The organism is Streptomyces sp. NPDC042259 (genome assembly GCF_055582085.1).
In genome coordinates this window covers 114,552-221,119 of record NZ_JBVJDW010000008.1, presented here as the reverse complement: position 1 = coordinate 221,119, position 106,568 = coordinate 114,552, and the positions used below count along the sequence as shown (strand labels likewise).

The 106,568-nt window shown below is 72.8% G+C and carries 99 protein-coding genes, 1 tRNA gene, 1 pseudogene and 1 riboswitch (1 of these 102 only partly in view); of the genes and pseudogenes, 54 read left to right on the top strand and 47 right to left on the bottom strand.

Going from position 1 to position 106,568, the window contains the following annotated elements; all coding sequences use genetic code 11:
• Positions 1–152 precede the first annotated feature (152 nt).
• Together ACZ6MA_RS22415 and ACZ6MA_RS22410 are read right to left on the bottom strand one after the other, a co-directional pair.
• On the bottom strand, positions 153–680 hold the full coding sequence (locus ACZ6MA_RS22415) for a gamma carbonic anhydrase family protein (protein ID WP_469435679.1): 528 nt from the start codon (positions 678–680) through the stop codon (positions 153–155).
• A 212-nt stretch (positions 681–892) separates the two neighbouring features.
• Positions 893–1,324, bottom strand: coding sequence for a gamma-glutamylcyclotransferase family protein (locus ACZ6MA_RS22410; protein WP_469435678.1), 432 nt, complete (start codon positions 1,322–1,324; stop codon positions 893–895).
• 87 nt (positions 1,325–1,411) lie between these two features.
• Between ACZ6MA_RS22410 and ACZ6MA_RS22405 the strand changes: the two genes are divergently transcribed.
• From ACZ6MA_RS22405 to ACZ6MA_RS22395, 3 genes are read left to right on the top strand one after another with little or no spacing between them, the layout of a single operon-like run.
• Entirely contained in the window at positions 1,412–3,751 is a 2,340-nt protein-coding gene (locus tag ACZ6MA_RS22405; protein ID WP_469435677.1) for an ABC transporter ATP-binding protein/permease, read from the top strand.
• 16 nt (positions 3,752–3,767) lie between these two features.
• The gene (locus tag ACZ6MA_RS22400; RefSeq protein ID WP_469435676.1) at positions 3,768–4,391 is read left to right on the top strand and encodes a hypothetical protein; all 624 of its coding nucleotides are present in this window, start codon (positions 3,768–3,770) and stop codon (positions 4,389–4,391) included.
• Entirely contained in the window at positions 4,388–5,443 is a 1,056-nt protein-coding gene (locus ACZ6MA_RS22395; protein ID WP_469435675.1) for a serine/threonine-protein kinase, read from the top strand. Before ACZ6MA_RS22400 ends, ACZ6MA_RS22395 begins: the two co-directional genes overlap by 4 nt.
• Positions 5,444–5,632: 189 nt before the next feature.
• On the opposite strand, the gene ACZ6MA_RS22390 is transcribed toward ACZ6MA_RS22395, so the two are convergent.
• Positions 5,633–6,931: a streptophobe family protein gene (locus ACZ6MA_RS22390; protein ID WP_469435674.1), complete on the bottom strand. Its 1,299-nt coding sequence runs from the start codon at positions 6,929–6,931 to the stop codon at positions 5,633–5,635.
• A 610-nt stretch (positions 6,932–7,541) separates the two neighbouring features.
• Here ACZ6MA_RS22390 and ACZ6MA_RS22385 point away from each other — a divergent pair.
• Positions 7,542–8,399 (top strand): DUF6777 domain-containing protein, encoded by an 858-nt coding sequence (locus tag ACZ6MA_RS22385; RefSeq protein WP_469435673.1) that lies wholly within the window; start codon positions 7,542–7,544, stop codon positions 8,397–8,399.
• 154 nt (positions 8,400–8,553) lie between these two features.
• Here the strand turns inward: ACZ6MA_RS22385 and ACZ6MA_RS22380 are convergent, their stop codons facing one another.
• Complete coding sequence (locus ACZ6MA_RS22380; protein WP_469435672.1) at positions 8,554–9,417, bottom strand: EamA family transporter; 864 nt, start codon at positions 9,415–9,417, stop codon at positions 8,554–8,556.
• Positions 9,418–9,526: 109 nt separating this feature from the next.
• Here ACZ6MA_RS22380 and ACZ6MA_RS22375 point away from each other — a divergent pair, with 109 nt between their 5' ends.
• Complete coding sequence (locus tag ACZ6MA_RS22375) at positions 9,527–10,099, top strand: helix-turn-helix domain-containing protein (RefSeq protein ID WP_469435671.1); 573 nt, start codon at positions 9,527–9,529, stop codon at positions 10,097–10,099.
• A 54-nt stretch (positions 10,100–10,153) separates the two neighbouring features.
• On the opposite strand, the gene ACZ6MA_RS22370 is transcribed toward ACZ6MA_RS22375, so the two are convergent.
• On the bottom strand, positions 10,154–10,651 hold the full coding sequence (locus ACZ6MA_RS22370) for a GNAT family N-acetyltransferase (RefSeq protein WP_469435670.1): 498 nt from the start codon (positions 10,649–10,651) through the stop codon (positions 10,154–10,156).
• A 287-nt stretch (positions 10,652–10,938) separates the two neighbouring features.
• Positions 10,939–11,346: a CoA-binding protein gene (locus ACZ6MA_RS22365; RefSeq protein ID WP_469435669.1), complete on the bottom strand. Its 408-nt coding sequence runs from the start codon at positions 11,344–11,346 to the stop codon at positions 10,939–10,941.
• Positions 11,347–11,422: 76 nt separating this feature from the next.
• Here ACZ6MA_RS22365 and ACZ6MA_RS22360 point away from each other — a divergent pair, with 76 nt between their 5' ends.
• From ACZ6MA_RS22360 to ACZ6MA_RS22350, 3 genes are all read left to right on the top strand, one after another.
• Entirely contained in the window at positions 11,423–12,049 is a 627-nt protein-coding gene (locus ACZ6MA_RS22360) for a YigZ family protein (protein ID WP_469435668.1), read from the top strand.
• Between the two features lie 148 nt (positions 12,050–12,197).
• The gene (locus ACZ6MA_RS22355; protein ID WP_469435667.1) at positions 12,198–13,421 is read left to right on the top strand and encodes an exonuclease SbcCD subunit D; all 1,224 of its coding nucleotides are present in this window, start codon (positions 12,198–12,200) and stop codon (positions 13,419–13,421) included.
• Positions 13,418–16,504: an AAA family ATPase gene (locus ACZ6MA_RS22350; protein ID WP_469435666.1), complete on the top strand. Its 3,087-nt coding sequence runs from the start codon at positions 13,418–13,420 to the stop codon at positions 16,502–16,504. The genes ACZ6MA_RS22355 and ACZ6MA_RS22350 overlap by 4 nt, the downstream gene beginning before the upstream one ends.
• Here ACZ6MA_RS22350 and ACZ6MA_RS22345 read toward each other — a convergent pair.
• The 3 genes from ACZ6MA_RS22345 to ACZ6MA_RS22335 all read right to left on the bottom strand — a co-directional run bounded on the left by ACZ6MA_RS22345 (position 16,494) and on the right by ACZ6MA_RS22335 (position 18,602).
• Positions 16,494–16,940 carry an Lrp/AsnC family transcriptional regulator gene (locus ACZ6MA_RS22345; protein ID WP_469435665.1) on the bottom strand — a complete coding sequence of 149 codons (447 nt, stop codon included), beginning with the start codon at positions 16,938–16,940 and terminating at the stop codon, positions 16,494–16,496. The genes ACZ6MA_RS22350 and ACZ6MA_RS22345 overlap by 11 nt on opposite strands.
• A gap of 103 nt (positions 16,941–17,043) precedes the next feature.
• Positions 17,044–17,982: an alpha/beta fold hydrolase gene (locus tag ACZ6MA_RS22340; protein WP_469435664.1), complete on the bottom strand. Its 939-nt coding sequence runs from the start codon at positions 17,980–17,982 to the stop codon at positions 17,044–17,046.
• Positions 17,979–18,602, bottom strand: coding sequence for a TetR/AcrR family transcriptional regulator (locus ACZ6MA_RS22335; RefSeq protein WP_469435663.1), 624 nt, complete (start codon positions 18,600–18,602; stop codon positions 17,979–17,981). The genes ACZ6MA_RS22340 and ACZ6MA_RS22335 overlap by 4 nt, the downstream gene beginning before the upstream one ends.
• A gap of 202 nt (positions 18,603–18,804) precedes the next feature.
• On the opposite strand from ACZ6MA_RS22335, the gene ACZ6MA_RS22330 reads away from it, so the two are divergent.
• The 5 genes from ACZ6MA_RS22330 to ACZ6MA_RS22310 all read left to right on the top strand — a co-directional run bounded on the left by ACZ6MA_RS22330 (position 18,805) and on the right by ACZ6MA_RS22310 (position 21,627).
• The gene (locus tag ACZ6MA_RS22330; RefSeq protein ID WP_469435662.1) at positions 18,805–19,278 is read left to right on the top strand and encodes a carboxymuconolactone decarboxylase family protein; all 474 of its coding nucleotides are present in this window, start codon (positions 18,805–18,807) and stop codon (positions 19,276–19,278) included.
• 119 nt (positions 19,279–19,397) lie between these two features.
• A complete protein-coding gene (locus tag ACZ6MA_RS22325) occupies positions 19,398–20,321 on the top strand; it encodes an RNA polymerase sigma-70 factor (RefSeq protein ID WP_469435661.1) in 924 nt (307 codons plus the stop codon).
• Positions 20,322–20,459: 138 nt separating this feature from the next.
• Positions 20,460–20,969, top strand: a complete 510-nt coding sequence (locus ACZ6MA_RS22320; protein ID WP_469435660.1) for a rhodanese-like domain-containing protein — start codon at positions 20,460–20,462, stop codon at positions 20,967–20,969.
• 53 nt (positions 20,970–21,022) lie between these two features.
• Positions 21,023–21,256, top strand: a complete 234-nt coding sequence (locus ACZ6MA_RS22315; protein WP_130876588.1) for a hypothetical protein — start codon at positions 21,023–21,025, stop codon at positions 21,254–21,256.
• Positions 21,256–21,627, top strand: coding sequence for a toxin Doc (locus tag ACZ6MA_RS22310; protein ID WP_469143573.1), 372 nt, complete (start codon positions 21,256–21,258; stop codon positions 21,625–21,627). The genes ACZ6MA_RS22315 and ACZ6MA_RS22310 overlap by 1 nt, the downstream gene beginning before the upstream one ends.
• A 19-nt stretch (positions 21,628–21,646) precedes the next feature.
• Here the strand turns inward: ACZ6MA_RS22310 and ACZ6MA_RS22305 are convergent, their stop codons facing one another.
• The gene (locus tag ACZ6MA_RS22305; RefSeq protein ID WP_469435659.1) at positions 21,647–23,023 is read right to left on the bottom strand and encodes a GNAT family N-acetyltransferase; all 1,377 of its coding nucleotides are present in this window, start codon (positions 23,021–23,023) and stop codon (positions 21,647–21,649) included.
• Between the two features lie 115 nt (positions 23,024–23,138).
• Positions 23,139–24,530 (bottom strand): dihydrolipoyl dehydrogenase family protein, encoded by a 1,392-nt coding sequence (locus tag ACZ6MA_RS22300; protein ID WP_469435658.1) that lies wholly within the window; start codon positions 24,528–24,530, stop codon positions 23,139–23,141.
• A 200-nt stretch (positions 24,531–24,730) separates the two neighbouring features.
• On the opposite strand from ACZ6MA_RS22300, the gene ACZ6MA_RS22295 reads away from it, so the two are divergent.
• A complete protein-coding gene (locus tag ACZ6MA_RS22295; protein ID WP_469435657.1) occupies positions 24,731–25,165 on the top strand; it encodes a VOC family protein in 435 nt (144 codons plus the stop codon).
• A gap of 30 nt (positions 25,166–25,195) precedes the next feature.
• On the opposite strand, the gene ACZ6MA_RS22290 is transcribed toward ACZ6MA_RS22295, so the two are convergent.
• Positions 25,196–26,026, bottom strand: a complete 831-nt coding sequence (locus ACZ6MA_RS22290) for an alpha/beta fold hydrolase (protein ID WP_469435656.1) — start codon at positions 26,024–26,026, stop codon at positions 25,196–25,198.
• 148 nt (positions 26,027–26,174) lie between these two features.
• Between ACZ6MA_RS22290 and sigJ the strand changes: the two genes are divergently transcribed.
• Entirely contained in the window at positions 26,175–27,077 is a 903-nt protein-coding gene (gene sigJ / locus ACZ6MA_RS22285) for an RNA polymerase sigma factor SigJ (protein ID WP_469435655.1), read from the top strand.
• Positions 27,078–27,271: 194 nt separating this feature from the next.
• Here sigJ and ACZ6MA_RS22280 read toward each other — a convergent pair whose 3' ends face one another.
• Positions 27,272–28,018, bottom strand: a complete 747-nt coding sequence (locus ACZ6MA_RS22280) for an SDR family oxidoreductase (protein ID WP_469435654.1) — start codon at positions 28,016–28,018, stop codon at positions 27,272–27,274.
• 149 nt (positions 28,019–28,167) lie between these two features.
• On the opposite strand from ACZ6MA_RS22280, the gene ACZ6MA_RS22275 reads away from it, so the two are divergent.
• Positions 28,168–28,908, top strand: a complete 741-nt coding sequence (locus tag ACZ6MA_RS22275; RefSeq protein WP_469435653.1) for a GntR family transcriptional regulator — start codon at positions 28,168–28,170, stop codon at positions 28,906–28,908.
• 33 nt (positions 28,909–28,941) lie between these two features.
• Here ACZ6MA_RS22275 and ACZ6MA_RS22270 read toward each other — a convergent pair whose 3' ends face one another.
• From ACZ6MA_RS22270 to bioB, 10 genes are all read right to left on the bottom strand, one after another.
• Positions 28,942–30,108, bottom strand: coding sequence for an ROK family protein (locus ACZ6MA_RS22270; RefSeq protein WP_469435652.1), 1,167 nt, complete (start codon positions 30,106–30,108; stop codon positions 28,942–28,944).
• A gap of 174 nt (positions 30,109–30,282) precedes the next feature.
• Positions 30,283–30,792: a G/U mismatch-specific DNA glycosylase gene (mug, locus tag ACZ6MA_RS22265; RefSeq protein WP_469435651.1), complete on the bottom strand. Its 510-nt coding sequence runs from the start codon at positions 30,790–30,792 to the stop codon at positions 30,283–30,285.
• A 149-nt stretch (positions 30,793–30,941) separates the two neighbouring features.
• The gene (gene purB / locus ACZ6MA_RS22260) at positions 30,942–32,384 is read right to left on the bottom strand and encodes an adenylosuccinate lyase (protein ID WP_469435650.1); all 1,443 of its coding nucleotides are present in this window, start codon (positions 32,382–32,384) and stop codon (positions 30,942–30,944) included.
• Between the two features lie 59 nt (positions 32,385–32,443).
• Complete coding sequence (locus ACZ6MA_RS22255; protein WP_469435649.1) at positions 32,444–33,247, bottom strand: SGNH/GDSL hydrolase family protein; 804 nt, start codon at positions 33,245–33,247, stop codon at positions 32,444–32,446.
• A gap of 155 nt (positions 33,248–33,402) precedes the next feature.
• A complete protein-coding gene (locus ACZ6MA_RS22250) occupies positions 33,403–34,416 on the bottom strand; it encodes a hemolysin family protein (protein ID WP_469435648.1) in 1,014 nt (337 codons plus the stop codon).
• Positions 34,413–35,807: a hemolysin family protein gene (locus ACZ6MA_RS22245; protein ID WP_469435647.1), complete on the bottom strand. Its 1,395-nt coding sequence runs from the start codon at positions 35,805–35,807 to the stop codon at positions 34,413–34,415. The genes ACZ6MA_RS22250 and ACZ6MA_RS22245 overlap by 4 nt, the downstream gene beginning before the upstream one ends.
• 278 nt (positions 35,808–36,085) lie before the next feature.
• A complete protein-coding gene (locus tag ACZ6MA_RS22240; RefSeq protein WP_469435646.1) occupies positions 36,086–36,790 on the bottom strand; it encodes a class I SAM-dependent methyltransferase in 705 nt (234 codons plus the stop codon).
• A gap of 115 nt (positions 36,791–36,905) precedes the next feature.
• Positions 36,906–37,622, bottom strand: a complete 717-nt coding sequence (gene bioD / locus ACZ6MA_RS22235; RefSeq protein WP_469435645.1) for a dethiobiotin synthase — start codon at positions 37,620–37,622, stop codon at positions 36,906–36,908.
• A 286-nt stretch (positions 37,623–37,908) separates the two neighbouring features.
• Positions 37,909–39,213, bottom strand: coding sequence for an adenosylmethionine--8-amino-7-oxononanoate transaminase (locus tag ACZ6MA_RS22230; RefSeq protein ID WP_469435644.1), 1,305 nt, complete (start codon positions 39,211–39,213; stop codon positions 37,909–37,911).
• A complete protein-coding gene (bioB, locus tag ACZ6MA_RS22225) occupies positions 39,206–40,423 on the bottom strand; it encodes a biotin synthase BioB (RefSeq protein ID WP_469435643.1) in 1,218 nt (405 codons plus the stop codon). The genes ACZ6MA_RS22230 and bioB overlap by 8 nt, the downstream gene beginning before the upstream one ends.
• 148 nt (positions 40,424–40,571) lie before the next feature.
• Here bioB and ACZ6MA_RS22220 point away from each other — a divergent pair, with 148 nt between their 5' ends.
• On the top strand, positions 40,572–41,744 hold the full coding sequence (locus ACZ6MA_RS22220; RefSeq protein WP_469435642.1) for an 8-amino-7-oxononanoate synthase: 1,173 nt from the start codon (positions 40,572–40,574) through the stop codon (positions 41,742–41,744).
• A gap of 3 nt (positions 41,745–41,747) precedes the next feature.
• Here the strand turns inward: ACZ6MA_RS22220 and ACZ6MA_RS22215 are convergent, their stop codons facing one another.
• The gene (locus ACZ6MA_RS22215) at positions 41,748–42,029 is read right to left on the bottom strand and encodes a DUF397 domain-containing protein (RefSeq protein WP_469435641.1); all 282 of its coding nucleotides are present in this window, start codon (positions 42,027–42,029) and stop codon (positions 41,748–41,750) included.
• A gap of 9 nt (positions 42,030–42,038) precedes the next feature.
• The gene (locus tag ACZ6MA_RS22210; protein ID WP_469435640.1) at positions 42,039–42,917 is read right to left on the bottom strand and encodes a helix-turn-helix domain-containing protein; all 879 of its coding nucleotides are present in this window, start codon (positions 42,915–42,917) and stop codon (positions 42,039–42,041) included.
• 264 nt (positions 42,918–43,181) lie between these two features.
• Between ACZ6MA_RS22210 and ACZ6MA_RS22205 the strand changes: the two genes are divergently transcribed.
• On the top strand, positions 43,182–43,610 hold the full coding sequence (locus ACZ6MA_RS22205) for an ATP-binding protein (protein ID WP_469435639.1): 429 nt from the start codon (positions 43,182–43,184) through the stop codon (positions 43,608–43,610).
• A 354-nt stretch (positions 43,611–43,964) separates the two neighbouring features.
• On the opposite strand, the gene ACZ6MA_RS22200 is transcribed toward ACZ6MA_RS22205, so the two are convergent.
• The 3 genes from ACZ6MA_RS22200 to ACZ6MA_RS22190 all read right to left on the bottom strand — a co-directional run bounded on the left by ACZ6MA_RS22200 (position 43,965) and on the right by ACZ6MA_RS22190 (position 45,894).
• Positions 43,965–44,435: a C40 family peptidase gene (locus ACZ6MA_RS22200; RefSeq protein ID WP_469435638.1), complete on the bottom strand. Its 471-nt coding sequence runs from the start codon at positions 44,433–44,435 to the stop codon at positions 43,965–43,967.
• A 3-nt stretch (positions 44,436–44,438) separates the two neighbouring features.
• Positions 44,439–44,635: riboswitch (cyclic di-AMP (ydaO/yuaA leader) on the bottom strand.
• Between the two features lie 306 nt (positions 44,636–44,941).
• The gene (locus tag ACZ6MA_RS22195; protein WP_469435637.1) at positions 44,942–45,253 is read right to left on the bottom strand and encodes a hypothetical protein; all 312 of its coding nucleotides are present in this window, start codon (positions 45,251–45,253) and stop codon (positions 44,942–44,944) included.
• 5 nt (positions 45,254–45,258) lie between these two features.
• Positions 45,259–45,894 (bottom strand): ATP-dependent Clp protease proteolytic subunit, encoded by a 636-nt coding sequence (locus tag ACZ6MA_RS22190; RefSeq protein ID WP_469435636.1) that lies wholly within the window; start codon positions 45,892–45,894, stop codon positions 45,259–45,261.
• A gap of 275 nt (positions 45,895–46,169) precedes the next feature.
• On the opposite strand from ACZ6MA_RS22190, the gene ACZ6MA_RS22185 reads away from it, so the two are divergent.
• The 9 genes from ACZ6MA_RS22185 to ACZ6MA_RS22145 all read left to right on the top strand — a co-directional run bounded on the left by ACZ6MA_RS22185 (position 46,170) and on the right by ACZ6MA_RS22145 (position 53,754).
• The gene (locus tag ACZ6MA_RS22185) at positions 46,170–46,487 is read left to right on the top strand and encodes a type II toxin-antitoxin system Phd/YefM family antitoxin (RefSeq protein WP_469435635.1); all 318 of its coding nucleotides are present in this window, start codon (positions 46,170–46,172) and stop codon (positions 46,485–46,487) included.
• Between the two features lie 196 nt (positions 46,488–46,683).
• Positions 46,684–46,986 carry an urease subunit gamma gene (locus ACZ6MA_RS22180; protein ID WP_469435634.1) on the top strand — a complete coding sequence of 101 codons (303 nt, stop codon included), beginning with the start codon at positions 46,684–46,686 and terminating at the stop codon, positions 46,984–46,986.
• A 17-nt stretch (positions 46,987–47,003) separates the two neighbouring features.
• On the top strand, positions 47,004–47,315 hold the full coding sequence (locus ACZ6MA_RS22175; RefSeq protein ID WP_469435633.1) for an urease subunit beta: 312 nt from the start codon (positions 47,004–47,006) through the stop codon (positions 47,313–47,315).
• Positions 47,308–49,029, top strand: a complete 1,722-nt coding sequence (locus tag ACZ6MA_RS22170; protein WP_469435632.1) for an urease subunit alpha — start codon at positions 47,308–47,310, stop codon at positions 49,027–49,029. Before ACZ6MA_RS22175 ends, ACZ6MA_RS22170 begins: the two co-directional genes overlap by 8 nt.
• Positions 49,029–49,748 (top strand): urease accessory protein UreF, encoded by a 720-nt coding sequence (locus ACZ6MA_RS22165; RefSeq protein WP_469435631.1) that lies wholly within the window; start codon positions 49,029–49,031, stop codon positions 49,746–49,748. The genes ACZ6MA_RS22170 and ACZ6MA_RS22165 overlap by 1 nt, the downstream gene beginning before the upstream one ends.
• A gap of 149 nt (positions 49,749–49,897) precedes the next feature.
• Positions 49,898–50,593, top strand: a complete 696-nt coding sequence (gene ureG / locus ACZ6MA_RS22160; RefSeq protein WP_469435630.1) for an urease accessory protein UreG — start codon at positions 49,898–49,900, stop codon at positions 50,591–50,593.
• A complete protein-coding gene (locus ACZ6MA_RS22155) occupies positions 50,590–51,399 on the top strand; it encodes an urease accessory protein UreD (protein ID WP_469435629.1) in 810 nt (269 codons plus the stop codon). The genes ureG and ACZ6MA_RS22155 overlap by 4 nt, the downstream gene beginning before the upstream one ends.
• A 169-nt stretch (positions 51,400–51,568) precedes the next feature.
• Positions 51,569–53,167 carry an alpha/beta hydrolase gene (locus tag ACZ6MA_RS22150; protein ID WP_469435628.1) on the top strand — a complete coding sequence of 533 codons (1,599 nt, stop codon included), beginning with the start codon at positions 51,569–51,571 and terminating at the stop codon, positions 53,165–53,167.
• A gap of 203 nt (positions 53,168–53,370) precedes the next feature.
• A complete protein-coding gene (locus tag ACZ6MA_RS22145) occupies positions 53,371–53,754 on the top strand; it encodes an SSI family serine proteinase inhibitor (RefSeq protein WP_469435627.1) in 384 nt (127 codons plus the stop codon).
• Positions 53,755–53,809: 55 nt separating this feature from the next.
• Here ACZ6MA_RS22145 and ACZ6MA_RS22140 read toward each other — a convergent pair whose 3' ends face one another.
• From ACZ6MA_RS22140 to ACZ6MA_RS22120, 5 genes are all read right to left on the bottom strand, one after another.
• The gene (locus ACZ6MA_RS22140; protein ID WP_469435626.1) at positions 53,810–53,968 is read right to left on the bottom strand and encodes a hypothetical protein; all 159 of its coding nucleotides are present in this window, start codon (positions 53,966–53,968) and stop codon (positions 53,810–53,812) included.
• Between the two features lie 120 nt (positions 53,969–54,088).
• Positions 54,089–55,039 carry a cytochrome c oxidase assembly protein gene (locus ACZ6MA_RS22135; protein ID WP_469435625.1) on the bottom strand — a complete coding sequence of 317 codons (951 nt, stop codon included), beginning with the start codon at positions 55,037–55,039 and terminating at the stop codon, positions 54,089–54,091.
• A gap of 124 nt (positions 55,040–55,163) precedes the next feature.
• Positions 55,164–56,189: a 6-phosphofructokinase gene (locus ACZ6MA_RS22130; RefSeq protein ID WP_469435624.1), complete on the bottom strand. Its 1,026-nt coding sequence runs from the start codon at positions 56,187–56,189 to the stop codon at positions 55,164–55,166.
• Positions 56,190–56,396: 207 nt separating this feature from the next.
• A complete protein-coding gene (locus ACZ6MA_RS22125; RefSeq protein WP_469145087.1) occupies positions 56,397–57,125 on the bottom strand; it encodes a type 1 glutamine amidotransferase in 729 nt (242 codons plus the stop codon).
• Positions 57,126–57,152: 27 nt separating this feature from the next.
• Positions 57,153–58,391, bottom strand: coding sequence for a MurT ligase domain-containing protein (locus tag ACZ6MA_RS22120; RefSeq protein WP_130876545.1), 1,239 nt, complete (start codon positions 58,389–58,391; stop codon positions 57,153–57,155).
• A gap of 164 nt (positions 58,392–58,555) precedes the next feature.
• Here ACZ6MA_RS22120 and def point away from each other — a divergent pair, with 164 nt between their 5' ends.
• Entirely contained in the window at positions 58,556–59,194 is a 639-nt protein-coding gene (def, locus tag ACZ6MA_RS22115; protein ID WP_469435623.1) for a peptide deformylase, read from the top strand.
• A gap of 10 nt (positions 59,195–59,204) precedes the next feature.
• Here the strand turns inward: def and ACZ6MA_RS22110 are convergent, their stop codons facing one another.
• A complete protein-coding gene (locus tag ACZ6MA_RS22110) occupies positions 59,205–59,849 on the bottom strand; it encodes a TetR/AcrR family transcriptional regulator (RefSeq protein ID WP_469435622.1) in 645 nt (214 codons plus the stop codon).
• A 151-nt stretch (positions 59,850–60,000) separates the two neighbouring features.
• Between ACZ6MA_RS22110 and ACZ6MA_RS22105 the strand changes: the two genes are divergently transcribed.
• The 7 genes from ACZ6MA_RS22105 (at position 60,001) to ACZ6MA_RS22075 (ending at position 74,084) form a co-directional block, all read left to right on the top strand.
• Positions 60,001–61,227: an acyl-CoA dehydrogenase family protein gene (locus ACZ6MA_RS22105; protein WP_469435621.1), complete on the top strand. Its 1,227-nt coding sequence runs from the start codon at positions 60,001–60,003 to the stop codon at positions 61,225–61,227.
• A 256-nt stretch (positions 61,228–61,483) separates the two neighbouring features.
• Positions 61,484–61,870 (top strand): DUF427 domain-containing protein, encoded by a 387-nt coding sequence (locus ACZ6MA_RS22100; RefSeq protein ID WP_469435620.1) that lies wholly within the window; start codon positions 61,484–61,486, stop codon positions 61,868–61,870.
• 402 nt (positions 61,871–62,272) lie between these two features.
• The gene (locus ACZ6MA_RS22095) at positions 62,273–65,137 is read left to right on the top strand and encodes a helix-turn-helix transcriptional regulator (RefSeq protein WP_469435619.1); all 2,865 of its coding nucleotides are present in this window, start codon (positions 62,273–62,275) and stop codon (positions 65,135–65,137) included.
• A 10-nt stretch (positions 65,138–65,147) separates the two neighbouring features.
• Positions 65,148–68,030: an AAA family ATPase gene (locus tag ACZ6MA_RS22090; protein WP_469435618.1), complete on the top strand. Its 2,883-nt coding sequence runs from the start codon at positions 65,148–65,150 to the stop codon at positions 68,028–68,030.
• Complete coding sequence (locus ACZ6MA_RS22085; RefSeq protein WP_469435617.1) at positions 68,027–70,906, top strand: AAA family ATPase; 2,880 nt, start codon at positions 68,027–68,029, stop codon at positions 70,904–70,906. Before ACZ6MA_RS22090 ends, ACZ6MA_RS22085 begins: the two co-directional genes overlap by 4 nt.
• 180 nt (positions 70,907–71,086) lie before the next feature.
• Positions 71,087–72,304, top strand: coding sequence for a cytochrome P450 (locus ACZ6MA_RS22080; RefSeq protein WP_469435616.1), 1,218 nt, complete (start codon positions 71,087–71,089; stop codon positions 72,302–72,304).
• 184 nt (positions 72,305–72,488) lie between these two features.
• Positions 72,489–74,084: a GMC oxidoreductase gene (locus tag ACZ6MA_RS22075; protein ID WP_469435786.1), complete on the top strand. Its 1,596-nt coding sequence runs from the start codon at positions 72,489–72,491 to the stop codon at positions 74,082–74,084.
• A 137-nt stretch (positions 74,085–74,221) separates the two neighbouring features.
• Here the strand turns inward: ACZ6MA_RS22075 and ACZ6MA_RS22070 are convergent, their stop codons facing one another.
• The 3 genes from ACZ6MA_RS22070 to ACZ6MA_RS22060 form a co-directional block, all read right to left on the bottom strand.
• Positions 74,222–76,390 (bottom strand): PIG-L family deacetylase, encoded by a 2,169-nt coding sequence (locus tag ACZ6MA_RS22070; RefSeq protein ID WP_469435615.1) that lies wholly within the window; start codon positions 76,388–76,390, stop codon positions 74,222–74,224.
• 441 nt (positions 76,391–76,831) lie between these two features.
• Positions 76,832–77,512 carry a response regulator gene (locus tag ACZ6MA_RS22065; RefSeq protein WP_469435614.1) on the bottom strand — a complete coding sequence of 227 codons (681 nt, stop codon included), beginning with the start codon at positions 77,510–77,512 and terminating at the stop codon, positions 76,832–76,834.
• Positions 77,509–78,756, bottom strand: coding sequence for a sensor histidine kinase (locus ACZ6MA_RS22060; protein ID WP_469435613.1), 1,248 nt, complete (start codon positions 78,754–78,756; stop codon positions 77,509–77,511). Before ACZ6MA_RS22060 ends, ACZ6MA_RS22065 begins: the two co-directional genes overlap by 4 nt.
• Positions 78,757–78,923: 167 nt before the next feature.
• On the opposite strand from ACZ6MA_RS22060, the gene ACZ6MA_RS22055 reads away from it, so the two are divergent.
• The 3 genes from ACZ6MA_RS22055 (at position 78,924) to ACZ6MA_RS22045 (ending at position 81,923) form a co-directional block, all read left to right on the top strand.
• A complete protein-coding gene (locus ACZ6MA_RS22055) occupies positions 78,924–79,151 on the top strand; it encodes a hypothetical protein (protein WP_469435612.1) in 228 nt (75 codons plus the stop codon).
• Between the two features lie 261 nt (positions 79,152–79,412).
• Positions 79,413–80,447: a DUF8189 domain-containing protein gene (locus ACZ6MA_RS22050; RefSeq protein WP_469435611.1), complete on the top strand. Its 1,035-nt coding sequence runs from the start codon at positions 79,413–79,415 to the stop codon at positions 80,445–80,447.
• A 327-nt stretch (positions 80,448–80,774) separates the two neighbouring features.
• Positions 80,775–81,923: an alpha/beta hydrolase gene (locus ACZ6MA_RS22045; RefSeq protein ID WP_469435610.1), complete on the top strand. Its 1,149-nt coding sequence runs from the start codon at positions 80,775–80,777 to the stop codon at positions 81,921–81,923.
• Positions 81,924–81,970: 47 nt separating this feature from the next.
• Here the strand turns inward: ACZ6MA_RS22045 and ACZ6MA_RS22040 are convergent, their stop codons facing one another.
• Positions 81,971–82,732 (bottom strand): SDR family oxidoreductase, encoded by a 762-nt coding sequence (locus ACZ6MA_RS22040; protein ID WP_469435609.1) that lies wholly within the window; start codon positions 82,730–82,732, stop codon positions 81,971–81,973.
• 178 nt (positions 82,733–82,910) lie between these two features.
• Here ACZ6MA_RS22040 and ACZ6MA_RS22035 point away from each other — a divergent pair, with 178 nt between their 5' ends.
• Genes ACZ6MA_RS22035 through ACZ6MA_RS22025 form a run of 3 tightly spaced genes read left to right on the top strand, consistent with a single transcriptional unit; the run spans position 82,911 to position 85,591 of the window.
• Positions 82,911–83,540 carry a helix-turn-helix domain-containing protein gene (locus ACZ6MA_RS22035; RefSeq protein ID WP_469435608.1) on the top strand — a complete coding sequence of 210 codons (630 nt, stop codon included), beginning with the start codon at positions 82,911–82,913 and terminating at the stop codon, positions 83,538–83,540.
• Entirely contained in the window at positions 83,537–84,904 is a 1,368-nt protein-coding gene (locus tag ACZ6MA_RS22030; RefSeq protein ID WP_469435607.1) for an MFS transporter, read from the top strand. The genes ACZ6MA_RS22035 and ACZ6MA_RS22030 overlap by 4 nt, the downstream gene beginning before the upstream one ends.
• A 54-nt stretch (positions 84,905–84,958) precedes the next feature.
• Complete coding sequence (locus ACZ6MA_RS22025) at positions 84,959–85,591, top strand: GNAT family N-acetyltransferase (RefSeq protein WP_469435606.1); 633 nt, start codon at positions 84,959–84,961, stop codon at positions 85,589–85,591.
• A 60-nt stretch (positions 85,592–85,651) separates the two neighbouring features.
• On the opposite strand, the gene ACZ6MA_RS22020 is transcribed toward ACZ6MA_RS22025, so the two are convergent.
• The gene (locus ACZ6MA_RS22020; protein ID WP_469435605.1) at positions 85,652–86,758 is read right to left on the bottom strand and encodes a hypothetical protein; all 1,107 of its coding nucleotides are present in this window, start codon (positions 86,756–86,758) and stop codon (positions 85,652–85,654) included.
• Between the two features lie 275 nt (positions 86,759–87,033).
• Between ACZ6MA_RS22020 and ACZ6MA_RS22015 the strand changes: the two genes are divergently transcribed.
• On the top strand, positions 87,034–88,332 hold the full coding sequence (locus tag ACZ6MA_RS22015) for a phosphatase PAP2 family protein (protein WP_469435604.1): 1,299 nt from the start codon (positions 87,034–87,036) through the stop codon (positions 88,330–88,332).
• Positions 88,333–88,562: 230 nt separating this feature from the next.
• On the opposite strand, the gene ACZ6MA_RS22010 is transcribed toward ACZ6MA_RS22015, so the two are convergent.
• The gene (locus ACZ6MA_RS22010; protein WP_469435603.1) at positions 88,563–89,420 is read right to left on the bottom strand and encodes an alpha/beta fold hydrolase; all 858 of its coding nucleotides are present in this window, start codon (positions 89,418–89,420) and stop codon (positions 88,563–88,565) included.
• 148 nt (positions 89,421–89,568) lie between these two features.
• Here ACZ6MA_RS22010 and ACZ6MA_RS22005 point away from each other — a divergent pair, with 148 nt between their 5' ends.
• The 4 genes and pseudogenes from ACZ6MA_RS22005 to ACZ6MA_RS21990 all read left to right on the top strand — a co-directional run bounded on the left by ACZ6MA_RS22005 (position 89,569) and on the right by ACZ6MA_RS21990 (position 91,495).
• A complete protein-coding gene (locus ACZ6MA_RS22005) occupies positions 89,569–89,922 on the top strand; it encodes a ferrous iron transport protein A (RefSeq protein ID WP_469435602.1) in 354 nt (117 codons plus the stop codon).
• Between the two features lie 205 nt (positions 89,923–90,127).
• Positions 90,128–90,757, top strand: a complete 630-nt coding sequence (locus ACZ6MA_RS22000; RefSeq protein WP_469435601.1) for a restriction endonuclease — start codon at positions 90,128–90,130, stop codon at positions 90,755–90,757.
• 132 nt (positions 90,758–90,889) lie between these two features.
• Positions 90,890–91,051 (top strand): annotated as a pseudogene (locus ACZ6MA_RS21995) (RNA polymerase sigma factor); the annotation flags it as partial.
• 282 nt (positions 91,052–91,333) lie between these two features.
• The gene (locus ACZ6MA_RS21990) at positions 91,334–91,495 is read left to right on the top strand and encodes a DUF4259 domain-containing protein (protein WP_469435785.1); all 162 of its coding nucleotides are present in this window, start codon (positions 91,334–91,336) and stop codon (positions 91,493–91,495) included.
• On the opposite strand, the gene ACZ6MA_RS21985 is transcribed toward ACZ6MA_RS21990, so the two are convergent.
• Positions 91,474–92,595, bottom strand: coding sequence for a serine hydrolase domain-containing protein (locus ACZ6MA_RS21985; RefSeq protein WP_469435600.1), 1,122 nt, complete (start codon positions 92,593–92,595; stop codon positions 91,474–91,476). The genes ACZ6MA_RS21990 and ACZ6MA_RS21985 overlap by 22 nt on opposite strands.
• 135 nt (positions 92,596–92,730) lie before the next feature.
• Between ACZ6MA_RS21985 and ACZ6MA_RS21980 the strand changes: the two genes are divergently transcribed.
• Together ACZ6MA_RS21980 and ACZ6MA_RS21975 are read left to right on the top strand one after the other, a co-directional pair.
• Positions 92,731–93,984, top strand: coding sequence for a HEAT repeat domain-containing protein (locus tag ACZ6MA_RS21980; RefSeq protein WP_469435599.1), 1,254 nt, complete (start codon positions 92,731–92,733; stop codon positions 93,982–93,984).
• A gap of 142 nt (positions 93,985–94,126) precedes the next feature.
• Complete coding sequence (locus ACZ6MA_RS21975; protein ID WP_469435598.1) at positions 94,127–95,182, top strand: hypothetical protein; 1,056 nt, start codon at positions 94,127–94,129, stop codon at positions 95,180–95,182.
• Between the two features lie 65 nt (positions 95,183–95,247).
• On the opposite strand, the gene ACZ6MA_RS21970 is transcribed toward ACZ6MA_RS21975, so the two are convergent.
• Entirely contained in the window at positions 95,248–96,393 is a 1,146-nt protein-coding gene (locus tag ACZ6MA_RS21970) for an RNA polymerase sigma factor (protein WP_469435784.1), read from the bottom strand.
• An 8-nt stretch (positions 96,394–96,401) separates the two neighbouring features.
• A complete protein-coding gene (locus ACZ6MA_RS21965; RefSeq protein ID WP_469435783.1) occupies positions 96,402–96,809 on the bottom strand; it encodes a YciI family protein in 408 nt (135 codons plus the stop codon).
• Positions 96,810–97,348: 539 nt separating this feature from the next.
• Between ACZ6MA_RS21965 and ACZ6MA_RS21960 the strand changes: the two genes are divergently transcribed.
• Positions 97,349–98,257, top strand: a complete 909-nt coding sequence (locus ACZ6MA_RS21960; protein ID WP_469435597.1) for an RNA polymerase sigma factor SigF — start codon at positions 97,349–97,351, stop codon at positions 98,255–98,257.
• 139 nt (positions 98,258–98,396) lie between these two features.
• Here the strand turns inward: ACZ6MA_RS21960 and ACZ6MA_RS21955 are convergent, their stop codons facing one another.
• A complete protein-coding gene (locus ACZ6MA_RS21955) occupies positions 98,397–98,570 on the bottom strand; it encodes a CsbD family protein (RefSeq protein WP_469435596.1) in 174 nt (57 codons plus the stop codon).
• A gap of 174 nt (positions 98,571–98,744) precedes the next feature.
• Between ACZ6MA_RS21955 and ACZ6MA_RS21950 the strand changes: the two genes are divergently transcribed.
• A complete protein-coding gene (locus ACZ6MA_RS21950) occupies positions 98,745–98,915 on the top strand; it encodes a hydrophobic protein (RefSeq protein ID WP_469435595.1) in 171 nt (56 codons plus the stop codon).
• Positions 98,916–99,034: 119 nt separating this feature from the next.
• On the opposite strand, the gene ACZ6MA_RS21945 is transcribed toward ACZ6MA_RS21950, so the two are convergent.
• Positions 99,035–99,505, bottom strand: coding sequence for a hypothetical protein (locus tag ACZ6MA_RS21945; protein ID WP_469435594.1), 471 nt, complete (start codon positions 99,503–99,505; stop codon positions 99,035–99,037).
• A gap of 526 nt (positions 99,506–100,031) precedes the next feature.
• Here ACZ6MA_RS21945 and ACZ6MA_RS21940 point away from each other — a divergent pair.
• The 3 genes from ACZ6MA_RS21940 to ACZ6MA_RS21930 all read left to right on the top strand — a co-directional run bounded on the left by ACZ6MA_RS21940 (position 100,032) and on the right by ACZ6MA_RS21930 (position 102,856).
• Positions 100,032–100,107: transfer RNA gene (locus ACZ6MA_RS21940), tRNA-Gln, on the top strand.
• Entirely contained in the window at positions 100,107–102,431 is a 2,325-nt protein-coding gene (locus ACZ6MA_RS21935) for a hypothetical protein (RefSeq protein WP_469435593.1), read from the top strand. The genes ACZ6MA_RS21940 and ACZ6MA_RS21935 overlap by 1 nt, the downstream gene beginning before the upstream one ends.
• 71 nt (positions 102,432–102,502) lie before the next feature.
• Positions 102,503–102,856, top strand: coding sequence for a zinc ribbon domain-containing protein YjdM (locus tag ACZ6MA_RS21930; RefSeq protein WP_469435592.1), 354 nt, complete (start codon positions 102,503–102,505; stop codon positions 102,854–102,856).
• A 104-nt stretch (positions 102,857–102,960) separates the two neighbouring features.
• Here the strand turns inward: ACZ6MA_RS21930 and ACZ6MA_RS21925 are convergent, their stop codons facing one another.
• Both ACZ6MA_RS21925 and ACZ6MA_RS21920 read right to left on the bottom strand, forming a co-directional pair.
• The gene (locus tag ACZ6MA_RS21925; protein ID WP_469435591.1) at positions 102,961–103,674 is read right to left on the bottom strand and encodes a response regulator; all 714 of its coding nucleotides are present in this window, start codon (positions 103,672–103,674) and stop codon (positions 102,961–102,963) included.
• Positions 103,671–104,804: a sensor histidine kinase gene (locus tag ACZ6MA_RS21920; protein WP_469435590.1), complete on the bottom strand. Its 1,134-nt coding sequence runs from the start codon at positions 104,802–104,804 to the stop codon at positions 103,671–103,673. Before ACZ6MA_RS21920 ends, ACZ6MA_RS21925 begins: the two co-directional genes overlap by 4 nt.
• Before the next feature lie 344 nt (positions 104,805–105,148).
• Between ACZ6MA_RS21920 and ACZ6MA_RS21915 the strand changes: the two genes are divergently transcribed.
• Positions 105,149–106,568 carry the 5' portion of an MMPL family transporter gene (locus tag ACZ6MA_RS21915; protein WP_469435589.1) on the top strand. The gene runs 851 nt beyond the window's last position, so only the first 1,420 of its 2,271 coding nucleotides appear in the window; its start codon is at positions 105,149–105,151; the stop codon falls past the right edge of the window.

Genomic DNA, 106,568 nt, shown 5'->3' with positions numbered 1-106,568 from the left:
CGCCTGCGGCGGCGGGCGCCCTGCGGGCGCGTCCTCAAGCGCCGGACGGGCTGGTTTCGGCTGACCTCAGCCGAAACCAGCCCGTCCGGCGCTTGAGGACACCGCCGCGCAGTGGTGGTGCCGGTGCGCCCCCGTGATCCGCCGGAGCGGCCCTACGTCGCCACGTCGCGGTGCTGCTTCGCCAGCTCCAGATACATCGTGGCGTTGAGCTTGATGTGTTCGCGCTCCTCCGCCGTCAGCTCCCGCCTGACCTTGGCGGGGACGCCCGCGACCAGGGAACCCGGGGGGATCCGCATGCCCTGGGGGACGAGGGCCTGGGCGGCGATAAGCGAACCGGCCCCGATCACCGCACCGTTGAGGACCGTGGCCCCCATCCCGACCAGGACGTCGTCCTCGACCGTGCAGCCGTGCAGGACGGCGTTGTGGCCGACGGTCACCCGCTCGCCGACGCTGACGGGGAATCCGGGGTCTACGTGCACCGTGCAGTTGTCCTGGATGTTGCTGTCCGCGCCGAGCGTGATGGGACCGCAGTCCGCCCGCAGCACGGCGTGGTACCAGACGCTCGCGCCCGCCTCCAGCGTCACGTCGCCGAGCACGACCGACGTCGGCGCGGTGAACGCCCCCGGGTCGATCCTCGGCTCGTGACCGCCCACCCCGGAAATCAACGCTCGCTCCGCCACCGTCTCTCCTTCTGCCTCACCCGTCATGATCCGTCACTTCCGTGGGCACCGTAAGCGACGGGCCGGGGCGGCCATAAGCCGCGTCCGGCGGATTTTCGGCTGCGGGCCGGGTTGTGCCAGCGGCGGTGGGCGCTCTGCGGGCACCCCTCGAACTTCCCCAGCTACCGCCGGGGTACCCCCAGGGGCTCGGCTCGGCTGAGCCCGGCCACAAATCAGCGGAGCCAGTCGCCGCCGGGCAGCGGAGTGTGTCCGGCGCGCAGCCGGCCGGCCAAGCGGTCCGCGGCGAGATAGACCCAGGCGCGCACCGGGGCGGCCCCGCCGTCGGGGAGAGCCTCCCGGGCGACCCGTTCGTAGAGATTGCGGTGACCGCCCGGCACATAGCCCTCCAGTTCGTCCAGAGCGGCCAGGAGTTCTTCGTACCGCGCCGGGGCCAGGGTGATCAGGTCGCCGTGGATCACGCTCTCCCGTTCGGCGGTCACCGCGTACGGATAGCCGGGCCCCGCGTACAGCACCGCACCGCGCAGCCGGGCGGGTTCCTCCGCCGCGGTGCGGCCGCGCAGCAGCCGGCCGTGGTTGCCCTGGCCGGGGCGCAGCGTCCCGTAGACGAAGACGGGCAGCCGCTCGGTGGCGGGCCGCGACGACACCGGCGGGCTCCTTTCGACGGGCGGGCCGGGGCACCGCACCCCACGCGTGGACAGGCGAGGCCGGGCGGTCCGCCGTAGAATCCAAACATGGGAGAGCGGTCGGTCGCGCCCCCCGCCCCCGAACTCGTCGTCGAGGCCGACGGCGGCTCGCAGGTGATGAGTCCGACCCGGACCTATCACGTGGGGCGCGATCCCTTGAGCGACATCGTGCTGCACGACCTGCGGGTCTCATGGCACCACGCGGTGCTGCGCCCCGTCGGGGACCACTGGACGCTCGAGGACAGCGACAGCACCAACGGCACCTACACCGAAGGCCACCGGGTGCGGGCGGAGGACGTCGGACCGGGCAGCGTCATCCGGTTCGGCAACCCCGAGGACGGCCCGGCCGCGCTGCTCAAAGAGGCGGCGCACCCGTCGGGGCGCCCGTCGTCGGTCTCGCTGCCGTCCGCCACCGGCACGTTCCGCAGCCCCACCTCCGTCCGCCCGTTGCCCGCCCGGACCGTCCGCATCGGCCGCGGCGCCGACAACGACCTCGTCGTCGACGACCTCGTCGTCTCCCGCCGCCACGCCGAACTGCGCGCCACCGCCGACGGCGGCCACGAGATCGTGGACCTCGGCAGCCACAACGGCACCTACCTCAACGGCCGGCCCGTGCGACGGGCGACGGTGGGGCCCGGCGACATCGTCGGCATCGGCCACTCCGCTTTCTGCCTGGTCGGCGACGAACTCCAGGAGTTCGTCGACACCGGCGAGATCTCGCTCGACGTCCAGGACCTGCTCGTACGGGTCGACAAGGGCCGCAAGACCCTGCTGGAGGACGTGTCGTTCCCCGTGGGGGAGAAGAGCCTGCTCGCGGTCGTGGGACCGAGCGGCGCGGGCAAATCGACCCTGCTCAACGCGCTCACCGGGCAGCGGCCCGCCGACCGGGGCACCGTGCTCTACGACGGCCGTGACCTCTACCGCGACTACGCCGAGCTGCGGGCACGCATCGGACTGGTGCCGCAGGAGGACATCCTGCACGCCCAGCTGACCGTGCGCCGCGCCCTCGGCTACGCCGCCGAGCTGCGCTTCCCCGGCGACACCGCACAGGCCGAACGGCAGGCCCGGGTGACGGAGGTGATCGGTGAACTGGGCCTCCAACAGCGCGCCGACCAGCCCATTCACAGTCTCTCGGGCGGTCAGCGCAAGCGGGTCAGCGTCGCCCTGGAGCTGTTGACGAAGCCGTCGCTGCTCTTCCTCGACGAGCCGACCTCGGGCCTGGACCCGGGCATGGACCGCTCCGTGATGCACATGCTCCGCACCCTCGCCGACGACGGCCGCACCGTCATCGTCGTCACCCACAGCGTCCTCAGCCTGGACGTGTGCGACCGGCTGCTGGTCCTCGCCCCGGGCGGGCGGATCGCCTTCTACGGACCGCCCGACGAGACCCTCGACTTCTTCGGCTACGCCCAATGGCCCGAGGCATTCGAGGCGTTCGAGGCCGAGGCCGGGCGCGACTGGGCGGGCCAGTACCGCGCGTCCTCGCACTACCGCCAGTACATCGCCGCCGCCACCGAACAACCCCGGCTCGACGGGGCCCGCGCCCCCGAAGAGGCCACCAAGCCGCCGAAGGCGCAGAGCTGGGGCGCCCAACTGCGCACCCTGGTGCGCCGGTACGCGGCCGCGCTCACCGCCGACCGGACCTTCCTCGCCATCATGATCGCGTTGCCGTTCGTGATGGGCGCGATGGCCCGGGCCCTCGCCGGCAGCAAGCTGACCTCGGAGTCGGCGATGAACGCGCTGCTCATCCTGTGCGTGGGCGGCGTGCTGACCGGGGCCGCCAACGCGGTGCGCGAACTGGTCAAGGAACGGGTGATCTACCAGCGGGAGAGAGCCGTCGGCCTGTCCAGATCCGCGTATCTGATGTCCAAAGTGGTGGTGCTGGGGCTGATCACGGTGGTGCAGGCCGTCGTGCTGACCCTGGTCGGGCTGTTCGGCGTGAACATCAACGCGCCCGGCGGCAAGGGCGTGTTCTTCCCACCGCTCGTCGAGATCGCGCTGGCCGTGGCGTTGTTGTCCTTCACCGCCATGATGCTGGGCCTGGTCGTGTCGGCACTGGTGCGCAAGGAGGAGGTCACCATGCCGCTGCTGGTCCTCCTCGCCATCGTCCAGGTCGTCTTCTGCGGGGCGCTGCTCAAGCTCGCCGGGGTGCCCGGTCTGGAACAGCTGGCGTGGCTGGTGCCCTCGCGCTGGGCGCTCGGCGCGATGGCCGGCACGGTCGGGCTGGAGCGCATCGTGCCGGGCAAACTGACCGCCGACCCGCTCTTCGACCACTCGGCGGGCACCTGGCTGGTGAACATGGGCATGCTGGTGGTGCTGTCGGTCGTGTTCGGCGTCATCGTCGCGCGGCTGCTGCGCCGCCACGAGCCCGCCATCATGCGCAAGTGAGCAGGCGGGAGCCTCGATGAACGCAGCGTACCCACCCCAGTCCGTCATCGCGGGCGCCGTGGGCCCGGCCGCCGGTTTCCGTCCGACGCATGTGGTGCCCGGGGACGGCATGCCCACCTGGGCGGCCCCCGACGGGCTGGTGGCGACCGAGCCGCTCGATCCGCTGCTGCCGGTGCGGCTGCTGGAACGGCGGGGCGACTGGGGCCAGGTGCTCTGCCTCAACGGCTGGTCGGCGTGGGTCGATGCCCGGCTGCTGATCCCGGTGCCGCAGGGCCCGCCGGGCACCGGACGGCAGCTCGCCCGGACGGCCGACGCGCGGGCGCTGCTGGCCCGCGTCGAGGAGACCGTCGGCCGCTACCGCCGGGCGGTGGAGGAACTGGCGGCGGGCCGGACGGACGGGGAGACGTTCCGTCGCACCACCCAGGGGCTGCGGATCGGGGCCGTCGTCGACGGTGAGGCGATGTGGCTGTACGACGCGGCGCACGACCGCTGGTGCTACTGCGACGGGACGGCGATGACGACGTTCGCGGTGCCGGAGTCCGCCTCGGAGGACGGCGGGGTCCCGGGGCCCGGGGAGGGGGAGCCGGGCGCCGAGGGCCCCGGAGCGCCACCGCCCACCGTGTTCGGTGACCGCCGATGACGAGCCCCGACGACCGGACCCGGGGGGACGTGCCGATCGGCCGGCAGTCCGACCTCATCGGCCGCCGGATCGCCGGCTACCGCGTGCAGGGCGAGATCGGGCGCGGCGGCATGGCCGTCGTCTACCGCGCCCAGGACTTGCGGCTCGGGCGGACGGTCGCCCTCAAGCTGCTGGCACCCGAACTGGCGCGCAACGACACCTTCCGGCAGCGCTTCGCACACGAGTCGAGGGTCGCCGCGGCCATCGACCACCCCAACATCGTGCCGGTCTTCGAGGCCGGGGAGACCGAGGGCGTCCTCTTCATCGCCATGCGCTACGTGGCGGGCCAGGACCTGCGGGCCCTGCTGGACCGGACCGGGCGGCTCCCCGTCGTCGACGCCTGCCGCATCGGCCTCCAGGTCGCCTCCGCCCTGGACGCCGCCCACGCGCACGACCTGGTGCACCGCGACGTCAAGCCGGGCAACATCCTGGTCGCGGAGGGCACCGACAGCGACCACCCCGAGCATGTGTACCTCACCGACTTCGGACTGACGAAGAAGTCGCTGTCGCTGACCGGTTTCACCACGGTGGGCCAGTTCGTCGGCACCCTCGACTACGTGGCGCCCGAGCAGATCTCCGGCAAGCCGGTCGACGGCCGCTGCGACGTCTACAGCCTGGCGTGCGTGGTGTACGAGATGCTGACCGGCGGCCCGCCCTTCCGGCGTGACGACGACATGGCGCTGCTGTGGGCACACCAGAACGACCCCCCGCCGCCGGTCTCCGAACACCGCCCCGATCTCACCGCGGCCGTCGACGAGGTGCTGATGAGGGCCCTCGCCAAGACCCCCGAGGAGCGGTACGACACCTGCCTGATGTTCGTCAGCGCGTTGCGCCGGGCCGGCACCGGTGCGGTGACCGGGGAACCGCCGCCCTCGCGGGGGCACGAGTCCACTCGCGTGGACCCGGGCCCCACCGGCTTGCCGCCGGACCGGACACCGCCGCGCCCACCGCCGCCTCCGCCGCGCTGGGCGGAACCGGTGTTTCCGGGGCCTGCGGATGCCACTCGCCGGTAGGCGGTGCCCGGTGGTGTCCTCAAGCGCCGGACGGGCTGGGCTGGGCTGAGGGCCGGTTCGCCTGTGCGGCGGGGCGCGCCCGCGATATCGAAGGCCAGCCGATTCCAGCCCGTCCGGCGCTTGAGGACGCGCCCGCAGGGCGCCATGCCGCCGGAGGCGGCGCGGGCGGCGCGCAGTCGAAGGGCCGCCTCAATCGCCGGACGGGCTACCGCTCACGGCGCCGCGGCGTCGGACGTGGGTGGTGAACAGGCCGCCCAGGAAGCCCGCGAGCAGGCCCCACAGCAGGCCGAAGCCCACCAGCGGCCACAGCCGGGGGCGCAGCAGCACCTCGCCGCCGAAGGCGTCGAGATCGCCGATGCCGAACAGGGACAGTCCGAAGCGGGCCGAGACGCGGGTCAGCAGTCCGACGACGAGCAGGGTGAGCGCGGCGGCCGCGCCGAGCCGCACGGCGGACTGCCACGGCCGGGTGCCGGCCGGTGACCGTACGGCCATGAGGAACCCGGCGGCCAGCAGCGCGACCGCCGCGAGGACCACCAACAGCCAGGCCCGCCCGTCCTGTTCCGCCAGCGACCCCAGATCCACCGTGGCGGTGGCCTCGCCGTCGCGCTGACGCAGCACCGCCGCGAGGGCCTCGGGCACGGGCAGGCCGATGGGGTGGGGCACCCTGCCTTCCCACGCGCCGCCGAGCCCCACGCCGAAGGCGAGCCAGACGAGGTTGGGCAGTCCGAGCAGCAGGACGGCCGCGGTCTGGTCCGGGTGGTCGCGGGTGAAGAGCAGGACCACCCCGACGACCAGGCCGAGGACCACATAGGCCAGCAGGACGACCAGCATCGCGAACGCGGCGGGCCGCACCGAGTCCTGGAACGGCAGCAGCCGCGGGGGCAGCGGTGTCTTCCGGGACACCGCCGATGCCACGGCGAGCAGCACCAGCAGCCAGAACAGCCCGAATCCGAGGGTGGGGCCCACGTCCGCGCGGAAACCCACGGACGGGGTCGCGCCGAGGAGTTCGCCGATGTCGTCGAAGGCTTCCTCGCCCAGGCTGATCCGGAAGGTGTGCCGCGCGGTGAGCGCGACGATCAGCAGGGCCAGCAGCCACAGCACGGCCGTCCGGGCGGCCCGCGCGAGCAGTTGACCGCCGCTCACCACCGCGTGATGCCGCAGTGGCAGCAGGAAGACCACGGCGATGGCCAGGGCACCGGCCAGGGTCACCGAGAGGGGGACGACGTTCAGCCCGCCGCCCGATTGGGCGATCGGGCCCGCGCCGCCCGACAGCCGGACGGTGCCCCCGACGGCGGTGACCACGGTGGCCGCGAGCACGCTGGGAAAGGCACCACCCGGCAGGCTCGCCGCGCCCGCCGCCCACAGCCCGAGCGCGGCCACGACGAACAGGGCGGCCACCCCGGCGAGCACGGTGACGAGGGCGTCCCGCCAAGCGCGTACCTCGCCGAGCGCCCTGCCCGGCACGGACCTTGGCGGCTGGCTGCTCAACGCTGTCTCCGGGGGCTCGGGGGCTCGGGGGCTCGGGGGCTCATGAGGGCCCCGACGGGAACGAAAGCGGGGGACATCCGATGGGACCCCGTGGGGCCCGTGCGGCTCGCGGTGTCCTCCAACGTACGCACGTGCGCGCCGGGCCGCCCGCCCGCGCGGGCGGCCGGGGGACCCGCACCCCTGGTGCGCGTTCCCGCTTGCGGCCGGTGCGGGTTCCGGACACACAATGAGCGGAGCGAAATCGGGTGGAATCAACCGAATACGCGTAAGAGGCCAGGACGCGGTACGTCCTCGGTCCGCATCACCGTCTAAGCCTGGGAGAAGGGCCGTGACTTCCGAACCGCCGTCAGGAAACCGCCCCACCGGCCCGCCGTCGGGACCGCTGTCCGGCCAGGGCTCCGAGCCCGGGCCCTACGGGTCGTCACACCGGCCCACGGAGCCGGGCCGGCCGGCGGAGCCGCCGTCCGGCGGGCCGGGAGGCGGGTACGGCCCCTCCGGCCCCTCCGGCCCCTCCGGCCCGGGGCAGCCGCCGGGGCCGCCCTCCGGCGCGCGCGGGGGGTCCGGCGGCGGCCGTCCTCCCTGGTGGCGGTCCGCCCCGCGCGTCGCCCTCGTGGCCGGTGCCCTGGTCGCGGCCGTCGCGCTCGGGATCTTCTTCACCCGGCAGGGCGGCGGGGGCGGGGAGGTGTTCCTCCAGGCGGCGTCCGCGGAGGGGCCCGACCCCTACTCCAAGTCGACGGCTAAGCAGTCCGACACGGGCGGGGCGAAACCGCCGGAACCCCCCGCCGAGGGAGGCAAGAGCCCGACCTTCTCGGGGTCGACGCAGGGCCTCTACGGCGGCACCCAGAACGTCGCCGCCTGCGATGTCGAGAAGCAGATCACGTACCTGACGGAGAACCGGGACAAGGGCGGTGCGTGGGCGCGGGCCGCGAGCATCGAGCAGGGCCGCATCCCCGAGTACCTGCGCGGACTGACACCGGTGCAGCTGCGCTACGACACCCGGGTCACCAACCACGGTTACCGCGACGGCGCCCCCACCGAGCGTCAGGACGTCCTGCAGGCGGGCACGGCCGTGATGGTCGACGACCGCGGTGTGCCGCGGGTGCGCTGCGCGTGCGGGAACCCGCTGAAGGAGCCGGTGGCCATCAAGGGCGACGTCAAGCCCCAGGGCCAGGCGTGGCCGTCCTACCAGGAGAAGAGGTCGGTGGTGGTCCAGCGGTCCACCACCGTCATCAACATCTTCTTGATCTACGACCCGCGCACCGGCGAGTGGATCGAGCGGCACCGCGGGGACACGGGCGGCAAGGACCGCCCGGCTTCGCCGCCCGGGGGCGGCGAGTCGCCGGGGACGTCCAGCGGATACGACAGCGACACACCGTCGTCCGGGCCGGCGTCACCCGCGCCGGGCTCCTCGCCGCCGACGAGCGCCCCGGCACCGGAAGGCCCGCCCTCGGAGGGCCCGGCGTACTGAGACGGCCGGTGCACTGAGACGGACCGGCGACTGAGCGGCCCGTTGCACTGAGGCGGCCCGTTGTACTGAGCGGCCCGGTGTACTGACGTGGACCACGTCCGCGGCCGACGCGTTCCCGCGTCGGCCGCGGACGTGCCTTCCCGTCGTGGCGGTGTCAGCCGCTCGCGAGCAGGACCGTGCCGACCAGTGCCAGGCCGGCGCCCGCCGCCTGCACCGCGCGCAGCCGTTCGCCCAGGCCCCGCGCGGCCAGCGCAGTCACCACCGGGTAGAGCGAGGCGAGGACGGCGGCGACGGTGACCGGCCCGCTCTGGGCGGCCAGGCTGTACGTGCCGTTGGCCGCCACGTCCGCGAGCCCGACGAAGGCGAGCGCCGGCAGCACCGCGCGGATGACGTCCCGGCCCCCGGCGGGCAGGGCCGGATTGCCGCGCCGCGCGGACGCGAACAGCGCCGCACCGCCGACCACCACATTGCAGACGCGCTGGACGAACAGGGCGAGGAACAGCCCCGTCAGAGTGTGTGACGCCTCGGCGATCAATGCCATCACCGAACCGAAGCCGAACGCCGCGACGAGGGTGAGCACCAGCGTCTGCCGCCGCACGGGCGCACCGCCGAATCCCGGGCCGCTCGCGAGGACGACCCCGGCCACGGCGACCGCGATGCCCGCGATCTGGAGCAGCCCGGGCCGTTCGCCGATCAGGAGGCCGACCCCGACGGGCACGGCGACGCCGCCCAGCGCGCCGAGCGGCGAGACGACCCCCATCGGACCGAGGGCCAGCGCGCGGTAGAAGCAGAGCATCGCCGCCGGGCCCACCACACCGGCCGCCACCGCGTACCACAGCCGCGGGCCGGCCTCGGACCAGCCGCCCGTGGCCAGGACGACCACGCCCAGGACGACCACGGCCAGCACCTGCGAGACGACGACCACGGTGAGAGCGGGGATGCGCCGGGTCAGCACACCACCGCCGAAGTCGGCCAGCCCCCACAAAAGGGCGGTGGCCAGCGCGAAGACCGCTGTCATGGAAGAACCTCGCAGTACAGTGTGATGAACGGTGGAGTCCAGCACACCGTAGTTCAGTGCAGTGAACTACGTCATCCAAAATATTGGTACTCGCGATAGGGGGCGGTCCGTGACGGACCTCGACCGGCTCACGCAGTCACTCGCCCGCAACCTCAAGCGCTGGCGCGCCGAGCGGCACTTCACGCTCGACGCCCTGGCGGCCCGCTCCGGAGTGAGCCGCGGCATGATCATCCAGATCGAGCAGGCCCGGACGAACCCGAGCGTCGGCACCACCGTGAAGCTGGCCGACGCCCTGGGCGTCAGCATCACCACCCTCCTCGACCAGGACCGGGGGGCGCCGGTGCGGATCGTCCCCGAGGCGCGGGCGGTGCGCATGTGGTCCAGCGAGGCCGGCAGCCACACGACGCTCCTCGTCGGCGCCGAGGCGAGCGGACCGCTGGAGCTGTGGGACTGGCGGCTCGTCCCCGGGGACGGCAGCGACTCCGACGCCCACCCGCCCGGCACCGTCGAATTGCTGCGGGTGACCGCCGGTGTGCTCACGCTCGTCGTCGACGGGCAGGCGCACACCGTGCCCGCCGGCACCTCGGCGACCTTCGACGCGGGCGTCCCGCACGCCTACCGCAACGACGGGGCCGAGACCGTCGAGATGACGATGGCGGTCTCCATCCCGCCGGCCCGCTGACCCCGCCCGGGCGAGGACCCGCCGGGTGCGGCGACGACCCCGCCGCGGGGACGGTCAGGCCGGGCCGGCCCGACGGGCCGAGAGGTCCAGCGACAGGGCGAGCGAATGCTCGGCGAAGCCCAGGCTCCGGTACAGCGGCTCGGCGTCCGGCGTCGCGTGCAGATCGACGCGCGTGACGCCCCGCTCCGCGAACCAGTCGAGCAGCGCCTCGGTGGTCGCCCGGGCGAAACCGCGCCCCTGGTAGCGGGCGTCGGTACACACGGTGAAGACGAACCCGAACCGCCCCGTGGGATGCCCGGGTGCGGGCAGCCGCTCCTCCAGCCGCCCCACGGCGCACGCGGCGAGATGCGGGGCGCCCGGCCCCGGATCGCCGTCCACGACGAACGCGCCGAGCACCGGGCGCCGCGCCGCGAGCTGCCGGCGGGCGATCTCCTCGGCGTCGCGCTCCCAGTCGCCCGGGGTGTCCCGCCCGCTCATGGCGGCGAACATCAGCCGGCGCAGACGGACGAGTTCGGCCGCGTCCTCCGGACGGGCGCCGCGTATCTTGATCATGAGCCGATGCTAGGCCGTGTCCGGAAAGTAGCGCCGTTCGCCCGGAGGGCGTGGCCCGGGGCATCTGGTGCGTGCGATCGCAAGGCGGAGGGTCGCCCTCGTACTGGACGTACGTGGGCGGGCCCGACAACGCGGCGAGTGTGCGTGCCAGACGCCCCGGGCCAGGCGGGACTTTCCGGACACGGCCTAGCGCCTTCGGGTCGCCCCCCGGCCGCGGGCCGGTCCCCGCCGTGCGGACGACGCGGCCCGGCACGAGCACGGCGCATTCCGCGGGCGCGGGGAACGGCTCAGCGCAGCCGCGGTATCTCGATCGCCGGACACCGGTCCATCACCATGTCCAGCCCCGCCGAGCGCGTCCGCTCGTACGCCTCCTCGTCGACGACCCCCAGCTGGAACCAGACCGCCTTGGCGCCGATCGCGACGGCCTCGTCCGCGATGGCGCCCGCCAGCTCGGAGTGGACGAAGACGTCCACCACGTCGACGGGGAAGGGCACCTCGGACAGGGACGCGTACCCCCGCTCGCCGTGCACCGTCTCGGCCTTGGGGTGCACGGGCACGACACGCTTGCCGTACCGCTGGAGCACCTCCGCGACGCCGAACGCCGCCCGCTGCTCGTTCGTCGACAGACCGACCACCGCCCAGGTGTCGCCGGTCCGCTCGATGATCTTCCGGATGATCCCCGCCTCTGCGTACATGCCCGCTCAACGAGCGGCCCGCATTGATCATTCCCGCGGTTCCCGCTCCCGTCGGGGCGCCGCATAGGGTGGTGGGATGCGAGAGCGGTACCGGACGGTCGCGCGCGAAGGCGTGCACGAGATCGAGATCAACAAGTCGCGCTTCCTCTGCGCGCTGGCGCCCGCCGCGACCGAGGAGGAGGCGCAGGCCTTCATCGCGCGCGTCCGCAAGGAGCACCCCACCGCCCGCCACCACTGCTTCGCCTACGTCCTGGGCGCCGACGGCTCCGTACAGAAGGCGAGCGACGACGGCGAGCCCGGCGGCACCGCCGGGGTGCCCATGCTGCAGATGCTGCTCCGCCGCGAGGTCCGCTACGCGGTGGCCGTCGTCACCCGCTACTTCGGGGGCGTCAAGCTCGGCGCGGGCGGCCTCATCCGCGCCTACGGCGGGGCCGTCGGCGAGGCCCTCGACACCCTCGGCACCGTGACCCGGCAACGCTTCCGTCTCGCGACGGTCACCGTCGACCACCAGCGGGCCGGGAAGCTGGAGAACGAACTGCGGGCGACCGGCCGCGCCGTGCGCGAGGTGACCTACGGAGCGGGGGTGCGGATGGAGATCGGGCTGCCGGAGGCGGACGTGGAGCCGTTCCGGGCCTGGCTGGCGGACACCACGGCCGGGACGGCCGGCTTCGAGCTGGGCGGCGAGGCCTACGAGGAGGCCTGACGCCCGGCCCGGCCGCCCCGCCCCGCACCGCCCGGCGCGGTCCGGGCCCACACGCCGGGTGCCGACATCGAGTACCGTGCTGGGTCGGGTCGTACTGGGAGTATTCGGAGCGCGGAGGAACGGAAAGCATGCAGCTCGGAGCCCCGCGTTGAGAATGCTGCACACATCGGACTGGCACCTCGGCCGGTCCTTCCACCGCGTGAGCCTGCTGGCGGCGCAGCGCGCGTTCATCGACCACCTCGTCCACACCGTGCGCCAGCAGCGCGTCGACGTGGTCCTCGTCGCCGGTGACGTCTACGACCGGGCGGTGCCGCCGCTCGCCGCCGTCGAGCTGTTCGACGACGCCCTGCACCGGCTCGCCGACCTCGGCGTACCCACCGTGATGATCTCCGGGAACCACGACTCGCCCCGCCGCCTCGGCGTCGGCGCGGGGCTCATCGAGCGGGCCGGCATACATCTGCGCACCGCCCCGGCCGCCTGCGGCACCCCCGTCCTCCTCGCCGACGCCCACGGCGACGTCGCCTTCTACGGGCTGCCCTACCTCGAACCCGCCCTCGTGCGCGAGGAGCTGGGCGCCCGCCGCGGCAGCCACGCCGCCGTGCTGGAGGCCGCGATGGACCGGGTCCGGGCCGACCTCGCCACCCGGCCCGCCGGGACCCGGTCCGTCGTCCTCGCCCACGCCTTCGTCGCCGGCGGCGTCGTGAGCGACAGCGAACGCGACATCACCGTGGGCGGTGTCGCCGCCGTACCCGCCGCCGTCTTCGACGGTGTGGACTACACCGCGCTCGGCCACCTCCACGGCTGCCAGACGATCACCGAGCGCGTCCGTTACTCCGGCTCCCCCCTCGCGTACTCCTTCTCCGAGACCGACCACCGCAAGACCATGTGGCTGATCGACCTCGACGCCGGGGGAGCGGTCGCCGCCGAACGGCTCGACTGCCCCGTGCCGCGCCCGCTCGCCCGGATCCGCGGCCGCCTCGGCGACCTCCTCGACGACCCGCGGCTCGAGCGCCACGAGCAGGCGTGGGTGGAGGCCACGCTCACCGACGCGCACCGCCCGCAGGAGCCCATGGCCCGGCTCGCCCGGCGCTTCCCGCACGTGGTGAGCCTCGCGTTCGACCCCGACCGGCCGCCCGAGGACCCGCTCGCCTCCTACGCCCAGCGGCTGCGTGGCCGCACCGACCGGCAGATCACCGAGGACTTCGTGGCCCACGTGCGCGGCGGCCGGGGCCCCGACGGCGCCGAGGCGGCCGTGCTCACCACCGCGCTCGACGCCGTACGGCTGGCCGGCACCGAAACCGGCACGGACGGCACGGAGGCAGGGGCCCGGCCGGGGACCCGGCCCGGGGCCGTCCGCGAGGAGGCCCGATGAGGCTGCACCGGCTCACCGTCACCGCCTTCGGCCCCTTCGGCGCCACCGAGCACATCGACTTCGACGAGCTGTCCGCCGCCGGGCTGTTCCTGCTGCACGGCCCCACCGGCGCCGGCAAGACGTCCGTCCTCGACGCGGTCTGCTACGCCCTCTACGGCACGGTCCCCGGCGCCCGGCAGGGCAGCGGACTGACCCTGCGCAGCGACCACGCGGAGCCGGGCACCCCCACCGAGGTCACCCTCGACCTCACCGTCGGCGGACGGCGGCTGGAGATCACCCGGCGGCCCGAACAGCCGCGCCCCAAGAAGCGGGGCACCGGCGTCACCCGCGAGAAGGCCTACAGCGCGCTCCGCGAGCACAAGGACGGCCACTGGGAGGGGCTCAGCCGCTCCCACCAGGAGATCGGCGAGGAGATCAAGCAGCTGCTCGGCATGAGCCAGGAGCAGTTCTGCCAGGTCGTCCTGCTGCCGCAGGGGGACTTCGCCCGCTTTCTGCGCGCCGAGGACACCGCCCGCGGCAAGCTGCTGGGCAAGCTCTTCGACACCAGCCGCTTCGCCGAGGTCGAAAAGCACCTCGCCGAGCTGCGCTCGGCCGCCGAGAAGCAGGTCATCGCCGGAGACGAGCGGCTGCTCGCCCTCGGTCACCGGATACGGCAGGCCGCCGCCGATCCCTCGCTGCCCGAGATCGGCACGCCCGCGCCCGCGACGGCGCCGCCGCCCGGCACCCGGCCGGGGCGCGGCGCCACCGTTCCGGCGCAGCGCGCCGCCGAGCCGCCCCTGGCCCCCGGAGCCCCCGGACTGGCCGAGGCCGTCCTGGAATGGGCCGCGCTCGCCCGCGGCAACGCCCGCGAGCGCCGCGACATCGCCGCGGCCGCGGCCCGGGCCGCCGACGCGGCGCACCGCGCCGCACGGGAGGAAGCCGACGCGGTACGCGAACGGGACCGCCTCCAGCGCCGGCACGCCGACGCCCGGCAGCGGGCCCTCGCCCTCGAAGAGCGCCGCGAGGAAGCACGGCGACTGCGCGAGCGGCTGGACCGGGCCCGCGCCGCCGGGTCCGTCACCCCCGTCCTGGAACTGCGCGAACGCGCCGAGCGCGGCCACCGCGACGCCGTCGCCGCCGAGGCGCGGGCCCGGCAGGGCCTGCCCGCCGAGCACACCGACAGCGGTGCCGAGGCACTGGCGGCACTGGAGCGACGGCTCCGCGAGGAACTCGGCTCGCTCACGGGCGCTCGCCGCGCCGAACAGCGGGCCGCCGACATCGCCGCCGAACGCGCGAACCTCGAACACGAGGCCCGCCTCGACGAGGACGTCCTCACCGACACGGCCGACTGGCTCGCCGGCTGGGAGAACCGGCGCGCCGCCCACGAGCGGCGCGTCGAGACCGCCCGGGAGGCCGCCACCCGGGCCGCCCGGCTGGAAGGCGAACTGGCCCCCGCCCGGCAGCGGCTGGACGCCGCCGTCGAGCGCGACCGCCTGGCCGGCCGGGTCGAGGACGCGGAGGAACGGCTGCGCGCGGCGCGCGAGCGGGCCAACGAGGCCCGTGCGCACTGGCTGGACCTCAAGGAGCGCCGCCTGCTCGGCTTCGCCGCCGAGCTGGCCGCCGCACTGGAGCCGGGCGAGGCGTGCAAGGTGTGCGGCTCCACCGAGCACCCCGACCCGGCCCGGACCGCGGCCGACCATGTGGACCGCACCGACGAGGAACGCGCGCTGGAGGCCTCCCGGCGGGCGGACGTCGCACGCGAGGACGCCGACCGACGGCTGCACACCCTGCGCGAGGCCTTCGCCGCGGCCGCGGCCGGTGCGGGCACCGCCACCGTCGCCGAACTGACCACGGCCGCCGAGGACGTTCAGCGCGCCTTCACCGAGGCGCGGGACGCGGGTGCCGACGCCCACGCCGCCCGCGAGGCGCTGGAACGCGCCGAGCGCGAGTACGAGCTGCGCCGGGAGGAGCGTCAGGCCGCCCAGCTCCGCGGCTCCGCCCGCACGGCACACCGGGAGCGACTCGACGCCCAACTGGCGTCATTGGAAGAGGAGTTGACCCAGGCGCGCGGCGGCGCGGCGACGGTCGCGCAGCGCGCCGCGCTGCTGGAGCGACGGCTCGCCCGCCTCGCCGAGGCGGCCGACGCCGTACGGGCGGCCCAAGACGCGGCGACGCGTCTGAAGGAGGCCGACGCCCGGCTCGCCGACGCCGCCTACCGCGCGGGCTTCGACACCCCCTGGGCCGCGGCCGACGCGATCGTCTCCGGCGCCGGGCAGCGGGAACTGCAACGGCGCCTGGACGCGTGGCAACGGGAGGAGACCGAGGTCGCCGCCCAACTCGCCGACCCGGCGGCCGCGGCCGCCGCCGCGCTGCCCCCCGCCGACCCGCGGGCCGCGGAGGAAGCCGCCGACGCCGCGACCCGCGCCCTGCAGCACGCCTTCGCCGAGGACACCGCCGCCCGCGACCGGTGCGCGGAACTCGACCGGCTCTCCGCCCAGGCCACCGCCGACGCACACCGGCTCGCGCCGCTGCGCGCGCGGCACCACCGGGTGGCCTCCCTCGCGTCGCTCGCGGCCGGCACCTCCGCCGACAACGAGCGGAAGATGCGGCTGGAGTCCTACGTCCTCGCCGCCCGGCTCGAACAGGTCGCGGCCGCCGCCACCGCGCGCCTCCAGCGCATGTCGGGCGGCCGCTACACCCTCGTCCACTCCGACCAGCGGACGAGCGGCCGCGGCCGGTCCGGTCTGGGCCTGCACGTCATCGACGCGTGGACCGGCAGCGAACGCGACACCGCGACCCTCTCGGGCGGCGAGACGTTCTTCGCCTCCCTCGCCCTCGCCCTCGGCCTCGCCGACGTCGTGACGGACGAGGCGGGCGGCATGCGTCTCGACACGCTCTTCATCGACGAGGGCTTCGGCAGCCTCGACGAGCAGACCCTCGACGAGGTCCTCGACGTCCTCGACGCGCTGCGCGAGCGGGACCGCACGGTGGGCATCGTCAGTCACGTCGCCGATCTGCGCCGACGCGTCCCGGCGCAGCTCCACATCGTCAAGGACCGCTCGGGTTCGGCCGTGCGGCAGCGTACGGCGGGCGTCAGCGGCTGAGCGCCCGGCGGGCCAGCGGCGAGGAGTAGACGATGCTGGTGGTCACCGAGCCGAGCGCGCCGATCCGCCCCGCGACCTCCTCCAGATGCCGCATCGACCGGGCGGCCACCTTGATGACGAAGCAGTCGTCGCCCGTCACATGGTGGGCCTCCAGGATCTCCGGCGTCGTGGCCAGCAGATCGTGGAAGGGCTTGTAATTCCCGTTCGGGTAGCGGAGCCGGACGAAGGCGAGGACGGGCAGCCCCAGCTTCTCGGGGTCCACGACGGCGGTGTAGCCGCCGATGACCCCCGCGTCCTCCAGACGGCGGACCCGTTCGGTCACGGCGCTGGAGGACATGTTCACGGTGCGCGCCAGCTCGGCGAAGCCCGCACGTCCGTTGCTCTGCAGGGCGTCGAGGATGCGCCAGTCCGTGGCGTCGGGGGAATAGCCGGTCATGGGCGATGTCTAGCAGTGAAATCCCCGGGCGAACAAGGTCTTTGTCGGGGATCCCACATCTCGCGAAGTGCGGGCGGCCGCCGTCCGGAGGGCGGTGGAGGCCTCAGCCCGTCCCGGCGCCCCCGGTACGCGCGGACGGGTTCGCGGGATGTCCGTCGCCGTCGGCGGCATCGCGCGGCGGTCCCGCGCGTACCGCTGTCAGGAACGGGACGAGCGCGTCGATGAAATGGTCGTTCCGGTCGCCGGCCACCATGTGCCCCGCGCCGGGCACATCGACGCGCCGCGCGTGGGGAACCCCGGCGCAGAACTCCTCGGCGATGTCCTCGCGCACCACGTCGCTGCTCCCGCCGCGGACGAGCAGGATCGGTGCGTCGGTGTGGCGCGCGGCGTCCAGGAGACGGTCCGCCATGCCGGGCGGGTCCGTCCGGCCCTCGAAGCTGTCCAGCATCCGGGGATCCCAGTGCCAGACCCAGCGATCGCCGTGGCGCCGCAGGTTGTTCCGGATCCTTGCGGGGTCCTGTGGCAGTGGGCGGTCCGGCAGGTGGGCGGATGCCGCCGCGGCCGCTTCCGCCACGCTGACGAAACCGTCCGGCCGGTGGCGCATGAACGCGACGATCCGGCGCACCCCGCCGGGGTCCGGTCGATGGGCGACGTCGACGAGCACCAGAGCGCGCGTCACCGCCCTGGGCTCCTCTCCCGCCGCGAGCAGGGAGGACAAGCCGCCGAGCGAGGCGCCGACGAGGACCGGCCGGCCGCCGAGTCCGGCGGCCAGGGCCCGGACGTCCCCGGCGAACGCACCGAGGTCGTAGTCACCGTCGGCCGGCCAGTCGCTGCCGCCGTGCCCGCGCAGGTCCGGGGCGACGACCCGCCATCCCAGGGCGGCCAGCCGGGGGCCGGTCCGGGACCAGGCGTGCCGGGTCTGGCCGCCGCCGTGCAGCAGGACGAGCGGCGGCGAGGACGCCTCGCCCCACACGTCCGCCGCGAGCGAGATGCCACCATGGCCCGTGAAGCGCCAAGGCCGGGGCGACGCGCCGGCGGTCATGTGGCGCCCCGGGTGCGCAGCGGCGCCAGCAGCCGGTCGCGGTGGGGTTCCGCGGCCGCCGCGGCGAGCGCGACGTCCAGCGCGAACAGGGCGCGCGCGAGGAACCGGTCGTCGTCGATGAGGGCGGCGACCCACTGATGCAGCGCGCCCACGCAGGCACTGCCGACCACGGCGGCCAACGCGTCGGTGTCGACGTCGGTGCGCAGAAGACCCCGGTCCCGTGCGTCCGCCATCGCCCGGCGGAGCAGGGTGAGCGGACCACGGTCGAGTACGAGGCCGCTCTCCTCCCATTCGCGCACCAGGCGACGGGTAACGACCGGGTCGTCCACGAACAGTCCGACGGTCGCCGCGACGACGTCCTGCGGGCGGGCGGCTGCCAGCCCGGCCAGGCGGCGATCGAGTGCGTCCATGAACCCGTTGGCGAGCGCCTCCCAGATCTTGTCGCGCGGTCCGATCAGGTTGTACACGGTGGCCGGGGCGACCTCCGCCCGCTCGGCGATCCGCTCGGTACTGAGCACCGAGTCCGGGCTGTCGCGCAGGAGTTCCCGCGTGGCGTCGAGGATGCGGCTCCGCCGCCGGGCCTTCTGCCGCTCGCGCAGCCCTCCTTCGGCCGTCCGCATACGGGCACACCCCTTCGAAAACATAGAGAGTTCTCTAAATTTAGAGCTGCCTCCAGGGGCGGTCAAGCGTTCCGTGCGGCGCGGGCGGCCCCGCTCCGGGATGGGTGCGAGAGACGCAGGTCACATTCGCCCCTGTCACAGGGGGTCGGGCTGTCTCGTCTCAGGGATGTAGCCACGGACGACGACCACAAAGGAGCACCCCATGGACGCACGACTGGACTTCCTCGCCGACCCGACCGCCGGCAAGGCCCTCAAGCACGTCATATCGGCCGGCAAGATGATCAAGGACTCGCCGCTGCCGACCGCGACGCAGGAGCTGGTGGCGCTGCGCATCAGCCAGATCAACGGCTGCGCCGTCTGCATCGACATGCACACCAAGGAGGCCGCCGTCACCGGCGAGTCCGCGGCGCGGCTGCACCTCGTCACGGCATGGCGGGAGGCCACGGTCTTCACCGAGGCCGAGCGGGCCGCGCTGGCGCTGGCGGAGGCGGGGACCCGGATCGCGGACGGGGCCGCCGGAGTCAGCGACGAGGTATGGGCGGCCGCCGCCCGGCACTACGACGAGGAGCAGCTCGCCGCCCTGGTGATGGTGATCTCCCTCATGAACATGGTGAACCGGCTGAACGTCATCACCCGCCAGCCTGCCGGAGGCTACGAGCCCGGGCAGTTGTACTGAACGGCACCCGGGCGCGGGGGCGTTTACGCTGACCCGCGGACGGTCCGGATGATCACCAGAAAATGTCTGCGCCCGGTGTGTACGGGCAGGTGACGGCGTTTCAGGGGGAGGAACACGACGTGAGCAAAGTCGAGGATTTCGAGGAGCTGCGGCCACTGCTGTTCTCGATCGCCTACCGGATTCTGGGCAGTGTGAGCGAGGCCGAGGACGCCGTGCAGGAGACATGGCTGCGCTACGACGGATCGGCGACCCGGCCCACGTCGACGAAGGCCTTCCTGTCGGCCGCGGTGACGCGGATCTCGATCGATGTGCTGCGTTCCGCGCGGGTACGGCGGGAGGAATACGTCGGCCCGTGGTTTCCCGAGCCACTGCTCAGCGACCCCTATCAGGATCCGGCCCGGTCGGTGGAGCTGGCGGACTCGGTGTCGATGGCGGCGCTGTTGCTGCTGGAGCGGCTCACCCCGCTGGAGCGGTCGGTGTTCGTGCTGCGGGAGGTGTTCGCCTTCGGGTTCGACGAGATCGCCGCGGCGGTGGGGCGTTCGGAGGCGGCGTGCCGACAACTGTTGGTACGGGCACGACGGCACATGGAAGCCGGACGGCCCCGGTTCGCGGCGGACCGGCGGGAGCGACAGGAACTGGCGACCCGCTTCCTCGACGCGCTCAAGGACGGCGACGTGGGCGGACTGCGGGACCTGCTGGCCGCCGACGCACAACTGGTCGGGGACGGCGGCGGCAAGACCCCGCAGTTCGCCAGCAGCATCACGGGCGCGGAGAAGGTGGCCAGGCTGCTGGGTACGTTCTTCCCCTGGCTGCTGCGGATCGACGTCTCCTTCGAGCCGCACGACGTCAACGGCCAGCCCGGCCTGATCATCCGCGACCGGGACGGCAAGGTCCTCCAGGCCATGGCGCTGGAGGTGCTCGACGGACGGATCCAGACCATCCGCGCGGTGAGCAACCCCGACAAGCTCGGCCACATCGGCCCGGTCGCCGACGCGTGGGCCGTCCACCACGAGGTGAAGCGGGTCCGCCGGCAGCCGCGGTGACTCCGGACGGGTTTCGGGCCGGTCCCGTGGGACCGGGGAATCACCGGCCGCCGCTGGTATTCGGCGGGGAATCCGCGCCCCGGCGCGGGATGTGCCGGGGAAGTGCCGTTCGCTTCCGCGATCCTGGGCCATAGATTTTTGGTCATGACCACCACGACATCCCGCCAGCCGCAGTCCGCCGAGTCCGCCGTGAGCCCCGTCCTCGCCATGCCGCCCGCGGCCCCCGCCGACGCCGCCGAGTACTTCGCCGCCCGTCTCGCCTTCCATACCGATGTCGCCGACGTGCACGCCTCGCTGGCGGCCGGGGCCGCGGACTTCGTGGTTGTCGACTCCCGCAGCACCCCCTCCTGGGACCAGGGGCACATCCCCGGTGCCGTGCATCTCCCCACGGCCCGGATCCCGCAGCTCGCGGCCGCGTTCCTGGACCCGGCCGTGCCCGTCGTCGTCCACTGCTGGGGACCGGGCTGCGACGGTGCCACCCGGGCGGCGCTCGCCCTCGCGCGGCTCGGCTACCGCGTCAAGGAGATGATCGGCGGCATCGAGTACTGGATCCGCGAGGGCTACGCCGTCGACACCTGGGAGGGCTCCCGGCAGCTCCCGGCCGACCCGCTGACCGCGCCCGTCGGCTCCGACGACTGCGGCTGCTGAGCCGGATCCCGTGACCCCTGCCGCAGCCGGTACCGGAGCGGTACCGTGGGGCAATGCCGGCACTCAACGTGGAATTCACCGAACAGGAACTCGCGGACATCCGCGAGGCCGCCGCCGCCGACGGCAAGAGCATCAAGGCGTATGTGCACGACCTGTCCGTACGCGAGCAGCAGCGCCGGCGCTTCGTGGAACGGGCCGCGAAATTCTGGAACGAGAACATGGCCGAGTTCGACGCGGCGTTCCCCGAGGAGGCTCCGCCGTCCGCCGGGCGGGGCGCGGCGGCCTGATGGCACTGCTCATCGATCTGCCCTGGCTCCTGGGCGTACAGGAGCAGAAGCTGCACGAAGAGCCCGCCGTGCACGACTACACGGCGCTGCACGCGGCCGTGTCCCGGCACGCCTTCGACGTGGCGCGGTTCGACTACCGCCCCGACGCCGCCTGGCGCGCCGCCGCCCTGATGCACACGCTGGTCCGCCTCCAGCCGCTGCCGGTGCGCAGCAGTCTGTACGCGTGCATGGTCGTCGTGGCCTACATGGCCGCCGCCGGCGAGGGCATCGACCCGCCGTACGGCGCCGTCGTGGATCTGGCGCGGGACATCAAGGAGTACCGCGTCGAGGTGTACGAATGCGCCGAGCGGATCCGCGCCTGGCGCATCTGACCGTTCACCACGGCTGCCCTCAGGGAGCCGTCCGCACGGTCGCGGGCGCCAGGCGCGCGGTGATCACGAGGGTGCCCTCCTCGATCTGGTAGTCCAGCGGCACATCCAGCGCGCGCATCGCCGCGACCATCCCGGTGTTGGAGGCCTGGGTCACCGCGTAGACGCTCGCGCACCGCGCCTCCCCGGCGAGCGCCACCAGCCGGCCGAGCAGCTCGGCGCCCACCCCGCGCCGCTGCCATTCGTCCTCGACGAGCAGCGCGACCTCGGTCTCGTCACCGTCCCACAGCAGATGGCCGAGGGCGACCAGACGGCCGGAGGCGGTGTACGCCGCCAGGGTGCGGCCGTAGCGCGGGCTCAGGAGGTGACGCAGATAGCGGTCGGCGTCCCCCATCGGCCCGTGGTACCGCAGGGCGAGTGTCGCGGGGGAGCAGCGGTCGTGCATCTCGCGTGCCGCGACGAAGTCACCGGGCCCGGCCCGGCGGACGGTGATGGCATTGCCCTCGGGCAGGGTCAGCACATCACTGCGCGGCGGTACGCGCGGACCGAGCCGTGCGTCCAGTTCGACCAGCGCGCGGGCGCGGGCGAACTCCGTGGGGGTGAACGGGAGATACGGGCGCTCGATGGTGATCGATCCGCCGGACGGGTCGCGCAGCCGCATCACCGTCTCCTCCCAGACGCCTTCCGCCGGTACCGGTCCGGCCGGGGCGCCGCTGCGCGGTGCACGCGCCGGGACGGAATGGATCGTGCACCGGCCCAGCAACTGCCGCAGTGCCAGCGGCAGTTCGGAGGCGTCGAGCGCGGTGCGGGTGGCGAGGTTCAACACCCGGGTCGGGGCGTCCACGAGGTCGTGGGCGTCGGCCCGTTCCAGCCAGGTCCCGCTGCCGCCCCCATCGGCGACGGCGCCGGTCAGCACGTCCGGCGGCAGGAACGCCGGGGCGCGCAGCAGCAGTTCGTCGACGGTGCCGTCGGCCAGCGGGTGGGTCTGGAGGGCGAGGATGTCGACCCGGTGCCGGGCCAGCGCCTGGCACAGCGCGGCCAGCCTGCCGGGCTCGTCGCGCACGGTGGTGCGCATCCGCCACAGGGTCGTCGCCCCCGGGTCCGCCGTCGGGCGGGGGCCGCGGGCGGGGGCCGGGGCACTGCCGGTGCCCCGCGGCTCGTCCCCCGTCGGCGGGGGAGCGGGGTGGTGCCGCCGGGCCCACCAGGTGTGGAACCCGGTCGTCGCCAGCAGGGCGGCGGCGGAGGCGAGCAGCAGGGTGGGGCCGTCGGGGCCGTGCACGACGGTGTCGGCCACACAATCGGCGGCGGCCACCGCGGTGAACAGGGCGGCCAGTTCGACCAGGTCCCGCCGCCAGTGAGGGGGCCGGTGAGCACGCTTCGCGGGGGTCTCGTCGGTCATGCCACCACCCTGACCGAACGGTGTTGCGTGATCACGAACGTCCTGTGACCGATGGGTTAAGGACGCTTCCGGCTGTTCCGTGCGAAGCGCCCGTTTCCCCTCGCGTACCGCGGGGTCAGCCTCCGCCGCCGCCCGCACCCAGGTCCTTCAGCGCGTCCTCCACGGCCCGGTGGAACGTCGGGTACGCGTAGATCATGTGCCGCAGCGACGCGACCGGCACCTCCGCCCGGACCGCCACCGCCAGACCGTACAGCACCTCGCCGCCCGCCGGCCCCGCCGAGGTCGCACCGACCAGCACCCCGCGGTCCGCGTCCTCCACGAGCTTCACCAGGCCCGCGTTGCCCGCCTTGTGGATCCAGCCGCGCGCCGAGGACGGCACCCGCGCGAGGCCCGTCCGCACCCGCAGCCCCTGCTCCCGGGCCTGCTTCTCGGTCAGGCCCACCGCCCCGATCTCCGGGTCGGTGAAGGTGACGCGCGGCAGTGCGCGGTAGTCGGCGTCGGGGCCCGGCTCGCCGAGCACCGCCCGTACCGCGATGTCCGCCTCGTACATCGCCACGTGGGTGAACGCCCCGTGCCCGGTCACATCGCCGACGCCCCACAGCCCCGGCGCCGCCAGCAACTGCCCGTCGACCGTCAGCGCCCGCGCCTTCGGGTCCAGGCCCACGGTCTCCAGGCCCAGCCCGGTGAGGTCCACCCGACGGCCCGTGGCGACCAGCAGCCGTTCGGCGGTCAGCTCCTCGCCGCCCTCCAACGTGACCGTGAAGGTGTCGCCGCTGTGCCCCACGCGGCTCGCCCGCGCCCCGGCGCGCAGGGTCAGGCCCTCGTCGCGCAGCACCCCGGCCAGCAGCTCGCCGGCCTCCGGCTCCTCGACGGGGATCAGGGAGTCCAGGGCCTCCACGACCGTGACGCGGGTCCCGAAGCGGGCGTAGACCTGCGCGAGCTCCACCCCGATCGCGCCACCGCCGAGCACCAGCAGGGTGCGCGGCGGCTCCTTCGCGGCGATCGCGTCCCGGTTGGTCCAGTACGGCACGTCGGCGAGACCGGGTACCGGCGGGATCTGCGGGCGGGTGCCCGTCGCGAGCACCACACCGCGCCGGGCGTGGAAGGCCTCGGTTCCCCCGTCGTTCCCCGTCACCTCCACCCGGCCCGGCCCGGCGAGCCTGCCGCGTCCGCGCACCAGCCGGCCGCCCTTGCCGGTGAAGCGGTCGGCGGCGACCCGGTCGTCCCAGTCGTCGGTGGCCTCCTCGCGGATCCGGGCGGCCACCGGCCCCCAGTTGGCCGTGACCTCGGTGGCACCGGCCATGCCGGGCACCCGTCGCGCCTCCGCCAGCAGATTCCCGGCGCGGATCATCATCTTGCTGGGCACGCACCCCCAGTACGGGCACTCGCCGCCGACCAGCTCCGCTTCGACGCCCACCACGCTGAGCCCGGCCTCGGCCAGACTGCCCGCCACGTGCTCACCGCCCGGCCCCATACCGATGACGACGACATCCACCTGCTCGGCCATGGTGTTGACGCCCCTTCCCGTCGGGTTCCGCTCGGTTCGGCCCAGGTTCCCCACCTTCCCACCCGCCGCGGGCGGCGTCACTGTCCGACGCGCCCCGGCCGGGGCACGGAAGGACCGGCCGGAAGGGCCGGGTCCTGCGACCAAGGTCCGAGGACCAGCGACCCATCGCGGGAACGATCACCGCCGCATAAGCTCGCGCCATGCCTGCCGACGCACACGCGCACATACGCATCGCCCGCCCCTCCCGTGACCTCGCAGCGGCGGAGCGCTTCTGGGTCCACGGACTGGGGCTGTCCGTTCTCTGGCGGCGCGAGGCCACCGCCGAGGACCCGCCGGGCGAGAAGTACCGCCTGCTCATGGTGGGCTGGCCGGACGCCGGCTGGCACCTGGAGCTGTCCTGCGAGGCCGACGCGCCCGTCGTGCCGGCGCCCACCGAGGAGGACCTGCTCGTCGTCTACGTCGACGGCCCGGTCCCCGACGAGCTGGTCGCCCGCGTCGAGGAGCACGGCGGCAAGCGCGTCCCGGCGCGCAATCCGTACTGGGACGAGTGGGGGGTCACCCTCGAGGACCCGGACGGCTACCGATTGGTGCTCTCGACGCGCGAGTGGACCAACGTCCCCTTCCCCGGGGCCTGATGCGGCGGCGACGAGCCGGCGGCGAGCGCGTCAGCGGGTGGCGTCGAGGATGACACGGGCCACGAGCGCGGGATCGTCGCTCATGGGGACGTGCCCGCAGCCGGGCAGCCGTATGAGCCGTATGCCGGGCATGACCTTCTTGGCGCGGACGCCCTGGCGGCATGGGAGGAGCCGGTCGGCGGTGCCCCAGGCGACGGTGACGGGCACACCGGCGAGGTCGTGGGTGAAGAGCACCGAGCGCCCGGCGGCGAGGGTGGTCTCGAACGCCGTCGCCTCGCACAGGGCGCGGGTCTCGGCGATCACCGCCTCCGGCGAACGGCGGCCGGGCCGGGCGTATATGGCGGAGGTCAGGGCCGCTCGGCCCGCCGCCGTGCGGGCCAGCCGCGCGACCACGGAGGAGGGGAGTCTTCGGGCGCCGTGCCGCATGGCGAGCAGCACCCCGAAGGCGTAGCGGCGCTCGCCCTCGGTCCAGAACCCGGCCGGGGAGAGGGCGGTGACGGTCCGTACGAGCTTCTCGTGCCCGAGTTGCAGGGCGAGCAGCCCGCCGAGGGAGTTGCCCACGACATGCGGCCGGTCCAGGCCCAGTGCCGCGAAGAGCGCGCCGAGGACGGCCGTCACGCCCCGAAGGTCGTGACCGACACCGTCGGGCAGCGCGGGGGAGACCCCGAAACCGGGCAGGTCGACGGCGATGACGTCCCGCTCGGCGGCGAGGGCGCCGACGACCGGGTCCCAGACCTGGAGGTGGTGGCCGATGCCGTGCAGCAGGACCACCGGCTCACCGCCGCCCACCCGTTCGTAGGCGACCCGCGTGGTCCGCCGTCCGGTGGGGGTGTCGAGGGGGAACGAGATCGTGTCGACCATGGGAACAACTCCTGTCGTCATCCGCGCTCGGCGTGTGTGAGACAGAATGTCAGCAGCGGTTACCACTGGGTAGACCTCTGGCCCGAACCGCTGGTCGCCCGAGGTGAGAGCTGGTTCACGTGGACAACCCGGCGGCGTATCGGGTGGGATGGACGCCGTGGACGAACCGCGAACGATTACCGCCGCCCTGGACGTTTTCGAGGAGCACCGGTCCACGCTGACCGGCGTGGCCTACCGCATGCTGGGGCGGGTGGCGGACGCGGAGGACGTCGTCCAGGAGGCCTGGCTGCGCTGGTCCGGCGCGGACCGCGGCGAGATCCGCGACGCACGCGGGTACCTGGTGCGCGTCACCACCCGGCTGGCCATCGACCGGCTGCGCCAGGCGCAGTCCCGGCGCGAGGCCTACGTCGGGCCGTGGCTTCCCGAGCCGATCGTCACCGACTTCGGCCACACCGTGCCCGACGCCGCCGAGCGGGCCGTGCTCGCCGACTCCGTCTCGCTCGCCGTCCTCGTCGTCCTGGAGACGCTCTCCCCGCTGGAGCGCGCGGTCTTCGTACTGCGCGAGGCGTTCGGCTTCCCGTACCAAGAGATCGCCGTCACCCTCGACCGCTCGGAGCCGGCCGTACGGCAGCTCGCCGGGCGGGCCCGGCGCCACGTCGAGGAGGGCAAGCCGCGCTTCGCGGTGGATCCGGCACGCCAGCGTGAATTCACCGAACGGTTCCTCGCCGCCGCCGCCGGCGGCAGCATCGAGCAACTGCTCGCCCTGCTCGCACCCGACGTGCGGCTCCTCAGCGACAGCGGCGGCAGGGCCAAGGCTCCCCGGCGGATCATCGACACCGCCGACAAGGTCGGCCGGTTCCTCATCGCCGTGGCCCAAGGGCCGCTGCCGGAGCCGGAGTTCCGCTTCATGGAGATCAACGGCCGCCCGGGGCTGTGCGTGCTGTCACGGGGACGCCCGGACAGCGTCTTCAGCCTCGACATCGAGGACGGGCGCATCACCGCGATCTACATGCTCCGCAATCCTGACAAGCTCTCGCGTCTGCCGTTGTAGGTGGTGACCGGCGGATCCTCGGCCGCGGGCCGTGCCGTGCCGCACCACCGCTGCGCGGCGGTCGTCCTCAATCTCCCCCAGCTACCGCTGGGAGGTGCCCCCAGACGGGCTTGCTGTGCTGTGTCCTCAAGGGCGCTCGCCGCCGCAGGCGGCCAGGACGGCCGTCAGCCGACGAACCGCCGGCCAGGCGAGAGTCAGAGCCCGCCGGCCACACGCAGCACCGCCCCCGTCGTGTACGACGCCTCCGGTGACATCAGCCACGCCACCGCGCCCGCGACCTCGTCCGGCTCGCCGGGGCGGCCCATCGGCACTCGGTCCGCCTTGCGCCACGGACGCTCGGGGTCGCCCATCGCGGCGTGGATACCGGTGACGATCATGCCGGGCTGCACCGAATTGACCCGGACGCCTTCCTGGGCGAGTTCCTTGGCCAGGCCCATGGTCAGCGCGTCCACGGCGGCCTTGCTCGCCGCGTAGTGGACGTACTCGCCGGGGCTGCCCAGCGTCGCCGCGCCGGAGGAGATGTTCACGATCGCGCCGCCCCGTCCGCCGTGCCGGGTCGACATCTCCAGGGCCGCCCGCCGGGCACAGATCAGCGCGCCCGTCACATTGACGTCGACGACCCGGCGCATCCGGTCCACCGGCGTTTCGGTGAACCGGCCGAGCGGCCCGGTGATCCCGGCGTTGTTGACCAGGCCGGTGACCGGCCCCAGCCGGTCCCGCACCGTGTCGAACAGCTCGTCGACCCGGCTCTCGTCGCTGGTGTCGGCCCGCACGGTCACACACTCCACGCCCGCCGCCCGGACCGTGGCCGCCGTCTCCTCGGCGGCGTCCCGCGCCCGCTCGTAGCCGATGCCGATGTGATGCCCGGCGTGGGCCAGCCGCACCGCGACCGCCGCCCCGATGCCCCGACCGCCGCCCGTGATCACGGTGACCTGATCCATGTAAGCGCTCCGAGTATGAAGACCCGATGATCATCGACCGTACCTCTGTCATTGGTCTTGACCAAGTGTGCGTACCGTCCTATGGTCGCAGGGATACTGCAACAACCTTTAATAAAGAAGCGCGCGAAAAGCCTTTGCGGAGGATCAGGGTGGGGACCACGCAGCTGGAAACGGTGCCGGAGCCGAAGTACTGGCACCTGAAGACCGTGCTCACCGACGCACTCGACTCCGAGTTCGCCGTGGGCGAGATCCTGCCCAACGAACGTGAGCTGGCGGCCCGTTTCGGCGTCGCCCGGGCCACGCTCCGACAGGCCCTCGAACAGCTCGAACTGGAAGGCCGCCTCCAGCGCCGCCGCGGTGTCGGCACCACCGTCGCCCCGCCCCGGGTGGGCGTCGCCGTCGGTGACGCCGAGCACAGCTGGCCCGGCGCGTCCGCCGACAGCTGGCAGCCCGTCGACAGCGTCATGGCCGCCCCGCCCGCCGCCGTCGCCCGCCTCCTGGGCACCGCGGCCGACACCGCCGTGCACACCGTGCGCCGCACCCGCGGCAACCACGGCCAGCCGGTCGCCGCCGAGCTGCTGTACGTACCGGCGGACAGCGTCCCCGGGCTCACCGGCATCGGCACGCTCACCGGGACGGGCCGCGCCCGGGCCGTGCTGCGCGAACTGCGGCGCCTGGGCCTGGAGGGGCAGGACCGGTCCGTCGAACTCGGCTCGGCCCGGGCCGACGACGCCAAGCAGCTCGACCGGCTGCCCGGCTCGCCCGTCCTCCTCGTCACCACCCGCTACTACGCGAACGGCGGCACCGCCGCCGTCGCCGTGGCCACCTACCGTGCCGACACCTGCCGGCTCACCTTCGGCGACCCGGGCGTGCAACTGCTGGCCGGCTGACGTCCGGCCGCCCGGCGGTCGCGGCGGGCCCGGTCAGCGCCGTGCCGTGACCGTGCTCTCGACCGCGAAGAGCTGCTCCTCCACGTGGTCCAGGGCCAGGCGCAGCGCGCCCGTCGCCACCGCGGCCTCGCCCAGCAGCGACTGTGCCACCCGGGGCGGCCGCAGACAGTAGCGGGCCAACTCGGCGCGCAGCGGCTCCAGCACGCCGTCCAGCCCGGCCGCCCAGCCGCCCACCACGACCAGCTCCGGATCGAGCGCCAGCACCAGCGCGGCCACGTCGTGCACCAGCCGCCGCATGAACCGCTCCACCGCGGCCCGGGCCCGCCCGTCGCCCTGGCGGGCCAGCGTGAACACCCGCGCCACCTGCGCCTCGTCCAAGGGGTGCAGGGGCTCGCCGGTGGTGGACAGCACCTCTTCCGGGGTGGCCTCCCGGCCCAGCAGATGCAGGGCGCCGATCTCCCCGGCCGCACCCCCGAACCCCCGGTGCAGCCGCCCGCCGATCAGCGAACCGGCCCCCGGGCTCAGCCCCGCGAGCACGAACACGACATCGTCGGAGTCGGTGGCCGCGCCCTTCCAGTGCTCGGCCACCGCGGCCGCGTTCGCGTCGTTCTCCACCAGTACCGGACAGCGGAACGAGCGGCGCAGCCGCTCCCCGAGCCGTAGCCCGGTCCACTCCGGCAGCGCCGTACCCAGCCGGACCGTTCCGTCCGCCTCCACGATGCCCGGGCTCGCCACCCCTACCGCGCGCAGCGAGTCGCACGCCACACCGGAGCGCCGCAGCAGATCGGCGACGGCCTCCCGCACGCGCTCCAGCCGTTCGTCGGCCGGCGCGGTCTCGGACACCTCCAAGGACGCCGAGCCCACGACACGACCGCGCAGGTCGGCCAGCAGCACGGCGACCCGGTGCGCCCCGATCTCGATGCCCAGCAGATGACCCGCCTCGACGCGGAACCGGAAGCGCCGCGCCGGGCGGCCCTGGCGGCGTGCCGCGCCCTCCTCGGCGGACGCCTCCATCACGAGACCGGATTCCATCAGCCCCTCGATGACGCCCTCGACGGTCGGCCGGGACAGTCCCGTCAGCTTCACGAGATCGGTGAGGGTGGGAGCGGCGGACGGGGCGGCGGTGCGCAAGGCGTGCAGGACCACGGCCGAATTGATCCGCCGCAGAAGGGACGGATCCCCGCCGGTGAGCCGTCCCAACGTGCCGCCTCCTCGCTTTGCGCGCCCTTTGCCCTGACGAGCGGATCGTATCCGGTGCCGTGCGGGTCGGCGAGCGTCGGGACCAGGTGCGGCCAGCGCGTGAGGACGACGGCCCGGAAGCCGGGGCGTGGTGGGGTGAGCATCCCGCCGTCCTCGCAGCGGCCCCGGGCGGCCTCAGCCGGCGGTGGCCTCGGCGGCGGCCCGCAGTCGCTGGTACTCCTCGGTCATCCTCGGCAGCGTCCAGGAGGCGTTCAGACCACTGGGGTTGGGCAGTACCCAGATCCGGGTGGCACCGATCGTGCGTTCCTGCGGTCCGATGACCGCGCGCTTGTCGTCGAAGGCGATCCGGTACGCGGTGACCCCGACGACCGCCAGCCACCGGGGCCGCAGCCGTGCCACCTTCTCGGTGAGCAGCAGCCCGCCCGCGCGGAACTCCTCCTTGCTCACCTCGTCCGCCCGCGCCGACGGCCGGTCCACGACGTTGGTGATGCCCAGCCCGTAGGAGAGGAGTTCCTCCTGCTCGGCCGGGGCGAGCTGGCGGGGGGTGAAGCCGGACCGGTGCAGGACGGGCCAGAAACGGTTGCCCGGCCGCGCGAAGTGATGGCCCGTGGCGGCGGACATCAGACCGGGGTTGATGCCGCAGAACAGGACCCGCAGGTCCGCCGCGACCACGTCACCTACCACTGTGCGGCCCACCTTGATCGACGGGAAGAGGACCCCCCGATGATAGGCGCTGCCCCCGAACACCCCGGAACGGGCCGGGAAAGCGGACCACCCGCCGCCGTGCCGGGCGGGGCACGGGGACGGGTGGTCCGTAGGGCGTGGGGAAGGCGTCAGAGGATGGCGCCTGGGGTGTACGCCGCCGCCTGCGGGTGCCGCTTGGCGATCTCCTCGATCCGGGCGACGACCGTGGCGACCTGGTCGGCGGCGGCGCCGGTGAACGACAGCTTGTCGGCCATCAGGGCGTCGAGACCCGCGCGGTCCAGCGGGATGCGCTCGTCGGCGGCGAGCTTGTCGAGCAGCTCGTTGCGCTCGGCGCCCCGCTCGCGCATCGCCAGCGCGGAGGCCACCGCGTGCTCCTTGATGACCTCGTGGGCGACCTCACGGCCGACCCCGGCACGCACCGCGCCCATCAGCACCTTGGTGGTGGCGAGGAAGGGCAGGTAGCGGTCCAGCTCACGGGCGACGACGGCCGGGAACGCGCCGAACTCGTCGAGGACCGTCAGGAAGGTCTCCAGCAGGCCGTCGAGCGCGAAGAACGCGTCCGGCAGCGCGACGCGGCGCACCACCGAGCAGGAGACGTCACCCTCGTTCCACTGGTCGCCCGCCAGCTCACCGGTCATCGAGGCGTAACCACGCAGGATGACCATGAGGCCGTTGACGCGCTCGCAGGAGCGGGTGTTCATCTTGTGCGGCATCGCGGACGAGCCGACCTGGCCCGGCTTGAAGCCCTCGGTCACCAGCTCGTGGCCGGCCATCAGCCGGATGGTCTTGGCCAGCGAGGACGGTGCGGCGGCCAGCTGCACCAGCGAGGTGACCACGTCGTAGTCCAGCGACCGCGGGTAGACTTGGCCGACGGAGGTGAAGGCGTGCGCGAAGCCCAGGTGGCCCGCGATGCGCTGCTCCAGCTCGGCCAGCTTCGAGGCGTCCCCGCCGAGCAGGTCGAGCATGTCCTGAGCCGTGCCGACCGGGCCCTTGATGCCGCGCAGCGGGTAGCGGCCGAGCAGCTCCTCCAGCCGCCCGAAGGCGACGAGCAGCTCGTCGGCGGTGGTCGCGAAGCGCTTGCCGAGCGTCGTGGCCTGCGCGGCGACATTGTGCGAGCGGCCCGCCAGCACCAGCTCGGCGTACTCGCCCGAGAGCTTGCCGAGGCGGGCGAGGACGGCGACCGTGCGGTCGCGCATCAGCTCCAGCGAGAGGCGGACCTGCAGCTGCTCCACGTTCTCCGTGAGGTCACGGGAGGTCATGCCCTTGTGGACGTGCTCATGGCCGGCGAGGGCGTTGAACTCCTCGATCCGGGCCTTCACGTCGTGCCGGGTGACCTTCTCGCGCTCGGCGATGGAGGCGAGGTCGACCTGGTCCAGGACCCGCTCGTAATCGGCGAGGGCGGCGTCGGGGACCTCGATCCCGAGGTCCTTCTGGGCGCGCAGCACGGCGAGCCACAGCCGCCGCTCCAGCGTCACCTTGTACTCGGGGGACCACAGGACGGCCAGCTCCGCGGAGGCGTAGCGGCCGGCCAGGACATTGGGGATGCGGGGCTTCAAAGACGCAGCAGTCACGTGACCGGATTCTACTGGCGATTCGCGCAGGCCAGCGCCCCGCCCCGGTTTGTGGGTTGCTACGAGAGCGGTCCGGAGGGCTCGGTGTCCCCTCCGAACGGTGCCAGCTCGGCCCGCTTGGGCGGCCGGCCGTCGCCGGTGGAGCGCCCGGTCAGCCGGCGGCCGATCCACGGCACCAGGTGCTCCCGGGCGAAACGGGCGTCCGACGTCCGGCGGGCCGCCCAGCCGGGGCGGACGAACGCGGGCAGGGGCGCGCGCCAGTCGAACGACGCCTCGTGTCCGAGCGCCTGCCACACCGCCTCGGCCACCCGCCGGTGCCCTTCGGCGTTCAGATGCAGCCGGTCCTCGGCCCACAGCCGGGAGTCGCCCAGCACCGTGGCGCCGAAGAGATCGACGACCAGTGCGCCGTGCCGGGCGGCCAGATCGTCGATGAAACCGAAGAGCTGCTCCATGCGCGGCCGGAACCGCTCCATCACCGGGCCCTGCCGCCCCGGGCTGCGCATCAGCACCAGCTGCCGACAGCTGGGCGCGAGCCGCTCCGCCGCCTCCTCCAGCCGCGCGCAGACCAGGTCCACGTCGCACTTGGGGCGCAGGACGTCGTTGAGCCCGCCGACCAGCGTCACCAGATCGGCGCCCATCGCGGCGGCGGCCGCCGCCTGCTCGTCGACGATCTGGCCGATGAGCTTGCCCCGCACGGCGAGGTTCGCGTAGCGGAAGCCGGGCGCGCGCTCCGCGAGCCGGGCCGCGAGGAGATCGGCCCAGCCGCGGTACGAGCCGTCCGGGAGCTCGTCGGACATGCCCTCGGTGAAGGAGTCACCGAGGGCGACGAAGCTGGTGTAGGTGTACGTCGCATTGATCTCCATGGCGCGGCGATCCTACCGTTTGGCGGTGCCGCCGTGCTGCGCCTGATGCGGCCCAGCCCGACCCAGCCCGTCCGGCGATTGAGGACGCGCCCGCAGGGCGCCCTGCCGCCGCAGGCGGCAAAGACGGCCGGTAGCCCAAGATCCGCCGGACACGGCTAAGGGCGCTGGCCCACCAGTTCGCGCAGGACGTCCTCCAGCGTCACCAGGCCGGCCAGCCGGTCGTCCGCGCCGATGACGGCCGCGAGGTGCGTGCCGGTGCCGCGCATCGCCGTGATCACGTCGTCCAGCGGGGTGGCCGCCCGTACCTGGGCGATGGGGCGCATCCGCCGGCGCGGGAAGGGGACGTCGCGCGGCTCGGCGTCCAGCGCGTCCTTCACATGCAGATAGCCCATGATCCGGCCGGCCCTGTCCACCACGGGGAAGCGGGAGAACCCCGACTCCGCGGAGAGCCGCTCCAGCCCCTCGGGGGTCACCCCGAAGGGCGCGGAGACGACCCGTTCGACCGGCATCACGACGTCCTGGACCGGGCGGGTGCCCAGCTCCAGCACGTCCCGCAGCCGCTCGGTGGACCGCTCGTCCAGGAGGCCGGCGGCGCTGGAGTCGGCGACGATCCGGGCGAGCTGATCGTCCGAGAAGGTCGCCGCGACCTCGTCCTTGGGCTCCACCCGCAACAGCTTGAGCGCCGAGTTCGCCAGCTGGTTGATGGCGAAGACCACCGGGCGCAGCGCCCGTGCGACGGTGACCAGCGGCGGTCCGAGCAGCAGCGCGGTGCGCACCGGTTCGGCGAGCGCGATGTTCTTCGGCACCATCTCGCCGAAGAGCATGTGCAAGTACGTCGCCACGGCCAGCGCGATCACGAACGACACCGGGTGGGTCAGCCCGGCCGGGAGGCCGACCGCGTGGAAGACCGGCTCCAGGAGATGGGCGATCGCCGGTTCGGCCACCACACCGAGCACCAGGGTGCACAGGGTGATGCCGAGCTGGGCCGCGGCCATCAGCGCCGAGATGTGCCGCAGGCCCCACAGGACGCTGCGGGCACGCCGGTCACCGCGCTCGGCGTACGGCTCGATCTGACTGCGGCGCACGGAGATCAGGGCGAACTCCGCGCCGACGAAGAAGGCGTTGACGACCAGCGTCGCCAGGCCGATGAGCAGTTGGACGGCGGTCATCGGCCGGCCTCCTTGCGGGTCCGGCGGGATCCGCCGCCCGTCTCGGGGTCACCGTCGAAGCCGCCCCCGAATCCGGGGTCGGCGCCCGGCGGGGGAGCGGTCAGCCGGACCCGCGCCGCGCGCCGGCCGGAGGCGTCGGCCACGTCGATCCGCCAGCCCGCCACCTCGACCGTGTCGCCCTCGGCCGGGATCCGGCCGAGGGCGGTCGCGACCAGTCCGGCCAGCGTCTCGTACGGGCCGTCCGGCGCCCGCAGCCCGATGGCCTCCAACTGGTCGGTACGGGTCGCGCCGTCCGCGTCGTACAGCTCGCGGCCCGCGGCGTCCTGCCCGGCCGGGGCGAGGTCGGGGACCTCGACGGGATCGTGCTCGTCGCGGACCTCGCCGACGACCTCCTCGATGATGTCCTCCAGGGTGACCACACCGGCCGTACCGCCGTACTCGTCGATGACGACGGCCATGCTGCGCTTGGCCGACAGCCGGTCCAGCAGCCGGTCCACCGTGAGCGACTCCGGTACGAGCAGCGGCTCGCGCAGCAGCGCCGCGACGGGGTGCTGCGGGCGCCGCTCGGCGGGTATCGCGAGGACGTCCTTGATGTGGGCGATGCCGACTACCGTGTCGAGGTTGCCCCGGTAGACGGGGAAGCGGGACAGGCCGGTCGCCCGGGTGGCGTTCGCGACGTCCTCGGCCGTGGCCTCCGCGCCCAGCGCGGTGACCTGGACGCGGGGCGTCATCACGTTCTCCGCCGTCAGTTCGGCGAGGTTCAGCGTCCGGACGAACAGCTCGGCGGTGTCCGCCTCCAGCGCGCCCTCCTTGGCGGAGTGCCGGGCGAGCGCGACCAGCTCCTGCGGCGAGCGCGCCGTGGCCAGCTCCTCGGCCGGCTCCAGCCCCATCCGGTACAGCGTGCGGTTGGCGGTGTTGTTGAGGTGCGTGATGAGGGGGCGGAACGCCGCGCTGAACGCGCGCTGGGGACCCGCGACCCGGCGCGCCACCGGCAGCGGCCGGGAGATCGCCCAGTTCTTCGGCACGAGTTCGCCGACGACCATCAGCACCACCGTGGAGATCACCGTGCCCAGGACCAGAGCGGTCGAGGACGCCACGGAGGAGGACAGGCCGAGCGCCCGCACCGGGCCGGTGAGCAGCGCCGCGATGGACGGCTTGGAGATCATGCCGATGATCAGGCCGGTGACCGTGATGCCCAGCTGGGCACCGGAGAGCTGGAAGGTGAGGCCGCGTACGGCCTTGAGCGCGCCGTCGGCACCGCGGTCGCCGTTCTCGGCGGCCCGCTCCAGCTCGCCCCGCTCGACGGTGGTGAGGGAGAACTCGGCCGCGACGAAGACGGCACAGGCCAGGGTCAGCAGCAGGGCGACCAGCAGGAGGAGCACTTCGGTCATCGGTTCACCTCCGTCCCATGATCCGGCAGGGTCGGGAGGAGCGCGCGATGTCGGCTCCGGGAGCTACTGGGGGGCTCGCCCATGGTTGGACGCTCACACCTTTCGTCGGCTTGTCGGTCAGGCAGAAGACCAGTTTGACCGTTCAATGGTAAAGGATAGGCAAAGGGAGATGTGTCCTCGCGCTCGGACCGGCCCGTCCGGCGGCGGAGGACGCGCTCGTGGGGCGCCCGCCGTCCGCGGCGGGCGCCCCACGAGCGCGTCGGCCGAAGAGCCGCCGGTCAGGCGTGCGGCCCGGAGCCGGAGATCCTCCCGTCGTCCTCGAGCGGGCGCCTGGCCAGCCCCAGCACGCAGGGCGAGGCGGGCGTCGGCACCCTGCCCGCCGGTACCCGCAGCCGCCGGTACGGACCCAGCTCGAACCCCGCGGCCTCGATCTCGGCCAGCGGGTCCCGTGCCGTATGACAGCCGCCGAACAGCACCGGCCAGAGCGTCCGGTCCAGCGCCCGCTGCACGGTCGCCTGGCGATGGCTCTGCGCCAGCCCGTGCTCGAAGAACCGCAGCTCGCCACCCGGCCGCAACACCCGGCGCAACTCCGCCAGGGCACGCCGCACATCCCGCACGGAACACAGCACCAGTGACGTCACCGCCGCGTCGTACGCCTCGCTCTTCACGGGCAGCGCTTCCGCCACCCCCGGTACGACGTCGACCGGCACCTCGGCGCGGACGGCGGCCTCCACCGCCAGCCGCCGCAGCCGTCGCTCCGGCTCGATCGCGACCACCTCGGAGACGGTCCCCGGGTAGTGCGAGAAGTTCAGCCCGTTTCCCGCGCCGATCTCGATGACCCGCCCGGACAGCCCGTCCAGCAATTCCCGCCGGTGCGCCCCGACGCCCGCCCGCCGGTCCACCACCGGGCTCAGCCTCGCGTACACCCGCGCGAAGATCGGATGGTGCACGGCGTCGTGCGGCGTTCTGGTGTTCCGCGGCATGGCACGCCCCTTCCCGGGGATACGACGGCTACCGCGATTCTTCCCCGGTCCGGCCCGCCGCCACCGTCGCCGCCCCGCCTCCTTCGGGTGGGGCGGCGACGGTGGCGGTCCGCGGTCAGTGCTGCTGCTCGGAGGCGAAACGCCCGGCGTCCCAGCCGCCGGACAGCCCCGGCGCCAGCCAGGTGGGTGCCGCGGCGCGGAAGGTGGCCGGGGGAAGGGCCCCCGCGCCCTCGGGAACGGCTCCCAGCAAGGGAGCGTCCGCCGACTCGGGGAGGTCGGCGAGATTGCAGAGGGCGGCGAGGTCGGGCGTGGCCGGCCAGCTGCCGATGACCACGCCTTCGCAGCGCAGGCCGCGCGAGCGCAGGGCCTCGGCGGTGAGCGCGGTGATGTTGAGCGTGCCCAGGCCCGGCTGGGCGACGAGGAGGACCGGTGCGTCCAGCAGCCCCGCCACGTCGGCCAGCGTCGAGTTCGCCTCGTCCAGCCGGACGAGCAGCCCGCCCGCGCCCTCGACCAGGACCAGGTCGTGGCTTTCGGCCAGCCGCGCCGCCGCCCGCGCGATCTCCTTCGGGCGCACGGGCGCCCGGCCGGCCCGGCGGGCCGCCGTGGCGGGTGCCAACGGCTCGGGGTACCGGACGAGTTCCAGACCCGTCACCGCCCCCGCCAGTCGCTGGACCTCCGCGACGTCCCCCGGCTCCTGTGCGGTGACACCCGTCTGGGCGGGCTTGAGTACGGCCACGGAGCGGCCGGCGGCCACCGCCGCGGCCGCCACGGCGGCGGTCACGACGGTCTTGCCGACCTCGGTGCCGGTGCCGGTGACGACGAGTACGGACATGGTTCTGCCTTCCGTTCGGCGCGCGCACGGCGCGGTGTGCCTGTCGGTGGTTCGGTGAGCCGGTCGCCGGCGCGGTGACGCCGCGCTGTTCGCGGTGGCGTCCGGGGGCGCGGTGCCGCAACCGAGGTCTCGGCCCGGACCGAGCCGGCTGCGCGCGGTCGCCGCGTGAGGCGGCCCGGGCGGTGACAAGTCGGGGAGCCGGCGCTGTCTCCGGCCATGCGCCGGTGCGGTGTCGGTGTTCGGCCGGCCGGGGGCGGGAGTCATGTCCCCGCCCCCGGCCCGGGGGTCATCCCGCCGCGGCGGCGGCCCGTACTCCCGCGCAGATCCTGGCCACGTCCTCGTCCTCGGTGAGGTACGGCGGCATCGTGTAGACGAGATTGCGGAACGGCCGCAGCCACACCCCCGCCCGTACCGCGGCCCGGGTCGCCGCGGCCATGTCCACGTCGTGGTCCAGCTCGACCACCCCGATGGCGCCCAGCACGCGCACCTCCCGTACCCCCGGCAGCCCGGCCGCCCCGGCCAGGCCCTCGCGCAGTCCGGCCTCGACGCGTTTGACGTCGGTGCGCCAGTCCCGCGCGAACAGCAGGTCGATCGAGGCGTTGGCGACCGCGGCGGCCAAGGGGTTGCCCATGAACGTCGGGCCGTGCGCGAGCACCGGCACCTCGCCCCGGGAGATCCCCTCCGCGATCCGCGACGTGCACAGCGTCGCGGCCATCGTGAGATACCCACCGGTCAGCGCCTTGCCCAGACACAGCACATCGGGGGAGACACCGGCGTGCTCCGACGCGAACAGCGGGCCCGTACGGCCGAAACCCGTGGCGATCTCATCGAAGATCAACAGCACCCCGTGCTCGTCGCACGCCTCCCGCAGCACCCGCAGATACGCGGGGGAGTGGAAGCGCATGCCGCCGGCGTTCTGCACCACGGGCTCGACGATCACCGCGGCCAGTTCGTCGGCGTGCCGCGCGACGATCTCCCGCAGGTGGGCGACGTACGCCGGATCGGGCTCGGCGTCGAACCCGGTGGGCGGCGCGTCCGCGAAGACCTGGCGCGGCAGCACACCGGCCCACAGCGCGTGCATGCCACCGTCCGGGTCGCACACCGACATCGGCTGCCAGGTGTCACCGTGGTAGCCACCGCGCCAGGTCAGCAGCCGCTGCTTGCCCGGCTTGCCGAGCGAACGCCAGTACTGCAGGCACATCTTCACGGCCACCTCGACCGACACCGAGCCGGAGTCGGCGAGGAAGACGTGCCGCAGCGGTTCCGGGGTGATCTCCACCAGACGGGCGGCGAGCCGCACGGCGGGCTCGTGGGTGAGCCCGCCGAACATCACATGGCTCATCCGCCCCAGCTGTCCGTGGGCCGCCTCGTTGAGCACCGGGTGGTTGTAGCCGTGCACCGCCGACCACCACGACGACATCCCGTCGATCAACTCGTCGACGCCGTCGACCGGTTCGGCGAGCCGCAGCCGCACCCCCGAGGCGGAGGCGACGACCAGCGGATCGACCCGGCCGGGCATCGGGCCGTACGGATGCCAGACGTGCTGTTTGTCGAGGGCGAGCAACTCGCTCGCGGTGAGCGGCTCAGGCATTGGGGGGCAGGTCCGTGCCGGCGCCGCGACGGCGGACGGCGACCAGGTCCGTACGGGCCTCGCCGGGCTCCGCGCGGCTCTCCTCGGCCGGAGCCGGGACCTCCGCTGAGGCGTCCGTCGTCTCGTCCGCCGTCGCGGTCTCCCCGTCCCCGCAAGGACCGCAGCCGCCGCCCCCGTGGCCTCCGCAGCCGGACGCCATCGCGTCGGCCCGGTGCTCGGGCAGCGTCGTGGTGCCGGTGCCCTCCACCTCGAACCCGGCGTCCGCGATCATGTCGAGGTCGGCCTTGCCCTCCTGGCCCTCACTGGTCAGATAGTCACCGAGGAAGATCGAGTTGGCGAGGTGCAGCGCGAGCGGCTGCATCGACCGAAGGTGCACCTCACGGCCGCCGGCCAGCCGTACCTCCACGTCCGGGCAGACGAACCGCACCATCGCCAGGATGCGCAGGGCGCGCTGCGGGGTGAGGTTCCACTCCTTGGCCAGCGGGGTTCCCTCGAAGGGGATGAGGAAGTTGACCGGCACCGAGTCCGGATCCAGCGCGCGCAGCGCGAAGACCACGTCCACCAGGTCCGCGTCGCTCTCGCCCATGCCCGCGATCAGCCCGGAGCAGGCGGACATCCCCGCCGTCTGGGCCTGCCGCACGGTATCCACACGGTCGGCGAAGGTGTGCGTGGTGGTGATGTCGCCGTACGTCGCCTCGGAGGTGTTGAGGTTGTGGTTGTACGCGTCGGCTCCGGCGGCCCGCAGTCGCTCGGCCTGCCCGTCGGTCAGCAGCCCGAGGCACGCGCACACCTCGACGTCCTCGTTCTGCTCCTTGATCGCCTCGATGGTCTTCGAGACCCGGTCGATGTCCCGGTCCGTCGGCCCGCGCCCGCTGGCGACCAGGCAGACCCGCTTCGCACCGCCGGCGACGCCCGCGGCCGCCGCCTTCGAGGCGTCGTCCGGCTTGAGCCAGGTGTACTTGAGGATCTCGGCCTTGGAGCCCAGCCGCTGCGAGCAGTACGAGCAGTCCTCGGGACAGAGCCCGGACTTGAGGTTGACGAGGTAGTTCAGCTTCACCCGCCGCCCGAACCACCGGCGGCGCACCTTGCCCGCCGCGGCCACCACATCGAGCAGGTCGTCATCGGTCGTCGCCAGTACGGCGAGCGCCTCTTCGCGGGTCGGCAGCTCCCGCCGCAACCCCTTGTCCACCAGCGTGTTCAGCAGGTCCATGGCGCCGATCCTCGCCTACGGCAGCACTTCCGGCCAAGGTAGAGACCACACAACGGGGGCCGATTCATGTGTGTGTATTGCCACACCCTGACCAGGGCCCCCCGCGACTACGTTCTATGCAAACCCCACAGAACGCGAAGGACGGCCGATGCCCCAGGACCCGTTCGAATGGATCGACGTGGAGCACGAGCGGCGACGGGCCGCCGGGCTCGTACGGACCCTTCGGCCGCGGCCGGCCGACTCGCCGCTCATCGATCTGGCCGGGAACGACTACCTGGGCCTCACCCGCCACCCCGAGGTCACCGCGGCCGCCGCGGACGCGGCCCGCCGCTGGGGCGCGGGGGCCACCGGCTCCCGGCTGGTCACCGGCACCACCGCCCTGCACGCGCGGCTGGAGGAGAGCCTCGCCGAGTTCTGCGGCTTCGAGGCGGCGCTCGTCTTCTCCTCCGGCTACGCCGCGAACCTCGCCGCCGTCACCGCCCTGTGCGGCCCGTCGACACCGTCCGGTATGCCCCTGTCGGCGGCCCCGCTCGTCGTCTCCGACGCCGGCAACCACGCCTCGCTCATCGACGGCTGCCGGCTCGCCCGCGCCGAGACGGCCGTCGTCCCGCACGCCGACGCCGAAGCGGTCCGCAAGACGCTGGGGGCGCACGAGGGCCGTGCCCTCGCCGTCACCGACTCGGTCTTCTCCGTGGACGGCGACGCCGCACCGCTGGCCGCGCTCGCCGAGGCGTGCCGGGAGCACGGCGCGGCGCTGCTGGTGGACGACGCGCACGGACTGGGAGTCCTCGGGGAGGGCGGCCGGGGCGCGGTGCACGCGGCGGGCCTGGCGGGGGCCGCGGACGTCGTCGCCACCGTCACCCTGTCGAAAGCGCTGGGCAGCCAGGGGGGAGCGGTACTCGGTCCCGCCCGCGTCATCCGGCACCTCGTCAGCCACGCCCGGACGTTCATCTTCGACACCGGCCTCGCCCCGGCGGCGGTCGGCGGCGCGCTCGCGAGCCTGGAGGTGCTGCGCCGCGAGCCGGAGCGCGCGGCCCGGGTGCGGTACGTCGCCACCGAGCTGCACCGGAGGGTGACGGCGGCGGGGCTGACGGCGGTGCGGCCCGACGCGGCGGTGGTGTCCGTCCGGGCCCCGTCGCCGGAGGCCGCCGTGCGGTGGGCGGCCGACTGCCGCACCCACGGGCTCGCGGTCGGCTGTTTCCGCCCCCCGTCCGTGCCCGACGGCGTCTCGCGGCTGCGGCTGACGGCGTGCGCGGACCTCACGGACCGGCAGGTGGAGGAGGCGGCCGGCACGGTCCTGCGGACCGCGCCGACCACCTGACGCTCAACTCCCGGTGCCGGTGGACCGTCCGGCCCCGCGGCGGTGACCGGGGCCACCGCCGCGGAGGTCTCCCACGAACGAGGACCACGCCGCGGCCGTGAACGACAGGACGGGCCCGGCCGTGCGCTTGGAGTCCCGCACGGCCAGCAGGTCCGGACCGAGCGGGGCCGTCTCGACGCAGTTGTTCATTCCGGTGCTGTAGCTGCTGCGCCGCCACGTCGCGGCACGCGGCGCCGACGGGGAAGGTGCTGACGGAGAAGGGGCGTAGCGAGGCATTGCGGGCATAGTGCCTCCTCATGCGCCGTCATGGAGCCCGGCGATGTAATCCAATGAGTTCTCGTGCGAGAGGGCGCGCGTCCGCAGGGTGGCGAAGGCGGAGCCGTACGCCCGGAGGTCTTCTTTCCGCTCCAGGTAGAGGCTACTCGTCAAGTGGTCGAGAACCACCACATCCAGATCTGCGATGCGCGGAAATGAGAAGATAACGAAAGGGCCGGTGATGCCGATATGGCTCCCGGCGGAGAACGGAAGAACATGCAGTCGCACATGACGCATGTGCCCGGTGGTCACCAGGTGCCGTAACTGCCCCGCCATCACCTCCCGTCCGCCGACTTCATGACGCAGCACCGCCTCGTCCAGGACCGCGCACAACTCCAGCGGACGCTCGCCCCGCAGCACCGACTGACGGGCCATCCGCACCCGCACCAGCTCCTCGACCCGCTCCGGAGGCGGGTCGAGAAGCGCCGCCCGGGTCACCGCGCGCGCGTAGTCGGGCGTCTGGAGCAGTCCCGGCACCACCGTGGTCTCCAGCGTGCGCAGATGGGAGGCCTCGGACTCCAGGCTGATGAAGTCCAGATAGGCGGGCGGCAGCCGGTCGCGGTAGGCGTACCACCAGCCCCGCCGCGCCCCCGCGCCCTCACCGGGATCCGCCGAACCCGCCCCGCACAGCGCCCCCAGCAGCGCGCGCAGTTCCGGGTCGGTCACCCGGTAGGCGTCCAGCAACAGGGCGACGTCCGAGGGCTTCACGCCACTGCAGCCCGTCTCGATCCTGCTCACCTTCGACTGGTGCCACCCCACCGCACAGGCCGCCTCCCGGCTGGTCAGCGCCGCCAGTTCACGCTGGCGGCGCAGCTCCGCGCCGAGCTTGCGTCGGCGCACCGCGGGTCCGTAGCGCATGGGTATTCCCTTTCGGCCAAGGTGAACACGTCCAGATCCATACGTCAGTGTCAATAGACCACCGCAATGCCCAAATGTGGTTTCTCCCGGCAGAGTTCACCGCTTCGAGCGACAGATATATGCATTTTCCGGTGGATCGCTCACTCTCGGACGCGGACGGTGGCACTCTGTGACGAAGAGCCGTCCGAGACCGCTCCCGACTTCACCGCGTCAGTTCCCTGCGTCACGCGTCGGAGCCCGGCCTCGGTGGAAAGGGACAGCGCCATGGCGGATCACCAGGAAGCAACCGTTACCCTGCCGAGCGCCCCCGCCTCGGTGTCCGACGCGCGTCGCTATGTGGCGCGTGTCCTGGCGGAATGGGGGCTGGCGGACGGCACCGAGGACGCCGACACGGTTCGGCTGATCGTCTCCGAACTCGCCACCAACGCCGTGCAGCACACCCGCGGCCAGTCGCCCACGTTCACCGTGGACGTACGGCTCGACCGCGAGGAGCAGTTGCGCATCGGCGTCACGGACAGTCACCCCCGCTACCCGAGGAGGCTGCCCGCGGCCGTCCAGCAGGACAACGGGCGGGGCATGGTCATCATCCGCTGTCTGACCGCCGAGCGCGGCGGCAGACTCTCGGTCACCCCGACGGCCGACGGCGGCAAGACGGTCTGGATCTGTCTGCCCTGGAGCGTGCCCGTGCGATGACCGCCCGGCGCGGCCGCGGGCCGGGCGGCGGGCCCCCGTGGCCACGCGGCCGAGGGGCCCACCACCCGGCCCGGGGGCGCGCACCGTGCTCGCACGGTGCGCGCGGACAAGGCGGGTTGAGCGGTTCCGGCAGGTCTACCGGCGGGCAGGCGCGCCCTTACCCGTTCCGGTGCGATGCCGGTGCCAACGACCGTGTGCCCGGTCGCGGCCGACGGCCCCGCGTCGCGAACGCGGGGGCGTGGCACCACAGTCGTGTCCGCCGGCGGCGGGTGGGAACACACCCGTTGCCGCGTCGGCGCACAAGGAGAAGAAGGTGGCGGGGCGGCCGTCGCGGCACGCCACCGCCGCACCAGGTCAGTTCACGCGGCCGTAACTGACGCTTCTGGTCCAGATCCGCTCGTGGCGGACGACCGCGCCGGTCTTGGGGGCGTGCAGGATCTTGCCGCTCCCCACATAGATGCCCACGTGGTAGACGCCGCCGGCGGAGTGGAAGAACACCAGGTCCCCGCGTTGCCGGGCGAAGCCGGGCACATGGCGGACGCGGTTGTACTGGGCGGCGGCGGTGCGGGGCAGCGTCTTGCCGACCCGCTTGTAGGAGTACTGGGTCAGTCCCGAGCAGTCGAAGCTGTACGGTCCTGTCGCGCCCCACCGGTAGGGAGCGCCCTGCTTGGATTCCGCGACCCGCAGGGCGAGGGTGGAGAGGTTCGCGGCCTCGGCATCGGGTGAACCGCCGGGCACCAGCACCGAGGCGCCGACGGCTGCGAGGGTGAGGGCCGAGGCGGCCTTGGCCCTGGAGAACTTCGTTGGTCGTTTGTGCGCGGCCATACGCAACCCTTCGTCTGCCGCCTATGAAGGATGACCTGTCGGGTTCGGGCAGGCGAAGATGCCCGGCCGCCGAGGCGGCTTCACCCCAAGGGACGACCAGTGGTGCCGGTCGTCCCGCCGTAATCGGGTCCTCCACTCCTGCCGATGCACTCGTGTCGACCAGTCATCCGGGCGGCGGCAGGATTCGGCGTCCGTCCGGACCGCCCCGCCGCGGTGGCGGGGTCTTGTCGTCGCCTGGATCTTGGCGCAGCCGCGACACGGATTCCGAGAGGATCCGGTGATATGTGAGCCTGGTCACCTCTGGCATGTTCGGGTGGACACCGGACGGTTTGACGGCCATCGCTCAACCCTGTTGAGCCGTTCACCTGCGGCGAGTTGATCTCCGCGATCGTCTCGTACGCGCGCGGCTCGGATCGATCACCGCGTGATGTCTACACCGGGTCCGCCGTATGCGGGAGATCGCGTTGACGTGTCGCCCGGCCGGTCGTTCCGGCGCGCGTCCGGGCTCATCGACCCGGCGTGTTCGGCGGCATGGTGACCCGTGCGGCCCGCCGCTCCCCGTCCAGGACCAGCATCGCCCGAGCGAGTGTTCCCGAGTGCACCTCGCGTTCGCCTCGCTCGTGCATGAGCGTCAACGCGTCACGCAGTCCCGTCGCCGCGACCACGAGAGCCTGCGCCGCCCGTAGCCCGGCGTACGTGTGATGCGCGCGGGCCGGGTTGATCCGGCCCAGGAGATCCAGTACTTCCAGATACCGGTCCACCAACTCGCCCTCGGCGTGGGTCAGGGCGGGCAGGGGAGGCAGCGGGGGCGGCCACATCGCGCTCACCTCGCTCCGAGCGGGGTGCCCGGCCCCTTGCGGCTCGCGGTGAGCCGGTCGATCAGTCCGTAGGCCACCGCCGCCTCGGCGTCGAAGACCGTGTCCCGCTCGATGTCCCGGTCCACCCGCTCCGCGCTCCGCCCCGTGTGCCGCACCAGCATCCGCGCCAGCGTGTCACGCATGCGCGAGATCTCGCCCGCCTGGATCTCCAGATCGGAGGGCTGTCCCTGGACCGGTTCGCTGAGGGACGGCTGCCGGACGAGGACGCGCGCGTTCGGCAGCGCCAGTCGTTTGCCCGGGGTGCCGGCGGCGAGCAGCACGGCGGCGGACGAGGCGGCCTGGCCCAGGCAGATCGTCTCCACGTCGCAGCCGATGTAGCGCATCGTGTCGTAGATGGCGCACATGGCGGAGAAGGAGCCGCCGGGGGAATTGATGTAGAGCGAGATGTCCCCCTCGGGCGCCGCGTGTTCGAGATACATGAACTGTGCGATCACATCGCCGGCACAGGCGTCGTCGATCGGTGTGCCCAGGAAGACGATGCGCTCGGACAGCAGCTTGGAGTACGGGTCCCTCGTATGGGTGCCCGTGCTCGTGCGCTCGGTGAACTCCGGCAGGACGTAGCGGGCGGTGGGGCGGTGCATGGGCGGCACTCCTCGTCCGTCAAAAATGTACAGGACGTACAGATCCTTGCGGGATGAGCATGGCCCAGCGGGGCCGGGAGCGGCAATGGATCCGGCGGGGATCCGGCGTGGTTTCGCTCTGGGCGTGAGCGCGCCGACGCCGAGGCGGTGGGCTCACGCCCCGAGCGAAGGGTGTCGGCACTCCACGGGCAGCGCTGGCGGAAAGCCTCTGACCTGGCATTTCTTCGCTTCTCAGGGATCCCGCGGACAGCGCGGCGGGCAATTAAGCTGGTGCCATGGCCTACGAGATTCCTGTGACGCAAGCCCGCGCCGAGCTGGCGGAGCTGATCAACCGCGTGGTCTACGGCGGTGAGCGGGTGGTCGTCACGCGCCACGGGAAGCCGCTGGTCGCCCTGGTGTCCGCCGCCGACCTGCGGCGGCTCGAAGAGAGCGAGGCCGGCGCGGAGGGTGGGGCGGAGGCCGGGGGCGAGGCCGAGGAGCAGGTGATCAGCACGGTCTCCGCCGTGCGTGCCCTGCCGTCCGTGACCGAGGACCGGGGCCGGTTCGGCATCGCCGCCGAATGCCGGGGGCCCGACGCGCCGCCGCGCCCCTGAGGGCGGCCGGCCCCCGCACCGGCCACCTCTGGCCACGGCTTTGCAAAGAGTCAGTTAACGCGGTGGAAAAGCTTGCGCCCTAATCTGCAATCCCCGGCCTTCGGGAGAAGAACCCCAGGTCAACAGTGTGTAGAACTCAGGTGTGCCTCCGCCGCCTTCGGCAGGGAGGTCCTGGTTCGTCAGTGAGGTGGGACGCATGCAACTTTCCCCGCATGAACAGGAACGCCTGCTCATTCATGTGGCCGCCGACGTGGCCGAGCGGCGCAGGGCGCGCGGGGTGCTCCTCAACCACCCCGAAGCGGTCGCGCTGATCACCGCGCACGTCCTCGAAGGCGCCCGGGACGGCCGTACCGTGGCCGAGCTGATGTCCTCCGGACGCAAGGTGCTCACCCGCGACGAGGTCATGAGCGGCATCCCCGAAATGATCCACGACGTCCAGGTCGAGGCCACCTTCCCGGACGGTACGAAGCTCGTCACCGTCCACGAGCCCATCGGATGACCGGGGGAGACGCGCGGATGATTCCCGGAGAGATCCTGCACGCCGCCGAGCCCGTACGCCTCAACGAGGGCTGCCCCCTCACCCGCCTCGTCGTCCTCAACGCGGCCGACCGGCCCGTTCAGGTGGGCTCGCACTACCACTTCGCCGAGGCCAATCCGGGCCTGGACTTCGACCGGGCCGCCGCCCACGGCAAGCACCTCGACATCGCCGCCGGCACCGCCGTGCGCTTCGAGCCGGGCATCCCCGTCGAGGTCGGTCTCGTCCCCATCGGCGGCAAGCGGATCGTCGAGGGCCTGCGCGGCGAGTGCGGAGGACCCCTCGATGTCTGAACTCGGCCGCGTCGCCTACGCCGATCTCTTCGGCCCGACCACCGGCGACCGGATCCGGCTCGCCGACACCGACCTCCTCGTCGAGATCGAGGAGGACCGCTCCGGCGGCCCGGGCCACGCCGGCGACGAGGCGGTCTTCGGCGGCGGCAAGGTCATCCGCGAGTCCATGGGCCAGTCCCGGGTCACCCGCGCCGAGGGCGCCCCCGACACGGTCATCACCGGAGCGGTCGTCCTCGACCACTGGGGCGTGGTCAAGGCCGACGTCGGTCTGCGCGACGGCCGGATCACCGGCATCGGCAAGGCCGGCAACCCCGACACCATGGACGGCGTCCACCCCGACCTCGTCATCGGCCCGGAGACCGAGATCATCGCCGGCAACGGCAAGATCCTCACCGCCGGCGGCATCGACGCCCACGTCCACTTCATCTGCCCGCAGGCCGTGGACGCGGCCCTCGCCTCCGGTGTCACCACCCTCCTCGGCGGCGGCACGGGCCCGGCCGAGGGCAGCAAGGCCACCACCATCACCCCCGGCTCCTGGCACCTCGCCCGGATGTTCGAGGCGATGGAGGGGTATCCCGTCAACATCGGTCTGCTCGGCAAGGGCAACACCGTCAGCCACGACTCCATGCGCGCCCAACTGCGCGCGGGCGCCGTCGGCTTCAAGATCCACGAGGACTGGGGCGCGACCCCCGCCGCCATCGACGCCTGCCTGCGCGTCTGCCAGGAGAGCGGCGCCCAGCTCGCCATCCACACCGACACGCTCAACGAGGCGGGCTTCGTCGGCGATACCCTCGCCGCCATCGCCGGGCGCTCCATCCACGCCTACCACACCGAGGGCGCGGGCGGCGGCCACGCACCCGACATCATCACCGTCGTCTCCGAGCCCAACGTCCTGCCCAGCTCCACCAACCCCACCCGCCCGCACACCGTCAACACCGTCGAGGAACACCTCGACATGCTGATGGTCTGCCACCACCTCAACCCGGCCGTCCCCGAGGACCTGGCCTTCGCCGAGTCCCGCATCCGGCCCAGTACCATCGCCGCCGAGGACTTCCTGCACGACCTGGGCGCGATCTCGATCATCTCCTCCGACTCCCAGGCCATGGGACGCATCGGCGAAGTCGTGCTGCGCACCTGGCAGACCGCGCACGTCATGAAGAAGCGCCGGGGATCCCTGCCCGGCGACGGCCCGGCCGACAACGCCCGAGCCCGCCGCTACGTCGCGAAATACACCATCAACCCCGCCGTGGCCCAAGGCCTCGACCACGAGATCGGCTCCGTCGAGTCCGGGAAACTCGCCGACCTGGTGCTGTGGGACCCTGCGTTCTTCGGCGTCAAACCGCTGCTGGTCATCAAGGGCGGCCAGATCGCCTACGCGCAGATGGGCGACGCCAACGCCTCCATCCCCACCCCGCAGCCGGTCCTGCCGCGTCCGATGTTCGGCGCCACGGGCCGCGCCCCCGCCGCCAACTCCCTGAACTTCGTCACCCAATGGGCCCTCGATGACGGCCTCCCCGAACGGCTGGACCTCGGCAAGCGGTTCGTCCCGATCCGGGACACGCGCGGCGTCGGCAAAGCCGACATGCGCAACAACGACGCCCGCCCGCACGTGGAAGTCGACCCCGACACCTTCACCGTCACCATCGACGGCGACCCCGTCGACCCGCGGCCCGCGGCGGAACTGCCGATGGCCCAGCGGTACTTCCTCTTCTGATGAGCACCACGACACAGACGGAGGGGGACGGGGGGCGGCCGCCCGCCGCCCGTGCCGCGCTGCTCGTCCTCGCCGACGGGCGGTTCCCCGCCGGCGGCCACGCGCACTCGGGCGGGGCCGAGGCGGCCGTCAAGGCCGGCCGGATCCGGGACGCGGCCACCCTGGAGGAGTTCTGCCGGGGCCGGCTGCACACCGCCGGGCTGGCCGCCGCCGCACTCGCCGCCGCGGCCGCCGCCGGGCTCGACCCGCTGGAACTCGACGAGGCCGCCGACGCGCGCACCCCGTCCCAGGCCCTGCGCACCGCCGCCCGTCGGCTCGGCCGCCAGATGATGCGCGCCGCCCGCGCCGCCTGGCCGTCACCCCTTCTCGACGACCTCGCCGCGGCCCGGCCGCGCGGCGCCCACCAGCCCGTCGTGCTCGGCGTCGCCGCGCGCGCCGCCGGGCTGGGACCGGCGGACGCCGCGTACGCCGCCGGCTACGAAGCGGTCGGCGGACCGGCCACGGCGGTGGTCCGGCTGCTGAGCCTCGACCCGTTCGACGCGACGGCCGTACTGGCCGGGCTCGCGCCCGAACTGGACCGCGTCGCGCACCGGGCCGCCGAGGCGGCCCGGCGCGTGGAGTCCGAGGGGCTCGACGCACTGCCGGCGGGCTCGGCGCCGCTGCTCGACATCGGCGCCGAGCAGCACGCGGCGTGGCCCGTGCGGCTGTTCGCCTCGTAAGCGGCCGGGGCCCCGCCCCGGACCCCGGCCACCGCACTACCCCAGCCACCGCGGCCGGACGTCTCGCCGGACCGACGGAACGTCCGGCCCGTCCGGCGCTTGAGGACGCCGCGCGCGGCGCGGTCAACCACCGAACCCCCGGAGGAACCATGCACCTCGACCACCCCGACGCCTACCCCCACCGCCACACCTACAGCGCGGCGAGCGCGCATCGCCCCGACGGCACCCGCCGGGCCCTGCGCATCGGCCTCGGCGGTCCCGTCGGATCCGGGAAGACCGCGACCGTGGCCGCCCTGTGCCGGCTGCTGCGCGACGAGCTGTCCATCGCCGTCGTCACCAACGACATCTACACCCGCGAGGACGCCGAATTCCTGCTGCGGCACGCCGTACTGCCGCCCGAGCGGATCACCGCCGTGGAGACCGGAGCCTGCCCGCACACCGCGATCCGGGACGACATCTCCGCCAACCTCGAAGCCGTCGAGGACCTGGAGGACACGCTCGGACCGCTCGATCTCGTCCTCGTGGAGTCCGGCGGCGACAACCTCACCGCCACCTTCTCCAAGGGCCTCGTCGACGCGCAGATCTTCGTCATCGACGTGGCCGGCGGCGACGACATCCCCCGCAAGGGCGGCCCCGGTGTGACCACCGCCGACCTCCTCGTCGTCAACAAGACCGACCTCGCCCCCTACGTCGGCGCCGACCTGGAGGGCATGGCCCGCGACGCCACGGCCCAACGCGGCGTCCTCCCCGTCGTCTTCACCTCCCTCGTCGCCGAGGGCGGCGTACGACCGGTCTCCGACTGGGTGCGCGAGCGGCTGGCCGGCTGGGCCGCGGTCTCGCCGTGACGTCCACCGCCGTACGGCCCGCGGCGGACGCGGGGCTGCGGGCCGCGGCGCACCTCGTCGCGGCCCCGGACGGCCGGGGCGGCACGGGCCTGCCCGTCCTCGACGGCGCGGGGCCCTTCGCGCTGCGCAGACTGCGGCCGAAGGGGCGTGAGGCCCATGTGCGCCTCGTGGGGGCCATGAGCGCCCCCCTCGGCGGTGATCTGCTGGGCCTCACCGCGGAGGTCGCCGACGGCGCCGCCCTGCGCTTCTCGACCACCGCCGCCACCCTCGCCCTGCCCGGGCGCACCGGCGCGCCCGCCGTGTACGACACCCGGATCCGGGTGGGCGACGGCGCCACGCTGCGCTGGCTTCCCGAACAGCTGATCTCCGCCCGGGGCAGCGATCTGCGGGCCACCACCCGCATCGAACTCGCTCCGACGGCCCGGCTGGTGTTCCGCGAGGAGCAGGTGCTCGGCCGCGCCGGCGAGGCCCCGGGACGGCTGGCCTCCCGGCTGACCGTGCGCCGCGCGGGCCGCCCGCTGTTCGACCAGGAACTGGCCTACGGGCCGGGCACGCCCGGCTGGGACGGGGGCGCCGTGCTCGGCGGGCACCGGGCCGTCGGACAACTCCTCGTCGTGGACCCCGCCTTCGCGGCACACCCGGTGCCACCCCGCCCCCTCGGTGCCACCGCGGCCGTCACCCCGCTCGCCGGGCCCGCCGTCGTGGTGAGCGCGGTGGCCCCGGACGCCCTCCGGCTGCGCGGGCTGCTGGACGCGGGATTTACGGCCCTATTCGACGGTGATGGCGGGGTACGGGCGTTTTGGTGAGCCGGAGGCCTCCGGCGCCACACGTGCCATCCCGGGTTTCGTCATCCTTACGGATTAGTAAAGAACGTCCGTACGACCTGTCCTTTGTGGCAGGGGAGAGGAAAGGATCCCCCTGCAGCTCCGTGATCATCGCCGCGCGTCCGCGGCGCATCAGCAGGGGGAAAACCACGTGAGAACTACAGCGATATTCGGTGCGGCCGGCACCGCGGTGACGGCCGTACTCGTCGCCGGTCTGCTGGCCGCACCGGCGGCCGACGCCGGCGAGCGGGTACCGGGCGGCGCGGCCGAGGCGAAGGGCGTGCAGACCGCCGCCGCCAAGGCGGCGAAGAAGGGCATCAAGTGGCAGGACTGCCCCGCCGCCTGGGGCCTGGAGAAGCCGATCCAGTGCGGCTTCGTGACCGTCCCCGTCGACTACACCAAGCCGAACGGCCGCACCATCGAGATCGCGGTCGACCGGGTCCGCTCCACCGGCAAGGCGGGCGAGCGCCAGGGCGCCCTGCTGTACAACCCGGGCGGCCCCGGTGGCTCCGGCATGAAGTTCCCGCGGCGGGTCACGACCAAGAACCCGCTGTGGGCGAAGACGTCCAAGGCCTATGACTTCGTCGGCTTCGACCCGCGCGGCGTGGGCCACTCCGCCCCGATCTCCTGCATTGACCCGCAGAAGTTCGTGGCGGCGCCCAAGGCCGACCCGGTGCCCGGCAGCGAGGCCGACAAGCGCGCCCAGCGCAAGACGGCCAAGGCATACGCCGACGGCTGCCACGAGCGCAGCGGCGCGCTGCTCCCGCACCTCACCACGATGAACACCGCCCGCGACATGGACGTCGTCCGTGCCGCCCTGGGGGAGAAGAAGCTCAACTTCCTCGGCGTCTCCTACGGCACCTACCTCGGCGCCGTCTACGGCACGCTCTTCCCGGGCCACGTCCGCCGCATGGTCGTCGACAGCGTCGTCAACCCCGCGCAGGACAACATCTGGTACGAGGCCAACCTCGAGCAGGACGTCGCCTTCGAGGGCCGCTTCAAGGACTGGGCGAAGTGGGTCGCCAAGCACGACGGCGTCTACCACCTCGGCGACACCCAGGCCAAGGTCCTCAAGCAGTGGGAGAAGCTGCGCGCCTCCGCCAAGAAGAAGCCCATCGGCGGGGTCGTCGGCCCGGCCGAGCTGATCAGCTTCTTCCAGGACGCGGCGTACTACGACTCCTCGTGGGTCCCGGTCGCCGAGACCTGGAGCAAGTACCTCGCCGGTGACGAGAAGGCACTGGTCGAGGCGGCGGGCCCGGACCTGTCCGACACCGCCGGCAACGCGGCCAAGGAGAACGGCAACGCCGTCTACACCGCCGTCGAGTGCGCCGACGCCAAGTGGCCCACCAGCTGGAAGAAGTGGGACCGGGACAACACCCGGATCCACCAGCAGGCCCCGTTCATGACCTGGGCGAACGCCTGGATGAACCTGCCCTGCGCCACCTGGAAGGCCCCGCAGGGCAACCCCCTGGAGGTCGCCACCCACAAGGGTCTGCCCCAGACGCTCATCGTCCAGAGCACCCGTGACGCCGCCACGCCGTACGTGGGCGCGGTCGAGCTGCACAAGCGCTTCAAGGGCTCGCGTCTGATCACCGAGAAGGGCGCCGGCTCGCACGGCGTCGTCGGTCTGGTCAACCCGTGCGTCAACGACCGGGTGGACGCCTACCTCGTCGACGGCAAGCTCGACGCCAAGGACGTCACGTGCGCCCCGCACGCCGTCCCCGAGCCGCCGAAGGCCGCCGCCAAGTAAGGCGACGGCATCGCGGGACCGGGCCCCGGCCGCCCCTCACGACGAGGGACGGCCGGGGCCCGGCGCGTTTCCCGGGGCCGCCACCCGGGTGATCACCGGCGGCCACCCGGTGTACCGGCCGGTGCGGCCGCTTGTCCCGCCGGGCCCGGGCAGGTCGCCTGGGTGCGGGCCCCACCCCCACGCCCGCGCCCCGGGAGGCACCGATGTCCGTACGCACCGCCGTGGTCATGGCGACGGCCGTCGCGCTGGCCGCGCTCCCGTCGGTGCCGGCGGGCGCCGACGAGCCGGGGCGGGGGCGGCTCTTCCTGACCGTCTCCGGCGCCCAGGACACCTGGATCCGCGGCGTCCGGCTGGCCTGCCCGGGCCCGGGCCACCATCCCCACGCGCGGGAGGCCTGCGCCGGTCTGGAACGGGCCCACGGCGACCTCGACGCGCTGACCGGCGACCGTCATCTGTGCACACGCGAGTACGACCCGGTCACCGCCGGCGCCGACGGCACCTGGGACGGCCGCGTCGTCAGCTGGCACCGGACCTTCCCCAACGTCTGCGCTCTCGAATCCGCGACCGGAGGCGTCTTCCGCTTCTAGCGGGCCCGCTCCCGGGGGCCGCTTCCGAGGTGCCCTCTTCCGGGGCGCGCGGCTCTCATGAGCCTCGTGCCACCAGTGCCCCCAGGGTCACCAGCATGAGTATCACCCAGGTGAACCACAGCCAGCCGTTGCTGCCGAGGGTCACCGAATAGGCGGTCACCACGACCAGACCGCCCACCGTCAGCCCCGCCATCGTCTTCGTCGATCCGGGCATGCCCCGCACCTCCTCACGGGCGGCCCCGACGTCGACCGGAGGCGGGAACGCGCGGACCGCGGCCAGGGGACCATCGTCTCCCGGCCGCGGTCCGTACCGCCATACCGCTGTCGCGGCCGCTCACTGCCCCCGCGTCCGCAGCGAGGCCAGATACGCGTTGTAGGCCAGCAGCTCCTTGTCGCCGTCGCGGTCCGCGGTGCGGTCCGAACGCCGTGCCTGCCGCTGGTCGGAGCGGTACCACTGGTACACCAACGCGATCAGCACCACGACCGAGGGGATCTCGCTGAAGGCCCAGGCGATGCCGCCGCCCGCCTGCTGGTCCGACAGCGCGTCGATGCCCAGCGAGGCCGGCGGGTGCAGGTACGTGCCGATCATCGGCTCCGATGCCATCATCAGCGCGATACCGAAGAACGCGTGGAACGGCATGCCCGCGAACAGCTCCAGCATCCGCATCACGTACCCCGGCCGGTGCGGGCCCGGGTCGACACCCATGATCGGCCAGAAGAACACCAGACCCACGGCCAGGAAGTGCACCATCATCGCGATGTGCCCGGTCCTGCTCTCCATCAGGAAGTCGAAGAACGGGGTGAAGTACAGGCCGTACAGGCTCGCGATGAACAGCGGGATCGTGAACGCCGGGTGCGTGATGATCCGCATGTAGCGGCTGTGCAGCAGCGCGACCAGCCACTCGCGCGGCCCCGTGCGCCCGCGCCCCGCCGCCGGCAGGGCCCGCAGCGCCAGCGTCACCGGGGCACCGAGCAGGATCAGGATCGGCGAGAGCATGCTGATCACCATGTGCTGCACCATGTGCACGCTGAACATGACCATGCCGTACTCGTTGAGCTTGGTGCACATCACCAGCGCGACCGTCAGCACGCCGATCACGAAGCCGACCGTCCGGCCGACCGGCCACGCGTCACCGCGCCGCCGCAGCCGCACCACGGCCCAGCCGTACAGGCCCAGCCCCAGCAAGCAGCTGATCATGAAGAACGGATCGCCGCTGAACTCCAGACCCCGTCCCAGGGTGAACGGCGGCAGATCCATCATCATGCCGTGCCCGCCGTGATCCATCCGCTCTCTCCCATTTCGCACCAATGCGCCGGGACCAGAGTAGAGCCGCCCCCGGCCGGGACTCCGGCCGGGGGCGGCTCCACGGGAACGCCCCGCGACCGCCGGGACGGGCGGGCGGATCAGCTCACAGCACGCACTCGACCTCGGCGTAGCGCTCCTGCGGCACGGTCTTCAGCTGCTCGACGGCCGCCGCCAGCGGTACCAGCGTGATGTCCGTACCGCGCAGGGCGGTCATCATCCCGAACGCGCCCCGGTGCGCCGCCTCCACCGCGTGCCAGCCGAACCGCGTCGCCAGGACCCGGTCGTACGCGGTGGGCGTGCCGCCGCGCTGCACATGGCCGAGGATCACCGGACGGGCCTCCTTGCCCAGGCGCCCCTCCAGCTCGACGGCCAGCTGCCGGGCCACACCGGCGAACCGCTCATGGCCGTAGACGTCCTTGGTGCCGACGTCGAAGGCCATCGTGCCCGCGCGCGGCTTGGCGCCCTCCGCGACCACCACGATCGCGAACCGCTTGCCGGCGTCGAAGCGCGCGCCGACCACCTTCGTCAGCTCGTCGATGTCGAAGGGGCGCTCCGGCACGACGATGGCGTGCGCGCCCGCGGCCATGCCCGAGTGCAGGGCGATCCACCCGGTGTGCCGTCCCATCACCTCGACGATCAGCACCCGCTGGTGCGATTCGGCGGTGGTCTTGAGCCGGTCGAGGGCCTCCGTGGCCACGCCGACGGCCGTGTCGAAGCCGAACGTCACATCGGTCGACGCGATGTCGTTGTCGATGGTCTTGGGCACGCCCACGATGGGCAGTCCGGCGTCCGAGAGCAGCCGGGCCGCCTTCAACGTGCCTTCGCCGCCGATGGGGATGACGGCGTCCAGACCGAGATCGGCCACATGGCCCCTGGCCCGCTCGACACCGTCGCGCAACTGGGCCGGCTGGACCCGCGAGGAGCCGAGGATCGTGCCGCCGAGGGCCAGGATGCCGCCCACCGCGTCCAGATCCAGCTTGCGGTAGTCGGCTTCCAGCAGACCACGCCAGCCGTCGTGGAAGCCGATGACCTCGTCGCCGTGGTCGACGACGGCTCGGTGCACGACGGACCTGATGACGGCGTTGAGACCGGGGCAGTCGCCACCGGAGGTGAGTACACCAATGCGCATGACAGGGAACCTTCGCAACAGGGGCCTGGAGGCCGGACCCCGTCGTCCGGCTGGATCCCCGTCACCCTACTAGGGCCGCTCCGGCGGATCATGCGGGCGGGCGCCACGGCCCGTGGCGTCCCGCACCACCGCCGCACGGCGGTGTCCTCGATCGCCGGGCGGGCTCGAATTAAGCCCGCCCGGCGATCGAGGACGACCGGTGCACCGTTACGCGGGCTGGCTCGCGGCAGCGATCCGCTCGGCGCGCAGCGCGTCGTACCACCGGTCGTCGACCGGCGGCAGGGCGTTGACATCCAGGGCCAGCTTGATCAGCAGGTCCGCGATGTGCGGGTTGCGGGCCATGACCGGGCCGTGCATGTACGTACCGAAGACGGTCTCGTTGTACGCGCCCTCGGTGCCGTCACCCGTGCCGTTGCCCTGGCCGAACCGCACCCGGGCGAAGGGGCGGGCGGTCGGGCCGAGGTGGGTGACGCCCTGGTGGTTCTCGAAACCGGTCAGGGGCGGCAGACCCAGCGGCGCGTCGATGTCGGCCAGCACGTCGCCGACGCACCGCTCGCCCTCACCGCGGGTGCTGACGACGTCCAGCAGACCCAGGCCCTGCTCCCGCTGGCCGAGGTCGTTGATGAACTCGTGCCCCAGGATCTGGTAACCGGCGCAGACCGAGAAGACGATCGCGCCGTTGGCGACGGCCCGGTTCAGACCGCCGTCGCGGCGCAGCCGCTCGGCCGCCAGCCGCTGCGGCCGGTCCTCGCCGCCACCGATCAGGTAGATGTCCCCGGAGGTCGGGATGGGCTGGTCGGACCGTACGTCCACGCGCTGGACGTCGAGACGGCGCTGCAGCGCGCGCCGCTCCAGGACCAGGGCGTTGCCCTGGTCCCCGTAAGTGCTGAGCAGGTCGGGGTAGACCCACACCAAACGCAGACTGTTCTGGCTCATGCTCACAATCCTCAGTCCTGAGTGGGGTCAGTTGCCGACGCGGCGGCGGACGTCCTGGAACGCGGTGTAGTTGGCGATCAGTTCGATCCGGCCGGGCGGAGCCGCCGCCACCGCCTCGTCGACGCTCTCGCAGACCCGGAAGTCCAGGCCCGCGACCTCCAGACGCACCGCCAGGTCCAGCTTGCGGTCACCGATCACGAAGATCGGGTGCCCGGCGAGCCGGGGGTAGTCCACGTCCCACAGCCAGGAGGTGTCCGTACCGTCGGCACCCCGCGCGTTCACCGACAGGATCACCGGTGCGGGCGGGCCGTCGATCAGCGAGAACGTCTCCAGCCAGCCGGCCGGGTTCTTCGCCAGCAGCAGCCGGATCTCGCGGTTCATGTACGTGACCACGTCGAACCGGCCGGCGACCGCCTGCACCTGGTACATCCGCTCCAGGGCCACCTGCGGCGGCACCCCGAAGGTGGCCGCGACGGCGGCCGAGGTGGTGGCGTTCGCCTTGTTGGCCCGGCCCGGCAGCTGAAGGTGGATCGGCCACGCGCTGCCGTGCGGGTCGAGGACGTAGTCGCCCGACAGCGCCCAGCTCGGGGTCGGGCGGCGGAAGCCGCATTCGCCGCAGAACCAGTCGTCACCCGGACGCTGCATCACGCCACCGCAGGAGGGGCACGACCAGGCGTCGTCCTTCCACTCCTGGCCGGCCGCCACCCACACCACGTTCGGCGAGGAGGAGGCGGCCCACACGATCAGCGGGTCGTCGGCGTTGGCGATCACCACGGCCTTCGTGCCCGCCAGACCCTCGCGCCACTTCTCGGCGAGCATCCGCGTCTCCGCGGCCCGGTCGAGCTGGTCGCGCGAGAGGTTCAGCAGCGCTATGGCCTTGGGCGAGACGTCCCGGGCGACTCCCGCCAGGTACTTCTCGTCCACCTCGATCACGCCGTAGCGCGCGTCCGAGCCGCCGGCCAGGGCGGAGGTGATGCCCGCGGGCATGTTGGCGCCCAGCGCGTTCGACACCACCGGGCCGCTGGCCCGCAGTGCCTCGGCGATCAGCCGGGTCGTGGTCGTCTTGCCGTTGGTCGCCGACACCAGGACCACGTCCAGGTGGGTCGCCAGCCGCGCCAGCAGATCGGGGTCGAGCTTGAGCGCGACCTTTCCACCGATCACTGATCCGCTGCCGCGGCCCGCGGCTCGCGACACCGCCGCAGCAGCCTTGCCCGCCGTCACGGCCAGCTTGGCCCGCGGCGACAGCGGCCCCGTGTTGCCTGCCATCGTCCTAGATCCTCCTTGCATCCGGCGCCGCGCCTGTCCCTGGTCCGCCGGTGGAACGCCCCCTCCGCGCCGAATCGCCAGCCGGGAGGCTTCGGTCGTGGTGCAGCCTATCGAGATCCGGCCGTGGGCCCGAACCCGCCGTCCACGGAACGTAGGCTGGGGGGATGCGAAAAGGTCTCATCCCCGGCAGCTCCGGACACGTACGACCCATGCGGCTGCTTGGCGATCAAGGCCTGCGCACCCCCTGCGAGGACGTCACGGACTTCGGCGCCGATCTCGCGAAACTCATCGAGGACATGTTCGCGACGATGTACGCGGCCCGGGGCGTGGGCCTCGCCGCGAACCAGATCGGTGTCCCCGCGCGCGTCTTCGTCTACGACTGCCCCGACGACGAGGACCGCCGCCATCTCGGCCATCTCGTCAACCCCCGCCTGGTCACGGCCGACGGCGACGTCTACACCGGCCCCGAGGGCTGTCTGTCGCTGCCCGGCCTCGAAGCCGGCACCCCGCGCTTCGACCACGCCGTCGTGGAGGGCTTCACCGCGGACGGCTCGCCCACGCGCGTCAGCGGCACCGGCTTCTTCGCCCGCTGTCTGCAGCACGAGTGCGACCACCTCGACGGCGGGCTCTACATCGACCACGTGACCGGGCTGCGCCGCCGGCGCGCGCTGCGGGCCGCGCGGCGCGCGCCGTGGTGGGAGCCGGGGACGGCGGAACCGGCCTGGAACGCGTCATCGGACCCGTCCGCCGGTACCGCTTCCGCCCGCCCCGGCCGCCCCGCCCCGGTACGCACCGGGGCGTAGAGCCGAGGGATCAGAAGCCCGGGCCGCCCGAGCGGTCGCCCGCCACGGCCAGCCGGCCCCACAGCAGATCCGTGAGGTGGCGCACCAGTTGGGCACGGGGGAACGGCCGCTCGCGCAGCCACCAGTCGCCGGCCGCGTGCATCATGCCGACGATGCCGTGCCCCCAGGCGCGTGCCAGGTCCTCGCCGCCCGGACCGAGGTCGACCCGCTCGGCGACCACCCGGGCCAGCTCCTCACCCATCCGCCGCAGCAGGGGCGCCGAGTGCCGCCCCACGTCGAAGCCCTGCTCGGCCGGCTGCCCCTCGTCCGCCGGGTGCATCAAGAACCGGTACACCTGGGGACGGGCCTCTATGGCCGCGAGATAGGCGTCGAGCGTCGACTCGACCCGCTCGCGGCGGGCCACCGGCGCGTCCAGCGCCGAGCGGAGCCCCTCCAGCAGCCCGTCCGTGTGCCGTACGGCCAAGGCCCGGTAGAGCCCCCCCTTGTCCCCGAAGTGGCGGTAGAGGATCGGCTTCGTGATCCCCGCCTCGGCCGCGATGGCGTTCATCGACGCCCCCGGACCGTCCCGCAGCACCACCCGGTCCGCAGCCTCCAGCAATTCCCTGCGCCGCTGCTCCGCCGCCCGCTGCTGATCGTCCCGCTGAGTGGTTTCCATATGACGTGCCTCCCCGCCCCCGTGCTTCTGTAACGCATGCGCAACGTAACACCCGCACCACGCAGCGGATCCGAGGGGCAAGGGAGTTGACACACCTACTGACGGGTAACAGACTCGCGTTACCGGGAGTAATGATCGCTCTGGAGGGCTCATGGTGGAGTTCACGATGGAACTGAACGAGGATCAAGTGGCCGTCCGTGACTGGGTCCACGGCTTCGCGGCCGAGGTGATGCGCCCGGCCGCCGCCGAATGGGACGAGCGCGAGGAGACCCCGTGGCCCGTCATCCGGGAAGCAGCAAAGATCGGCCTGTATTCACTGGATTTTTACGCGCAGCAGTTCCTCGACCCCACGGGCCTCGGCATCCCCGTGATCCTGGAGGAACTCTTCTGGGGTGACGCGGGCCTCGGTCTCGCCATCGCCGGTACGGGCCTCGCCGCGATCGGCGTCTTCACCAACGGCACCGACGAGCAGATCGGTACCTGGGTGCCGCAGATGTACGGTGACGCGAACGACGTGAAGCTCGCGGCCTTCTGTTCCTCCGAGCCCGACGCGGGCTCGGACGTCGCCGCCATGCGCACCCGGGCCGTCTACGACGAGGCCAAGGACGAGTGGGTGCTGACGGGCACCAAGACCTGGGCGACCAACGGCGGCATCGCCGACGTCCACGTCGTCGTCGCGGTGGTCGACCCCGCGCTCGGCTCCCGCGGCCACGCCTCCTTCATCGTCCCGCCGAACACCCCCGGGCTGTCCCAGGGGCAGAAGTTCAAGAAGCACGGCATCCGCGCGTCCCACACCGCCGAGGTCGTCCTCGACGACGTCCGGGTCCCCGGCCACTGTCTGCTGGGCGGGAAGGAGAAGCTCGACGAGCGGCTGGCCCGGGCCCGCGAGCGTGCGGCGAAGGGCGGCGGACGCGGCCAGAACGCCGCGATGGCCACCTTCGAGGCATCCCGGCCGGCGGTCGGCGCCCAGGCCGTGGGCATCGCCCGTGCCGCGTACGAGGTCGCCCTCGACTACGCCCGGACCCGTGTGCAGTTCGGCCGCCCGATCATCGACAACCAGGGTGTCGCCTTCCAGCTCGCCGACATGCGCACCCGGATCGACGCGGCCCGGCTGCTGGTCTGGCGGGCCTCCTGGATGGCTGCCACGGGCAAACCCTTCACCTCGGCGGAGGGCTCGATGTCGAAGCTCTTCGCGGGGGAGACGGCGAAGACGGTCACGGCCCAGGCCATGCAGATCCTGGGCGGCAACGGCTACACGCGGGAGTACCCGGTGGAGCGGATGCACCGCGACGCCGCCATCTACACCATTTTCGAGGGGACGAGCGAGATCCAGCGGCTGGTGATCGCCCGGGCCGTCTCCGGCGTGCCGATCCGATGAGCGAAGCCCCGCGGCTACCGCCTGGGTGACCCTGAGCGCCCTTCGGGCGCGCGTCCTCAATCGCCGGACGGGCTGGTTTTGGCTGGGCTCAGCCACATCGAGCCCGTCCGGCGATTGAGGACGCGCCCGAAGGGCGCCCGGCCCGCCGTGTCCGAATCACGCCGCCCCCCAGGTGTGGGGGGAAGAACCGAGCCCTCCGGGATGCTGTCGCACAAGACGCGCGTGGCGCGCGTCTCCGACATCGCCGGAAGGGCACATGATGGCCGATCAGACATACGGCGCGGGCCACCGCAAAGGGCACAGGATCGAGATCACGACGGGCGACGAGCACGTCCGCGTGGTGCGCGGCGGGCACGTCGTGGCGGAGAGCCGGCGCCCCGTCCTGCTCTTCGAGACCGGGCTGCCCGTGCGCTACTACCTCCCCCCGGAGGACGTCCGCACCGAGCTGCTGACGGCCTCCGACACCCGTACGTACTGCCCGTTCAAGGGCACGGCGTCCTACTGGTCGCTGCCCGCCGACATGACGAGCGACGGGACGAGCGACGGGAAGGACGCCGTGTGGGCGTACCCGGACCCCAAGCCCGAGGTCGGTGAGATCAAGGGGCTGTTCTGTTTCTACGACATCGAGATCGTGCGGAACTGAACGGGACCGGTCGGCGTGGGTGACTGTGGACGCCAAGATTTCATCAAGATCGGTCCGAAGTGCGCAGGGGCTGTCGGCGTGGAGTGCGGCAGGCTACAGGAGTCGCATGTCGGCCGGATGTCGTGTCTCCGGGCGACGTGCATTTTCGGTTCAATCGGGCAGGCGTCGTGCGCCTGTTCGATGATGGCCGGGTGGGCGGGCACGCCCTGTAGGCGGCCGGGAACAGATCGTCCAGCGTCGGCCGTCGATAGTCGCCATTCTGGCTGAAATGTGGTGGGTGGCCATGGCCCGTCCTGTTACCGTCAATTCCGATCTTGATCGTGCAAGCCGGTTCATCGGACCCGTTCGTCTGTCACATCGGATCACCAGAGGTCGAGTGTGGCTTCACGAAAGAGAGAACGCGTGGCGGTCAGCAGCGGTATAGGTCACGGCGCCCCCCGGCTCCTGGTCGGCCGATCCACCGAGCTGAACGTTTTGGAACGGCACGCCGCCAAGGCACGCGAGGGCGCCGCGCGGGCGGTCCTCGTCCGCGGACCCGCCGGGATCGGCCGGAGCAGCCTGTTGTCCACGCTCACCGAACGCCTGCGCTCCGCCGGCATGGACGTCCGCCGCGTCACCGGCCGCGAGAGCGCCGTGCGACCCGAGCCGTACCGGGTCGCGCACGAACTGTTCGGGGCCGGGCCCACCCCGGCCCCCGCCCGTCCCGCGCCCCGTGCCCGGGCCGCCACCCCCGCCGCACCCGCCGAGGCCTCCGCCGCCTGCCACGCCTACGCCGCCCAGCGCCGGCTCTACCGGCACGCCGTGGCGCTGCTGGCCGCCGGCCCCCTCGCGCTCGTCCTGGACGACGCGCAGTGGTGCGACGAGGCCTCCTTGAAGTGCGTGGACTTCGTGCTCCGCCGGTCGGCCGGCCGGCCGCTGCTGGTCCTGTTCGCCCAGCGCACCGAGTGCGGCGGGCCCGGGGCCCCCATGCTCGGCGAGATCCTCGCCCAGGACCGCTGCGACCTGCTGGAACTGGGCCCGTTGGACGAACACGAAACCGCCCACCTGGTCACCCGCGCCCTGGCCGGACCGCCCGACGCGCGGTTCGTGCGACGCTGCGCGGAACTCTCCGGGGGCAACCCGCACCTCCTCCACCGGCTGCTCGCCGGGCTGCGCGAGGCCGGCGTCCGGCCCGACACCGGCGGACTGCACCAACTCGACATCGTGGGCCAGCGCGTCGTCGCCGCCGCCGTCCCGGCCTATCTGGCCGGCCAGCCGAGGCACGTGCGTCAGGTGGCCCGCGCCCTGGCCATCCTCGGCCGCGACGACGCCGAACCCCTCGGCGCCCTCTCCGGGGTCCCCCTCAAGCGCATGACGTCCGCACTCGACGCGCTGCGGCGCAACGACGTCATCACGCCCGGCACGACCGGGGCCATGTGCGACGCGGTGCGCTCGGCGGTGCTCGACGGCCTCGCCGCCCCCGAACTGGAGTGGCTGCGCGCCCGCGCGGCCCGGGTGCTCAACGACGCCGGGCGCCCCGCCTGGGAGGTCGCCGACCAACTGGTCCTGCTCAAGGAACTGACCGAGCCGTGGATGCTCGCCGTGCTCCGCGACGCCGCCGCCGAGGCACCGGCGCGCACCACCTCCCGGGCATCGGTGCGGTACCTCCAGCGGGCCCTGACCGCCGAACTCACCGAGGACCAGCGCAAGGACGTACGCATCGAACTCGCCAGGGCCTCCGCCCAGGTGGCACCCGCCATGGCGCTGTGGCACCTGCGCCAGGCCCTCGGCGACGCGGCCACCGCCCGGGACCGCGCGCCCATCGCCGTCGAATACGGGATGACGGCCCTCGGCAGCCGCAGCGCCCCCGAGGCGGTCCGCATGCTGGGCCACACCCTCGACGCGCTGACCGCCGAAGTGGGTGACGACCCCGGCCCGGCCGACCGGGAACTGCTCACCTCGGTCACCTCCGCCCTGCTCGTCACCGCCGTGAACGACAAGGGCGAGATGGCCGCCGTCCGCGAGTGGGCCGGAGCCCGCCCGCCCGCACCCGAGGGGGACAGCCCGGCCGAGCGGCGACTGCTCTCCGCCCTCGGCTGTTTCGCCGCGCTCGAAGGCCGCCCCGCCCACGAGGCGGTGGCGCTGGCCCGGCGCTCACTGCGCGTCGAGGAGTCCGCGCCCGCCGGCTGGTGGGTGCTCGGCTCCTCCCTGGTCCTCGCCCTCGCCGACGAGGTCGACCAGGCCCTGGCGGGGCTGGACCGCTCGCTGACCGGCAGCCGCGCACGCCACGCACCGTGGATGCACCTCGGTGCCCTCGCCGGCCGGTCCCTCGTCCGGCACGGAGTGGGCGATGTGGCCGGGGCCGTCGAGGACGCCCGGGCCGCCGTCGAACACGCCGGACAGGGCGAGCGGGCCCCCGGTGTCCCCCTGGCGTACATCGCGCTGGGCACCGCACTGCTCTCCCAGGGCCGCACCGAACGGGCCGAGGCCGCGCTCGACCGCGCCGCCCGGCCCGGACTGGAGCGGCGCATCTGGGAGTGGCACCACTACCTCTACGCCAAGGGCCGCGCCCGCCGGGAGCACGGCGACCTCGACGGCGCGCTGGAGGCCTGGCTGCGCTGCGGGCGGAGCCTGGAGGAGGCCGGGGTCGCCAACCCCGTCCTCGCCCCCTGGTGGCTGCCCGCCACCCACACGCTCGTCCGCCTGGGCCGCACCGGCGAAGCCGCGGACCTCGTCGCCCGGACCGCGCCGTGGGTCCGGCGCTGGGACACCCCCCGCGCGCGCGGGCTCGGCCTGCTCGCCGCGGGCTTCGTCGCCGAGGGGCGGGCCCGGCTGGACGCGTTCGCCGAGGCCGTGGACGTCCTCGCGGGCTCCCCGGCCCGGCTGGAACACGCCAAGGCCGCCTACCAGTTCGGCTGCGAACTGCTGCGCCACGACGACGCCCGGGGCGCGCGCCGCCAGCTGCGGCAGGCGATCGAACTCGCCACCCGCTGCGGCTACCCCCTGCTCAGCGAACCGGCGCGCAAGCTGCTCGTCACCGCGGGCGGCCGGATGCCGCAGCTCGCCTCCAGCCCGGTCGACTCCCTCACCGACAGCGAACGCAGGATCGCCGTGCTGGCCAAGGACGGCGTCAGCAACCGGGAGATCGCCGAGGCGCTGTTCGTCACGCCCCGCACGGTGGAGATGCATCTGACGAACGTCTACCGGAAGCTCGACGTGCGCGGCCGCGCCGACCTGCCCGCGCAGTTCGCCGGGCACGGCACGCGGCCGCGCCGCCCGGCCCGCTAGGAGGCCGGTGGTGGTGAGACAGGTGTCGTACTCGCGTGACGAGAAGCCGGAGCGCCGACCGCCCGCGGGGCGGGACCCCCTCGAGCGGGATCTCGTCGAGCGGGATCTCGTCGAGCGGGAGGAGGAGCAGGAACTCCTGGCCGCCCTGCTCGGCGGCCTGCGGTCCGGGCGGTCGGCGGCGGTCGAGGTGCACGGGGTTCCGGGCAGCGGCCGCAGCGCCCTGCTGAACCGGGCGGCGGAACTCGCCGAGCGGGCCGGAGTCCGCGTGGCCACCGCCCAGGCCTCGTGGGAGGAGTCCGGGCTCCGCTACGGCGTGGCCGAGCAGCTCCTCGCCGCCCTCGCCGCGGCCGGCGGCACCGGTTACCCGCCACCCCGCCCGGGTGACGAATCGTCGGACCGTTCCGCACAGCTGTGCCGGGTGTTCCTCACGGCGGCCCGCGAACAGCCCCTGCTGCTCGTCGTCGACGACGAGCAGTGGGCGGATCCCTCCTCGCGCCGGTGGCTCCAGGCGCTGGCCCGCAGGCTCGGCTCCGCCCCCCTCATGCTGCTCACCGCGCGCAACGGCGCGCTGCCCGCCGGCCCCTACGACCGTATCGAGCTGTGCCCGCTGGCGGACGCGCGCGCCGTCACCGCACACACCCTGCGTCTAACCCCCCTGTCGGCGGCGGGGGTGGGCGAGCTGCTCACCCGGAGCCTCGCCGAGCCGGCCGACCCGGTGTTCGTCCGGGCGGCGGCGGAGGCCGTGGAGGGCAACCCCGCCGTCCTGCGCGCGGTGATCGGCCGGTTCGCGGGCCGGGGCTGGGCGCCGGCGGCCGACCGGCTGCCGCAGCTGGCCGAGGCCGCGGCCGAGGCGATCAGGGACCGGGCGGTCCGCACCTTCGGCATCCTGCCCGAGGAACTCCTCGGCGTCCTGCGCGTCGTCGCGGTGGCGGGCTCGCACTGCACCCCCGAGATGATCACCGCACTGGCGGAGCTACGGACCCTCAACGCGGCCCGCGCCCTGGAACTGCTCTCCGGAGCCGGTCTGCTGACGGCCGGTGACCGCCCCGCCTTCGGCGAACCGAAGGCGGCCGAGGCGGTGCTGGCCGGAATCGGCGCGGAACGCCGCGAGGAGCTGTACGCACACGCGGCCGACTGGGCCCATCGCACGGCCGTCCCCGACGCCGCTCTGGCCCGGATGCTGCTCGGCGCGCGGGTCATCGGCCACCCCTGGGCGGTGGAGACCCTGCGCCGGGAAGCGGCCCGGAGGCGCGCCGCCGGACACCCGCAGGAGGCGGTAGGGCTGCTGCGCCGCGCCCTGCGCGAACCCGTCCGCCCACCGCTGCGGGTGCGCATCCTGATCGAGCTGAGCACGGTGGTGCTCCCCACGTCGCCCGAGGCCGCCGACCGTCATCTGCGCCAGGCGCTGCTCGTCGCCCCGGCCGACGGCACCATCGGCCCCTCGTGGGTCCGCGCCGCCGAACTGCTCGTGGCCCGCGGTGACGTCGTCGCGGCCCAGCCGCTGATCGCCCAGGCCGCCGCCCGCAGCGAGACGCGCCCGGCGGACCGCGCGGCGCTGCGGGCGCTGTACTGGCTCGCCGAACACAGCCAGCAGGGCGCGACGCACGAGCTGGACCAGCCCCGCATGACAGCGTTGCCCGCCGCGCCCACCGAACCCGCCGAGGCGGGCGCCGTCGCCTGGCGCGCCGCCCTCTGCGGCCACGACCTCGCCGGCACCCGTGCCCTGGCCCGTACCGCCCTCACCCCGGCGGCGCGGGACACCACCCCGCTGACCACGCAGCTGGCCGCCTGCCACGCGCTCGTCCTCACCGACGACTTCGCCGAGGCACGCGTCGCCCTGGACGCCGTCCTGGTACGCGCCGAGGAGTCGGACGCCCGCGCGGTGACCGGCCTGGCCCTCCTCGTCGACGCCATGGCGGAACTGCGCCAGGGCCGCCCGGACCGGGCCGCGACCGCCCTCGACCGGGCCCGGGAAACCGTCCCCCAGCACTGCTGGCACCCGCTGATGGCCCCCGGCCCCGCGGCCCTGCGCACCCTCGTCCACCTCGAACGGGGGGACCTCGAAGCGGCCGAGCGGTCCGTCGCGCTGGCCCGCCCCGGCGGCGCCGAGGGCGGCCTCGCCTGGGCCCATCTGCTGTACGCCCGGGGCAGGCTGCGGCTGGCCCTGGGACACCGCGGCAAGGCGCTCGCCGACTTCCTGGAGTGCGGCCGGCTGCTCCTCGCCCGTCAGGTGACCAACCCCGCCCTGCTGCCCTGGCGGTCGGCGGCCGCTCGGGCCCGCGGCCCGCGCCCCGACGACGCCCAGGCCCTAGCCCTGCTCGCCGAGGAGCGCCGGCTCGCCCTGGCCTGGGGCGCGCCGAGCGCGGTGACCACGGCCCTGCACACCATCGGGGCGCGGGCCGGGGACCCGGCCAGGCCCGGGCGGGGGCCCGGACGGCCGTGGCCCGAGCCCGCCGCCCCCACGCTCCCGGCCCCGGCCACCTGGCAGTACCGGCAGGCACTCCTCGCCCTGGGGACGACCCCGCTGAACGGGTCGGACACCATCGACGCCCTGCTGACCGGCACCACCACGGCGGCCGCCCCGACCGGGCCGGGCGAACCGCCCGGCCGCACCGGCCCGGCCGCCCCGGCCCGGCCCCGGCGGGCACCGGCCGCGGCGCCCCGCACCCCCGGCGGCGCACCGGCACCGGCGTCCCCCCAACTGACCGGCGCCGAACTGCGCGTCGCCCACCTGGCCGCGGGCGGCCTGGCGAACCGCGCCATCGCCAACGAACTCTCGGTGACCCTGCGCACCGTCGAACTGCACTTGACCAAGGCTTACCGCAAGTTGGGCATCTCAGGGCGCGCGGAGCTGGCCGCCGCCCTCGGGCGCGCACCGAGGGAGACACCATGACACCCCTGCTCGACCGCCGACGCGAACTGGAACTGATCACCGCGGCGATGACGGCGGCCGAAGGGGGCAGCGGCTCGCTGCTCGTCGTCACCGGTGGCCTCGGCGTCGGCAAGACCGCCCTGCTCCGCGCCCTGCCCGCCCTCGCGGAAGCGCGCGGCACCACCGTCCTGCGCGCGAGCGGAGCCCTGCTGGAGGCGGACTTCGCCTTCGGGGTGGTGTGCCAACTGCTGGAACCCCTGCTGCCCGGGACATGCGCCGAGCCGCCCGCCGACGGGACCGGCACGGCCGTCGACGTCGAGCCGCACGGCGACCTGCTGGCGCTGGTGGACCACCACAGCGCGCGCGGACCGCTGCTGATGCTGGTGGACGACCTCCAGTGGGCCGACCCGCCCTCCCTGCGCTGGCTCGCCCACCTGGCCAAACGACTGCCGCGACTGCCCGTCACCGTGGTCGTCACCGTCCGCGACGGCGACATCCGGGCCGAGGAGCCGCGCGTCCACGAGGTCACCGACCGGGCGGCGCACACGCTGCGCCCCGGCCCGCTCTCCGCGCGCGCCACGGCCGAGCTGGTGGCCGCCCGCTTCGGCCGCCCCGGCGACCCCGCCTTCGTCACCACCTGCCACAAGGCCACCGGCGGCAATCCGCTGTTCCTCACCGCGACCCTGGCGGGCCTCCCGGACTCCGACGAGCCCGTCGCCGCACGGTCGGGGTCCGTGCACGGGCTGCGCCTGCCGGCGCTGCGCGAGCGGCTCGTCGTGGCCCTGCGCTCCCAGCCCGGGCCCGTACGGGACCTGGCCAAGGCGATGGCGGTCCTCGACGATCCGGCCGACCCCGTGCTCGTCGGCAGGCTCGCGGGCCTGGACGAGACCGGCCGCGACGCGGCCGTACGGGGCCTGGACCGGCTCGGGCTGCTGGCCGCGGGGCCGGTGCCCCGGTTCGCCCACCCCGCCGTGCGCGACGCCGTCGAGGACCTGATGACCCCCGCGGAGCAGGAGGACATCCACATCTACGCCGCCCTGCTCCTGCACAACGGCGGCCACCCCGCCGAACAGGCCGCGGCGCAACTCCTCGCCGCCACCTCCTGCCAGGAGGGCTGGGCGGTGGAGGTGCTGCGGGCGGCGGCGAACGCGGCCCTGCGCCGGGGCGCGCCCGAGGACGCCGCCCGCTATCTGCGACGGGCCCTGCTCGGCAGCTCGCCCACCGGCGGGGACCGGGCCACCCTGCTCGTCGACCTGGCCACCATCGAGCGGGCATTCGACCCGCTGGCCGCCATGCGGCACATCTCGCAGGCCCTGCTGCTGCTCCCGTCGGCCGCGCAACGGGCCATGGCGGCCACCCGCATCCCGCCCTCGATGCTCGGCTCCTGCCCCCCGCCGTGCGTCGAACTCGTCACCCGCACGGCCGAGGACCTGGGCGACCCCGACCGCCTCGGTGGCGCCGAACGCGACTTGGCGCTGCGGCTCGAAGCCCGGCTGCGGCACGTGTCGGTGAGCGGCCCGGGTCAACTGCCCCTGTGCGCCGACCGGTTGCGCGCCATGGGGCCGGCCCCGTCCCTGCGGACCGCGGCCGAGCGGGAACTGGTCACCGTGCTCCTGCACGGCGCCACCATGGCCCAGGGCATGCGGGCGGCCGACGTGGCCCGGCTGGCCAACCGGGTCCTCCAGTACGAACCCGCCTCGCCGAACCACGCCTACACCGCGCTGCCGCTGCTGACCCACAGCCTGATCGCGGCGGACTCCTTCGAGACGCTCGGCCCCTGGCTGGAGACCGCCCAGGAGCAGGCCCGCCGGGAGAACGCCACCGTCCCCCAGACGGTGATCGGTATCGAGCTGACGCACGTCGCCCTCGCTCAGGGCCGCCTCGAAGAGGCACGGGCGCGCGCCAACGAGGTGCTGGCCCTGGGGGGCGCCGAGTGGGCCACCCTCCAGTCGATGACCGCCGTCGTCATGACCGCCATCGAGAGCCGCGACCCCGAACTGACCCGGCGTCTGCTGTCCTACCGCCGCGAGGGGGCCGACCACGGCTACCGGCCCTCCTCCCTCCAGCTCGTCCGTGGTGTCACCGCGGCGATGCGCGGGGACGCGCCGAGCGCCCTGGAGTACTTCCTGGACTGGGGGCGCTCCGCCGAACGCGCCGACTGGCGCAACCCCGCCGTCTTCCCCTGGCGCGCCTGGGCGGCCGGGCTGCACCACCGGATGGGCAACACCGCACAGGCCCACGACCTCATCGAGGAGGAGTACGCGCGCGCCCTGGCCTGGGGCACCCGCGTGGCGGTCGGCCGCGCCCAGCGGGTCCGGGGCGCCATCACCGAGGGGGAACGCGGCATCGCGCTGCTGCGCGAGTCCGCCGAGATCCTGGAGGGGGGCATCAACGCCCTGGAGCGGGCCAGGACCGCCCTGCTGCTCGGCCGGCGGCTGGGTGCCGACGGGCAGGCCGAGGCCGAGACCCATCTGCGCAGGGCCCACGAGGAGGCGGCCGGCTGCGGTGCCACCTGGCTCGCCGAACGGGCGGCGCGGGAACAAGGAGCCCTGGCCCGCGGCGCGAGTTCGGCGGCCGTGGCGACCCTGACCAAGGCCGAACGCCGCGTCGCGGCGCTCGCCGCGGCCGGGGTCGCCAACAAGGACATCGCCGAACGGCTCGAAGTGAGTTCCCGGGCGGTGGAGAAGCACCTCACGCACGCCTACCGCAAGCTCGACGTCACCGGCCGGGTCCAACTCGCCGAACTGGCACCTCTGTTGCCCGTCGCCGCCACCGAACTGCCGGCCCCCCGGGTCCCCCCGGCCGCCCCGCGGGGAACGACGGCGCCGAACCGTACCGAACCGACCCGAACCAAAGAGTCCGGAACCGAACCGAAGCATGGCGCGAACCCTCGGTAACCCGTACCTTCCCAGGCGCCCACCACAGGGTTAACGCTCTGCGGAATGAATACGTTGACAGCCTTCACACCGCATCCATACGGTCTTTTCAAACAGCCCTCCGGAACGCGTGGACCCTACCGCGCCGAGGGCTGCGAAACGGCTCGCGGGCAGGTGAAGAGCGTCATCGAAAGGGCGGACATGACCGAACTCGCGTCGGTGCCCTTCGCCACCGTCCGGGAAAGTGCCTTCGACCCCCCGAAGAGCCCCCGAGCCCCGCGCGAACATCAGCCGGTCACCCGGCTGACCTTCGAGGACGGCCGCTCGGGATGGCTCGTCACCGGGTATGCCACCGCGCGGGCGGTGCTCGCCGACCCCCGGTTCGGCGCCAAGGCGGAACGCCATCACCCCCCGGTGCCCCGCGCGCCCGTACTCGGTGAATCCCCGGCCGCGCCGACGGGAATGTTCAACCGCCGGGAAAACCGGGAAACCGCGTACGGAAAAACCGGGGAACAGCATTACCGCAAGCTGCTCGTCGGCCAATTGACCGACGACCGCATGCGCCGGCTCACCGGCTGGATCGAGAAAAGCGCCGAAGAACTGCTCGACGCGATGGAGCGCCACGGAGCCCCCGCCGATCTCCTCGAACACTTCGCCCTGCCGTTGCCCTCCCTGGTGATCTGCGAGCTGCTCGGGGTGCCCGACGCCGACCGCGAGGAATTCCAGCGCCACAGCGCCGTGTGGAGCGGCCTCGGGGAGAGCACCGAAGCCGTACTGGGCGCCTTCGCGGGCCTCGGCGCGTACCTCCACCGACTGGTGCCGCTCAAACGCGCACACCCCGGCGACGACCTGCTGAGCGGCCTGATCGCCGCCGACGGCGCACTGACCGACGAGGAACTCGCCTCGATCGCCTTCCTGCTGCTGGCGGCCGGCCACGAGACGGTGGCCCACCAACTGGCCCTCGGTGTGCTCGCCCTGCTGGAGAACCCCGGCCAACTGGCCGCGCTGCGCGCCGATCCGTCCCGCACGGACGACGCCGTCGAGGAACTGCTGCGCCACGTCGGCGTCGTCCGCCACGGGCCCACCCGCGCGGCCCTGGAGGACGTCGAGATCGACGGGCACCTCGTACGGGCGGGCGAGATCGTCATGGTCTCGCTGGCCGCCGCCAACCACGACCCCGGGCGGTTCCCCGCCCCCGGCCCGCTCGATCTCGCCCGGGACGCCACCGGCCATCTGGCCTTCGGGCACGGGGCCCACCGGTGCCTCGGCCGGCAACTGGCCCGCGTCGAGCTGCGCGTCGCCCTCGATGCCCTGCTGCGGCGCTTCCCCGGCCTGCGGCCGGCCGTGCCGCCGCGGGAGATCCCGCTCCGCCACGACGCGCCGGTCCGCGGGCTCCGCCGCTTCCCGGTGACCTGGTAACCGGCGGAGCCCCCCAGGCCCGTGGACCGGCACGGTCCACGCCCGGCGCCCACGTCCGCGAGGGGCCCGGACCCCCAGTGAAACCCCCGTCAATCCCCAAGATCCAGCACAGAACAGTGCCGGAAAGGTCAGGTACACCAGCGTGGTAGAAAACCAGCACCTGTCGCGTCGTCGGCTGTTCGGCATGGCGGCCCTGAGCGCCGCCGCCCTCGCCGGGGCGAGCACGATATCCGCCGCGCCGCGCGCGGCCGCCGCCGAGAAGGGACGCGACGGCTCGTTCGTTCCCGCCGTGGTGATCGGCACCGGTTACGGCGCGGCCGTCTCCGCCCTGCGCCTCGGTGAGGCGGGCGTCCCGACGCTGATGCTCGAAATGGGCCAGCTGTGGAACAAGCCCGGCCCGGACGGGAATATCTTCACCGGGATGCTCAAGCCCGACAAGCGCTCCAGCTGGTTCAAGACCCGCACCGAGGCGCCGCTGGGCTCGTTCCTCTGGCTCGACGTGGTCAACAAGGACATCGACCCCTACGCCGGTGTGCTGGACCGGGTGAACTTCGACCAGATGTCGGTGTACGTCGGGCGCGGCGTCGGCGGCGGCTCGCTGGTCAACGGCGGCATGGCGGTGGCGCCGAAGCGCTCGTACTTCGAGGAGGTCCTGCCGCGGGTCGACGCCGAGGAGATGTACGGCCGTTACTTCCCGCGCGCCAACTCCATGCTCAAGGTGAACCACATCGCCAAGGACTGGTTCGAGGAGTCGGAGTGGTACAAGTTCGCCCGCGTCTCGCGTGACCAGGCGGCGAAGGCGGGCCTGAGCACCACCTTCGTACCCAACGTCTACGACTTCGACTACATGCGCCGCGAGGCGGCCGGTGAGGTCACGAAGTCCGCGCTGGCCGGCGAGGTCATCTACGGCAACAACCACGGCAAGCTGAGCCTGGACAAGACCTATCTGGCCGCCGCGCTCGGCACCGGCAAGGTCACGATCGAGACCATGCACCAGGTCAAGGCCATCCGCCGGCAGCCGGACGGCACCTACACGCTGACCGTCGAGCAGCGGGACCCCGACGGCAAGCTGGTGACCACCAAGGAGATCTCCTGCAAGCACCTGTTCCTCGGTGCCGGCAGCCTCGGCTCCACGGAGCTGCTGCTGCGCGCCCGCGAGACCGGTGCGCTGCCCGACCTCAGCTCCGAGGTCGGCGCGGGCTGGGGACCGAACGGCAACATCATGACCGCCCGCGCCAACCACATGTGGAATCCCACCGGGGCCAAGCAGTCGTCGATCCCCGCGCTGGGCATCGACGACTGGAACAACCCCGACGCCCCGGTCTTCGCGGAGATCGCCCCGATGCCGGCCGGCCTGGAGACCTGGGTCAGCCTCTACCTGGCGATCACCAAGAACCCCGAGCGCGGCACCTTCGTCTACGACCGGGCCACCGACCGGGCGAACCTGCGGTGGACCCGTGAGCAGAACGCGCCCGCGGTCAACGCCGCGAAGTCGCTGTTCGACCGGATCAACAAGGCCAACACGACGATGTACCGCTACGACCTGTTCGGCGGCAAGCTCAAGGCCTTCGCCGACGACTTCTGCTACCACCCGCTCGGCGGCTGCGTCCTGGGCAAGGCCACCGACGACTACGGCCGGGTCGCCGGTTACAAGAACCTCTACGTCACCGACGGTGCCCTGATCCCCGGCTCCATCGGCGTCAACCCGTTCGTGACCATCACGGCGCTGGCCGAGCGGAACATCGAACGCGTCATCAAGCAGGACATCGCCGCCTCCTGACGCGGCGTGCGAGGCGGGGGGCGTGACCGGGCGGTCACGCCCCTTTCGTACGGGGCGCCGGTGCTTCCCGCCCGGGTGCCGGAGGTTTTTCGCCCGGGCGCCGGAGGCCGTTTGCCGTAAGGGCCGGGCCCCGGGCGTTACGAGGTCTGGAGGTCGCTCAGCGGCTTGCCGTCGTGGGAGATCCAGTCCACGAAGTCCGTCGTCCCCGAGCCGCTGCCGCGGGTGCTGCTGAGCAGGCCGTCCGAGCCCAGGACGACGGCGACCGTCCGCCCCTGGGCGTCCTGGGTGATCCCGGCGGTGCCCCGGTGCGGGACGCCCGCCTCCTGCCAGGGGCCGGGGCGGCCCGAGCCCGTGGACACCCGGACGAGCCCCTTGTCGTCGCGGGCGGCGAGCACGGCCGTGTTCCCGGCCTGCGCCAGGGCCACCCGCCCGTAGCCGCCGATCGGCGCGCACTGGGCCGACTGTCGCCAGTTGCCGTTCCCCGCCGGCCGGTCGGCGATCAGCACGCGTGCCGTGCCCGGCTGACGCGTGGCCATCCGCATGCCGCCGCCGGGCAGCGGAGCCAGGGCCAGCGGGCCGGTGGTGGCGGGGAGCCGGGTCGGCTCGGACAGGTTCAGCGGACCGTCGGCGTCCTCGGACATCCAGTGGTGGACGGTCTTGATGTCGGCGGCGACGACATGGAGACGGCCCTTGTCGTCCACCGCGGCGTCGAGGCCGTCCTCCAGCTTCAGCATCCGGCCCGGATCAGCCGGCAGCGGCGCCCACTCCGTCCAGCCCTCGGCGGCGCTGGTACGGAAGGCCACACCGCCCGCCCAGTCCTTGACGAAGACATGGACCTTGCCGTCCTTGGCCACGACCGCGACCGGGTAGCCCATCTCCATCGACCGCTGCGGGTCGTCCGCCTCCGGCGAACCGAGGACCTCCCAGGGCCCGAAGGCCGGGGTGCCGCCGCCGGTGACCCGGCCGGTCTGGAGTGACGTGACCAGCTCACGGTGGTGGTCCTTGCCGGGCGCGGGGAGCACGGTGCGCACGGAGAACAGCCGCAGCGTGCCGTCGGGCAGCCGCACGGCCTGCACCTGGCCCTCCAGCATCGAGCCGCGGACCGGGGCGGGGCCGACCCGGGTGGGCGTGGACCAGATGCCGCTGCCGGGCGTCCGCTCGGTCCAGCACTGCACGGCGCCGTCCAGCACCGCGAACGCCGCGAGCCGCCCGTCGGGCAGCGGCTGTACCCAGCGCTGGGTGCCCGTCGCCCGGTGGCGGAGGTGGTTGGACCAGGGGGAGTTCTTGGAGCGGGCGCCGACCTTGCGGTCACCGCAGCCCGCCCGGTCGCCGCAGGCCTTGCCGTCCACCCAGCCGTAGATGTCGAGCAGCTCGATCTTGTGCGCGATGGCGGCCGCGTCGAGGTTGGCGGGCAGCCTCAGGTTTCCGACCTCGTAGCCGACGTAGCTCTCCACCGCGGTGGGGCGCGCGTGCTTGCGGCCCCAGTACTCGGCGAGCGCCGCCTGCGCGAAGTGGGCGGAGGAGGTGTGGTCTTGGTGGTCGAAGTACGCCCCTATGCCCTGGAGCGCGGGCGGAGTGTTGGGGTAGTGCGGGTCCTGCGGCATGTGCGTGGGGTTCGGGTCGAGGGTCCGCACGACGGTCGGCTGGTAGCGCTCCAGCACGGCGGCGAGCGAGTCGATCAGCTGCTGCCGGTTGTAGTGGAAGGTGCGCCGGACCGGGCTTCCGGTGGGCTTGAGAGTCGTCAGCTTCGGGGTCGCCCCGAGCCACAGACCGCGCAGGCTGTCCTTGCGCGGCCCGCGCATGGTGCGCGCCTCGATCAGCTCCATGAAGATCAACTGAACCTGGGGGGCGGCGCGCAGGGTCTGCAGCTCCACCTCGAAACCGGGCAGGAGCGTCAGGGTCTCCACGTCCCAGGGGCTGAGCCAGTTGCCGGTGGCCATCCGGGCCGTCGCCTCGCGGAAGCCGTTGAAGCGGGCCCGGACGAAGTCGCCGCGCCGCTCGGGCAGCTTCATGTAATTGGGGCTGTGCGTCAGGGCGTTGCGTCCGTCGGACTCCCCGCCGGTCAGACAGACCGTCACGGCCGGGGCGCCGCTGCGTATGGCCTGCTCCAGCTCCGGGTTCATGAAGTAGAGGGAGTCGTCGGGGTGCGCGATGACGTGCACGAACGACTCCGTCGCCCGAGCCTTGGCCTGGCGCGCCGGGAACTTCCCCGGCTTGGCGACCTGCTTCGCCTCGGGTGCCAGCCACTGCCAGGCACCCACCGCGCCCGTACCGACGACGAGCGAACCGCCGGCGATCTGGAGCATGCGTCGACGCGGTATGTGCCCCGGCACAGGGGTCTCCTATCTCCTGCGCCAAGTGCGCGCGGTAGTACAACGAAAGGGGCGAATAGAACTAATCACCCATTGATCATGAGTTCGATCCTACGACCCTCAACCCGCTGTTTCCCCGCTGTTATGTAACAGCCGTGCGACGGCCGGACATAGATTCCAAGGCGATTGCGCAACATGACGCACGGGGTGTGTAGGTGATCACTGTGGGTCGCTCCGGACCCGCACGGAGGGCCGAAGGGCTCCGCGCCCGGGGTCGGCGTACCGGCCCTGAGCTGGGCGATCGGAGCGAGACGGGGGTGGCCGGACGCGACGGGGGCCACCCGGGCGAACACGCAGCGTGATACCCGCTGGGGGGCTGGAGGGGGCTGGGCCTGGAGGGGAGGGGCTTCGGGCGGCGGCCCGCGCGGCGTCCGCTCAGGACTCCGCGTCGAACCGCCCCGCGTCATGGGCGAGCAGCGCGATCTGCACCCGGTTGTCGAGGTCGAGCTTGGTCAGGATGCGTGAGACATGCGCCTTGACGGTCGCCACGCTGAGGAAGAGGGAGGCGGCGATCTCCGCGTTCGACCGGCCGCGTCCCACCGCGAGCGCCACCTCCCGCTCACGGTCGTTCAACCGCGCCAGCCGCTCCCGCGCTTCGGCACCGCGATCCGGCCCCCGGCCCGTCACCTGCTCGATGAGCTGCCGGGTGACCGTGGGGGAGAGCACCGGCGCCCCGGCCGCCACCCGGCGGACCGCCTCGACGATCTCGGCGGGCGGGGTGTCCTTGAGCACGAAGCCCGCCGCACCCGCCCGCAACGCCCGCAGTACCTGCTCGTCGGCGTGGAACGTCGTCAGGACGATGACCTCCGGCGGGTCCTCGCGGCGCCGCAGCGCCTCCGTGGCGGCCAGACCGTCCACCGACGGCATCCGGAGGTCCATCAGCACCACGTCGGGGGAGTGCCGGTCGACCAACGCAGCGACTTCCGAGCCGTCCGACGCCTCCGCGACGATCTCGAGGTCGGGCAGACCGCCGAGCATGAAGGACAGCCCGGCCCGCACGAGCGGGTCGTCGTCGACGAGCAGGACGCGGATCGGCGGTGTCTGCGGCGCGTTCATATCCGCCACGGTAGCCAGCCGTGCACCCGGAAGCCGCCTTCGGGGGTGGGCCCGTGCCCGAGCCGGCCACCGGCGAGGGCGGCCCGCTCGGACAGCCCGATGAGGCCCTGGCCGGAGCCGGGCATGGCCCTGCTCTCCTCCTTGCCCGCCGGATTGACCACCTCGATCGTCAATCCCTGCCGCGCCTCACCGGCCACCCGCACGCTCACCTCGGCACCGGGAGCGTGCTTACGGGCGTTGGTCAGCGCTTCCTGGACGATCCGGTAGGCCGTACGCCCCGTGGCGGGCGGCACGGCCGACGCATCGACGACCCGGCAGTCGAACGTCACCGCCATGCCCGCCTGCCGTGATTCCTCCACCAGACCGTCCAACCCCGCGAGGGTGGGCTGCGGCCGGCTCGCCTCGGCACCGTCGGCACCACCGGGGGCCCGCAGCACCCCGATCACCTCCCGTAGATCCTGGAGCGCCTGGTGCGCGCTGTCGCGTATCACCCCCGCGGCCCTGGCCACTTCGGCCGGCGGCGCGTCCGGGCGGAACTCCAACGCCCCGGCGTGCACGCACAACAACGACAGCCGGTGCGCCAGGACGTCGTGCATCTCCCGGGCGATGTCCTCCCGGGCGAGGCGCTGCGCCCGCTCGGCCCGGAGCCCGGCTTCCGCTTCGGCGCGCCGGGCACGCTCGCGCAGTGACAGCACCAACTGGCGGCGGGACCGCAGGAACATGCCCCAGCCGATCACCGTCAACGCCAGCAGCACCCCGGTCACGGCGGACACGGCGAAGGTCAGGCCGGGGTCGGGCCGCACGGCGGCCGAGACCGGGGCCGAGGCCACTGCCAGTGCCCCCACCGCGGCGACCACCTTGAACGGCCGGTGCACCGCGACCGTGAACACCGCCACCAGCATCGCGCCCGCGGCACACGGCGCCACGACGGACAACAGCACGAGAGCGACCGCCAGCCCCACCGGCCATCGGCGACGCAGCCACAACGCCGCGCAGGCCGCGGCCCCGAGCAGCTGATCGGCGAGAAGGAGAAGGGCGGAGGTGTGCGCATCGTTCCGCAACGACTCCGCGGCCAGCAGCCCGACCAGGCCGGCGAGGGCGAGGCAGCAGATGTCGACCACCCAATCACGCACGGTCCGCCGCGCGCCGCTTCCGCGCGGGCGGGGGGCCGCGAAGGCGGACGGGAGCAGCCACGGATACGCCGTGTCCGCCCCCGTCACGTCTGTCGAATCCTTGCTGCTCATGCCGGTCAATCTACCCAGCGTTACCGGGCGGCGGGGGCGTCGGCCGGTGGTCGGCGACCAAAGTCGCGAGGGTCGATACTTTCGGACCGATGACGTCGTCGGAGGGGCTACTTCGGTGTGCTGAGACGCAGCCCATCGGGCGATGACGGGGTGCGGAAAGAGGGGCGATGATCGGACACATGAAGAAGTTCCTCGAAGTGCTGGGTTTCATTGTCTTCGTGCAAGGTGCCATGGCCGTCCTGCATGAGGTCACCGACTGGTTCGGCAACTGGGGCGTGGTGCGCCACATCGGTTTTCTCGACGGCTACGAGCTGTACGCGGGCATCGTGCTCGCGGTGTTGGGCATAGCCATATGCGTCGCCTCGGACCGGGGGTCACGGCAGACGGGCGGCTGAGACCAAGGGCTTGACCTCGCGGAGGCGCCAGGTCCCAGCCCGGCCGGCCGCGCCCGGCGGCCGACCGGGCGGCACCGGTACGGGAGGGGCTCAGGCCGCCTGGCGCCGCAACGGGCGACGCGCCAAGTGGAGTTGGGCTGATTCGCCGGGCCTGACCGCCGATATCGCGCCAGCTCAAACTGGGCTCTGGCCTTCTTCGCGGCCACGGATAAGTTGGGACGCGGCACGACAACTCGGCAACCATCCGATCGAGGAGTGTGCATGCCCGTCTCCACCGCACCCGGAACGAAGTGGGGCAACTGGACGAACCTGGAGGGCGGCATCTTCGCCGAGCCCTCCGCCGCCCTCAACTCCGACAACCGAGTCCAGGCTTTCGTCCAGGGCGGAGCCAACGCCCTCTGGACCATCTGGGAAACGCGCGACCGCGGTTGGAGCCCCTGGAAGAAGATCGAGGGCTCACGCATCGAGGGCGCACCCCACGCCCTCCGTGGCAGGGACGGCAAGATCCGCGTCTTCTACCGCACACCGGACCACCACCTCGAAGTCGTCACCCAGACCGCCATCAACGCTCACTTCGGCGCGCCGCAGCGGATCGTGACCAATATCGGCGGTGACCCGGCGGCGGCCCTCAACGGCGACGGACGCGTCCAGATCTTCTTCCGGGGCACCGACGGCGCCCTGTGGTACACCCGCAACCAAGGTCTGGCCTACGAGGCGTACACCGCGCCCACTTCCCTCGGTGGTGGCATCTACGCCACACCGTCCCCGGTGCTCGACGGCTCCGGCCGCATCGTCGTCGCCGTCAAGGGCGGAAACGACACGCTGTACACGATCCAGCAGAAGGCATCGAACGCCGCCGACGCGTGGGACGCCTTCCAGCAGCAGACCACCGGAGTCACCACCCGGCCCTCCGCGGTCCTCGACGCCGCCTCCCGTGTCCAGATCTTCTACCGCGGCTCTGACGGCTCCGCCTGGCGCGTCGGGCAGGGCGACGACTACGACGCCTGGCAGACCTCCGCCTCGCTCAAGGGGCAGATCATCGAGCGCCCCACCGCCTGCCTCGGGCAGGACGGCCGGGTCAACGTCCTGGTCAAGGGCACCGACAAAAAGCTGTGGGTCACGGTCCAGACGGCCGAGAACGCCACCGGCTACGAAGCCTTCCAGACCCTGGAGGGCATCATCGGTGACATCCACGTCAGCCCCGTCATCATGAACCGGGTGGGGCTGCTGTATGTCTTCACCCAGGGCTCCGGCACCGAGCGCAACCTCTGGCTGCAACGCCAGAACTGGGCGTAGGTCCTCTCCGGCGGACCAAGGGGGCGGGCGCTGCGAGCCCATGGCCGTCCGCACCACCGCCGCACGGCGGGGCGGCCTGCAGGCGGTGCAGCCGGTCGTTAGCCGAAGATCCGCCGGACGCGGCCCGGAAGCCGCGGGGCCGACGGTCGCGCGCACCATGGGCACCCGAAACCCGTAGTGCGCGCGGCAGCTGGCCCCGGTCGGTGACACCTGCCCCACCCCCTACTCCGGTATCACCCCCGGGTTGGCTCCGGGGTGTGACGCAAAGTCACCCGTTCTCTTCCTACCTTTCCCTCCTCCGCGGTACCGGAAGAGGGAGAGTCATCCATGCGCCGCTTCAAGCGCACACTGGCCGCCGTCGCGCTCGCCACGACGGTCGTCACGGGCACGGCGGGCTGGGCCACCGGCAGTGAGCAGACCGCCGTCACCGGCCCGCCGGCCGGTACCGCCGCCTGGCGCGCGGACGGTCCGCCGCACCGCCCGCTGCCCGACCCCGCGACCGCCGCACCCGCCGACGTCGCCCGCTTCTTCGCCTCCCTGACCGAGAGACGGCGTGCCGAACTGGCCGCCCGCCACCCGCTGGTCGTCGGAAACCTCGACGGGGTGCCCCTGGCGCTGCGGTACAAAGCCAATGCCCGGGCGCTCGCGGCCGAGCGCGCCAAGGAGCGTGCCCGGGCCGCCGACCCCGAACTCCCCACGTACGAGCGGTCGCGGGCCGGCGAACAGGCCGACCGCTATGGGCGGCTCCTCGCCCCCGGCCGGCAGATCCTCGCCTTCGACCCGCGCGGCCGCGGCCAGGTCGCCGAGGTCTACGGCGACTGGGCGGCGGCGAAGCGCACGGCGGTCGTCGTACCGGGCTCCGACATCGACCTCGCCTCCTTCGACCGCGCGCACGACCGTTACGGTGCCCCGGCCGGAATGGCCGCCGCGCTGCGCACCGAGATGGCCCGCCAGGCTCCCGGCACCCCCACCGCCGTGATCGCCTGGACCGGGTACACCACCCCCGTCGGCGTCGGACTCGACGCCGCCACCGGCCGGCTCGCGAAAGCGGGCGCACCGCGTCTGGACCGCTTCCTCGGGGGGCTCGCGGCCCTCGGTTCCACCGCCCCCGCGGTGTTCTGCCACAGCTACGGCTCGGTCGTCTGCGGTCTGGCCGCCCCCGCCCTCGACCGCGCCGACGCGGCCGACCTGGTCGTCCTGGGCAGTCCCGGTGTCCGCGCCGACTCCGCCGCAGGCCTGCGCACGGGTGCCCGGGTCTGGGCGGTCCGCCGCGACAGCGGGGACTGGATCGGAGACATCCCCCACGTCCGCCTGCTGGGGCTCGGCCACGGAGCCGACCCCACCTCAGTGGAGTTCGGCGCCCGGCTCGTCTCCTCCGCCGGCGCCCGTGGCCACTCGGGCTACTTCGCCCCGGGCACCGAGTCGCTGCGCAACTTCGCGAGGATCACCCTGGGCGCGTACGACGCCGTCCGCTGATCCGCGACGGGAGTCCCGCCTCGCCGGGCTGACGCGGGGCGTGCCGGCTAACGCGTGGTGTAGCCACCGTTGGCGAAGAGGGTCTGGCCGGTGATCCACCAGCCGTCCGTGGCCAGGAAACTCACGATCGGGGCGATGTCCTCGATCTTGGTGAGCTGGTCGCCCATGGTCTGGGACTTGTGGAATTCGACGCGCTCGGGCGTCTCCTGCCCGTAGAAGAAGGGGGTGTCCATCGGGCCGGGGGCGATGTTGTTCACGGAGATGCCGCGCGGAGCGAACTCCTTGGCCGCCGCCCGGGTGAAGTGCTCGACGGGAGCCTTGCAGCCCGCGTAGGTGGAGTAGCCGTCGGTGAAGGCCGCCAGCAGCGAGGTGACGATGGTGATCACCTTGCCGTTGTCGTTGAGGTGCTTGCCCGCCTCGCGGATGAAGAAGTACGCCGCCTTGGCGTTCACGGCCGCCATCCGGTCGTACTCGGCCTCGGTCGTCTCGATGATCGGTTTGCGCAGCACCATTCCAGAGGTGTTGACCGCCACGTCGATACCGCCGAACCGCTCCTTGGCGGTGGTGAACAGGTCCTCCACCACGTCGACCTTGGTCAGGTCGCCCTGGAACGTCTCCGCCTGACCGCCCGCCGCCTCCACCGCTTTCGCGGTCGCCACGGCATCGTCCTTGGTGCCGTCGGAGTGGTAGTGCACGACCACGTTGGCGCCTTGGTCGGCGACGGTACGGCTGATGAGGCCGCCCAGGTTCTTCGCCCCGGCGCCGACCAGGACGACCTTGCCCTTGAGGGGCTGGTTGCTGCCGCTCATGTCACTGCCTTTCTCGGGTGTCGCTCGCGGTCCGCGCGGGAGGCGGCTCACGCCGACCAGCCTTGCCCAGAAGACGGCCTCCCGCAGCTCGAGCGGTGCCACGGGGGCCCCGAGATCGCGAAGGGTTCTTCGCGAAGAAGTGTTCGCGAAGAAGTGTTCGCGGAATACAGTGGCCGGTATGGCAGAACGAGAGCGGCCGGACGGCCCATCCCCCGAGACCCATGTGGTCCTGGACGCCAAGGGCCTGCGCGCCATGGCCCACCCGGTACGGGTGCGCTTGGTCGGACTGCTGCGGACCCACGGCCCGTCGACGGCCACCCGCCTCGCCGAACGGCTGGGCCTCGGCTCGGGAGTGACCAGCTACCACCTGCGGCAGCTCGGTACCGCCGGGTTCGTCGAGGAGGACACCGACCGTGGCAACGCGCGGGAGCGCTGGTGGCGGGCGGTGCACCAGAGCACCTGGCTGACCGACAGGGACCTCGTCGACCGCGAACCCGAGGCCGCGCGGGCCTACGCACGCGTGCTGGCCGACGCCCACGCGCAGCGCGCCCGGCTGACCCTGGACGCGCTGGAGGTCATGCCGCGCGCCTGGCGGGACCAGCTCGATCTGAGCGACTGGTCCCTGCGGCTCACCCCCGAAGAGGCCGCGAGCCTGGGGGAGGAGCTACGGGCCGTCGTCAACCGCTACCGGCGTGACGCGCCCGGAGCGGGACCGGGGGCGCCGGACGACACCGAGCGCGTCGTACTGATCACGCACATCCTGCCCCAGCCGGACGCCGTCACCGAGCCCGCGGGGGAGACACCGTGAAGAAGGCACCCCCGCCGACGGGCGGCATAACCGGCCGGCGCAGCCTGCGGCCGCTGGCCGCGGTGCTCGCCGCCACGGCCGTATCGCTCACCGGCACCCGGGTCTCGGCCATCGCCCTGCCGTGGTTCGTACTCGTCACCACCGGCAGCGCCACCCAGACCGGCCTCGTCGCCTTCTGCGAGATGGCCCCGTACGTGGTCGTCAAGGCGCTCACCGGCCCGCTCGTCGACCGCGTCGGCCCCCGCGTCGTCTCCTGGACCACCGACTCGCTCAGCGCGATCGCCGCGGGACTCGTCCCCCTGCTCTACGCCCTGGACCTGCTCCCCTTCTGGCTGCTGCTGGGCCTCGTCGCGGCCATCGGCGCGGTGCGCGGGCCCGGTGATCTGGCCAAGGAGATCATGGTTCCGGAGGCGGCCGAACGCAGCGCGGTCCCGCTGGAGCGGGCCACCGGGATCTCCGGCGTGACCGAGCGGCTCGCTTCCACCGTCGGCCCGGCGGCCGGTGGCGCTCTGGTGGCTCTGCTCGGCCCGCAAGCGGGCCTGGTCGTCAACGCCGCCTGCTTCGCGCTGGGTTCGGTGATCATCGGGCTGGCCCTGCCCCGCGGCGTGGGACACGCCACGGCGGCCCCCCTCGCGCCGGAAGGCGGGAAGGAGCCCGGCTACTGGCGGCGGTTCGGTGAGGGCTTCACGTTCCTGCGCGGTGAACCCCTGCTGCTCACCATCATCGTCACGGTCGGCATCACCAACCTGCTCGACGCGGCCTTCATAACGGTGCTCGTACCGGTCTGGGCCAAGGAGTCCGGCGGCGGCCCCGCCGCGATCGGGCTGATCAGCAGCGCCGGCGGCATCACCGCGGTCCTCGGCAGCCTCGTCGCTGCCGCCGTGGCCCACAAACTGCGCCGCCGACTGGTGTTCTTCGCGGGCTTCCTGATCGTCGGGGCACCACGCTTCCTGGTGCTCGCCGCCAACGCGCCGATGTGGGCCGTGCTGGCGGTCTTCGCCGTCGGCGGCTTCGGCGGCGGGTTCCTCAATCCGATCCTCGGCGCGATCTCCTTCGAGCGCGTACCGCGTCAACTGCTGGGCCGGGTCCGGGCGCTGGGCGACTCGCTGGCCTGGGCGGGCATCCCCCTCGGCGGACTCTTCGCCGGAGCGGCGGTGGCCTCGTTCGGTCTCGCACCGGTACTCGTGGCGGGCGGTGCGGCGTACTTCCTCACCACCACTCTGGCCGGACTGCGCCCCGAATGGCGGGAGATGGACCGGCTCCGGGGACGCGGCCGCGCAGCGGACGAGGCGGCGATCGGGCCCCCGGTGACAACGCCCGCGCTCGGGAAAAAAGAAGATGCCTCGTCCAAGGCTCTAACGTAATGTGCACTCCCGGATTGTGACTCTTACATATGACGCACACTTCGGGAGGACTTGATGATTCCGGAACTGGTCAGGGCCTGGGTCGCCGGCTGGGCCGTCTCGCGCGGTACGCCCCCGCCGGCCGCACACCCGTGGGGGCTCTACGTCGAGGTGGGCCGCCCCGAGCACGTGGGACGCCATGTCCTGCCCCGTCCCGACGAGTTCTCGGTACGCGAGGCCGCAGCCTCGGTCACGGTGCCGCACACCTGGCTCAAAGCGCCCATGGAGCCCGAGGACATCGGGCCGTGGCTGCCCGAGGGCTGGGTGGTGGACAAGGAGGAGTCGGGATATCTGATGGCCGTGGACCTGCTGACCACGGATCCGGTGGCCCCCGAGGGCTATGCCGCGTCCGTCGAGACCCGCGACGGAGTGGTGTACGTCCGGGCGCACGACGCCGCGGGCGAGTCCGTGGCCAAGGGGCAGATGGTCGTTCTCGGCCGGACGGCGGTGGTCGACCGGGTCAGTACCGACGACGCCCATCGCCGCCGTGGCCTGGGTGCCTTCGTCATGCGCACCCTCGCCGACCACGCCGTCACCGAGGGTGCGGCCCTCGGCGTGCTGGGCGCGACCCCCGAGGGGCGCGCCCTGTACGAAACGCTGGGCTGGAAGGTGCACGCTCCACTGGCGGCCTGCGTGTACAAGCCCTGACGACGCACTGCCCCGGGTCCAGGGCGCCCGCGTCCGCCCGGGCATGGCGGTGCTCGGTGCTTACGGTGCGGGGACGACGGCCAGCCGAAGGTGACCGAGGCCGTCGAAGTCTTCCGCCTGGACTTCGAGGGTCGATGTGTCGAAGCGAAGGGTGAGGCAGGGGTCCGCGTCGATGAGCTGTTTCACGTCTTCGCGGGCGTCGCGGTCGAGAGGAGGCGAGAACGTGGCCTCCCACTCGCCCGCGCCACCGACGGCCGTCACTCTGACCGGGACCCGGGCCAGGCAGGTGGAGGGATTGGCCCACCACTCCAGATACGCCGTCTTCCCGTCACCGTCCCTTCCCTCAGCGCGGACGCCGGTGGCCCCTGCCCGGCCTGCTCGTTCGTCCGGACAGGCATTGGACGCGCTTCGAAGCGGTGGTGTCGAAGAAGAGGTGGTCGTCACACAGCGCGCCACGGCTTGCGCCGCCTGGGCGATGAACGATGCCGGCAGTTCATCCGACGTCCACGGTGACCAGTCGTCCCACTCCTGCCCGGCGATCTCTTCCACCCGGTCGGCGGCCCGGGACGGGCTCGCCCCCGGAAGCCGCAGTGCTGCCGTCGTCCAGCCGATCAACTCGTTCACGTCGATGTACTGGTACCACTCGGCGTCGTCCCAGCCGGGTCTGTCGGTATGCCGGGCCCACGCCCACCGCAGGGCCTCCGCAGTGGCCGTGGCAGCCCGCTGCCGTGCTGTTCCCGTGGTCGTTCGGGCGGTGTGCTCCGCGTACCTCACCAGGCCCAGCGTGGACCGGAACCTGAACCTGGTGAAAAAGTCGAGGTTCTCGGCGATGGTGTGACGGACGGCCCTGCCCCGGCCGTGGCTGTTCGAGGCATCCAGCCACGCCCCCAAGGAGGACGGCCACCCGCCTTCCCGCGGGGTGAAGCGGGAAGCAGGGCGGATCACGGCGTCGAACCAGCCCTGGGTGTAGGCGTCACAGGCGGCGACGATCGCATGGACGTCGGCGTCAGTCGCGGGTCTCTCCGGTTCTATCCGACCCCACTGCGCGACGAGCGAGCGTTCCACGGCGGTCCGCACGGCGCGGTGCAGATCCTCCTGCCGGGAAGGCCGCGCCCACGGCAGGAGAGCGGGATAGCAGGCAGTGAAAGGATCTTGATAGTCGGCCACGGGGAGAGCGTAGGGGGTGCGGTCGATCTTGCGGCCTTCATGCCGCTCAGTGGCCGGCGAAGCCGCCCGAGCCGCTCCGATGGCATGATCGGAGCACGGCGAGCAGCCTCTCATCGCCCCTACCTTCACCGGAGCCCCACGGCATCCGGAGCGAAGAGTGACCTATGTGACTATCGACTAACAAATCGGTCAAACAATTGATGCCTATAGTATCGCGGGTGTTGTCGCGAATAAAAAGCAGAACGGCGTTCCCCGTATGGCGTCAGCCACGGGCGATGCTGTGGGCCGCGGTGGGTGTGGTGGCTCTCGGTTTCCTCGTCACGCTGGAGGTCGCCGCACGTCACTACACCGGTCTGCCGGGGCCGCTCACCAACCAGGTGCGAGAGGTGATCTTCGCCCCCAAGCCGGGGCCGCTGTACGGCGGTATGGCGTTGATGATGGTGGTGCTCACCTGGCGGCAGCGGTTCATCGCGGCCGGTGCCGCGATCGGCATCGATGTCGTCTTCGTGCTGGTGCGGTGGGCGATCGGTGCCGAGCCCCCCGAAGGTCACTTCTTCGGCAACGGCGCGTTGTGGGTGATCCTGGGCTGCGCGTTCATCGCCGTCACGCGCCGCACCGGCCGGGAACGCGTCCTGATGCTGAAGGGCGTCGGACTGGGGCTGCTCCTGGTGGCCGGGCGTAAGACCGGCGATACCTGGCTGCTCATGACGTCGAAGACGCGCCCGGAGGTGCTCGATCCGTACGTGGCGACCGCCGACCACGCGCTGGGCAACCCCTCGTGGCTGGCAGGCCGGCTTCTCGCCGCCACCGAACCGATCGGCACCCACCTTCTCGACTTCGTCTACGGGCAGCTCGCCGTGGCCGCCGTCGTCGTCGCCCTGTACCAGTTGCGTCATGTGGCGATCGAGCGCCGCTTCCCCCGCCACCACCTGGTGCGCACGTTCCTGGTCATCGGCCTGCTCGGGCCGGGCATCTACATGATCTTCCCCGTGGTCGGACCGATCTTCGCCTATGGCCCGGGCACCTCCGGCACCGGCGGCGTGCAATGGGCGGTGGCCAACCTGTGGCCGCATACGCCGCCGGCGATCACCGTCCCGCACCCGGTGCCGTACGACGGGATCACCCCGCGCAACTGCATGCCCAGCCTGCACACGGCCTGGGCCACCGCGATCTTCATCCATTCCCGCAAGGGCCCGCGCGTCCTGCGGTACGCGGGTACGTTCTGGCTGATCGCCACGCTCGGCGCGACGCTGGGGTTCGGCTACCACTACGGGGTGGATCTCGTTGCCGGCGTAGTCTTCGCGTTCACGATCGAGGCGGCGCTGCGCTCGTTCGACCGCGGCTGGGACCGGTCGGGAATCCGGCTGGTCGCCTACGGCGCGACGGTCTTCGCCGCGCTCCTGGCGTCGTACCGCTATCTGCCGGTGGAGATGGCCGAGCATCCGTGGCTGTTCGGACCCCTGCTCATTCTGGCGATGGCCTCGGTGGTCTACGGCTATCTACGGACCACCAAACGGTGGGAACCCAAGGCCGTACCGGTGCCGCGACCACGACCCCAACCCGAACTCGTGTGAGTCGTGCCGCGTCAGGTCTCGGGCGCTCCGTTACGGGAGTGAGCCCGCGCAGGACGGACCTGGGCGGCGGTCGGAGGGACGCCTGCGAAGACACACGTTCAGGGCGGGCAGCCCGTCGATCCGTGCGAACGGACCGACGGGGCTTCTTCATGGCGCCGGAGACGGCCGACGTCCGCGTGCGAGTGGTGGGAAGACGGCCGGAACGGGGCCGGTGAGCCGCGCCGGAGCCCTCAGCCAGGCAGACCTTGAACGAACCCGGCGACCAGGGCCGCCACCGCTTCCGGGGCCTCCAGGGTCATGGGGTGGGTGGCGTCGATCCGGTCGACGCTGATCGTCGCCCGGGTGCGGGAGAGCGCGGCCAGCTCGTCGGAGACCCCCTGGGTGAACCGGGCGTTGAACGCGTCGAACCACTCCATGCCGGGCGCGGGCGGCAGCCGCCGGCCGGCCTGTACCAGCAGCAGCGGGCAGTCGACCCCGTCCAGCCAGGTGGTGACACCGAGCGCGCCGAGCCGGTGGAGTTCGTCGAGAATCCCCAGCGCAGCCGCCCGATCCGGCAGGGTCTGCCACGTGCCGTCGGGCAACGGGCGCACTGCCGCGCGAGCGGCGGCTTCCGCGCGGTCGGCGGGAATCCCGAACCGGGCGGAGTTGACGACCTGTTCCTCGATGTACTCGGGTGACGCGATGGCTCCGGCCGATGCCAACAGCCCCTCGCCCACCCGTTCGGCGCCGGGGAACTCGCGTCCCCACCAGAATCCGTCGAGATTCACGGCGGCACGGACCCGGTCCGGACGCGCCCGGGCGTACTCGACCGCGATCAGCCCCCCGAGGGAATGGCCCACCACGGCGGCCTCCGGCACGCCCTGCGCGTCGAGTGTGTCCGCGATGTGCCGCACCACGGCGGGGATGGTCCAGGGAGAGATGCCGGGGGAGCGGCCGTGTCCGGGGAGGTCGACCGCGAGGACGCGGTGTCCGGCGGTGGTGAGCAGGGCGGCCGAGGCGTCCCAGTCGGTGAGCGAGCGCCCGTAACCGTGCAGCAGAACCAGTTGGGGGCCGTCGCCCCCGAAGTCATGAACATGAAGAAGTGTCATTGGGCCCCACTGTAGGCGGGCACACAGCGTTCTCGAATGCCGGGTGGGGTTGGTACGGAAGGGAATTGACCGGATGCGACGCTACGGAGGAGGCGCCCGAAGCGGCCGGGCGGCCCGCATCCGGCGGCGGTGCGGCAGGATGAACGGCATGAACACCAGCTCCGGGCCCGCCCCCGGATCCGCACCTGACCGCCGGGCGATCGAGCACATCATCGGCCGCCCCCTGGGACAGGCATGGCCGACGGGCGCGTTGGCCCCGGGCACCCGGGTCATGGTGATCCGCGACCCGGACTGGGACGGGCCGTGGTCATGCGAGTTCCCCGGAACGATCGACCCCATGGGTGCGCCCGAACCCAACCGGTCGCCCCGGGCGCACAGCGAGGAGTTGCTGTACTGGGTCATTTTCGACGCCCCGCAGTACGACAGCGACGGCGACGGCCCGTACCGCAAGGCGCAGATCTGGGGACGGTACGTCAGGCCCGAGCCGGGTGCGCGACCGTAGGATTCCGCAACCTCCCCAGAGGGCCTGTCATCCGCGACGGTCCTTACTGGCCCGGCCGGGTGTGGGAACGCCGCGGCGGGGCAGAAGTTCGATGATCTTGGTGTCGGACAGGTGGGGGAGCAACGCCATGACCGTTCCCGGCAGCAGAGTGCGCACCGGCCGCCAACGCCCTTTTGGGATACGCCAGTTGGGGTTCTGTTTCGGCTTGATCGCCATCGTCCTGTGCGGTGCCGGCCTCATGGTGCGCACCACGGCCCGGGCGGCCGGAAGCCACCCCATGACCGCCCTGCTGGCGGTGGCCTCGCTGTTCCTGGTCGGTGCGGTGGTGCTGCGACTGCGCCACCACGCCTTCCCCTGGCGGACCGCCTTCTCGCCGCCCCCGCCGGAGGCGGCGGTGACGGCCCCGGACGTGTCCGCCGCCGCGGACCCGGCCGAGGAACCCGGCCCGGCCGTCGCTTACGGCGCGATGGACCCGCTGGAGTTCGAGGAGGCCGTAGCGGAGCTGTGCCGACGGGACGGGTGCCTTGATGTGCACGTCACCGGCGGCGCGGGTGACTTGGGGGCCGATGTCGTGGCCACCGCTCCGGACGGGCGGAACATCGTCATCCAATGCAAGCGGTACGGCCCCGAGCACAAGGTCGGCTCCCAGGACCTCCAGCGTTTCGGCGGCACGTGTTTCGCCATCCACGACGCTCACACGGCCGTCGTGGTCACCACCAGCGACTTCACCCAGCCCGCCGCCGAGTACGCCGCCCAGTGCGGCATACGCTGCTTCGATGCCGAACAGCTCGCCGAGTGGGGCGCCGGCACGGGCCCGAGCCCGTGGCAGGACTGACGCGCGGATCGCGCCCCCGGGCGCGCGAAGAGCCGGCCGCCTCTCGCACACCACGCCGTACACCCGACACCTGTGGCCTGGATCACGGGAACTCCTGATCCCGAGCGGACAAGTCCCCGTGTGAAACATTCGATGCACGACCGCATACGTCGCGGAGATCCCGGAGCGTTCCGGGAACTGTTCGACGACCATGCCGCCCTGGTCTACCGGCATGCCGCCCGGGTGACCGGCGACCGGTCCCTGGCCGAGGACGTCGTCTCGCTGACGTTCCTGGAAGCCTGGCGGCTACGGGAAGGCCGCTTCCGCCTCCAAGACCAGCGACGAGCACGACACGTGCATGGCCGCGAAGATCGGCACCAGCATCGTCAGCTCGGGCGTCATGGGGCTTCTGGGCGGTCCCCCGGCGTGGCCATCGGCATGATGACCGGCGCCTTCAGCGGCATCATCACGGGTGCCGTGACCTGCCCGAAGTAGCCTGACTTCGACCCCTCGACCGTTTGCCCCCGCTGCGATCCGGCGGGGGCGCACGGCTCAAGCTACGGCCCGCGGCAGGCTGTACCCACCCTCCCTGAGGACCTGCGGGTCCCTGCTGTCGGCGCCCTCGACCGAGTTCTCGCGAAAGAATCCGAGCTCGCCGACCTCTGGGACGAGAGCGACGACGGGCAGCGATGGCGCGCGAGCATCGACCGCCTCCGGCGGATCCTCGACCCTCAACGTCAGAGCGCCAGGGCTTGGTAGGTGGCGCGGAGGAGCCTTTGGGGGCGTGGGTCGGCGAGGCCGAGGTGGGTCATCCGGTTCATCACGTAGGCGATGGTCATGCGTGCGTCGAGGTCGTTGACGATCAGCGATCCGCCTCTTCCGCCCCAGTAGCAAGTACGGGGGTTGATGGTCCTGACGGGTGCGTCGTCGGCGTTCAGGGCGTAGCCGATGCCGAAGCGCATGGGGATGCCGAGGACGAGATCGACGCCGTGGGACTGTTCGTCGAACACGGTGCGGCACGTCGCTTCGGAAAGAAGGCGTGCCGAGGCGGACCGGGCCGGTGAGGTGAGCAGCGATTGGAGCGCGGCCACGGACCGTGCGTTCCCGTAGCCCGCCGCGGCGGGAATTTCGGCACGGCGCCACTGGGCGCTCGCGGTGTCCTGGGAGGTCACGTAGGCGCCGACCGGAATGGACGCCCGTGGGTTGGCCGCGGGCGCGGGGCCGGGCGCGGGGATGACGTCGGAGACGCGGTGATCGTGTTCGGCTGCGAGGCCGATGTGGAAGTCGGCATGCAGCGGTGCCGCGAGCTGGTCGGCGAAGAACGCGCCGATCGACTGCCCGCAGATGCGGCGGATGACCTCGCCGATCAGAAAGCCATGGGTGAACCGGTGGTAGCCGGACTTCGTACCGGGTGACCAACGGGGAGATTGACGGGCCAGCAGGGTGGTGGCCTTCTCCCAGTCACACAGGTCGTCGAGTGTCATGGGCTGGTCCCAGTCGGGGAGGCCGGCGGTGTGGCCGAGGAGGTGCCGGACCTCGACGCGTTCCTTTCCCGCGGCGCCGAACTCGGGCCAATATCGCGCGACCGGCGCGCACAGGTCGAGTTCGTCGCGGTCGGCGAGGGCAAGGGCGCACAGCGCGGTCATCGTCTTCGTGATGGACCATACGTTGGTGATGGTGTCGCGCTGCCATGGCCGAGTACGGGCCTGGTCGGCGTGGCCTCCCCACAGGTCGACGACGGCTTCGCCGTCGAGGTGGACCGCCACCGAGGCGCCCACGTCCGCCCCGCCGCGGAGGGAGTCGGCGAACGCCTCTCGTACTGCCCCGAACCGGTCATCGCAGTGGCCGTGGATTTCCATGTCGGACGAGGTCTCCCCTCTCGGTGTCTCGCCATGGGGCGGTCAAGACAGACGTCCGGTCTGCGCGGCCGTCGCCGGCCTCGGCCGTCGTGGCCGACTGCCCCGGCCCGGTATGCCCGTGAGCGTACTGAGATCATGACCGTTATGCAGGAGAATGAGCAGCCGCTGATCGCGGCCGTGCGGAACGGGGACGTCGCGGCGGTGCGCGCGCTGCTGGGCGAGGCCGCCGACGGCGGCCGTACGCAACTCGCAGCGGTCCTCGACCTGGCCGTGGAGACCTTCGACGAGCCGCTCGTCGACGGACTCGTGGTGTGGGCCGAGTCCACTGGCTGGGACATCGACCACATCGGTGCCGACGGCCGGACGCCGCTGCTGCGCGCCGTCGACCGCGGCGCCAGTGACATCGTCTCCAGACTCCTGCACGCCGGCGCGGACCCACGGATCAAGGGCGCCGACGGTTGTGACGCGCTCGCTCTGGCCCGGCGCCGGCACACCACGGGCGCCGAGGCCGAACTGCGCCGCCGCACGGGTTCCGCCGAGCCGGTGCGGAGCAGGACCGCCCGGAACATCGCCACGAACACGTGCCGGGAACTCTCACTCGGCGACCTGACTATCCGTGACTGCCACGCCGCGATCCTCACGGAGCTGGAACCGGTCTACGGCATCACCACACCCTTCGCCGCGCTGCTGGACCGCGCCCTCGCCGTCGCGGACGTCGAGCACGCGGTGTGGGGCGCTTCGAAATTCGTGCTCCTGAACCGCGATCCGCACGCCGTCTGGGGCGAGGCAGCCGCCTTGCGTGACCGCCCCGATCCCCTGGCGCGGTACTTCGGTACGGAATTGATGTGTCTCATCAACATCTTCGACGAATCCGAGGACGACGTTTTCGACGCGCCGCTCGTGGACCTGTTCCTTCCCTGGCTGGAAGAGGAGGAGGACCCGCTGGTGACCTGGGGCCTCACCCTCGGACTGGTCAACGCCGCGGACCCGCGGGCGCGGCAGCCGCTCGTCGGTCTCACGCGGTACGCCGACCCGAGGGTCCGGCGCAGTGCGGTCTCCGGCCTGACCGTGTTGCTCCGGCAGGGCGATGCCGAGGCGCTGGACGCCGCTGTCGCGTGTACCCGGGACGCGGACGCCGACGTCCGGGAGTCGGCGTGCTGGGTCCTGCGGGAGTCGCCGCCCGACTCCGCGGTCGCCTCGGATGCCCTCGCGGCATGCCTGGCCGACGAGGCGGAGACCGTCCGCGTCACCGCGGCCACCCGGCTGGCCCTGCGTGACGACCCGCGCGGCGACGAAGTGATCGACGCCCTCGGCGCTGTCAGCACCGAATCGCCCTACTACTGGCACATCGACGAGGTCCGGCGCCACCGCGACCGCCGGCTCGGCTGAGCCACGAGGAACCGGGACCGGACGGCACTGACCCCGGCCGATGAGCCGATCGGCGGTGGCTGGAAAGCGGGTACGCGTACTCAGAGACGAATGAGCACATAGCCCCTGCCGGCGAGTCCGCCTCATAAGGTGGGATCGCCTTATGGAGACACACCCGCCCCAGGAAACGACCGCTGCCCCGGCGCCGGCCCCGACGACCACCGTCGGCAAAAAGGTGCTCGTGCGGCGCTGGCTCATCGGCTTGGCCGCGGTCGGAGTGATCGGTTGGACGTTCGTGGTGGTCTCCGACTACTTCGAGAACCTTCAGGGCGGGCCCGTACGGTCCGCAGCGGAGTACCGCAAGCAGGACATCAGGACCCGTGAGGCCGGAAGGCAGGCCATCGGCGCCCTACGGCCCGGCGCCGCCGACGCCGCCCAGGAGCACGAAGAAGCCAGCACCTCGTGCGTCGACGACCTCGGGTTCGACAACAACGGTGTGACCCGGGGCCGTCCCCACTACGTGTGGAACCTCACGTACTCCGGCAAGGCCGACTACCTGGCGGACCTCCGCAAGCTCCGTACCACCTGGGAACACCACGGCTGGAAGACACACGAGGTACCGCCACCCGAGCCGGTGAACCCCGACCGCCTCCTCCCGGACTGGCCCGGCATAGGCACCACCGACGACCACGGCATCGCCATCCGCGTCGGCATCGACGGGTACGCGGGCAGCCCCTTTCTGTCCACCGACGGCGGCTGCATCCGCTACGACACCAACGAAAAGGTCACCGCGCGCGAGCGCACCGGCGCCGCCGCGGGGAAGCACCAGGGGCGAGAGGGCACCATCACCTACGACGACGGAGTGCGGGTCTCCATCGGTCCCGTCCAGCGCATCACGCCGACACGGGAAATGACCGGCGACGGGCCGCCGGCCGCGCACACCTACCGCCTCATCGTCACCGTGCAGAATCGCAGCGGCGCTCCGGTGGATCTGAACAGTTACGACTTCGGGAGCTACGAGGGGGCGAACCCCGGTGTCACATGGCTCCCCGGTTACCCGGTAGAGCTGCATTCGAGCGGCCGGAACACGGTGGCGGAAGGCGAGTCGGTACGGTTGGAATTCATCTGCACAGCGCGGAAGGAGCCCGCCCACCTGGGGTTCACCTACGGGCCTGGCAGCCTCCACACGTCGTACCCCTGGCTGCTTTCCATGCCGTGACCCGCTGACGCGGAGAACACCTCACCCTCTGCCTCGGTGCGGGGAAAAGCGCCGAGCGCGAGCCGTCAGCGACGTCGGCGGACGTTGAGCCGGGCGGCCCGGCGCGTCAGGTGGTCGCGCTCGGCGAGGTTGGTCGCCTTGCGCGCCGCCTCCGCGTACAGCCGTGCCGCCGTCACCGTGTCGCCGTCACGCTCGTGGAGGTATGCCGCCACCGCGGTGTGCCGGGGCAGTGAGCCGTCCAGTTCCGCGAGCGCGGCCAGGCCGGCGCGCGGCCCGTCGGCCTCGCCGACGGCCACCGCGCGATTGAGCCGCACGACCGGGCTGTCGGTCAGGCCCACGAGTTCGTCGTACCACTCGACGATCTGCACCCAGTCGGTCTCCTCGGCGGTGGGCGCGTCGGCGTGGAGTGCCGCGATGGCGGCCTGCGCCTGGAACTCGCCCAGCCGGTCGCGGGCGAGGGCCGCTTGGAGGATCTCGATGCCCTCGGCGATCGACTCGGTGTCCCACCGGCCGCGGTCCTGCTCGGCGAGCGGCACCAGGCTGCCGTCGGGCGTGGTCCGGGCGGCCCGCCGGGCGTGGTGGAGCAGCATGAGGGCGAGCAGTCCCGCCACCTCGGGGTGATCGATCGCGGCCGCGAGCTGCCGGGTCAGCCGGATGGCCTCGGCGGCGAGGTCGACGTCACCGGAGTAGCCCTCGTTGAAGACCAGGTAGAGGACGCGCAACACGGTCGCCACGTCACCGGGCCGGTCGAGCCGCACGCCGGCCACGGTGCGTTTGGCCCGGCTGATGCGCTGCGCCATGGTCGTCTCGGGCACGAGGTAGGCCTGGGCGATCTGGCGGGTGGTCAGCCCGCCGACGGCGCGCAGCGTGAGCGCGACCGCGGACGACGGCGTCAGTGACGGGTGGGCGCACAGGAAGTAGAGCTGGAGCGTGTCGTCCACCGCCGGGGCGGGCCCGGGCGCCGGTTCCTCGTCGACGAGGTTCTCACGCCGGCGGCGGGCGGTGTCCGCCCGGGTCGCGTCGAGGAACCGGCGCCAGGCCACGGTGACCAGCCAGCCCTTCGGATCCCGCGGCGGGTCGGCGGGCCAGACCCGGACCGCCTCGACCAGCGCGTCCTGCACGGCGTCCTCGGCCGCCGCGAAGTCGGCTCCGCGGCGGACGAGAATCGCGAGCACGCTCGGTGTGAGGCTGCGGAGCAGGCTCTCGTTCACCTCGGACGTCACTCCGTGACGGTGGGCGGCGCGGTCAGGAACGGACGCAGCTCCAGCCACTCGTGAATCGGCTTCCCGCCCGCCCCCGGGGCGGCCGACAGCTCTCCGGCCAGCTCGACGGCGCGCTCGTAGTTTTCGACGTCGATCACCATCCACCCGGCGATGAGGTCCTTGGTCTCGGCGAACGGACCGTCGGTGACCGGCGGGCGGCCCTCACCGTCGTACCGGACGAACGTCCCCTCGGGCGCGAGCGCCTGACCGTCGACGAACTCGCCGGTCTTCTCGAGCCGGGCCGCGAAATCCTGCATGTACCGCATATGGGCCGAGATCTCCTCCGGCGTCCACTGGTCCATGGGCACGTCGTTGACCGCGCTCGGAGCGCCGCGGTAGTGCTTGAGCAGCAAGTACTTGGCCATGGTGATCTCCTCGGTGCTGGTGCGACCCATTGTGGTCGCGTTCACTGCGGGGACGGAGCCGGGCACGGGTTCTCGACATCGTCGGACGACTTTTTTCTGTTTTCTTTCCGGGCGGCCTTCCGAGATCGCCAGAGGGCGAGCGGTGACAGGGGCCGGGCGGGGGTGGTTCGGGCAGCCGGTCGCGTGCCGGGTCGTACTCCAGCCATCGGTTTCGTCCGGCTTCCGTGGCGCAGGCGGCGGCCAGACGGTTCGGCCCCGGGTGCCCGTTCCCGGTGCACCACAGCAGCGATCAGGCGTACACGGCGACCACCCCCTCGGTCACGCGCGACCTGACTGGCTGCCCCGCCTCACCCACCACATCACGCACACCCTGACGGGAACGAAGGAGCGAACCACCGCACCGCGCCACCGGCCGCGGCGGCACGCTAACGGGTGAATCCGCCGGCCCCGGTCAGATCGCTTCGGATCCGCAGGAATGAAGTGGGCGATCAGAGGAATAAGCGCTCCAACAGTGCCGGTCTACGAGGAAAGGCGGGGCCATGACAGCGGTACCGGTGAGGACCTCCGACATCGAGCAGGATCAGTGGGGCAGCGCGACGGTGCCGACGGCGGGCCCGCCGGCCGGGGTGGGCACCCTGCCCTGGATCGAGGACGCCGGAAAGGTCGCCCCGAAGGACGCCCGGGAACTGTCCAAGCAGTTCTTCGACCGGCTGCAGGTCCTTGAGGAGGGGACGCGCGAGTACCAGTACGCGCGCAACACCCTCATCGAAATGAACCTGTCCCTGGTCCGGTTCGCCGCGAGCCGCTTCCGCAACCGTGGCGCCGGTGAGATGGAGGACATCGTCCAGGTCGGCACGATCGGTCTGATCAAGGCGATCGACCGGTTCGACCTGTCCCGCGAGGTCGTGTTCACCACCTTCGCCGTCCCCTACATCGTCGGGGAGATCAAACGCCACTTCCGCGACACCAGCTGGGCCGTCCACGTCCCCCGGCGGTTGCAGGAGCTGCGCGTCGAACTCGCCCAGGCCCAGGACCACCTCGCCAACCTGCTCGACCGCGAGCCGACCGTCAAGGAACTCGCCGCGCATCTGAAGCTGAGCGAGGACGAGGTCGTCGAAGGCATCGTCGCCGCGAACGGCTACACCGCCGGTTCACTGGACATGCCCCAGGGATCGGACGGGGACGGACGGGCCCCGACGGGCCGTCCGTCCGTCGAGGCCCTGGGCGAGCCCGACCCCGCCCTGGAAACCGTGGAGGACCTCCACAGCCTCGCCCCGCTGATGGAAAAGCTCGACGAGCGGGAACGGCGCATCCTGTCCATGCGCTTCGGCCAGGAGATGACCCAGGCCGAGATCGGGGCGGAACTCGGCGTCTCACAAATGCACGTCTCCCGGCTCCTGTCGCGCATCCTGGCCAAACTCCGTGCCGGAATGACAGCGGACCACTGATCAGAATGTGGCCCGGGTCGGAATGCGGCCCGGGCAATTCTCGGCACGAGGCAATTGTGGCGTGAACGTGGGGTGGGGGTGACAACCGCTCGGGTTGTCACCCCCACCCCACGTTCTGCCGGACGCTCGGCCCGCTCATTCAGTCCCGGGCCGCATCCTTGGCCTTTTCCTTGGCCTCGCGAAGCTCGCCGCGGCTCTTGTCGCTCTGGCCTTCGGCCGCCATGCCCTTCTTACCGACCGCCTGACCTGCCTCCTTCTTGACGGCGCCCTTGGCCTGCTCGGTCTTCGCCTTGGCCTTCTCGCTCGCGCTCACGGCATCTCCTCTCGTTGTTCATCATTCGCTGACGAGGGTCGACTGCCCACCACTCGGTCGCACAAACAAACACAGCCAATCAGCCGCACCGCTAAATCTTTCGTGCTCTCTCCAAGAAGAGACAAGTGTGAAAGCCGGAAGGCGGGGCACATGTCGTTTCGGAGGTTGATAACTATGGTTCCCCTGCTACTCGTACTGCTTCTCGCGCTGATCCTGTTCGGCGCCGGATTCGCCGTCAAAATCCTGTGGTGGGTCGCCGTCGCCGTTCTGGTGATCTGGCTCCTCGGCTTCGTCATGCGCTCCACGAGCGCAGGCGGCCGACGTGGTCGCTGGTACCGATGGTGACCTGAACGCACCACCCCGTCCCTGGGCCCGCCGGATCTCCCCGATCCGACGGGCCCAGACCCATGCGCGGGCGCCCCTGTCCATGCCCCGTCAGCCGCCGTCGCCCCAGCGGCCCGTTGTCAGTCTTCGACCGCGGGCCGTCTGCGCTGTCCGTGCCGTCTCCGCCAGTACGCGAAGCAGACTGCTGCCAGCAGCGGCCCCCACAGCAGCAGAGGGGCGTAGGTGAGGTCGAAGAAGGCTAGTCGCCAGCCGTGCAGTGCCTCCAGGGGGTGGTCGCTGGGCAGCCGCCGGCCTTCGATGGTTCGTCCGGAAAGCGCGGTGACGGCGGTCGTGGTCCAGAGGACCGTCAGGATCGCGGCGCCGATGGCCGCCGGCAGGACGGCGGCGAGGGGTGGCCCTCTGCGGCCGCGCAGGAACGGAACCCAGCGCGGAAAATGTTCCCCCCAGGCGGCGATGAGCCCGATGGCAGTGACGGCCATCAACTCGGAGAGGGCCGACAAAGTGATGACGTACACCGGGCCGGGCAGCCAGGAGGGAAGCCGGCCCCTGCCGTGTACGCCGTCGTCGCCGATGTGAAAGACGACCGTCATGATCCTCCACAGACCGGAGGGCAGCACGGTGAAGGGGATGGCGTAGGCGGCAGCTCTGGCCCATCGGGGTACTCCCGGTACGGGGGCGCGCGGTGCTCCAGGCGGCGCGCGCCATCGCGCGCTCAGCGTGGGCGCCGCAGCCTGGTGGACGGTCATGGCGCTCCTCGGTCCGTCAGGTGCCGGTCACCTGATCGGTATCGACGATCACAGCCCACCCCGCCCGCCGCGTCGGCTCCGGGATGGAACCGGCTCCGCCCCACGGGGGAGAGCGCCACCGGCCTCGGGCACCCTGAGGATGACCGCGCGAGGAGGGCCGGGACGCCGTGGCGGGACGTCCCGGAGCGGTACGGGCCCTGGGGCCGGGCGTACGACCTGTTCCGCCGCCGACAGCGGGACGGAACCCGGGCCTGCGTCCCCGCCCGGCTCCGGGCTGAAGCGGTCCCGGCTCAGTCGGCACACGAACCGGCGTCGTCGCATATTCGTTTGCTCGCCCGCCGTCGGCACTCTTAGCCTGGCGCGGTGACGACGGCGTGTAGCTCAGCCAGTAGAGCACCGGGCTCTGGACCCGGAGGGCGCGGGTGCGAATCCCGCCACGTCGGCCATGACTGACAAGACGCAGCAGCGACCCCTGTCCGCCCACCCCGGCTACCCCGCACACCAGTTGGCGCGGGCCCTCGCCACCGCGCGGACGCACGAGGACGACGACACCCGCCGCCGGGCGGAGGACCGCATCCGGCGTTGGAGCGGTGTGTTGTCAGGTCTCGCCGACGGAACCCTGGTGGTCGGTTCGCGCACGCCGGTGGCCGGGCTTCCGGCGTGGGTGACGCCCGAGGTCGTCCGCGGTGGATTCGCCACCGGGCAGGCGAGCGCCGGGGGGCCGTTGCTGCCGTACGAGCGCGAGGCCGCCCGCCGGGCCGGTGTGCCCGCCGAGCGGGGCGCGCTGTTCGCGTACGCACTGACCGACGCCGGCCTCGCGGAACTGGGGGCACTGCTGGACAGCGGCGCCTATGAAGTGACCCTCCCCGAGGAGGCGGCGCTGCTCACCGTGGCGTGGCTGGTGCGGTCGGGAGACCGGCTCGGCGCGCTGACGTTGCTGGAAACCCTGGAGCCGTTCGCGGACACGCTGCGTTTCACGCCCCGGCCCGGCCCCGCGAAGGCAACCGCCGAGCCGGACCTGTCCGTGGTACACCGCACCACCGTCGGCGAGGCGTCGCAGACGATCGCCAAGCGCCGTCCCCAGCCTTCCGTCGAGGCGATGCGGGAAGCGCTCACGGTCTGGAACCCGTTCGCCGACGAACTGCTCACCCACTGGCTGCGCACCGTCGAGTCGGGCCGGGTCCTGGCCCGCACGCCGGACGACGGCTGGCACGCGCGAGGCGTGCTGCTGCTGGAGCGGTACGAACAGCTTGCCGCGGTACACACCCGCTGCGGCAAACACCGCAAGGCCAAGTCGAATCAGGCCGTCCTGCGCACCGCGCTGGCGGAGACGGTGGCCGGGCGGCCGCTGGAGCGCCGTCTGCGGGGGCTGCTGCAGCTCGCCGTCGACTCCATGGTGCGTCGGCGCGGGCTGCCCGGGTCCGAACGGCACGCCGTGCTCCGTGCGCGGCAGGCAGCCGACGGGTCGCTCCCCTCACACCACGACCTGGCCCAGCTCGTGGTGCGCCGGCTGGCCGAACTGCCGCAACACACCGGCACACCGCGGGTGGAACCGCTCACCGTGCCGGTCACCGACGAGGAGGCGCGTGCGGCCGGGCTCGCCGCCGGTGCCGAGATACCCGAGCCGATCCGGCGGACCGTCGAAGGGACGCTCAGCGCACCGGCCCGCGTTCTCATCGAGCGTGGTGTGGTCCCGTCGGCCGAAGTCCTGGCCGAGCTGGTGCCGCAGCTCGTCGCGTCGACGACGGCGTCGGCGTACGAGGACGACCGTCTGCGGCACCTCATGGCGGCCAACTACCGGGCCTTCCGCAACCGCCGCTCGCTGCTCCTGCTCGACTTCGCACGGCAGGTGCGGGTCGAGGAACTGCCGTGGGTCCAGGCCGTGGACCGGTACCGGCGCGAGGGGGCGGCGCGAGAGGGGGCCCGCACCACGCTGGTACACCTGGGTGAGCTGGCGCTCCAGGGCTTCCCGGCGACCGTCCTGCCCAACCCGCTCGTCCGCGAACTGAACACGCTCGCGCGCACGGCCGCGCTCGGTGTGCCGTTCGTGGAGGAGCTGGCAGCGGACATCTTCATGGGTTCGTTCTCCAAGAAGTTCCTGACGGCGGCGAGGATCGCGGGCGAACTGCTCGGCGGGACGCTCTACGAGCGGTACTACGGCATCGACTACGAGCTGGTCCTGGCGCTCGGCGCGGACGGGTACGACGGAGGGGCCCTCGGTACGGGCAACCCTCCGGAGCGGGACTTCGCGGTGCTGTGCCGTTCCGCGGCGGGTACGGGCGGCAGGTGGTCCGTGGCGGCCCACGGCATGGTGATCGAGCAGGCGCAGATCCTCACCACCCACAACCTGGCCACGCTCGCCGGCCCCCTCGGTGTCGCCCCGGTGCCCGGCTGGGCCGACCTGGCGCGGCGCTGTTCCGCCACCGTGTGCCGGCTGGTGGAACGGGTGCACGGCAACCCCTACCCCCTGGCGACGATCAAGGACGCGGCGTACGCGTGGCGGCAGTTCGTATTCCACCTGACGCTGTGCCCGGCGGAGGAGCGGGCGGCCGTCCTGGCCGGACTCGAAGGGGAGGTGGCCCGCCACCCCGGCCACGTCGCCGCGCGCCTCGCACCCGCCCTCGCGGGGCTGCGGCTGGTCGCCGCGGGCGGCCGGTTCGAAACCGACGGCACGGCTGCGACGAAGGACGGACCGGCCCGCCGCTTCCTGGGCTGGAGCACGGACGGCCACTGGATGCGGCAGCTCCCCCGGGAGGCGCGGGGCGGCTGAACGGGCCCGCCCGCGCGGCCGCGCGCCCGGCGCGGGGGCCAGGTGGCGGGGCGCTGAAATAGACTTTCTCGGTGACCGACATTCTGCCGCCGTGCCCCGAGTGCTCCAGTGCGTACACCTACGAGATGGGTGCTCTTCTGATCTGCCCGGAATGCGGGCACGAGTGGTCGCTCGCGGCCGCCGAACCCGCGGACGGCACCGAGGACGGGGTGATCAGGGACGCGGTCGGCAATGTACTCGCCGACGGCGACACCGTGACGGTGATCAAGAGCCTGAAGGTGAAGGGCAGCCCCAGCGGGATCAAGGCGGGTACCAAGGTGCGCAACATCCGCCTCGTGGAGGAGGTGGACGGGCACGACATCGACTGCAAGGTCGACGGGTTCGGTCCCATGCAGCTCAAGTCGAGCGTGGTTAAGAAGGCCTGACCCGGTACTTCGGCGCTCGTGGCGGCGTGACCCTCCGCCGCGAAGCCGCCGCCCCCACCGGCTGACGGCACCGGCCCGCCTCGGCCGCGACGGCACCCGCGCCGCTACCCCCGGCCGCCGGCCACCTCGACCAGACCCGTCTCGTACGCGGCGATCACCGCCTGCGCCCGGTCCCGGACGCCGAGCTTGCCGAAGACGTTGGTGATGTGGTTCTTCACGGTCGACACGCTGATGCCCATCGCCCCGGCGATCTCCGCGTTGTCGAGCCCGGTGGCCATCAGCCGCCACACCTCCAGCTCCCGTGGTGTGAGTTCCGCCGTGGTCGCGGCGGGCGGCCCCGGGCGGTGGGGGGTTCTGACGTATGCGGAGATCAGCCGGGTCAGGAGCCGGGGCGCGACCGCGGCTTCCCCGGTGTGCACCACCCGGACCGCCGCGACGAGTTCCTCCGGCGAGATGTCCTTGGGCAGGAACCCGTAGGCACCCGCGCGCAGCGCGGCCACCACGTACTCGTCCATGTCGAAGGTGCTCAGCGCCAGCACCCGGCACCCGGGCAGCTCCCGCGCGAGCCGAGCGGTCGCGGCGACCCCGTCCAGCACCGGCATCCGGATGTCCATCACGACGACGTCCGGCCGCGACCGGTGGGCGAGCGCGACGGCCTCCGCACCGTCGCCCGCCTCGCCCACCACCTCGAAGGCCGGGTCGGGCGAGAGGATCAGCGCCAGCCCACGCCGCACCAGCGGCTGGTCGTCCGCGATCAGCACCCTGATCGCCCGCTCGTCCACCGCGTCCCCCATCGAATGCCCCCTCGCTTCCCTCATCGCGGCGCCCCCTCCTCGGCCCGCAGCGGCAACCGGGCCGACACCAGGAACCCGCCCTCCGCCAGCGGGCCCGTCCGCAGCGTCCCGCCGTGCAGCACGACCCGCTCCCGCATCCCGACCAGGCCGTAACCGGAACCCGAACCGAAACCCGGACCGAAACCCGTGCCCGTGCCCGCGCCGTCGTCGGAGACCTCCACCGCCACCCCGTCCGGGCCGTAGGTCAGCCGCACGGATGCCCGCGCCCCGCCCGCGTACTTGCGTGCGTTCGTCAGCGCCTCCTGCACGATCCGGAACACGGTCAGGCCCACACTCGGCGGCAGTGGGCGCTCCTCGCCCCGCACCTCGAACGCGGTGGGCACTCCCGCCCGGCACGACTCGGCGACGATCCGCTCCAGGTCTCCGACACCGGGCTGCGGGGCGGTCGGCTCCTCCTCCACCTCGTCCCCGGCCCGCAGCACGTCCAGCAGTTGCCGCATCTCCCGCAGCGCCATCCGCCCGGAGCCCTCCAGGGTGACCAGCGCCTCCCGGGCCACTTCCGGGTCACGGGCGAGGTTGGCGCGGGCACCCCCGGCCATCAGCTGCATGGTGGTGATGTGATGCGCCACGATGTCGTGCAACTCCCGTGCGATGCGCCGCCGTTCGTCGGCCACCGCCCGGTCGGCGAGCAGCCGGCGGTTGGCCTCGATGTCCCGGTGCCAGTGGTTCATCACGGTCGCGGCGGCGACGACGAGCAGCCCGGCGGCCCCGTTGCCCACCACGTCCGCGATCCTCGGCCGCGGCCACGACGTCTGCCCCAGCAGCGGCATCGTCACCGCCACGAGCGTCGTCAGCGCCGTCACGGCCGGGCGCCCGGACCGTACGACGGTGTACAGCGCGACCACGACCGTGGCGTTGAAGTGCTGCTCCACCGGCACGCTCAGGTTCAGCACCAGGCCGAGCAGCAGGACCGCCGCGAGCGTAAGTACCGGCGCGCGGCGCCGGGCCAGCAGCGGCAGCGCGGACACCATCACCAGCAGGCATCCGGCCGCCGGGACATGACCGCGCTCGACCTGGCTGGTGAGGGTGAAGCCGATCAGGTCCACGGCCGCCGCCCCGACCGTGACCAGTGCGTCGTTGCGTGTCCACGGCAACGCGTCGCCACCACCCGGCGCGGCCGCCGCGGATGCCCCAGGTGCCCCGGAAGCGGGGCGCGTCGTCGACATCGGTGGTGGTCCTCCCCCCCAGCCGCCCCGCCGGCTGTTGCCGGTGCGCCACGACTGTCGTCTCGTGATCCATTCTGGCACCGGCCCCCGGCACCGCCCCGGGCCCCCGAGCCGATCCCGGACCAGGACCACGGTCCTGGTCCGGCGGCTTGCCCCGGCCTCCGCTCCCAGGCCCTTTCTCGTCCCGGGCTCGGACGATTCGCCCGTTCCGCGCTGATGAGCTGGAGGCCGGCCGGGAGCACCCGGCTCGCCACCCACTGCCGGAGGACGAAGTGATCCGCGCCCTGACCGGGTTCTCCACCCGCCACCCATGGAAGGTCATCGCCCTCTGGGCGGTGGTGGGCCTCTTCCTGACCATGCTCAGCCAGGCGCTGATCTATCGCGTCACCCAGACCCAGACCGGTGACTTCCTGCCCGCGACGTACGACTCGGCCGCCGCGCTGAAGATCGCGGAGGAGCGGTTCGGGGTGAAGCCCGACGCCAACGCGGTGACCGTGCTCGTCGCCCGCGCCGACGGCAAGCCCCTCACCGGCCCCGACCACCGCCGCGTCGGCGCCGTCGCCGAACGACTGGGCAGCCGCCATGTCCGGATGCCCGCGCCCAAGGCCGACGACGATCCCGCGTTCCTGCGGCGGGACTACTCCCAGACGCCCAAGGTCAGCCCCGTCATGGTCGCCCCCGACCGCGGCTTCGAACTGCTCTCCGTGGAGCTGACCGGCAACTCCACGGACCCCGCACTGCACGATCTCTACCGGGCCTTCCGGCACCAGGTGAAGGACGACTTCGCCGAGGCCGGGATGCGCACCGGCTTCACCGGAGGCCTGGCCGACCTCGTCGACACCACGGCAGCCGAGGAGAGCACGCAGAAGGCCGTCGGCATCGTGATGACCGGTCTCATCGTGCTGATCAACATCTGGGTGTTCCGCAGCGCGCTGGCCGCCTTCGTGCCGCTGCTCGCGGTCGTCATCGTCGGCGGCGCGGCCGCGGGGGCGGTCGTCGGCGCCGCGATGCTCACCGGCATCAAGCTCGACACCTCCACCCCCAACATGATCAACGTGGTGTTGATCGGCATCGGCATCGACTACTTCCTGTTCCTCCTCTTCCGCTTCCGCGAACAACTGCGGGCCCGCCCCGACCTGCCCGCACGCGTCGTATCGGCGGAAGTCAGCGCACGGGTCGGCACCGCGATCACCTCGGCCGCCCTCACCATCGTGGCCGCCTTCGCCACCCTCGGCATCGCGACCTTCGGACAGTTCCGCGTGCTCGGCCCCGCCATCGCCGTCTCGGTGCTCGTCATGCTGCTGGCCGGCCTCACCCTGATGCCCGCGCTGCTCGCGGTCACCGGACGCAAGATGTTCTGGCCCTCCCGAGCCCTCCGGTGTGAACCCCGCCCCGGCGCGGCCGCGCGCGTCGGCGACCTCGTCGCCCGCCGCCCGTTCGCCCTCGTGCTGGCCTCTGTCGCCCTGCTCGGCGCGCTGGCGGCCGGAATGATCGGCATCCGGATGGACTTCGGCCAGTCCGGCGGAGCCCACGACACCCCGGCCGCCGCCACCGCCGCGGAGATCTCCCGCGCCCTGCCCGCCGGAGTGTCCGACCCGGCCACCGTCTACGTCACCGCCAAGGACGGCCGCCCCCTCACCGCCGCGGGACTCGATGCCCTGCCGAAGGCCCTGGCGCGGGTCAAGGGCATCG

Excerpts from the sequence above, each read along its gene's own strand:
- ACZ6MA_RS22405 (WP_469435677.1), top strand. The coding sequence starts at position 1,412 with ATGGGAGAGCGGTCGGTCGCGCCCCCCGCCCCCGAACTCGTCGTCGAG.
- ACZ6MA_RS22400 (WP_469435676.1), top strand. The coding sequence starts at position 3,768 with ATGAACGCAGCGTACCCACCCCAGTCCGTCATCGCGGGCGCCGTGGGC.
- ACZ6MA_RS22395 (WP_469435675.1), top strand. The coding sequence starts at position 4,388 with ATGACGAGCCCCGACGACCGGACCCGGGGGGACGTGCCGATCGGCCGG.
- ACZ6MA_RS22380 (WP_469435672.1), bottom strand. The coding sequence starts at position 9,417 with ATGACAGCGGTCTTCGCGCTGGCCACCGCCCTTTTGTGGGGGCTGGCC.
- ACZ6MA_RS22370 (WP_469435670.1), bottom strand. The coding sequence starts at position 10,651 with ATGATCAAGATACGCGGCGCCCGTCCGGAGGACGCGGCCGAACTCGTC.
- ACZ6MA_RS22365 (WP_469435669.1), bottom strand. The coding sequence starts at position 11,346 with ATGTACGCAGAGGCGGGGATCATCCGGAAGATCATCGAGCGGACCGGC.
- ACZ6MA_RS22360 (WP_469435668.1), top strand. The coding sequence starts at position 11,423 with ATGCGAGAGCGGTACCGGACGGTCGCGCGCGAAGGCGTGCACGAGATC.
- ACZ6MA_RS22350 (WP_469435666.1), top strand. The coding sequence starts at position 13,418 with ATGAGGCTGCACCGGCTCACCGTCACCGCCTTCGGCCCCTTCGGCGCC.
- ACZ6MA_RS22345 (WP_469435665.1), bottom strand. The coding sequence starts at position 16,940 with ATGACCGGCTATTCCCCCGACGCCACGGACTGGCGCATCCTCGACGCC.
- ACZ6MA_RS22340 (WP_469435664.1), bottom strand. The coding sequence starts at position 17,982 with ATGACCGCCGGCGCGTCGCCCCGGCCTTGGCGCTTCACGGGCCATGGT.
- ACZ6MA_RS22335 (WP_469435663.1), bottom strand. The coding sequence starts at position 18,602 with ATGCGGACGGCCGAAGGAGGGCTGCGCGAGCGGCAGAAGGCCCGGCGG.
- ACZ6MA_RS22330 (WP_469435662.1), top strand. The coding sequence starts at position 18,805 with ATGGACGCACGACTGGACTTCCTCGCCGACCCGACCGCCGGCAAGGCC.
- ACZ6MA_RS22315 (WP_130876588.1), top strand. The coding sequence starts at position 21,023 with ATGCCGGCACTCAACGTGGAATTCACCGAACAGGAACTCGCGGACATC.
- ACZ6MA_RS22310 (WP_469143573.1), top strand. The coding sequence starts at position 21,256 with ATGGCACTGCTCATCGATCTGCCCTGGCTCCTGGGCGTACAGGAGCAG.
- ACZ6MA_RS22305 (WP_469435659.1), bottom strand. The coding sequence starts at position 23,023 with ATGACCGACGAGACCCCCGCGAAGCGTGCTCACCGGCCCCCTCACTGG.
- ACZ6MA_RS22300 (WP_469435658.1), bottom strand. The coding sequence starts at position 24,530 with ATGGCCGAGCAGGTGGATGTCGTCGTCATCGGTATGGGGCCGGGCGGT.
- ACZ6MA_RS22295 (WP_469435657.1), top strand. The coding sequence starts at position 24,731 with ATGCCTGCCGACGCACACGCGCACATACGCATCGCCCGCCCCTCCCGT.
- ACZ6MA_RS22290 (WP_469435656.1), bottom strand. The coding sequence starts at position 26,026 with ATGGTCGACACGATCTCGTTCCCCCTCGACACCCCCACCGGACGGCGG.
- sigJ (WP_469435655.1), top strand. The coding sequence starts at position 26,175 with ATGGACGCCGTGGACGAACCGCGAACGATTACCGCCGCCCTGGACGTT.
- ACZ6MA_RS22280 (WP_469435654.1), bottom strand. The coding sequence starts at position 28,018 with ATGGATCAGGTCACCGTGATCACGGGCGGCGGTCGGGGCATCGGGGCG.
- ACZ6MA_RS22255 (WP_469435649.1), bottom strand. The coding sequence starts at position 33,247 with ATGGAGATCAATGCGACGTACACCTACACCAGCTTCGTCGCCCTCGGT.
- ACZ6MA_RS22250 (WP_469435648.1), bottom strand. The coding sequence starts at position 34,416 with ATGACCGCCGTCCAACTGCTCATCGGCCTGGCGACGCTGGTCGTCAAC.
- ACZ6MA_RS22245 (WP_469435647.1), bottom strand. The coding sequence starts at position 35,807 with ATGACCGAAGTGCTCCTCCTGCTGGTCGCCCTGCTGCTGACCCTGGCC.
- ACZ6MA_RS22240 (WP_469435646.1), bottom strand. The coding sequence starts at position 36,790 with ATGCCGCGGAACACCAGAACGCCGCACGACGCCGTGCACCATCCGATC.
- bioD (WP_469435645.1), bottom strand. The coding sequence starts at position 37,622 with ATGTCCGTACTCGTCGTCACCGGCACCGGCACCGAGGTCGGCAAGACC.
- ACZ6MA_RS22230 (WP_469435644.1), bottom strand. The coding sequence starts at position 39,213 with ATGCCTGAGCCGCTCACCGCGAGCGAGTTGCTCGCCCTCGACAAACAG.
- bioB (WP_469435643.1), bottom strand. The coding sequence starts at position 40,423 with ATGGACCTGCTGAACACGCTGGTGGACAAGGGGTTGCGGCGGGAGCTG.
- ACZ6MA_RS22220 (WP_469435642.1), top strand. The coding sequence starts at position 40,572 with ATGCCCCAGGACCCGTTCGAATGGATCGACGTGGAGCACGAGCGGCGA.
- ACZ6MA_RS22215 (WP_469435641.1), bottom strand. The coding sequence starts at position 42,029 with ATGCCCGCAATGCCTCGCTACGCCCCTTCTCCGTCAGCACCTTCCCCG.
- ACZ6MA_RS22210 (WP_469435640.1), bottom strand. The coding sequence starts at position 42,917 with ATGCGCTACGGACCCGCGGTGCGCCGACGCAAGCTCGGCGCGGAGCTG.
- ACZ6MA_RS22205 (WP_469435639.1), top strand. The coding sequence starts at position 43,182 with ATGGCGGATCACCAGGAAGCAACCGTTACCCTGCCGAGCGCCCCCGCC.
- ACZ6MA_RS22200 (WP_469435638.1), bottom strand. The coding sequence starts at position 44,435 with ATGGCCGCGCACAAACGACCAACGAAGTTCTCCAGGGCCAAGGCCGCC.
- ACZ6MA_RS22195 (WP_469435637.1), bottom strand. The coding sequence starts at position 45,253 with ATGTGGCCGCCCCCGCTGCCTCCCCTGCCCGCCCTGACCCACGCCGAG.
- ACZ6MA_RS22190 (WP_469435636.1), bottom strand. The coding sequence starts at position 45,894 with ATGCACCGCCCCACCGCCCGCTACGTCCTGCCGGAGTTCACCGAGCGC.
- ACZ6MA_RS22185 (WP_469435635.1), top strand. The coding sequence starts at position 46,170 with ATGGCCTACGAGATTCCTGTGACGCAAGCCCGCGCCGAGCTGGCGGAG.
- ACZ6MA_RS22180 (WP_469435634.1), top strand. The coding sequence starts at position 46,684 with ATGCAACTTTCCCCGCATGAACAGGAACGCCTGCTCATTCATGTGGCC.
- ACZ6MA_RS22175 (WP_469435633.1), top strand. The coding sequence starts at position 47,004 with ATGATTCCCGGAGAGATCCTGCACGCCGCCGAGCCCGTACGCCTCAAC.
- ACZ6MA_RS22170 (WP_469435632.1), top strand. The coding sequence starts at position 47,308 with ATGTCTGAACTCGGCCGCGTCGCCTACGCCGATCTCTTCGGCCCGACC.
- ACZ6MA_RS22165 (WP_469435631.1), top strand. The coding sequence starts at position 49,029 with ATGAGCACCACGACACAGACGGAGGGGGACGGGGGGCGGCCGCCCGCC.
- ureG (WP_469435630.1), top strand. The coding sequence starts at position 49,898 with ATGCACCTCGACCACCCCGACGCCTACCCCCACCGCCACACCTACAGC.
- ACZ6MA_RS22145 (WP_469435627.1), top strand. The coding sequence starts at position 53,371 with ATGTCCGTACGCACCGCCGTGGTCATGGCGACGGCCGTCGCGCTGGCC.
- ACZ6MA_RS22140 (WP_469435626.1), bottom strand. The coding sequence starts at position 53,968 with ATGCCCGGATCGACGAAGACGATGGCGGGGCTGACGGTGGGCGGTCTG.
- ACZ6MA_RS22135 (WP_469435625.1), bottom strand. The coding sequence starts at position 55,039 with ATGGATCACGGCGGGCACGGCATGATGATGGATCTGCCGCCGTTCACC.
- ACZ6MA_RS22130 (WP_469435624.1), bottom strand. The coding sequence starts at position 56,189 with ATGCGCATTGGTGTACTCACCTCCGGTGGCGACTGCCCCGGTCTCAAC.
- ACZ6MA_RS22125 (WP_469145087.1), bottom strand. The coding sequence starts at position 57,125 with ATGAGCCAGAACAGTCTGCGTTTGGTGTGGGTCTACCCCGACCTGCTC.
- ACZ6MA_RS22120 (WP_130876545.1), bottom strand. The coding sequence starts at position 58,391 with ATGGCAGGCAACACGGGGCCGCTGTCGCCGCGGGCCAAGCTGGCCGTG.
- def (WP_469435623.1), top strand. The coding sequence starts at position 58,556 with ATGCGAAAAGGTCTCATCCCCGGCAGCTCCGGACACGTACGACCCATG.
- ACZ6MA_RS22110 (WP_469435622.1), bottom strand. The coding sequence starts at position 59,849 with ATGGAAACCACTCAGCGGGACGATCAGCAGCGGGCGGCGGAGCAGCGG.
- ACZ6MA_RS22105 (WP_469435621.1), top strand. The coding sequence starts at position 60,001 with ATGGTGGAGTTCACGATGGAACTGAACGAGGATCAAGTGGCCGTCCGT.
- ACZ6MA_RS22100 (WP_469435620.1), top strand. The coding sequence starts at position 61,484 with ATGATGGCCGATCAGACATACGGCGCGGGCCACCGCAAAGGGCACAGG.
- ACZ6MA_RS22085 (WP_469435617.1), top strand. The coding sequence starts at position 68,027 with ATGACACCCCTGCTCGACCGCCGACGCGAACTGGAACTGATCACCGCG.
- ACZ6MA_RS22080 (WP_469435616.1), top strand. The coding sequence starts at position 71,087 with ATGACCGAACTCGCGTCGGTGCCCTTCGCCACCGTCCGGGAAAGTGCC.
- ACZ6MA_RS22075 (WP_469435786.1), top strand. The coding sequence starts at position 72,489 with ATGGCGGCCCTGAGCGCCGCCGCCCTCGCCGGGGCGAGCACGATATCC.
- ACZ6MA_RS22070 (WP_469435615.1), bottom strand. The coding sequence starts at position 76,390 with ATGCTCCAGATCGCCGGCGGTTCGCTCGTCGTCGGTACGGGCGCGGTG.
- ACZ6MA_RS22065 (WP_469435614.1), bottom strand. The coding sequence starts at position 77,512 with ATGAACGCGCCGCAGACACCGCCGATCCGCGTCCTGCTCGTCGACGAC.
- ACZ6MA_RS22060 (WP_469435613.1), bottom strand. The coding sequence starts at position 78,756 with ATGAGCAGCAAGGATTCGACAGACGTGACGGGGGCGGACACGGCGTAT.
- ACZ6MA_RS22055 (WP_469435612.1), top strand. The coding sequence starts at position 78,924 with ATGATCGGACACATGAAGAAGTTCCTCGAAGTGCTGGGTTTCATTGTC.
- ACZ6MA_RS22050 (WP_469435611.1), top strand. The coding sequence starts at position 79,413 with ATGCCCGTCTCCACCGCACCCGGAACGAAGTGGGGCAACTGGACGAAC.
- ACZ6MA_RS22045 (WP_469435610.1), top strand. The coding sequence starts at position 80,775 with ATGCGCCGCTTCAAGCGCACACTGGCCGCCGTCGCGCTCGCCACGACG.
- ACZ6MA_RS22040 (WP_469435609.1), bottom strand. The coding sequence starts at position 82,732 with ATGAGCGGCAGCAACCAGCCCCTCAAGGGCAAGGTCGTCCTGGTCGGC.
- ACZ6MA_RS22035 (WP_469435608.1), top strand. The coding sequence starts at position 82,911 with ATGGCAGAACGAGAGCGGCCGGACGGCCCATCCCCCGAGACCCATGTG.
- ACZ6MA_RS22025 (WP_469435606.1), top strand. The coding sequence starts at position 84,959 with ATGATTCCGGAACTGGTCAGGGCCTGGGTCGCCGGCTGGGCCGTCTCG.
- ACZ6MA_RS22015 (WP_469435604.1), top strand. The coding sequence starts at position 87,034 with ATGCTGTGGGCCGCGGTGGGTGTGGTGGCTCTCGGTTTCCTCGTCACG.
- ACZ6MA_RS22010 (WP_469435603.1), bottom strand. The coding sequence starts at position 89,420 with ATGACACTTCTTCATGTTCATGACTTCGGGGGCGACGGCCCCCAACTG.
- ACZ6MA_RS22005 (WP_469435602.1), top strand. The coding sequence starts at position 89,569 with ATGAACACCAGCTCCGGGCCCGCCCCCGGATCCGCACCTGACCGCCGG.
- ACZ6MA_RS21985 (WP_469435600.1), bottom strand. The coding sequence starts at position 92,595 with ATGGAAATCCACGGCCACTGCGATGACCGGTTCGGGGCAGTACGAGAG.
- ACZ6MA_RS21980 (WP_469435599.1), top strand. The coding sequence starts at position 92,731 with ATGACCGTTATGCAGGAGAATGAGCAGCCGCTGATCGCGGCCGTGCGG.
- ACZ6MA_RS21975 (WP_469435598.1), top strand. The coding sequence starts at position 94,127 with ATGGAGACACACCCGCCCCAGGAAACGACCGCTGCCCCGGCGCCGGCC.
- ACZ6MA_RS21965 (WP_469435783.1), bottom strand. The coding sequence starts at position 96,809 with ATGGCCAAGTACTTGCTGCTCAAGCACTACCGCGGCGCTCCGAGCGCG.
- ACZ6MA_RS21960 (WP_469435597.1), top strand. The coding sequence starts at position 97,349 with ATGACAGCGGTACCGGTGAGGACCTCCGACATCGAGCAGGATCAGTGG.
- ACZ6MA_RS21950 (WP_469435595.1), top strand. The coding sequence starts at position 98,745 with ATGGTTCCCCTGCTACTCGTACTGCTTCTCGCGCTGATCCTGTTCGGC.
- ACZ6MA_RS21945 (WP_469435594.1), bottom strand. The coding sequence starts at position 99,505 with ATGACGGTCGTCTTTCACATCGGCGACGACGGCGTACACGGCAGGGGC.
- ACZ6MA_RS21935 (WP_469435593.1), top strand. The coding sequence starts at position 100,107 with ATGACTGACAAGACGCAGCAGCGACCCCTGTCCGCCCACCCCGGCTAC.
- ACZ6MA_RS21925 (WP_469435591.1), bottom strand. The coding sequence starts at position 103,674 with ATGAGGGAAGCGAGGGGGCATTCGATGGGGGACGCGGTGGACGAGCGG.